The sequence below is a fragment of the Ruegeria sp. CDSA241 genome, from assembly GCF_059611265.1.
The window spans coordinates 282,428-394,521 of record NZ_JBXWPF010000001.1; the positions used below are offsets into that span (position 1 = coordinate 282,428).

At 58.3% G+C, this 112,094-nt stretch carries 117 protein-coding genes and 1 tRNA gene (2 of these 118 running past the window's edge); 61 read left to right on the plus strand and 57 right to left on the minus strand.

What is annotated here, in order from left to right; genetic code table 11:
* Positions 1-548 carry the 3' portion of an aromatic amino acid exporter YddG gene (gene yddG, locus AC2FJV_RS01420; RefSeq protein WP_496712178.1) on the plus strand. The gene continues 319 nt to the left of window position 1, outside the view, so 548 of the gene's 867 nt are visible here — the last part of the coding sequence; the start codon falls outside the window, past its left edge; its stop codon occupies positions 546-548.
* On the opposite strand, the gene AC2FJV_RS01425 is transcribed toward yddG, so the two are convergent.
* From AC2FJV_RS01425 to AC2FJV_RS01435, 3 genes are all read right to left on the minus strand, one after another.
* Positions 545-709 carry a YdcH family protein gene (locus tag AC2FJV_RS01425; RefSeq protein ID WP_142635414.1) on the minus strand — a complete coding sequence of 55 codons (165 nt, stop codon included), beginning with the start codon at positions 707-709 and terminating at the stop codon, positions 545-547. The two genes, yddG and AC2FJV_RS01425, sit on opposite strands and share 4 nt — an antisense overlap.
* 121 nt (positions 710-830) lie before the next feature.
* Positions 831-1,604 carry a tRNA1(Val) (adenine(37)-N6)-methyltransferase gene (locus tag AC2FJV_RS01430; RefSeq protein ID WP_496689021.1) on the minus strand — a complete coding sequence of 258 codons (774 nt, stop codon included), beginning with the start codon at positions 1,602-1,604 and terminating at the stop codon, positions 831-833.
* On the minus strand, positions 1,601-1,816 hold the full coding sequence (locus tag AC2FJV_RS01435) for a putative signal transducing protein (protein ID WP_142635410.1): 216 nt from the start codon (positions 1,814-1,816) through the stop codon (positions 1,601-1,603). Before AC2FJV_RS01435 ends, AC2FJV_RS01430 begins: the two co-directional genes overlap by 4 nt.
* 56 nt (positions 1,817-1,872) lie before the next feature.
* Here AC2FJV_RS01435 and AC2FJV_RS01440 point away from each other — a divergent pair, with 56 nt between their 5' ends.
* A complete protein-coding gene (locus tag AC2FJV_RS01440) occupies positions 1,873-2,871 on the plus strand; it encodes a polyprenyl synthetase family protein (protein ID WP_496693562.1) in 999 nt (332 codons plus the stop codon).
* Here the strand turns inward: AC2FJV_RS01440 and AC2FJV_RS01445 are convergent.
* The 4 genes from AC2FJV_RS01445 to soxR all read right to left on the minus strand — a co-directional run bounded on the left by AC2FJV_RS01445 (position 2,864) and on the right by soxR (position 7,729).
* Positions 2,864-3,685 carry a 4-(cytidine 5'-diphospho)-2-C-methyl-D-erythritol kinase gene (locus AC2FJV_RS01445; protein WP_496712180.1) on the minus strand — a complete coding sequence of 274 codons (822 nt, stop codon included), beginning with the start codon at positions 3,683-3,685 and terminating at the stop codon, positions 2,864-2,866. The genes AC2FJV_RS01440 and AC2FJV_RS01445 overlap by 8 nt on opposite strands.
* Positions 3,675-5,483: a tetratricopeptide repeat protein gene (locus AC2FJV_RS01450; RefSeq protein ID WP_496712182.1), complete on the minus strand. Its 1,809-nt coding sequence runs from the start codon at positions 5,481-5,483 to the stop codon at positions 3,675-3,677. Before AC2FJV_RS01450 ends, AC2FJV_RS01445 begins: the two co-directional genes overlap by 11 nt.
* Positions 5,484-5,490: 7 nt before the next feature.
* Positions 5,491-7,137 carry an electron transfer flavoprotein-ubiquinone oxidoreductase gene (locus tag AC2FJV_RS01455; protein WP_281972570.1) on the minus strand — a complete coding sequence of 549 codons (1,647 nt, stop codon included), beginning with the start codon at positions 7,135-7,137 and terminating at the stop codon, positions 5,491-5,493.
* Between the two features lie 136 nt (positions 7,138-7,273).
* Complete coding sequence (soxR, locus tag AC2FJV_RS01460; protein WP_142635400.1) at positions 7,274-7,729, minus strand: redox-sensitive transcriptional activator SoxR; 456 nt, start codon at positions 7,727-7,729, stop codon at positions 7,274-7,276.
* A gap of 86 nt (positions 7,730-7,815) precedes the next feature.
* Here soxR and AC2FJV_RS01465 point away from each other — a divergent pair, with 86 nt between their 5' ends.
* The 3 genes from AC2FJV_RS01465 to AC2FJV_RS01475 all read left to right on the plus strand — a co-directional run bounded on the left by AC2FJV_RS01465 (position 7,816) and on the right by AC2FJV_RS01475 (position 9,915).
* Positions 7,816-8,196, plus strand: a complete 381-nt coding sequence (locus AC2FJV_RS01465; RefSeq protein ID WP_142635398.1) for a VOC family protein — start codon at positions 7,816-7,818, stop codon at positions 8,194-8,196.
* Between the two features lie 238 nt (positions 8,197-8,434).
* Positions 8,435-8,905 (plus strand): transcription elongation factor GreA, encoded by a 471-nt coding sequence (gene greA, locus AC2FJV_RS01470; RefSeq protein ID WP_142635396.1) that lies wholly within the window; start codon positions 8,435-8,437, stop codon positions 8,903-8,905.
* Between the two features lie 17 nt (positions 8,906-8,922).
* A complete protein-coding gene (locus AC2FJV_RS01475; RefSeq protein WP_142635394.1) occupies positions 8,923-9,915 on the plus strand; it encodes a hypothetical protein in 993 nt (330 codons plus the stop codon).
* Here the strand turns inward: AC2FJV_RS01475 and AC2FJV_RS01480 are convergent.
* From AC2FJV_RS01480 to AC2FJV_RS01500, 5 genes are read right to left on the minus strand one after another with little or no spacing between them, the layout of a single operon-like run.
* Complete coding sequence (locus AC2FJV_RS01480; RefSeq protein WP_496712184.1) at positions 9,912-11,177, minus strand: molybdenum cofactor synthesis domain-containing protein; 1,266 nt, start codon at positions 11,175-11,177, stop codon at positions 9,912-9,914. The genes AC2FJV_RS01475 and AC2FJV_RS01480 overlap by 4 nt on opposite strands.
* Positions 11,174-11,665, minus strand: a complete 492-nt coding sequence (mobB, locus tag AC2FJV_RS01485; RefSeq protein WP_496712186.1) for a molybdopterin-guanine dinucleotide biosynthesis protein B — start codon at positions 11,663-11,665, stop codon at positions 11,174-11,176. Before mobB ends, AC2FJV_RS01480 begins: the two co-directional genes overlap by 4 nt.
* Positions 11,662-12,306, minus strand: coding sequence for a molybdenum cofactor guanylyltransferase MobA (mobA, locus tag AC2FJV_RS01490; protein ID WP_496706179.1), 645 nt, complete (start codon positions 12,304-12,306; stop codon positions 11,662-11,664). The genes mobB and mobA overlap by 4 nt, the downstream gene beginning before the upstream one ends.
* Complete coding sequence (locus AC2FJV_RS01495) at positions 12,303-12,839, minus strand: hypothetical protein (protein ID WP_496712188.1); 537 nt, start codon at positions 12,837-12,839, stop codon at positions 12,303-12,305. The genes mobA and AC2FJV_RS01495 overlap by 4 nt, the downstream gene beginning before the upstream one ends.
* Positions 12,836-13,723 carry a formate dehydrogenase accessory sulfurtransferase FdhD gene (locus AC2FJV_RS01500; protein WP_496712380.1) on the minus strand — a complete coding sequence of 296 codons (888 nt, stop codon included), beginning with the start codon at positions 13,721-13,723 and terminating at the stop codon, positions 12,836-12,838. The genes AC2FJV_RS01495 and AC2FJV_RS01500 overlap by 4 nt, the downstream gene beginning before the upstream one ends.
* 49 nt (positions 13,724-13,772) lie before the next feature.
* Here AC2FJV_RS01500 and AC2FJV_RS01505 point away from each other — a divergent pair, with 49 nt between their 5' ends.
* Both AC2FJV_RS01505 and AC2FJV_RS01510 read left to right on the plus strand, forming a co-directional pair.
* Positions 13,773-14,483 (plus strand): AzlC family ABC transporter permease, encoded by a 711-nt coding sequence (locus AC2FJV_RS01505; protein WP_496712190.1) that lies wholly within the window; start codon positions 13,773-13,775, stop codon positions 14,481-14,483.
* Positions 14,480-14,812: an AzlD domain-containing protein gene (locus AC2FJV_RS01510; protein WP_496712192.1), complete on the plus strand. Its 333-nt coding sequence runs from the start codon at positions 14,480-14,482 to the stop codon at positions 14,810-14,812. Before AC2FJV_RS01505 ends, AC2FJV_RS01510 begins: the two co-directional genes overlap by 4 nt.
* On the opposite strand, the gene AC2FJV_RS01515 is transcribed toward AC2FJV_RS01510, so the two are convergent.
* From AC2FJV_RS01515 to AC2FJV_RS01545, 7 genes are all read right to left on the minus strand, one after another.
* Positions 14,801-15,433: a hypothetical protein gene (locus AC2FJV_RS01515; RefSeq protein ID WP_496712194.1), complete on the minus strand. Its 633-nt coding sequence runs from the start codon at positions 15,431-15,433 to the stop codon at positions 14,801-14,803. The genes AC2FJV_RS01510 and AC2FJV_RS01515 overlap by 12 nt on opposite strands.
* A 21-nt stretch (positions 15,434-15,454) precedes the next feature.
* Positions 15,455-15,589 carry an aa3-type cytochrome c oxidase subunit IV gene (locus AC2FJV_RS01520; protein ID WP_142635378.1) on the minus strand — a complete coding sequence of 45 codons (135 nt, stop codon included), beginning with the start codon at positions 15,587-15,589 and terminating at the stop codon, positions 15,455-15,457.
* A gap of 68 nt (positions 15,590-15,657) precedes the next feature.
* A complete protein-coding gene (locus AC2FJV_RS01525) occupies positions 15,658-16,218 on the minus strand; it encodes a hypothetical protein (protein WP_496712197.1) in 561 nt (186 codons plus the stop codon).
* The gene (locus AC2FJV_RS01530) at positions 16,205-18,070 is read right to left on the minus strand and encodes a glycerophosphodiester phosphodiesterase family protein (protein WP_496712201.1); all 1,866 of its coding nucleotides are present in this window, start codon (positions 18,068-18,070) and stop codon (positions 16,205-16,207) included. Before AC2FJV_RS01530 ends, AC2FJV_RS01525 begins: the two co-directional genes overlap by 14 nt.
* 36 nt (positions 18,071-18,106) lie before the next feature.
* Positions 18,107-18,556, minus strand: a complete 450-nt coding sequence (locus tag AC2FJV_RS01535) for a DUF6173 family protein (RefSeq protein ID WP_142635374.1) — start codon at positions 18,554-18,556, stop codon at positions 18,107-18,109.
* 5 nt (positions 18,557-18,561) lie between these two features.
* A complete protein-coding gene (locus tag AC2FJV_RS01540) occupies positions 18,562-19,608 on the minus strand; it encodes an MBL fold metallo-hydrolase (protein WP_496712206.1) in 1,047 nt (348 codons plus the stop codon).
* Entirely contained in the window at positions 19,608-21,314 is a 1,707-nt protein-coding gene (locus AC2FJV_RS01545) for an acyl-CoA dehydrogenase (protein WP_281972579.1), read from the minus strand. The genes AC2FJV_RS01540 and AC2FJV_RS01545 overlap by 1 nt, the downstream gene beginning before the upstream one ends.
* A gap of 138 nt (positions 21,315-21,452) precedes the next feature.
* On the opposite strand from AC2FJV_RS01545, the gene AC2FJV_RS01550 reads away from it, so the two are divergent.
* On the plus strand, positions 21,453-22,403 hold the full coding sequence (locus tag AC2FJV_RS01550) for an L-threonylcarbamoyladenylate synthase (RefSeq protein ID WP_142635369.1): 951 nt from the start codon (positions 21,453-21,455) through the stop codon (positions 22,401-22,403).
* Here AC2FJV_RS01550 and AC2FJV_RS01555 read toward each other — a convergent pair whose 3' ends face one another.
* Positions 22,404-22,958, minus strand: coding sequence for a YqgE/AlgH family protein (locus tag AC2FJV_RS01555; RefSeq protein WP_496712209.1), 555 nt, complete (start codon positions 22,956-22,958; stop codon positions 22,404-22,406).
* 145 nt (positions 22,959-23,103) lie between these two features.
* Between AC2FJV_RS01555 and AC2FJV_RS01560 the strand changes: the two genes are divergently transcribed.
* Positions 23,104-23,916: a protein-disulfide reductase DsbD domain-containing protein gene (locus AC2FJV_RS01560; protein ID WP_496693555.1), complete on the plus strand. Its 813-nt coding sequence runs from the start codon at positions 23,104-23,106 to the stop codon at positions 23,914-23,916.
* A 7-nt stretch (positions 23,917-23,923) separates the two neighbouring features.
* Positions 23,924-24,340, plus strand: a complete 417-nt coding sequence (locus tag AC2FJV_RS01565) for an NUDIX hydrolase (RefSeq protein ID WP_496712213.1) — start codon at positions 23,924-23,926, stop codon at positions 24,338-24,340.
* Here the strand turns inward: AC2FJV_RS01565 and AC2FJV_RS01570 are convergent.
* The 6 genes from AC2FJV_RS01570 to AC2FJV_RS01595 form a co-directional block, all read right to left on the minus strand.
* Positions 24,337-27,735, minus strand: coding sequence for an efflux RND transporter permease subunit (locus AC2FJV_RS01570; RefSeq protein WP_496689048.1), 3,399 nt, complete (start codon positions 27,733-27,735; stop codon positions 24,337-24,339). The genes AC2FJV_RS01565 and AC2FJV_RS01570 overlap by 4 nt on opposite strands.
* Positions 27,736-27,740: 5 nt before the next feature.
* Positions 27,741-29,195 (minus strand): efflux RND transporter periplasmic adaptor subunit, encoded by a 1,455-nt coding sequence (locus AC2FJV_RS01575; protein WP_496712248.1) that lies wholly within the window; start codon positions 29,193-29,195, stop codon positions 27,741-27,743.
* Positions 29,196-29,299: 104 nt separating this feature from the next.
* Complete coding sequence (gene moaB, locus AC2FJV_RS01580; protein ID WP_496712273.1) at positions 29,300-29,842, minus strand: molybdenum cofactor biosynthesis protein B; 543 nt, start codon at positions 29,840-29,842, stop codon at positions 29,300-29,302.
* 6 nt (positions 29,843-29,848) lie between these two features.
* Positions 29,849-30,469 (minus strand): LysE family translocator, encoded by a 621-nt coding sequence (locus AC2FJV_RS01585; RefSeq protein ID WP_281995253.1) that lies wholly within the window; start codon positions 30,467-30,469, stop codon positions 29,849-29,851.
* Positions 30,469-31,065, minus strand: coding sequence for a metallophosphoesterase family protein (locus tag AC2FJV_RS01590; RefSeq protein WP_496712277.1), 597 nt, complete (start codon positions 31,063-31,065; stop codon positions 30,469-30,471). The genes AC2FJV_RS01585 and AC2FJV_RS01590 overlap by 1 nt, the downstream gene beginning before the upstream one ends.
* Positions 31,065-31,829 carry a uracil-DNA glycosylase gene (locus AC2FJV_RS01595; protein WP_271948670.1) on the minus strand — a complete coding sequence of 255 codons (765 nt, stop codon included), beginning with the start codon at positions 31,827-31,829 and terminating at the stop codon, positions 31,065-31,067. The genes AC2FJV_RS01590 and AC2FJV_RS01595 overlap by 1 nt, the downstream gene beginning before the upstream one ends.
* 40 nt (positions 31,830-31,869) lie before the next feature.
* Between AC2FJV_RS01595 and AC2FJV_RS01600 the strand changes: the two genes are divergently transcribed.
* The 10 genes from AC2FJV_RS01600 to AC2FJV_RS01645 all read left to right on the plus strand — a co-directional run bounded on the left by AC2FJV_RS01600 (position 31,870) and on the right by AC2FJV_RS01645 (position 39,326).
* On the plus strand, positions 31,870-32,529 hold the full coding sequence (locus AC2FJV_RS01600; RefSeq protein ID WP_271948520.1) for a scavenger receptor class F, member 2: 660 nt from the start codon (positions 31,870-31,872) through the stop codon (positions 32,527-32,529).
* Between the two features lie 74 nt (positions 32,530-32,603).
* The gene (locus AC2FJV_RS01605; protein ID WP_142635354.1) at positions 32,604-33,539 is read left to right on the plus strand and encodes an aspartate carbamoyltransferase catalytic subunit; all 936 of its coding nucleotides are present in this window, start codon (positions 32,604-32,606) and stop codon (positions 33,537-33,539) included.
* The gene (locus AC2FJV_RS01610; protein ID WP_496712280.1) at positions 33,536-34,054 is read left to right on the plus strand and encodes a hypothetical protein; all 519 of its coding nucleotides are present in this window, start codon (positions 33,536-33,538) and stop codon (positions 34,052-34,054) included. Before AC2FJV_RS01605 ends, AC2FJV_RS01610 begins: the two co-directional genes overlap by 4 nt.
* Positions 34,039-34,425 (plus strand): hypothetical protein, encoded by a 387-nt coding sequence (locus tag AC2FJV_RS01615; protein ID WP_281995257.1) that lies wholly within the window; start codon positions 34,039-34,041, stop codon positions 34,423-34,425. The genes AC2FJV_RS01610 and AC2FJV_RS01615 overlap by 16 nt, the downstream gene beginning before the upstream one ends.
* Positions 34,422-35,702 carry a dihydroorotase gene (pyrC, locus tag AC2FJV_RS01620; protein WP_496712287.1) on the plus strand — a complete coding sequence of 427 codons (1,281 nt, stop codon included), beginning with the start codon at positions 34,422-34,424 and terminating at the stop codon, positions 35,700-35,702. The genes AC2FJV_RS01615 and pyrC overlap by 4 nt, the downstream gene beginning before the upstream one ends.
* The gene (gene plsY / locus AC2FJV_RS01625) at positions 35,702-36,310 is read left to right on the plus strand and encodes a glycerol-3-phosphate 1-O-acyltransferase PlsY (RefSeq protein WP_142635346.1); all 609 of its coding nucleotides are present in this window, start codon (positions 35,702-35,704) and stop codon (positions 36,308-36,310) included. The genes pyrC and plsY overlap by 1 nt, the downstream gene beginning before the upstream one ends.
* A gap of 81 nt (positions 36,311-36,391) precedes the next feature.
* Positions 36,392-36,934 carry a GbsR/MarR family transcriptional regulator gene (locus AC2FJV_RS01630; protein ID WP_496693546.1) on the plus strand — a complete coding sequence of 181 codons (543 nt, stop codon included), beginning with the start codon at positions 36,392-36,394 and terminating at the stop codon, positions 36,932-36,934.
* Positions 36,935-36,999: 65 nt separating this feature from the next.
* On the plus strand, positions 37,000-37,836 hold the full coding sequence (locus AC2FJV_RS01635; RefSeq protein WP_496676671.1) for a fatty acid desaturase: 837 nt from the start codon (positions 37,000-37,002) through the stop codon (positions 37,834-37,836).
* A 216-nt stretch (positions 37,837-38,052) separates the two neighbouring features.
* Positions 38,053-38,529 carry a YHS domain-containing (seleno)protein gene (locus AC2FJV_RS01640; protein ID WP_271948672.1) on the plus strand — a complete coding sequence of 159 codons (477 nt, stop codon included), beginning with the start codon at positions 38,053-38,055 and terminating at the stop codon, positions 38,527-38,529.
* A gap of 263 nt (positions 38,530-38,792) precedes the next feature.
* Entirely contained in the window at positions 38,793-39,326 is a 534-nt protein-coding gene (locus tag AC2FJV_RS01645; RefSeq protein WP_271948532.1) for an outer membrane protein, read from the plus strand.
* Positions 39,327-39,370: 44 nt separating this feature from the next.
* Here AC2FJV_RS01645 and AC2FJV_RS01650 read toward each other — a convergent pair whose 3' ends face one another.
* Positions 39,371-40,354 carry a quinone oxidoreductase family protein gene (locus AC2FJV_RS01650; protein ID WP_496693543.1) on the minus strand — a complete coding sequence of 328 codons (984 nt, stop codon included), beginning with the start codon at positions 40,352-40,354 and terminating at the stop codon, positions 39,371-39,373.
* Positions 40,355-40,549: 195 nt separating this feature from the next.
* Here AC2FJV_RS01650 and AC2FJV_RS01655 point away from each other — a divergent pair, with 195 nt between their 5' ends.
* Complete coding sequence (locus AC2FJV_RS01655) at positions 40,550-41,407, plus strand: DUF2189 domain-containing protein (RefSeq protein WP_496693542.1); 858 nt, start codon at positions 40,550-40,552, stop codon at positions 41,405-41,407.
* A 9-nt stretch (positions 41,408-41,416) separates the two neighbouring features.
* On the opposite strand, the gene AC2FJV_RS01660 is transcribed toward AC2FJV_RS01655, so the two are convergent.
* Both AC2FJV_RS01660 and AC2FJV_RS01665 read right to left on the minus strand, forming a co-directional pair.
* Complete coding sequence (locus tag AC2FJV_RS01660; RefSeq protein WP_496693541.1) at positions 41,417-42,403, minus strand: NAD(P)H-quinone oxidoreductase; 987 nt, start codon at positions 42,401-42,403, stop codon at positions 41,417-41,419.
* 62 nt (positions 42,404-42,465) lie between these two features.
* Complete coding sequence (locus tag AC2FJV_RS01665; RefSeq protein WP_496712291.1) at positions 42,466-43,158, minus strand: COQ9 family protein; 693 nt, start codon at positions 43,156-43,158, stop codon at positions 42,466-42,468.
* A gap of 111 nt (positions 43,159-43,269) precedes the next feature.
* Between AC2FJV_RS01665 and rpsU the strand changes: the two genes are divergently transcribed.
* The gene (rpsU, locus tag AC2FJV_RS01670; RefSeq protein WP_005614280.1) at positions 43,270-43,476 is read left to right on the plus strand and encodes a 30S ribosomal protein S21; all 207 of its coding nucleotides are present in this window, start codon (positions 43,270-43,272) and stop codon (positions 43,474-43,476) included.
* Between the two features lie 267 nt (positions 43,477-43,743).
* The gene (locus tag AC2FJV_RS01675; protein ID WP_496712293.1) at positions 43,744-44,871 is read left to right on the plus strand and encodes a CAP domain-containing protein; all 1,128 of its coding nucleotides are present in this window, start codon (positions 43,744-43,746) and stop codon (positions 44,869-44,871) included.
* A 58-nt stretch (positions 44,872-44,929) separates the two neighbouring features.
* Here the strand turns inward: AC2FJV_RS01675 and ppk2 are convergent, their stop codons facing one another.
* The gene (ppk2, locus tag AC2FJV_RS01680; protein ID WP_496689073.1) at positions 44,930-45,847 is read right to left on the minus strand and encodes a polyphosphate kinase 2; all 918 of its coding nucleotides are present in this window, start codon (positions 45,845-45,847) and stop codon (positions 44,930-44,932) included.
* A gap of 276 nt (positions 45,848-46,123) precedes the next feature.
* Between ppk2 and AC2FJV_RS01685 the strand changes: the two genes are divergently transcribed.
* Positions 46,124-46,963 carry a CPBP family intramembrane glutamic endopeptidase gene (locus tag AC2FJV_RS01685; protein WP_496712298.1) on the plus strand — a complete coding sequence of 280 codons (840 nt, stop codon included), beginning with the start codon at positions 46,124-46,126 and terminating at the stop codon, positions 46,961-46,963.
* 1 nt (position 46,964) lies between these two features.
* Here the strand turns inward: AC2FJV_RS01685 and AC2FJV_RS01690 are convergent, their stop codons facing one another.
* Positions 46,965-47,423 carry an Lrp/AsnC family transcriptional regulator gene (locus AC2FJV_RS01690; protein WP_142635322.1) on the minus strand — a complete coding sequence of 153 codons (459 nt, stop codon included), beginning with the start codon at positions 47,421-47,423 and terminating at the stop codon, positions 46,965-46,967.
* A 136-nt stretch (positions 47,424-47,559) separates the two neighbouring features.
* Between AC2FJV_RS01690 and ald the strand changes: the two genes are divergently transcribed.
* Positions 47,560-48,678, plus strand: a complete 1,119-nt coding sequence (ald, locus tag AC2FJV_RS01695; RefSeq protein ID WP_271948547.1) for an alanine dehydrogenase — start codon at positions 47,560-47,562, stop codon at positions 48,676-48,678.
* A gap of 169 nt (positions 48,679-48,847) precedes the next feature.
* Here ald and AC2FJV_RS01700 read toward each other — a convergent pair whose 3' ends face one another.
* On the minus strand, positions 48,848-49,657 hold the full coding sequence (locus tag AC2FJV_RS01700) for a mechanosensitive ion channel family protein (protein ID WP_246097177.1): 810 nt from the start codon (positions 49,655-49,657) through the stop codon (positions 48,848-48,850).
* Between the two features lie 98 nt (positions 49,658-49,755).
* Positions 49,756-50,184, minus strand: coding sequence for a large conductance mechanosensitive channel protein MscL (gene mscL / locus AC2FJV_RS01705; protein WP_142635318.1), 429 nt, complete (start codon positions 50,182-50,184; stop codon positions 49,756-49,758).
* A 134-nt stretch (positions 50,185-50,318) separates the two neighbouring features.
* Here mscL and AC2FJV_RS01710 point away from each other — a divergent pair, with 134 nt between their 5' ends.
* Positions 50,319-51,017, plus strand: coding sequence for a glutathione S-transferase family protein (locus tag AC2FJV_RS01710; protein ID WP_281972595.1), 699 nt, complete (start codon positions 50,319-50,321; stop codon positions 51,015-51,017).
* Between the two features lie 36 nt (positions 51,018-51,053).
* On the opposite strand, the gene AC2FJV_RS01715 is transcribed toward AC2FJV_RS01710, so the two are convergent.
* The 11 genes from AC2FJV_RS01715 to AC2FJV_RS01765 all read right to left on the minus strand — a co-directional run bounded on the left by AC2FJV_RS01715 (position 51,054) and on the right by AC2FJV_RS01765 (position 61,789).
* Complete coding sequence (locus AC2FJV_RS01715) at positions 51,054-51,503, minus strand: YtoQ family protein (protein ID WP_271948554.1); 450 nt, start codon at positions 51,501-51,503, stop codon at positions 51,054-51,056.
* 64 nt (positions 51,504-51,567) lie between these two features.
* Positions 51,568-52,527 carry a hypothetical protein gene (locus AC2FJV_RS01720; protein WP_496712301.1) on the minus strand — a complete coding sequence of 320 codons (960 nt, stop codon included), beginning with the start codon at positions 52,525-52,527 and terminating at the stop codon, positions 51,568-51,570.
* A 263-nt stretch (positions 52,528-52,790) separates the two neighbouring features.
* On the minus strand, positions 52,791-55,187 hold the full coding sequence (gene pheT, locus AC2FJV_RS01725) for a phenylalanine--tRNA ligase subunit beta (RefSeq protein ID WP_496712303.1): 2,397 nt from the start codon (positions 55,185-55,187) through the stop codon (positions 52,791-52,793).
* An 85-nt stretch (positions 55,188-55,272) separates the two neighbouring features.
* Positions 55,273-55,680, minus strand: a complete 408-nt coding sequence (locus tag AC2FJV_RS01730) for a cupin domain-containing protein (RefSeq protein ID WP_496712307.1) — start codon at positions 55,678-55,680, stop codon at positions 55,273-55,275.
* 66 nt (positions 55,681-55,746) lie between these two features.
* A complete protein-coding gene (locus AC2FJV_RS01735) occupies positions 55,747-56,538 on the minus strand; it encodes a CE1 family esterase (RefSeq protein WP_496693534.1) in 792 nt (263 codons plus the stop codon).
* Between the two features lie 269 nt (positions 56,539-56,807).
* Positions 56,808-57,035, minus strand: a complete 228-nt coding sequence (locus AC2FJV_RS01740) for a hypothetical protein (RefSeq protein WP_496693533.1) — start codon at positions 57,033-57,035, stop codon at positions 56,808-56,810.
* Between the two features lie 79 nt (positions 57,036-57,114).
* Positions 57,115-58,188, minus strand: a complete 1,074-nt coding sequence (gene pheS / locus AC2FJV_RS01745) for a phenylalanine--tRNA ligase subunit alpha (RefSeq protein WP_281995269.1) — start codon at positions 58,186-58,188, stop codon at positions 57,115-57,117.
* A 70-nt stretch (positions 58,189-58,258) separates the two neighbouring features.
* A complete protein-coding gene (locus AC2FJV_RS01750; protein WP_496696530.1) occupies positions 58,259-59,629 on the minus strand; it encodes a glutamate--cysteine ligase in 1,371 nt (456 codons plus the stop codon).
* Positions 59,630-59,694: 65 nt separating this feature from the next.
* A complete protein-coding gene (locus tag AC2FJV_RS01755; RefSeq protein ID WP_496712310.1) occupies positions 59,695-60,222 on the minus strand; it encodes a hypothetical protein in 528 nt (175 codons plus the stop codon).
* Positions 60,219-61,067, minus strand: coding sequence for a GNAT family N-acetyltransferase (locus AC2FJV_RS01760; protein WP_496693532.1), 849 nt, complete (start codon positions 61,065-61,067; stop codon positions 60,219-60,221). The genes AC2FJV_RS01755 and AC2FJV_RS01760 overlap by 4 nt, the downstream gene beginning before the upstream one ends.
* Positions 61,064-61,789, minus strand: coding sequence for a 16S rRNA (uracil(1498)-N(3))-methyltransferase (locus tag AC2FJV_RS01765; RefSeq protein ID WP_496712312.1), 726 nt, complete (start codon positions 61,787-61,789; stop codon positions 61,064-61,066). Before AC2FJV_RS01765 ends, AC2FJV_RS01760 begins: the two co-directional genes overlap by 4 nt.
* Positions 61,790-61,801: 12 nt before the next feature.
* Between AC2FJV_RS01765 and ubiA the strand changes: the two genes are divergently transcribed.
* From ubiA to AC2FJV_RS01780, 3 genes are all read left to right on the plus strand, one after another.
* On the plus strand, positions 61,802-62,764 hold the full coding sequence (gene ubiA / locus AC2FJV_RS01770) for a 4-hydroxybenzoate octaprenyltransferase (protein WP_496676706.1): 963 nt from the start codon (positions 61,802-61,804) through the stop codon (positions 62,762-62,764).
* Between the two features lie 65 nt (positions 62,765-62,829).
* The gene (locus tag AC2FJV_RS01775; protein WP_142635292.1) at positions 62,830-64,728 is read left to right on the plus strand and encodes an OmpA family protein; all 1,899 of its coding nucleotides are present in this window, start codon (positions 62,830-62,832) and stop codon (positions 64,726-64,728) included.
* The gene (locus AC2FJV_RS01780; protein ID WP_142635291.1) at positions 64,729-65,049 is read left to right on the plus strand and encodes a hypothetical protein; all 321 of its coding nucleotides are present in this window, start codon (positions 64,729-64,731) and stop codon (positions 65,047-65,049) included.
* A 130-nt stretch (positions 65,050-65,179) separates the two neighbouring features.
* Here the strand turns inward: AC2FJV_RS01780 and AC2FJV_RS01785 are convergent, their stop codons facing one another.
* Both AC2FJV_RS01785 and hemC read right to left on the minus strand, forming a co-directional pair.
* Positions 65,180-65,581, minus strand: a complete 402-nt coding sequence (locus AC2FJV_RS01785) for a carboxymuconolactone decarboxylase family protein (protein ID WP_496689092.1) — start codon at positions 65,579-65,581, stop codon at positions 65,180-65,182.
* Positions 65,582-66,050: 469 nt separating this feature from the next.
* Positions 66,051-67,010: a hydroxymethylbilane synthase gene (gene hemC / locus AC2FJV_RS01790; RefSeq protein ID WP_271948580.1), complete on the minus strand. Its 960-nt coding sequence runs from the start codon at positions 67,008-67,010 to the stop codon at positions 66,051-66,053.
* A gap of 107 nt (positions 67,011-67,117) precedes the next feature.
* Here hemC and hemE point away from each other — a divergent pair, with 107 nt between their 5' ends.
* On the plus strand, positions 67,118-68,152 hold the full coding sequence (gene hemE / locus AC2FJV_RS01795; RefSeq protein WP_496689096.1) for a uroporphyrinogen decarboxylase: 1,035 nt from the start codon (positions 67,118-67,120) through the stop codon (positions 68,150-68,152).
* Here the strand turns inward: hemE and AC2FJV_RS01800 are convergent.
* Positions 68,149-69,243, minus strand: coding sequence for a CaiB/BaiF CoA transferase family protein (locus AC2FJV_RS01800; RefSeq protein ID WP_496712314.1), 1,095 nt, complete (start codon positions 69,241-69,243; stop codon positions 68,149-68,151). The genes hemE and AC2FJV_RS01800 overlap by 4 nt on opposite strands.
* 154 nt (positions 69,244-69,397) lie before the next feature.
* Here AC2FJV_RS01800 and AC2FJV_RS01805 point away from each other — a divergent pair, with 154 nt between their 5' ends.
* The 6 genes from AC2FJV_RS01805 (at position 69,398) to uvrC (ending at position 76,097) form a co-directional block, all read left to right on the plus strand.
* Positions 69,398-70,327, plus strand: a complete 930-nt coding sequence (locus AC2FJV_RS01805) for an ABC transporter ATP-binding protein (protein ID WP_271948586.1) — start codon at positions 69,398-69,400, stop codon at positions 70,325-70,327.
* Entirely contained in the window at positions 70,324-71,085 is a 762-nt protein-coding gene (locus tag AC2FJV_RS01810; protein ID WP_271948588.1) for an ABC transporter permease, read from the plus strand. Before AC2FJV_RS01805 ends, AC2FJV_RS01810 begins: the two co-directional genes overlap by 4 nt.
* A 113-nt stretch (positions 71,086-71,198) precedes the next feature.
* Entirely contained in the window at positions 71,199-71,996 is a 798-nt protein-coding gene (locus AC2FJV_RS01815; RefSeq protein ID WP_496676722.1) for a S49 family peptidase, read from the plus strand.
* A gap of 168 nt (positions 71,997-72,164) precedes the next feature.
* Positions 72,165-73,127, plus strand: coding sequence for a calcium/sodium antiporter (locus AC2FJV_RS01820; protein ID WP_142635277.1), 963 nt, complete (start codon positions 72,165-72,167; stop codon positions 73,125-73,127).
* Positions 73,128-73,143: 16 nt separating this feature from the next.
* Positions 73,144-73,923 (plus strand): SDR family oxidoreductase, encoded by a 780-nt coding sequence (locus AC2FJV_RS01825; RefSeq protein WP_271948592.1) that lies wholly within the window; start codon positions 73,144-73,146, stop codon positions 73,921-73,923.
* 290 nt (positions 73,924-74,213) lie between these two features.
* Positions 74,214-76,097: an excinuclease ABC subunit UvrC gene (uvrC, locus tag AC2FJV_RS01830; RefSeq protein ID WP_496689107.1), complete on the plus strand. Its 1,884-nt coding sequence runs from the start codon at positions 74,214-74,216 to the stop codon at positions 76,095-76,097.
* Here uvrC and AC2FJV_RS01835 read toward each other — a convergent pair.
* Positions 76,094-76,978, minus strand: coding sequence for a DMT family transporter (locus tag AC2FJV_RS01835; protein ID WP_281995276.1), 885 nt, complete (start codon positions 76,976-76,978; stop codon positions 76,094-76,096). The genes uvrC and AC2FJV_RS01835 overlap by 4 nt on opposite strands.
* 175 nt (positions 76,979-77,153) lie before the next feature.
* Between AC2FJV_RS01835 and pgsA the strand changes: the two genes are divergently transcribed.
* The 3 genes from pgsA to AC2FJV_RS01850 are packed head-to-tail and all read left to right on the plus strand — an operon-like array spanning position 77,154 to position 78,519.
* Positions 77,154-77,822, plus strand: a complete 669-nt coding sequence (pgsA, locus tag AC2FJV_RS01840; protein WP_142635269.1) for a CDP-diacylglycerol--glycerol-3-phosphate 3-phosphatidyltransferase — start codon at positions 77,154-77,156, stop codon at positions 77,820-77,822.
* A gap of 3 nt (positions 77,823-77,825) precedes the next feature.
* Positions 77,826-78,071 carry a molybdopterin converting factor subunit 1 gene (gene moaD, locus AC2FJV_RS01845; protein ID WP_142635267.1) on the plus strand — a complete coding sequence of 82 codons (246 nt, stop codon included), beginning with the start codon at positions 77,826-77,828 and terminating at the stop codon, positions 78,069-78,071.
* A gap of 4 nt (positions 78,072-78,075) precedes the next feature.
* Positions 78,076-78,519: a molybdenum cofactor biosynthesis protein MoaE gene (locus AC2FJV_RS01850; protein ID WP_142635265.1), complete on the plus strand. Its 444-nt coding sequence runs from the start codon at positions 78,076-78,078 to the stop codon at positions 78,517-78,519.
* A gap of 591 nt (positions 78,520-79,110) precedes the next feature.
* Here AC2FJV_RS01850 and AC2FJV_RS01855 read toward each other — a convergent pair.
* The gene (locus AC2FJV_RS01855; RefSeq protein WP_142635263.1) at positions 79,111-79,803 is read right to left on the minus strand and encodes a Crp/Fnr family transcriptional regulator; all 693 of its coding nucleotides are present in this window, start codon (positions 79,801-79,803) and stop codon (positions 79,111-79,113) included.
* 179 nt (positions 79,804-79,982) lie between these two features.
* Here AC2FJV_RS01855 and hemA point away from each other — a divergent pair, with 179 nt between their 5' ends.
* Positions 79,983-81,206: a 5-aminolevulinate synthase gene (gene hemA / locus AC2FJV_RS01860; RefSeq protein ID WP_496693528.1), complete on the plus strand. Its 1,224-nt coding sequence runs from the start codon at positions 79,983-79,985 to the stop codon at positions 81,204-81,206.
* A 56-nt stretch (positions 81,207-81,262) separates the two neighbouring features.
* Here hemA and AC2FJV_RS01865 read toward each other — a convergent pair whose 3' ends face one another.
* From AC2FJV_RS01865 to AC2FJV_RS01895, 7 genes are all read right to left on the minus strand, one after another.
* Positions 81,263-81,550 carry a cytochrome C oxidase subunit IV family protein gene (locus AC2FJV_RS01865; RefSeq protein ID WP_496712317.1) on the minus strand — a complete coding sequence of 96 codons (288 nt, stop codon included), beginning with the start codon at positions 81,548-81,550 and terminating at the stop codon, positions 81,263-81,265.
* Positions 81,551-81,555: 5 nt separating this feature from the next.
* On the minus strand, positions 81,556-82,104 hold the full coding sequence (locus tag AC2FJV_RS01870; protein ID WP_496712320.1) for a cytochrome c oxidase subunit 3: 549 nt from the start codon (positions 82,102-82,104) through the stop codon (positions 81,556-81,558).
* Positions 82,101-84,023 (minus strand): nitric oxide reductase activation protein NorD, encoded by a 1,923-nt coding sequence (locus tag AC2FJV_RS01875; protein WP_496712323.1) that lies wholly within the window; start codon positions 84,021-84,023, stop codon positions 82,101-82,103. Before AC2FJV_RS01875 ends, AC2FJV_RS01870 begins: the two co-directional genes overlap by 4 nt.
* A gap of 9 nt (positions 84,024-84,032) precedes the next feature.
* Positions 84,033-84,842, minus strand: a complete 810-nt coding sequence (locus AC2FJV_RS01880) for a CbbQ/NirQ/NorQ/GpvN family protein (protein ID WP_416383916.1) — start codon at positions 84,840-84,842, stop codon at positions 84,033-84,035.
* A gap of 5 nt (positions 84,843-84,847) precedes the next feature.
* Positions 84,848-86,215: a cbb3-type cytochrome c oxidase subunit I gene (locus tag AC2FJV_RS01885; protein WP_142635253.1), complete on the minus strand. Its 1,368-nt coding sequence runs from the start codon at positions 86,213-86,215 to the stop codon at positions 84,848-84,850.
* 15 nt (positions 86,216-86,230) lie between these two features.
* Positions 86,231-86,680: a c-type cytochrome gene (locus AC2FJV_RS01890; protein WP_142635251.1), complete on the minus strand. Its 450-nt coding sequence runs from the start codon at positions 86,678-86,680 to the stop codon at positions 86,231-86,233.
* Positions 86,681-86,778: 98 nt separating this feature from the next.
* Positions 86,779-87,960: an NnrS family protein gene (locus tag AC2FJV_RS01895; RefSeq protein WP_496712325.1), complete on the minus strand. Its 1,182-nt coding sequence runs from the start codon at positions 87,958-87,960 to the stop codon at positions 86,779-86,781.
* A gap of 232 nt (positions 87,961-88,192) precedes the next feature.
* Between AC2FJV_RS01895 and AC2FJV_RS01900 the strand changes: the two genes are divergently transcribed.
* The 19 genes from AC2FJV_RS01900 to AC2FJV_RS01990 all read left to right on the plus strand — a co-directional run bounded on the left by AC2FJV_RS01900 (position 88,193) and on the right by AC2FJV_RS01990 (position 108,576).
* Positions 88,193-89,869 carry a cytochrome D1 domain-containing protein gene (locus AC2FJV_RS01900; RefSeq protein WP_271948614.1) on the plus strand — a complete coding sequence of 559 codons (1,677 nt, stop codon included), beginning with the start codon at positions 88,193-88,195 and terminating at the stop codon, positions 89,867-89,869.
* 123 nt (positions 89,870-89,992) lie between these two features.
* The gene (locus AC2FJV_RS01905; RefSeq protein ID WP_496691872.1) at positions 89,993-91,777 is read left to right on the plus strand and encodes a NapC/NirT family cytochrome c; all 1,785 of its coding nucleotides are present in this window, start codon (positions 89,993-89,995) and stop codon (positions 91,775-91,777) included.
* A 53-nt stretch (positions 91,778-91,830) separates the two neighbouring features.
* Positions 91,831-92,238 carry a cupredoxin domain-containing protein gene (locus AC2FJV_RS01910; RefSeq protein WP_496712327.1) on the plus strand — a complete coding sequence of 136 codons (408 nt, stop codon included), beginning with the start codon at positions 91,831-91,833 and terminating at the stop codon, positions 92,236-92,238.
* A 189-nt stretch (positions 92,239-92,427) separates the two neighbouring features.
* The gene (gene cobA, locus AC2FJV_RS01915) at positions 92,428-93,189 is read left to right on the plus strand and encodes a uroporphyrinogen-III C-methyltransferase (protein WP_281972619.1); all 762 of its coding nucleotides are present in this window, start codon (positions 92,428-92,430) and stop codon (positions 93,187-93,189) included.
* Positions 93,182-93,532, plus strand: coding sequence for a c-type cytochrome (locus tag AC2FJV_RS01920; protein ID WP_246097173.1), 351 nt, complete (start codon positions 93,182-93,184; stop codon positions 93,530-93,532). The genes cobA and AC2FJV_RS01920 overlap by 8 nt, the downstream gene beginning before the upstream one ends.
* Complete coding sequence (locus AC2FJV_RS01925) at positions 93,529-94,674, plus strand: cytochrome D1 domain-containing protein (protein WP_142635237.1); 1,146 nt, start codon at positions 93,529-93,531, stop codon at positions 94,672-94,674. Before AC2FJV_RS01920 ends, AC2FJV_RS01925 begins: the two co-directional genes overlap by 4 nt.
* A gap of 3 nt (positions 94,675-94,677) precedes the next feature.
* On the plus strand, positions 94,678-95,667 hold the full coding sequence (gene ahbB / locus AC2FJV_RS01930) for a siroheme decarboxylase subunit beta (RefSeq protein WP_281972620.1): 990 nt from the start codon (positions 94,678-94,680) through the stop codon (positions 95,665-95,667).
* A complete protein-coding gene (locus tag AC2FJV_RS01935; protein WP_142635234.1) occupies positions 95,664-96,113 on the plus strand; it encodes an Lrp/AsnC family transcriptional regulator in 450 nt (149 codons plus the stop codon). Before ahbB (AC2FJV_RS01930) ends, AC2FJV_RS01935 begins: the two co-directional genes overlap by 4 nt.
* Positions 96,110-96,610: a siroheme decarboxylase subunit beta gene (gene ahbB / locus AC2FJV_RS01940; RefSeq protein WP_496691876.1), complete on the plus strand. Its 501-nt coding sequence runs from the start codon at positions 96,110-96,112 to the stop codon at positions 96,608-96,610. Before AC2FJV_RS01935 ends, ahbB (AC2FJV_RS01940) begins: the two co-directional genes overlap by 4 nt.
* Positions 96,598-97,812: a heme d1 biosynthesis radical SAM protein NirJ gene (gene nirJ, locus AC2FJV_RS01945; protein WP_496712331.1), complete on the plus strand. Its 1,215-nt coding sequence runs from the start codon at positions 96,598-96,600 to the stop codon at positions 97,810-97,812. The genes ahbB (AC2FJV_RS01940) and nirJ overlap by 13 nt, the downstream gene beginning before the upstream one ends.
* Entirely contained in the window at positions 97,787-99,340 is a 1,554-nt protein-coding gene (locus tag AC2FJV_RS01950) for a cytochrome D1 domain-containing protein (RefSeq protein ID WP_496712333.1), read from the plus strand. Before nirJ ends, AC2FJV_RS01950 begins: the two co-directional genes overlap by 26 nt.
* 58 nt (positions 99,341-99,398) lie before the next feature.
* Complete coding sequence (locus AC2FJV_RS01955) at positions 99,399-99,560, plus strand: hypothetical protein (protein ID WP_334223305.1); 162 nt, start codon at positions 99,399-99,401, stop codon at positions 99,558-99,560.
* A 598-nt stretch (positions 99,561-100,158) separates the two neighbouring features.
* Positions 100,159-102,282, plus strand: coding sequence for a 4Fe-4S binding protein (locus tag AC2FJV_RS01960; protein ID WP_496712383.1), 2,124 nt, complete (start codon positions 100,159-100,161; stop codon positions 102,280-102,282).
* 14 nt (positions 102,283-102,296) lie between these two features.
* On the plus strand, positions 102,297-104,204 hold the full coding sequence (nosZ, locus tag AC2FJV_RS01965) for a TAT-dependent nitrous-oxide reductase (RefSeq protein WP_281972625.1): 1,908 nt from the start codon (positions 102,297-102,299) through the stop codon (positions 104,202-104,204).
* Positions 104,205-104,207: 3 nt separating this feature from the next.
* Positions 104,208-105,464 (plus strand): nitrous oxide reductase family maturation protein NosD, encoded by a 1,257-nt coding sequence (locus AC2FJV_RS01970; RefSeq protein WP_496712346.1) that lies wholly within the window; start codon positions 104,208-104,210, stop codon positions 105,462-105,464.
* Positions 105,454-106,347: an ABC transporter ATP-binding protein gene (locus tag AC2FJV_RS01975; RefSeq protein WP_496712351.1), complete on the plus strand. Its 894-nt coding sequence runs from the start codon at positions 105,454-105,456 to the stop codon at positions 106,345-106,347. Before AC2FJV_RS01970 ends, AC2FJV_RS01975 begins: the two co-directional genes overlap by 11 nt.
* Complete coding sequence (locus AC2FJV_RS01980; RefSeq protein ID WP_496712355.1) at positions 106,344-107,165, plus strand: ABC transporter permease; 822 nt, start codon at positions 106,344-106,346, stop codon at positions 107,163-107,165. The genes AC2FJV_RS01975 and AC2FJV_RS01980 overlap by 4 nt, the downstream gene beginning before the upstream one ends.
* The gene (locus AC2FJV_RS01985; protein WP_496712360.1) at positions 107,162-107,677 is read left to right on the plus strand and encodes a nitrous oxide reductase accessory protein NosL; all 516 of its coding nucleotides are present in this window, start codon (positions 107,162-107,164) and stop codon (positions 107,675-107,677) included. The genes AC2FJV_RS01980 and AC2FJV_RS01985 overlap by 4 nt, the downstream gene beginning before the upstream one ends.
* Entirely contained in the window at positions 107,674-108,576 is a 903-nt protein-coding gene (locus AC2FJV_RS01990) for an FAD:protein FMN transferase (protein WP_496712363.1), read from the plus strand. The genes AC2FJV_RS01985 and AC2FJV_RS01990 overlap by 4 nt, the downstream gene beginning before the upstream one ends.
* Positions 108,577-108,963: 387 nt before the next feature.
* Here the strand turns inward: AC2FJV_RS01990 and AC2FJV_RS01995 are convergent.
* Positions 108,964-109,053 (minus strand) — tRNA-Ser (locus tag AC2FJV_RS01995).
* Positions 109,054-109,548: 495 nt separating this feature from the next.
* Between AC2FJV_RS01995 and AC2FJV_RS02000 the strand changes: the two genes are divergently transcribed.
* Both AC2FJV_RS02000 and AC2FJV_RS02005 read left to right on the plus strand, forming a co-directional pair.
* Entirely contained in the window at positions 109,549-110,340 is a 792-nt protein-coding gene (locus tag AC2FJV_RS02000; RefSeq protein WP_246097172.1) for a FecR family protein, read from the plus strand.
* A gap of 181 nt (positions 110,341-110,521) precedes the next feature.
* On the plus strand, positions 110,522-112,094 hold the 5' portion of the coding sequence (locus AC2FJV_RS02005; protein ID WP_496689139.1) for a CHASE2 domain-containing protein. Its footprint extends 548 nt past the window's final position; 1,573 of the gene's 2,121 nt are visible here — the first part of the coding sequence; the start codon lies at positions 110,522-110,524; its stop codon lies off the right edge, out of view.

Consider the following 112,094-nt stretch of genomic DNA (forward strand, 5'->3'; position numbering starts at 1 on the left):
TGTTCTCAGGCTTGCTACCGGGCGAGCATCTGCGTGCAGGGCACCTGATCGGAGCCTGCCTGGGCTTTGCTGGGGCCGCTGTGATCATCGCCGGGGGTGGTGGCGCAGGATTTCAGGCCAGCCACCTACCCGGTTACGGGCTGGCGCTGCTGTGTGCTCTGACCTGGTCGGGCTATTCCGTTATGTCCCGTCGTCTTGGGGATACGCCCACAAGCTCTGTCGCTGTGTTCTGCATCTTTACCGCCATCGCCTCGGGTGGTCTGCATCTAGCCATCGAAGAAACCGTTTGGCCGGACACGGCCTTTGGCTGGGCCTCGATCGCGGCACTTGGGCTGGGGCCTGTTGGTCTGGCGTTCTATGTCTGGGATATCGGGGTCAAACAAGGCGACATTCAGATTCTTGGCACCGCGTCTTATGCAGCGCCCCTGTTGTCTACCGTCGTTTTGGTGGTTGCCGGGATCGCAGCCCCATCCTGGGGCCTGGCAATCGCAGCCGTCCTGGTCACCGGCGGCGCGGCCATCGCCGCGCGCGCCAGCCTTAAAAGTTAACTGGAAAGTCGCTCTATCTCTTCCTTAAGCCTTAGCTTCTGTTTCTTGAGTTGAGCGATATGGAGATCGTCGATGCCTGGCGCGCGCTGGGCTTGTTCTACTTCGAGACCGAGAGTTTCGTGCTTCTTCTTCAGTTCCGTCAGATGTGCGCTCACGCTCATGGCGATACTCCTTCATTGGTGTCTCTGAATAACGTAGGAAGTTGAGCACATCGTTTCCAGCCTGTCACGCTGCAGACGCACAGATTCTATAATAAATCTGACAAATTCGGCTGGTTGGCGCCTATTGATCCGAAAACCCGTTCAGCGCAGCACCGTCGCGCAAAACGGACGATATCTGAGAGGTATAGCTTTCGCCGTCTTTTTCGTGGCGCACACCCTTGTGCAAAATCAGCGGGGCATGCAGTTGAAACGCAGCCCGACCGCCTTTTCTGGCCCTAATGATCACCAATTCAGCCTTCCGACCTGCCCGCGCGGCCAGAGGCAGAACCTCGACTGAGCCAAGCCGCCCCGCACAGGCTGACAGCATGTCGGGTAACCGATCGGCCTTTTGGATCATGTGCAGATAGCCCCGCGGTGCAAGGCGCTTTGCCGCACAATCGAACCAATCGCGCAACGGTGTATCCTCGCCCAAGGCAATTCCGCGACCCGAGTCCGCCGCAGGGCTGTGGGCACCGGCCAAGTAATAGGGCGGATTCGCAATCACATGATCGAACTGCTGTTGTTTCAGTTCAGCGGGCAGTTTGCTCAGATCGGCCTGCACCACTGTCAGCGCCTGCGCATTCTGATCCGCGTTGCGGGTGGCCAGATCGGCATAGGGCGATTGCAGCTCAACACCCGTGGCGTTCAATCCCGGCACGCGCGCCATCAGGCACAAGATGGCGGCACCAGCGCCACATCCCAGCTCCAGCACGGATTGCCCAGCCTTGGCCGGTACCGCTGCCGCCAGCAAGACAGGATCGACCCCGGCGCGATAGCCGGACAGGGGCTGCCAAAGCCGAACGCGCCCATTCAGAAAGTCGTTCAAACTTAGCTCTGGGTCAGTGAATTGCGTCATCGGCCCAGCGGGATCTCGTTGTCGCGCATCACCCGTTCAGCGCGGGTCAAATCATCGGTCCGCACCATAAGGCGCCGGGGGAAAATACCAATGCCGCCTTCTAGGATGCTCATATTTACGTCCATCTGAAAGCAGTCTATATCCTCGCCCTGAAGAAGGGCGGATGCAAAGGCCAGGATCGTCGGATCGGTGCTGCGCAAAAGTTCTTTCATGGGGATGGATGTAAGGGCAAGGTGAGGCGGAAGTCGAGCCTTGTATCAGGAGTGTGATGAACATCAGCACAGTCTCAAAACCGCATGAGCGGCTGGCCGAGATTCTTTCGGGTGAAATGGACGCGGTCAATGACCTGATACGCACGCGCATGGCCTCAGAACACGCGCCTCGCATTCCCGAAGTCACCGCACATTTGGTCGAAGCGGGTGGCAAGCGCCTGCGTCCGATGCTGACACTGGCCGCGGCGCGGCTGTTCGACTATGCTGGCGACCATCATTTGCGTCTGGCGGCAACGGTTGAGTTCATCCACACCGCGACCCTGTTGCATGACGATGTTGTCGACGAAAGCGCACAAAGGCGCGGACGGCCAACAGCGAATCTGCTTTGGGATAACAAATCCAGCGTTCTGGTTGGGGATTACCTGTTCTCACGCAGCTTCCAGCTTATGGTCGAGACCGGGTCTCTTAGGGTTCTGGACATCCTTGCCAATGCGTCTGCCACGATCGCCGAGGGCGAAGTGCTTCAGATGACTGCTGCAACCGATCTGGGCACGGATGAGGCCATCTATCTTCAGGTTGTGCGCGGCAAGACCGCAGCCTTGTTCTCAGCCGCAACCGAGGTGGGCGGGGTCATCGCCCAAGCGTCAGAAGCCCAGGTCAAGGCGCTCTTCGATTATGGCGATGCGCTGGGGATTGCCTTCCAGATCGCTGATGACCTGCTGGATTATCAGGGCGACAGCAAAGCGACCGGCAAGAATGTCGGCGACGACTTCCGCGAGCGTAAGCTGACGCTGCCGGTGATCAAGGCCGTGGCGCAGGCCACGCCTGAAGAACGCGCGTTTTGGCAGCGCACCATAGGTAAGGGTCGTCAGGAAAGCGGTGATCTCGAAACCGCTCTTGGTCTTATGGGCAAATACGGTACGCTTGCTGCGACGCGCAAAGATGCGCTTGGCTGGGCCAATAAGGCCAAGGCGTCGCTGACCATCCTGCCCGAACATGAGATCCGCACCCTGCTGAGCGATTTGGCAGACTTCGTTGTCGCGCGCCTTAGTTAAGCTGAACCGCACGGCACCACCAGTCGGGATGGGCTGCTCCAATCTCATAGGCGGCGAAATGGGCAGCTTTCATCGTCGGATACAGCGCGAAACAGGTCGATCCTGACCCCGACATGCGCGCCAACAACGCCGCTTTTGTATCGCTCAGCGCATCCAGCACCTGCGCGACTTCGGGGGCCAGCAATGTGGTTGGATCTTCCAGGTCGTTTCGCTGTTTCCCCAGCCATACGGCACAATCCTGAGGCCCCTCAAATACCGGGATATCCTCTGCCATGGGCGGGTTTTCCCTGCATTGCAAAGCCGCGAAAATAGCAGGGGTTGGAACCTCTACGCCCGGGTTGACCAACAAGGCCGGTAGATGCGGGAGCGTGACTGGGTCCAAACGTTCTCCGATGCCGCGCATACGGCTGGGACTGGCCGCCGTGCAAACAGGAACATCCGCCCCTAGGCGCAGCGCAGTTCCCGGCGGGACGTGCCCACCCTGGCCCTCGATCATCCGCAAAGTTGCGGCGGCATCGGAAGAACCGCCACCGATCCCGCCTCCATGCGGCAGCACTTTGTTCAGGTCAATATGCCCAGTCCAGCCTGCAGCCTCGGCGGCTTTCCACACCAGATTGCGACTATCGCTTGGCACACCCGCCGTATGTTCGCCGGTGACAGAGATCGACAGCGCCTCACCTGCGGTGAAATGCAGCGTATCGCCCAGATCGGCGAACACCACGAGCGAATCCAACAGGTGATAGCCGTCCACGCGCTGGCCGGTGACGTGCAAGGTAAGGTTGATCTTGGCGGGCGCGAAAGCCTTAGCCTTCATTGGCGACCTTCAGCGGCGCGGCACCTTCTTCGATCAGAACCTCGTCCAGCCCGACCTCGATCTTGCGGCGAATACGCTCGGGGTCGGCCTCACCATCGGCGTCTTCGAGGTCAATGAAAGACAATGCCCGCTTCCACTGGAACTCGGCTTCGCGTGCGCGGCCCACGGCCCAGTAAACGTCACCCAGGTGATCATTCACCACTGGGTCTACCGGCATCAGCTCGACGGCACGCTCCATATGCTCGACCGCCTCTTCATAGCGGCCCAGTCGAAACAGAACCCATCCCAAGCTGTCGACGATATAGCCGCTACCAGGGCGTGCGGCGACGGCGCGTTCGATCATGCCAAGCGCTTCGTCCAGATTTTCGCGCCGTTCTACAAGCGAATAACCCAGATAATTCAGGACCTGCGGTTGGTCGGGGTTAAGTTCTAGCGCACGGCGGAAATCGGCCTCAGCATTGTCCCACTGCTTTAGTCGCTCGTACGAGATACCACGGGCGTAGTGCAGGAACCAGTTGCCGCCACCATCAGCATCAATCAATTCAATCGCTGTGCTATAGGTTTCGACAGCCGCAGCATAGTTTTCTTCACGTCTTTGCAAATCAGCCAGCGCCACGTGAACACTTGGCAGATCCGGTCTCTGCGTCGCAAGGGTCTGCAAGACTTCTTCCGCCGCATCGGTTTTGCCTGCCGTGACAAGCACCTCGGCTCGGCCCAGTTCAGCAGCGTGATAGTCACTGCTGCTCGCGTGCACTTTGCGATAGGCCTCGACGGCAAGATCGTATTGCTCCAACTCGTCCAAAAGTTCGGCACTCAACAAGATTGCGTCCACGTGATCCGGGCGCAGAAAGGCTGCGACCTGCGCATAAAGCAGGACGTAATTCTCAGCCGCCTCACTGCTGAGCGCGGCTCCCACGGAAAAGAACACTTCTGCGATACCGTCCTGCGATGTGCGGACATGAGTAAAGGGCAGCGTTTCGCCAGCGCTCAGACGCGATTCGTACCCTTCAATCGAGGGATCAGAGCCGGACTCGAACACGTCATCCAGAAACTGCAGCGCATCCTCATTGCGGTCCAGCTGCGACAGAACCTCGGTCCGTGCCAGCGCTGCGCGGCGGGTAAATCGCGCCACAACACCGTTATCGGCCGCAAAGACTGCCTCGGCGCCTTCAAAGTCTCCGACCGAGGCCAGTGCCAAAGCTTTGTGGTAAAGCGCGAACTCGCGCAGACCTTCCTGCGCAGCAACTTGGTCAAACTGCTCCAGCGCGCTGGTCATCGCGCCCTGGCCCATATGGGCCCAGCCCAATATTAACCCGTCAACCAGCGGCCCGACACCTTGCGTTTCGGGGTCGCGGGCCAGCAGTTCATCCAGCTTGCCTTCAGCCACCAGATTAGCGGCAATCGCCATTTTCGCGGGCTGGTTGGGCAGGCCCAACTCTTCGATGGTTTGGGCAATCGGCAAAGCGCGCTTAACCTCGCCCAGCGACAAGCGCGCAACGACGACATTCTCCAGCAACCGGTCGTTTTGAGGATCTGCGCGCAATGCTTGCGCAAAGTATTTCTCAGCCGCCGTATAGTCGTCCTGAAAAATCGCCTGACGCCCGGCAAGATACGCACCGAACCCAGTGTCGGCATAAGCCGGAATGGCGAATGACGTGGTAAACAGCACAGCCAACGCTGTGCGACGAATGAGAAAAGTCACCAAATTCCTGCCTTGCGATTGTCGGTTGCGCAATAAGCTAGGGCTTTGACCAGAAAGAGGCAATGGCAGAGCCTTCACGACGCCGCCATTGCCCATTTTTCGCTTACATATTGGGATAGTTCGGGCCATCCCCTCCCTGCGGCGTGGTCCAGGTGATATTCTGGCTGGGATCTTTGATGTCGCAGGTCTTGCAGTGAACGCAATTCTGAAAGTTGATCACGAATCGCGGACCATTTTCATCCTCGACCATCTCATACACCCCCGCCGGGCAATAGCGCTGCGCAGGTTCGTCGAATTCGGGCAGATTGACACTGACCGGAATCGCCGGGTCCGAGAGTTTTAGATGGCAAGGCTGACTTTCCTCGTGGTTCGTCATCGCGAACGAGACGTTGGTCAGGCGGTCGAAGGACAGCGTGCCATCCGGCTTTGGATAGTCGATCGGTTTATGTTTACTGGCTTCTTCAGTCGATTCCGCGTCGTTCTTACCGTGGCCCAGAGTGCCAAACAGCGAAAAGCCCAGAGTGTTTGTCCACATGTCCAAACCGCCCAGCGCCAGCGAGGGCATCAGACCCCACTTTGACCACATCGGTTTGACGTTGCGCACTTTCTTGAGGTCTTTGCCGATGGCACCTTCGCGAACATCTGCTTCATAGACATTCAATTCATCGCCCGAACGCTCGGCTTTGATGGCATCAAATGCCGCCTCGGCCGCAGCTTTGCCAGACAGCATCGCGTTGTGGTTGCCCTTGATGCGCGGCACATTGACCATGCCCGCCGAACAGCCCAGCAGCGCCACGCCTGGCGCGACCAGCTTGGGCATCGATTGATATCCACCCTCAGTAATCGCACGAGCGCCATAAGCCACGCGCTTGCCGCCTTTCAGCAGCTCGGCCACCATCGGATGATGCTTAAAGCGCTGGAACTCCATATAGGGGTACAGGTGCGGGTTCTTGTAATTCAGGTGAACCACAAACCCGACATAGACCTGATTGTTTTCCAGGTGATAGATGAACGACCCGCCGCCCGCGTTGCTGCCCAGGGGCCAGCCCATCGTATGGGTGACGGTGCCTTCCTTGTGCTTGGCCGGGTCGATCTCCCAGATCTCTTTCATGCCGACGCCGTATTTCTGGACTTCTTTTCCGGCTTGCAGATCGTATTTCGCGATCACTTCCTTGGACAGCGACCCGCGCACACCTTCGGACAAGAAGACATATTTGCCGTGCAGCTCCATGCCCGGCTCGGTGTTCGGGCCGTAGGAGCCATCGGCCTCAAGGCCGAAGACACCGGCAACAACGCCTTTGACTTCACCATTGTCGCCATAGACCAGCTCGGAACAGGCCATGCCAGGGAAGATTTCCACGCCCAGCTCTTCGGCCTGTTCAGCCATCCAGCGGCAGACATTGCCCATCGACACGATATAGTTGCCGTGGTTGTTCATCAGCGGCGGCATCGGGAAGTTCGGAATGCGGATTTTTCCGGCCTCACCCAGCATATAGAAGTTATCTTCGGTAACCGGCGTGTTCAGCGGCGCACCTTTTTCCTTCCAGTCCGGTATCAGCGCATCCAGGCCGCACGGGTCCAGCACCGCACCTGACAAGATATGCGCACCCACCTCCGAGCCCTTTTCCAGAACGACGACGTTCAAATCGGCATCCAGCTGTTTCAGACGGATGGCCGCCGACAGTCCCGCGGGGCCGGCGCCCACGATCACCACGTCATATTCCATCGCTTCGCGTTCAATCTCGGCCATTGCGGGCTCCTTCGCTAACTTTCCGAATTGGCGCATCTAACGCACGGTCGGCGCAATTTTGTTTCACGGCTGATTACATGCTGGGAAAGCCACAGGTCAATCGAAACACGGCGTAACTATGCCGCTATGCGGCAGATCACGTGTCCGGAGTGTCACCCATCAGGTATCTGGGGCCACTTCCCTTGGATTTGGCACGGTCATCAGGATTGTAAAGAGCACATTTGGGCAAACTAAGGCACCCACAGCCAATGCATCCGTCCAGATTGTCACGCAGGCGCATCAACGTATCGATTCGCTGATCCAAATGCGACCGCAGATCCTTGCTGATGTTTTTCCAATCCTGCGGCGTTGGTGTACGATTTCCGGGCAAGCCGGACAGGACTTCTCGGATTTCGGGCAGGGTTAATCCGAATTGCTGCGCTATCATCACAAAACTCAACCGTCTTATGTCGGCGCGCTGATATCGCCGCTGCCCACCCGCGTTGCGCCATGGGGCGATCAGACCCTGCGCCTCGTAATATCGGATCGCTGAAACCGCCAGCCCGGTGCGCTGGGCCAAAGCGCCTATTGCCAGCCCCTCTGAAATCGCCATCTCGCCCTCAAAAAATTCCTTGACCTAAAGTTAGGTTTAGAAATTACGGTGAGTCGGGACAAGCCTCAAATTGAATAGGAGATCCCATGATGGCGACACTTGAACACACCAATTTCACTGTCCGCGACCCGCAGGCTTCGGCAAAATGGATGCAGGACGTCTTCGGTTGGAAAACCCGCTGGGAAGGCCCTGCAATCGCGGGTGGCTATACCGTGCATGTCGGTAGCGCACATACCTACCTGGCGCTTTATGCACCCAGCGATCCCAAACCCTCGGGTGAAAGCAGCTATGACATCATCGGGGGGCTGAATCATGTCGGCGTTCTGGTCGAAGACATCGACGCAACCGAAGACAAGGTGGTCAAAGCAGGTTTCACCCCCAAGTCGCATGCAGATTACGAGCCCGGCAGGCGGTTCTATTTCGATGATGAGAACGGCATCGAGTTTGAGGTGGTGCAATATGCTTGAAACACTCTGGATGGCCTCAACCACCTGGAAATGGCAGCGCGGTCAGCTGTTTGGACAGCGTAACAGGTGCCCACGGCGCACAATCCAACGGCGTTAAGTCGCAAATCCAGCTTGCTGTCTTCTTTGACCTCTTGCATTTCACGCATCATTTGGGTCAGGTATTTGCCAACCCATCAAATCGCCCCGACGCTGGTTCCATGCGGCGGGGCGTTACAATTTCAGCGTGGACGACAAGAATATGGAAAAAATTCCCATGACGCCTGCGGGCAATGCTGCGCTTCAGGCCGAACTCAAGAACCTAAAATCCGTCGAGCGGCCAGCTATTATCGAAGCCATCGCCTCGGCCAGGGAACTGGGTGACCTGAAAGAAAACGCCGAATATCATTCGGCCCGGGAAAAGCAGGGTTTTATCGAAGGCCGCATCAAAGAGTTGGAAGGCATCCTTTCACTGACCGATGTGATCGACCCTGCCAAACTGTCTGGTGCTATCAAATTTGGCGCCAAGGTCACGCTTGTTGACGAAGACACTGACGAGGAAAAGACCTGGCAGATTGTAGGGGAATATGAGGCCAATATCGAAGCCGGCCTGCTGAACATCAAATCCCCTATTGCCCGCGCCCTGATTGGAAAGGACGAAGGCGACAGTGTCGAGGTACGCACACCTGGCGGCGTACGTTCTTATGAAGTCCTGAGTATCACCTACGCCTGAGCCCCGGAGCGTTCACAATGTCCGAGCCCACGCCAGAGCAGGAAGCCAATCGGCCAACCTCACTGGGCATATATGATAGGCCAACCAAGCCTTCGATAACCGAGATCGAAATTGCAGCCGTCGCCCTCAGCGTGATCTGGCTGATCGTCTCGGTTGTTTTTCTGGTGCTGCCCGACGAGGTCGACGGCGGAGGCTTTGTCGTGACCTTACTGGCGGTCTTTATGCCGGTAGCGATGATCTGGGTCGCGGCAATGGCCATGCGCGCCAGCCGGATCATGCGCGAGGAAAGCGCACGACTACAAACCTCGATTGACGCCATCCGAAACGCATATATCGCTCAGCAACAGCGATCTTCCAGCACCTATGAGCCAGCCGTATCCAAAAAGCTGGATCAGATCGCGGAAACGGCCAAGAAAGCCGAAAGCGCGCTGGCCACGTTTTCAACCAAGCGCAGGGAACCCGCACAGCAACCGACAGCCGTGGGGAACGGCGATCAGACTTCGCTGGAACTGGGTACACAAGCTGGGGATATCGTGCCCCCGCTTGGCACCGACATCTTTATCCGTGCGCTGAATTTTCCGGAAACACAGGAAGATACCGAAGGCTTTGATGCCCTACGGCTGGCGCTCAAGGACCGCAAGACAGCCAAGCTTGTACAGGCCTCTCAGGACGTGCTGACCCTGCTCAGCCAAGAGGGCATCTATATGGATGACCTGCGCCCTGACATGGCCCGCCCCGAGATCTGGCGGCAATTTGCGCAGGGTGGGCGCGGACGGGCTGTCGCGGCCTTGGGCGGCATTCGCGACCGCTCCTCGCTGGCGCTGACTTCGGCTCGGATGAAGCAGGATCCCATTTTCCGGGACGCCGCCCATCACTTTCTACGCAGGTTCGATCACATGATCATCGAGTTTGAACCCCGTGCCAGTGATGCAGAGCTGACCGCTTTGGGTGATACAAGAACCGCGCGGGCCTTCATGTTGCTGGGGCGTGTGGCCGGAACCTTCGACTAGATTCCGAAACTTCCATAGGGGATGAACCGGACAAGATCACCCGGTTGGATGTGGCGCGCTCCGTCTTCGATCTCGACCAGCCCTTCGGCCCAGCTGAGCCCGCTGATCCGCCCGGACCCTTCCGAAGTGAAAACTTCGGCTTTTCCGTCTCGGATGCGGGCCCGCAGATATTCCCGCCGCCCGGGTTTCTTGCGCTTATCAAAGGCGGCTGGCAGATCGAACCCCTTCGGGTCCCGCCAGCCCTCGCCAGCCATCAGGCCCAGCGCCGGGCGGGCAAAGATTAGGGTGCAGACCAATGCCGCTACTGGATTGCCGGGCAGTCCGAAAACCGGCACTCCGTCCCAAATCCCCAAAGCCAGAGGTCGCCCCGGTTTCAGGGCAATACGCCATTCCTGCATCGCTCCGGCCTGCCGCAACAGCGCGGAGACATGGTCTTCGTCCCCTGCCGACGCGCCGCCACTAGTCAGAACAACATCCGCCTCTTTCGCAGCTTCGTTCAGCCGCTCGCGCAGGGTTTCACGATCATCGGCAACGCGGCCCATATCCAGTGGCTGGAATCCCATCCGCTGGATCAGAGCCAGCAACATTGGGCGATTGGCATCGTAGATTTGCCCTGGCTCAGCAACCTCACCGGCCTCGACTAGCTCATCCCCCGTTGACAGGACGGCCACCCGCAGAGCTTTGCGAACCAGCAGATCACCAGCACCCGTCGCGGAGAGAAGGGCCAGATCGGCAGGTGTCAACCGGCGTCCAGCGGGCAAAGCCAGATCACCTCCAACCACATCTTCGCCCGCATTGCGGGTATTGGCACCCTGTTTCAGGGGGCCGCGAAAGGCGATATACCCATCCTGAACTGTCACGTCCTCTTCCAGAATAACGGTGTCCACCCCATCGGGCAGGGCCGCACCAGTCAGAATCCGTATGGCGTGGCCGGGCGCAAGCTGACCATCAAAGGGAACACCAGCCGCCGCACGCCCGTCTTGCAGCGGCATCACCTGCGGCCCATCCGGAACCGGACCGGCAAAGCCATAGCCATCTACCGCCGTATTTGCCTGCGGCGGGTTCGAACGTTGGGCATATACATCGGCGGCCAAAATCCGACCTGCGGCTTGTGCCAACGGAACGGTTTCAGCCCCCATCACGACCGAAAGGCGGTCGCGCAGCAGGGCCAACGCTTCGTCAACCGGCGTCCAGCTCACGCCCGCAGGCAAGGCAAAACAATCGTTGCGCAAGGGCGGTGGGGCAATGTCCGGTTTGCTCATAATCCTACCTCGTGCAGAATGAACCCTGCGATGGCTGCGGTGTCGTCCAGATCAAAAACCGGACGGTCGAAGTTCAGCTCTGTGTCACTGGCAACCGCGCGCACAGTTTCGTTCTCGGCCGCAATCAACGGATTTCCAGCGGCCACCCGATACGCCTCGACCTTGGGGTGGGCTTCGCGTTTGAACCCCTCGATCAGCACAAGATCAACGGGAGCCAAGCGTGCCAGCAGATCAGAGAGAGGTGGCTCGGGTGCGCCGCGCAGTTCCAGCATCATCGCAATGCGCTTGCCGGACGCCAACAGCACCTCGGACGCACCGGCTTCTCGATGGCGGAAACTGTCCGTGCCGGGCTGGTCGACATCGACGGCGTGATGGGCATGTTTGACGGTCGAAACCGAAAAGCCACGCGCGGTGATCTCGGCCACCAAACGCTCCATCAGGCCGGTCTTGCCCGCGTTTTTCCAGCCGGTGACGCCATAGACCTTCATGCCTGCTCCAGCAGCTTTTGCGCCCGCGCCAGATCGTCGGGTGTATTGACATTGAAGAAGGGGTCAAACGGCTCAGCCGGAAACAACGCCTCACGCCCATCATGTTTATCGGTCCACAGCACAACCTTGCGCAGCCCGTCATTCAAGGCGTCCCGCAAATCATCTCGCAACGCGACAGGCCAGAGGCCAAATGTCGGATGCCGGTTGACCCGTTTGCCGCCGCCGGATTTCAGTGCTTCATCCCCGGTTCGAGGCGTAGTCGCCAGCACCAGCGGATGGGTTTGCCCTTGAGCAGCATCCGTTAGGCGCGCCACAAGATCGCGCGGAAAAAACGGCGTGTCGGCAGCGGCGGTGACGATACTGTCGGCCCCCTGTTCTGCTGCCCAATCGAGCCCCGCCAGTACACCCGCCAGAGGCCCGGCGAAACCTTCAATCGTGTCGGGAAGAACCGGCAGGTTGAGGTCGGCAAACCGTTCGGGATCACCATTGGCATTCAGCGCCAGACCGACCACCTGCGGGCCAAACCGGTCAATGACATGAGACAGCAGGCTCTGCCCACCGACTGTCAGCAAGCCTTTGTCGCCACCACCCATCCGAGTGGCAAGGCCTCCTGCGAGGATGATGCCGAGGGGGCGGGTCATTTGATCTCCTCAGGCGCGGGCCATTTCCTGAATTTCTGGGAGGGCAGGAAGAACAATGGACAGACGGCCAATCCGAATGCTGTAAACCAAATAATTGCAGGCCACCCCGTCAATTCGGCCGCCTTGTAACTCAGGCTATAGTGGGCTGGCAAAAACACTAAGACGGCCCCAACAGCAAAGATAAGACCAAAACAGCACCGATACGTGCGCACCGCCTTTCTGACCTCATCTGGTATCCCGGCAAACTCAGGCAGACCGTGCATCAAAACCCGCTGAAGCACGAGTGCTTGTTTTTGAGACAACTCCCCCCATGCCTGCCAACCAAGCCGAAAGGGGGCGGCGATGTTCCAAATGCTGATGTATTCCTCTGGCGCCCACCCCAGACGGTTACGCAGGTTGACGTCCAATTGCGCCATACCCTCAATGATCGCGCGTTTCGACCGCTCAAGGAGCCAGAACACATAGACCATCAATGGCAGCAAGCCCAATGTCGCGACGAATAAAATAAATAAACCAAAGACTTTCAAAATCATTCCGCACTCTTCCGTCTATGCTTTTTATCTTCGACCGCCACTGTCGACGGGTCGACGTCGCGCACCAACCGGTCCTCGCCCGCAAGACACACGAACCGCTGCCCCCGCATGCGGCCGATCAGGGTCAGGCCAACCTCACGCGCGATTTCGACACCCCAGGCGGTGAACCCTGATCGTGACGCCAGAACCGGGATGCCCATCATTGCAGTCTTGATGACCATTTCCGAGGTCAGACGGCCTGTAGTGTAGAGGATCTTGTCCTCGGCCCCCACATTTTCGGACAGCATCCAGCCGGCGATCTTGTCGACCGCGTTGTGACGTCCCACGTCCTCCATGTAGACCAACGGTCGGTTTTCCCGACACAGGACCGTGCCGTGAATTGCACCAGCCTCAAGATACAATGAAGGGGTTCGGTTGATCTTGGCTGCCAGATCATACAGCCACGATGTGCGCACCGAGACCTGTGGCAGGCGCACGTCCTCCAGCCCCTCCATCATGTCACCAAACACAGTGCCTACCGCACAACCGCTGGTCCGGGTCTTTTTCTTCAGCTTATCCTCATATGAGGTTTCGCGCGCGGTGCGCACCACCACGGTTTCCAGATCGTCATCGTAATCCACGCCGGTAATGTCATCATCGGCCAACAGCATCCCCTGATTGCGCAGGAACCCCAGCGCCAGATATTCAGGGTAATCGCCGATTGTCATTGCAGTCACGATTTCCTGAGCGTTAAGGAATATCGTCAGGGGGCGTTCCTCAACGACCGAGATCCGGCTGACCGCGCCATTCTGGTCGATGCCTTCGACCGCACGGGTCAGGCGAACCGCGCCGGGATCAGGGGCGATGATGTAGTCGGTGGCATCCGGTTTCGTGGCCAATTGCAACCCTTTCCCAAGATCGCTACTGCTGTTGGCGATACCATAGGAATTTGCCATGGCTTACACCACATCCAAGTCATACTTCTGGAAGGGTTTTCGCGATGGAGCCCCATTTATCTTTGTGGCAATTCCGTTCGGCACCCTTTTCGGCGTATTTGCGACCGAGGCTGGGCTGGATATTGTCCAGACAATCGCCTTTTCGGCGGCTGTCTTTGCCGGGGCGGCCCAGTTCACTGCCCTGCAGCTGTTGCAGGACAACACACCCAGCCTGATCGTTCTGGCATCGGCCCTGGCGGTAAACCTACGCGTGGCAATGTATTCGGCCTCACTGACACCTTATATTGGGGCGGCCCCCCTGTGGCAGCGGGCCTGCGCCGCTTATCTGACGGTCGATCAGTCCTATGCCTGCTCCATTGTACAGTTCGAAAAAGAGCCCGATATGACCGTCCCGCAGCGCATGGCCTATTTCTTTGGCTCGGTCACACCGATCACGCCGCTTTGGATTTTGGCAACTTATCTGGGCGCAGTTTTGGGCGCACAGATTCCAGAAAGCTGGGCGCTGGATTTTGCACTTCCGATCACATTCCTGGCAATGATCGGGCCGATGATGAGGACGCTTGCCCATGTCATCGCCGCCTTAGTCGCCATAACCGTTGCTTTGTTGACCGTAGGCGTGCCGTTCAACCTGGGCCTGCTGATCGCCGGGACCGCCGGGATGATCGCAGGGGCGCAGGCCGAATTGATGTTAGAGCGGAATAGGCCATGACACAGATTGATCCGGTGACCATGTGGAGCATTATCGTTGGCTTGGCGATTGGCAGCTTTGCGCTACGCTTTACCTTTATCGGCATCGTCGGAGACCGCCCGATGCCACCCTGGTTGTTACGCCACCTGCGCTATACCGCCGTTGCCATCGTCCCGGCCCTGATTGCGCCGCTGGTGGTCTGGCCAACCGCGACGGGTGGTCAGCCCGACGTGCCGCGCATGGCCGCCGCAGCGGTTGCTTTGACGGTTGGTGTCATCACAAAAAACGTGGTCATTGCCATCTTTGCCGGGGCGGGCACGCTCTATGGCTTGCTGTACCTATTGGGTTGAAGCCGCTTCCAACTGGTTCAGGCGCGCATTGTTCGAGGCCAAACCGGCCTGCAGGTCAGCATCGTCATTCTCGCGGTATTCGGTGGTCACGACGCCGGGGAGTTCACCGAACTGATCGGACAGCTTGACCGGGTAGAAGGTCGTATTGATCTGCTCGAAACCCGGCACCTGCCGCAATAGCTGCGAGGTTGAGTTGGCGCAAAACGCTTCGGATACAGGGCCCATCTGCTTGGCCAGTTGCAGGGCAATTTCGGCCTGCTGTGGTGTCACCTGAATCGTCTGGATACGCGCATAATGCGTTTCGCGTGCGTGGCTGCTGCGATAAGCGCGTTCGACATTCGGCGTGATGCCATACAGAACATCGTTTCGGATCGGCACCACATCGGCGCGAAACGAGCCTGCGGGGTCAAAGATCACCCTTTCGCTGCCGCTTATCATCAGCGAGGTATGCGCCCCCGAACCGGTCCGGGTGCTGATCATGGTATAGAGCGTCAATGTTGATGGCCCCGGATCACGATAGGAACGGGCCACAACTTCGGTCTGATCGGCCTGCGGACGCTGCGAACCGGCACAGCCAGCCACTGTTGCTGCCAGCAGGCAGGCAATCACAAATCTGATCACGGCGGTCAGCCTCGCCCGGGATTAAGCGGCGAAAACCGCCAGAAACAGGCAAAGGAAAGCAATCGCCACCACGCACCATGTGGTCGCTTTTACGAAACCGTTGAAGGTTTTGGTTTGAACGGTGATGTCCATTTCGCCGTGCTTATGTTCAGCCATGATTTTCAGAATCCTAATTCGCGTGTTTGATACGTTGGATAATCGAAAATCCCGGGCCTGTCACCACGTCATTCGGGCGCAGGTGACACGGAATCAAAGACCGAACACCCGCGATATCCGAACCCCCACCGCCAGGGCAGGCCCGAACAGGGCGCCCCGCCCAATCGCACCGCGCCATACATGGCCTCGGCGGTTATGGCATGGGCGGATCGTATCTGATCCGAAGTCATGTCATAGCGTTCGGCGTAAATTTCGGCGTTCTCATCCCCGTGTTGCCGCACGCAGGCTCTCAGGCTGTCATCGGCTGACAGGCGCGCGTCATAACTGTCTTCGGGGCGCAGGCCTCCGCCCGCGTGGTGATAGGCCCGGTCATGGCTGACACAGCAACTCTCCCATGGGGGATGCGCCTCGAACAGGGCCTGAAAGCTGGGAAACCTGTCAGCCACAAAGCGCCAGCTGGCTGACAACCCGCCCGAGCAGCCATCCGTTTCAAATGGCGTCAATTCCGCAGCGCCCCGCTGTGCGATCAGCGCGCGATGGGCGGGCATCTCAAGACTGCGCATAAAGTCCTGCGCCCCGACTGGCGCCGCGATCAGCGCCAGAGAAACGGCCAGATTACGGGCTTTCATCGCGCATCGCATCGGTATCAACGGCCATGCCGAGCACCGTTGCCAGCCACAGCATCAGACGTTCTGCCGGCCCCATTTCAGCGCGGATACGCAAGACTTCTTTGGCCATTGCCGGTCGGTCCGTGATCAGCCCATCCACCCCCATCGAGGCCATGGCCGACATTTGCAACGGGTCATTCACCGTCCAGACATAGATATCCTTGCCCGCGGCCTGCACCGAACGTACCAGCCCCGGCGTGGCCATGGCGGCGTTGACAGCCACAAAATCCCCTTCGAGACCCGACAGATCGCCAACAGCGGTTGCCGCCAAAACCCCCGCGCGCCAATCGGGACGAAGAGCCTTCATCTTTTGCACGGCAGGGTATTTCAGCGACATGGTAGCGATGTCATCCTGCATGCCGAATTCCTCGACCAAGGCCGCAACGCGGTTTTCCAGATCGACGTCATGACCGTAATATTTCAACTCGATGATCACCTTGGCCCTGTCTTTGGCCGCAGCCAGCACGTTGCGCAGCGTTGGCGTGCGTTCATCGGCATATTCCGGGTCATACCAACTGCCGATATCGATCTCGGCCACGTCTTCCATCGTGGCATCCCAGACCTTCAGGTTCACCCCGGCCAGCTTCATGAAATCGCTATCATGGGCGACGATTATCTCATCATCCGCCGTTTCCTGCACGTCGATTTCAACCCAGTCCGCCCCGTCCTCAATCGCCTTCAGAACCGAGGCCATGGTGTTTTCCGGCCGTAACGCAGCGGCACCACGGTGGCCGATCACCTCGGCCCTGTCAGGGGCCTGAACGCGTTCCAGCAGGGATTGACCGAACCAGAGCCCGACCAATACCGCCACCGCCGCAATGCCAACAGCACTCAGCAGACCAATGCGTAGATTGCCTGGTGCGGGATGTGGTGGTTCAGAGGTCCGGATCTCGAAAAAACCGTCCAGCAAAACCGCCAGTGCTCCCAGCGCGGTGGCTGCCAAAACCAGCCCGGCCAACGACCACAGCCCGGCGACCAGAAGGCTGTAAACTAGCGCCAGCCGCAGATGCTCTGCCCCCTGCAGGGGCACCAACGCGAATAATGATCCCGCGCCCCAAGCGATCAGCGCGGCAAGAACTGCCCTCAGCCCCAGCCAGAACACCAGTGCGATCTTGAGCCGCCCGCGCTTGCCCTCCATCCGATCCGCGCTGACCTGGAAAGCATCAGCCGGTGGCAGGTTTTCGAACAGAACCAGATGCAGTCCCAGCGCCCATGCGGACAGCTTGCGGATCAGCACCCATGCCATGACCAGCACCACAACTCCGATCAGCGCAACGGCGATCCAGAAAGACGGCGGATGGAAGGTCAGGTAATAGTTGATGTCATACTCGGTCAGCGTCCACCAGGCGATCAGAGCAGCGATAGCGGCGAAAGGCAGGATCAACAGGATGATCCGCAGAACCAGGCGTGCAGCAAATCCAAACAGCGCAGGCAGGCGCGACAGGATCAACTTGATCGCCGCGCTCCCCGCGCGCCACGGATCGCTTTCGCCCATCCTCAGCGACCCGGCCATGACCGAGAAGACAAAGACCTCGGCCAGCAGGAACAGGCTGAGCATTGCGATTGCGACCGCAAACCCCAGCGGAGACAGGATGAACGCGGCAATATCCTGATCCGTCAGGGCGGTCTGGCTGGAGAGCGAAACTGCTAGGTTCACCGCAATCGCCACGCCCGGCGCAATCAGCGCAATCAGCAACAGGCGCACGGCGACATAGATCGGCACAAAGACCCGGCGGCGTGCCCACGCGCCCTTGTATGCTTTTGTAACGGCAGAGAAAGTGGCCACGTTGCGCCCCCCAAATGATTGATTCATTCAAGGCTGCGCAGACGTGAATTGCAAGTCAGGCTATCAGTTTTCTTCGAGATCAGCCGCCAGCCGGAATCCGATGCGATTGGCGGGCTTATCCTCGACCGATTTGGGCAGCGCTCGCAGCATTACATTCAACTGGCTGACATGCTGCACGAGTTGGGTTCGCGCCCCGGACCCATCTGCGCCGTAAAAAGTGATGATATCAGGGTCGAAATAGCCCATTCCTTCGATCCGCATTACCCCGGCATCACCGCCAGTAAATCCCATGGCGACCTCATGATCCGCATCCAGCGTATTCTCGAAATTCTGGATATACAGGATCAACCGTTCATAGGCCCATTGCGCCGAGCTTTTGGTGGCTACGGGCTTTTGCAACTGGCCGGGCAGGTCCTTGGCGCCGGATTTCGCATCCGGGTTGGCATGCACCTCGTAACATCGGGGCAATGCTGCTGATTCCGCTGCCTCGGCTGAGGTTTCGATCTTGTCCATGCCTTCTACCCTTTGCGCTGAAACTCCCACGCCCCGTCCGCGCGCCGCGTTCGGGTAACAGCACCAATGTGGTAGAGATGGTTCAGATGTGCAACTGCTTCGACCAGAGCAAGCCCATACTCTCCTTCACCGATCTGGCGTTTGAACAAGGGCACAAAGCACTCAGCAGCGGTTTTGGGCTGGTCCAGATAATTCTGCAGACGGTCCAGCGCGCTGTGGTGGTTGTCGATCAACTGCCTCATCCTGACCGGCAGGCCGGTAAAGGGCAGTTTGTGCCCGCCCAGCGCCATATGATCCGGGCGCGCCAGGTCCTGCAGGCGCTCGCAGGCTTCCATCCACTCCGCCACTGGATCCGCCATGGGCTCGGTAACATAGACGCCCAGATTGGGGCTGATCGAGCTGAGAACCTGGTCGCCCGTGATCACCAGATTATCGTCACGGCTCCAAAAAGTTGCATGTTCGGGAGCGTGGCCATTGCCCATATGAACATCCCAGTCGCGCCCGCCCATACGAATGACGCTGCCCTGCTTGATCCGGGTAAAGCCCAGCGGCATCGGATAGACCGTGTCGCAGAAATTGAAGGGCCGTTCTGTCATCCTTTTGGCAAGGAAATCGGCATCCATCCCGGCGCTTCGGTAGTAATCCAGCGTTTCCTGCGGCCAGTTTTCCTGCACATCCAGCGTCAGCATCCGTGCAAACAGCCATGCAGTACGCGACGTGACCAGCTCGGCCCCGTGTTCAGATTGAAACCAACCAGCATTGCCAACGTGATCGGGATGGTGATGGGTCACCACCACGCGCGTCACGGGTTTGCCCCCCAGCGGTCCCGCCATCAGGTCCGCCCAAATACGGCGCGTCTTGTTCGAGGACATGCCAGTGTCGATCACCGTCCATCCGTCGCCATCATCCAGCGCATAGATATTGACGTGATCCAGCGCCATAGGCAGCGGCAACCGCATCCAAAGCACGCCTTCGGCAATTTCAACGGCCTCGCCCAGGGCCGGAGCCTCGGGCCAAGGATTGCGGATCGTCAAATGTGTATCACCGTCCATCAGGCAGCTACCATTTCCTCGGCGCTGAGAGCAAAGACGTCATCCGCACCGTTCTGCGCCTGAACTAAAAGCCCCGAAAACTCAGGCAACAGCGCATTGATATAAAAGCGTGCCAGCTTGAAACGGGTGCCGTTTGGCTCGGCCAGGGCCGCCTTGAGGTGATAGTGACCGCCCAGAACGCGGGCGAATGCCTTCAGATAGGGCACGGCGCCGGCAAATCGCGTGTTCATGTCGGACTGCGATATCAGCCACTCGGTCGTTTCACGCAGGCTTTCCGTGGCCTCCCAGACAGGACCCGCCAGTTCCGGCATCGACCCACGCGCGCGTTCGGCGTGATCCTCGATTTCGTCCAGCAAACGGGACGCCGCTTCGCCGCCATCCATCATCTTGCGTGCGACAAGGTCCATGGCCTGAATGCCGTTGGTGCCCTCGTAAATCGCGGTCACACGGACGTCGCGATAGAACTGTGCCGCGCCGGTCTCCTCGATAAAGCCCATACCGCCATGGACCTGCACGCCTTCTTCCGAAACCCGCATACCGGTTTCGGTACCGAAGGCCTTGTTTATCGGCGTCAACAAGGCCGCGCGCGAAACCCAGTCCGCGTCGCCTGTTGCATTGGCCATATCAATCGCGGCTGCGTTTGCAAGCATGATCGCGCGCGCAGCAAAAGTATCCGCACGCATACTCATCAGCATCCGGCGTACATCGGCGTGATCGAGGATTGTGCCCGAAGGTGTCTTGCCTTGCTTCCGCTCAAGCGCATATTCCAGGGCCTGCTGATAGGCGCCTTCGGCGGCACCGATACCCTGTCCGCCGACGCCCAGTCGCGCGTTGTTCATCATGGTGAACATCGCAGCCATTCCGCCATGTTCCTTACCCACAAGCCAACCTTTGGCGCCATCATACTGCATCACGCAAGTTGGCGAACCATGCAGGCCCATCTTGTGCTCGAGCGAAACCACTTTCAGGTCATTTGCCACACCTGGATTGCCATTCTCGTCCGGCAGGTGCTTGGGGACCAGAAACAGCGATATTCCCTTGGTTCCGGGAACTGCATCGGGCAGGCGTGCCAACACCAGATGGCACACGTTTTCAGCAAAATCGTTGTCACCCCAGGAAATGAAGATCTTCTGACCAGACACCGAATAAGTGCCATCTCCATTCGGTTCTGCCTTCGACGTCAGCGCACCCACATCCGATCCCGCCTGCGGCTCGGTCAGGTTCATCGTGCCCGACCATTCACCAGCGATCATTTTGGGCAGGTACAGGTTCTTCAGCTCATCACTTGCGTGGTGCTCCAGTGCTTCGATCTGGCCCTGCGTCATCAGCGGCGCCAGTTGCAGTGACAGGCAGGCCGCAGACATCATCTCGTTGACGGCAGTGGTCAAGGTCATCGGCAGCCCCATACCGCCATATTCGGGATCAGCGCTCATGCCGATCCAGCCCCCCTCAGCTATAGCGTTCCAACCGTCGCTAAATCCTGGCGAGGTACGCAACACGCCGTTTTCCAGACGCGCGGGCTCTAGGTCTCCGTTCCGCTGAAGCGGCGCCATGACCTCTTCGCAGAGTTTTCCAGCCTCGGTCAGGATGGCGCTGACGACGTCTTCGCTTGCTTCCGCGAACTTGTCGGTCGCTGCAATACGATCAAAATCAACCGCATGGCGGAACAGAAATTCGTAATCTGCAACTGGTGCGCGATAGGGCATAATATTACCTCGGGGCTGTCTTGAACGGTCCGCGACGCCGGGGTTGGAAATCCGCTGACTCGCCGTTATTCATCTGGGTTTGAACGATTACGTACCCATCCTTATGCTACAAGCAATCAAAACGCGGCGTCACTCACAATGATCTCTAACGGTACACTCGAACTGTCAGCCGACCCGGCGGGAATTGCTCAGGCTGCGGATCTTCTGAGGCAGGGACAGCTGGTCGCTTTCCCGACTGAAACGGTCTATGGGCTGGGTGGGGATGCCCGCAACGGAGAGGCTGTCGCCAGCATCTATGCCGCCAAGGGCCGACCCAGTTTCAACCCTCTGATTGCGCATGTCGCATCGGTAGAGTCCGCGCGCAGGTTTGTTGAATGGTCAGATCAGGCCGAGGCGTTGGCACAGGCGTTCTGGCCCGGCCCGCTGACTCTGGTTCTGCCGCTGCGGGAAGGGCACGGTGTATCGTCGCTTGTCACTGCCGGGCTGGATACATTGGCGGTTCGGGTGCCTGCGCATCCTTCTGCCCGGGCTATTCTCGAGATGTTCGACGGGCCGGTCGCTGCGCCCTCGGCCAACCCTTCGGGACAGATCAGCCCGACAACAGCCGCGCATGTCCGCGCCGGTCTGGACGGGCGCATCGCTGCCATTCTGGATGACGGTCCCTGCGGTGTCGGGCTGGAATCCACCATTGTCGGCCTCGCTGGAGAATCCGCTTTGCTACGCCCCGGAGGGGTGGCTTTGGACCAGATCGAGGCAGCTCTCGGTACGGCATTGCATCTACACCAATCGGGCGACACGCTAACAGCACCCGGACAGATGCTGTCGCATTACGCCCCGGACGTGGCGGTCCGGTTGAACGCGCAGACTACACATGGTGACGAGATTCTCTTGGGATTTGGACCGGTCGAATGCGACCTGAACCTGTCCGCTGATGGTAACCTGACCGAGGCAGCGGCCAATCTTTTTGCCGCTTTGCACAAGCTCAACAGCACCGGACGCCCGATTGCCGTGTCCCCTATTCCGGACCACGGATTGGGCGCCGCTATCAACGACCGGTTGCGCCGGGCTGCAGCACCGCGTGACAGTTGATCAGGCGCGCCCTGCACTGGCCGACAGAGTCAGAGGATCGACGCCCAGCGTTGCCAGCGCCGCCTCCCATTTCTGATCATCGGGGACATCGAACACCAGCTTCGAATCCGCCTCGGTTGTGAGCCATCCGTTCATCGCGATCTCATCCTCAAGCTGCCCGGGTCCCCAGCCTGAATACCCTAGCGTCAGCATAGAATTCAGCGGTCCTTGCCCCGAGGCCAGGTCTTCAAGCACGTCCAACGTTGCAGTCATGCTGAAATCGTCCGAAATCTGCAGGGAATGGAGGTTCGCGTCATAATCGGCGCTGTGCAGGACGAATCCGCGCGACATCTCGACCGGGCCGCCGAAATGCACCAGACGCTCACCCACGATCGGGATACGGCAAGCGATGTTCAACTGACCCAGCAGCGTCTTTATGCGTAAATCCGAAGGTTTGTTGATGATCAGACCCATCGCGCCATCGTCGCCATGGCTGCAAATATAGACAACCGAATGCTCGAAACGCGGATCGCCCATCCCAGGCATCGCAATCAACAGTTTACCGGTCAGATCCATAAGACGACATCTCTTGCTGAGCTCCCATCAACAATGCCCCCGCAGTCCCGGTATTGGCAAGGGACGAGCGGCGATTTCGCTAGATTTCATTCGAGTGACCCGAACGTGACTTGGAATTCGCCTCGAGACCACGCATTTATAGGGTATGAACATTCACAAGACATTTCTGGCAGCCGCCTTTGCCGTGACCGTTGGCGCGATTGGACCGGCATCTGCACAAGTGGTCGGCTCGGTGGCCGAATTGGATATCCTGGACGGCGGGCGCACAGCAAATGGAGCCTATCTTGGGGCGCTGCGGGTGACCCTGCAGGACGGCTGGAAGACCTATTGGCGGGCGCCGGGCGATGCGGGTATTCCGCCACAGTTCGACTGGAAAAGATCAACCAATGTCGGCAGCGTGTCGATCACATGGCCCGCGCCGGATGTCTTTGACCAGAATGGCCTGCAGTCGATTGGATACGAAAATCAAATGGTCCTGCCGGTCGAGATTTCGCCGAAGAACCCGGCCAAACCCGTGCGGCTGAAAGGCACGGTGGATCTGGGGGTCTGCAAAGACGTCTGCATCCCGGAACGTTTGGGCTTCGATCATACCCTGAACGCCGAAGCAGAGCGCAACCCGACGATCGCGGCGGCACTGGCCAAGCGTCCCTATTCCGCCAAAGAAGCCCGGGTCGCCAACGCGCGGTGCCACCTGACCCCGACGTCTGACGGAATGCAGATCGAGGCGCGCGTCACCATGCCATCCGCAGGTGGCCGCGAGATCGCCGTGATCGAACCCGGCAACCCCGAGCTGTGGGCCTCGCAAACCGACGCCAAACGGCAGGGCGGTACTCTGGTCGCCACATCCGAGGTGATCAACGCCTCGGGCGGTCCGTTTGCGCTGGATCGCTCAAAGATCCGGATCACTGTTCTGGGTGCCAATCACGCGGTGGACATTCTGGGGTGCAGCGCTGGCTGACCCCATGATGCAAACTCCGAAAATCGGTGCGCTTGCGGTCGTCATTCATGACGGGCACGTCCTTCTGGTTCAGCGCAGCAAGCAACCGGATAAGGGGCTATGGGGCTTTCCCGGCGGCCATGTGGAATGGGGCGAAACCGTCCTGCAGGCAGCACAGCGGGAACTGCGCGAAGAAACCTCGGTGATTGCCGAGCCGTTGCGGTATCTGGACAATCTGGACCTGTTGCGCCGCGACGCTCATGGCGCGGTTCTGTCTCATTACCTGTTGGTTGGCGTGGCCTGCCAGTATCAGACCGGGCTACCGGTTGCGGGGGATGACGCAATGGATGCACGCTGGTTCCCACTGGGCTTGATCCGACAAGGCGCACTGCCCATGAGCGACCGAGTCTCAAACCTGTTGGAAACCGCCCTGCGTCAGGGCTAGGCAGTGCGTCCTTTGAGACGGGCGTACAACAGGCCCGACAAAACAATGCTCACCACCAGAATCACCGTGGCGCCGGCAGTAAAAGCTCCAAACCCCATCCGCAGGATTGAGGGGCCCTCTGGCCCGGCATAAAGCCCCGAAACAAGGCCCGGTGGAGACCCGGTCACCGCAGGCCAGATCATCGTCAACGCAAACCAGAGCATCAAGGCAAACCCGGTGACAACAAGCGCCCCCTGCACCACACGATCCGGCGCCCGAATTGCGCGACGCATGGCCGTCATTGGCCGCGACAGATCGTTCAGGATCCCCAGCAGGGCAGGAACGAGCAGCAATACCAGCACCATCCCAAACGCCAACCCATAGACCAGCGTGATCACGGTCGGTTTGAGGAACTGTGCCTGCTGCGATCCTTCGTACAACAGTGGGGTCAGGCCCAGAACCGTGGTCAGCGTCGTCAGCATTACTGGCCGCAATCTGTCCGATGTCCCCTCGACGATGGAGGGCATCAGCCCACGAGTCTGCTGATACTCGTCAATCGTCGTCACCAGAACAATCGAGTCGTTGATGATGATTCCGGTCATCCCAAGCAGGCCAACAACCGTGAACATGCTGAGCGGGACCTCCCAGATATAATGGCCCCAAATGGTTCCGACCAAACCAAACGGAATGATCGCCATCACCACCAATGGTCGGGTCCAACTGGCAAAGACCCAGGCCAGCACCAGATAGATGCCCGTCAGGCACAGGATCAGACCGGTACGGGCTTCGGACAGAAACTCTTCTTCCTGCTCGCTCAGACCTGCCATGGTCCACTCGACCTGACGTGTGGCTGCGATATTGGGCAGAATTTCCTCGCTCATCGCACGGGCGATCTCGGCCGCGCGTGTTGGATCATCCTCGGAGATATCGCCATAGACCGAAATCACCCGCAGTCCGTTTTCACGCCGCACGGTCGAGAATCCGGATTTACGCTGAACCGAAACGATATCGGCCAACGGGACATAGACTCCATCGGGCGTGCGCATCAGTGTGCGTTCCAGGAAATCGGCGGTCAGTTCTCCTTCAGGCAATTCAACCCGGATCTCGGCACTGCGCGGGCCATCCGGGAAGGTCGCGGCCTCGATCCCGTTCAGACGGTCCCGCAGCACCCGGCCCAATGTTTCGATCCGAAAGCCCAGCGCCTGTCCCTGCGCGGTCAGATCCAAAATGTATTCTTCCTTGTCATAGGCCAGATTGTCTTCCAGCGCTGAAACCTCAGGGTATTTCGAAAGCGCGACCTGCAAGTCCTCGGAAGCCGTTTTAAGCGTGTTCACATCGGCGCCGTAGAGCTGCACGTCAATCGCATCTCCTCCCGGACCAGACCGCCAGCCCCTGAAGCTGAGCAGCTCAAGTTTGGGATGGCTTGGCGCCATTTCCTGCAACTCTCCGACAAACTCGAAGCTCGAATAGGGGCGCAGGTCGGCATCTATCAACTCGATCGAAATCCCGCCCAGCAAATCCGTGTCCTTGCCATCCGCTGCCGAAAGTGCACGGCCCGCGGATCCCCCGATCTCGGCCAGCACGTAATCAATGGGGTTGCGCCCGTGCCGCTCTTCATAGCGTTGGCCAAGCGCCTCTACCGAGGCCTGCAGTTGGTGCATCATGGCCAACGTATCCGCGCGGCCTGCGCCCTCGGCCATGATAAAATTGCCTGTAACCGATCCACGCTCGGGCGCATTGAAGAACCGCCAGTTCACGTCCCCGCGTATGAACAGGGAAATCTGGCTGGCCAGAATGACGATCATCGCCGACACCACCACATAGCGTGCCCAGATTACCCAGGCGATCAGCGGTCGGAACAGCGTATCGCGCACCCAGCGAAACCCCTTGTTCACCACACGGTTCGGCAGGTCATACCAATGTTCCTTGGCAGAGTGCGCAATCGCGTGGGCCATATGGTTGGGCAGGATCAGAAAGCATTCGATCAGCGAGGCGATCAATACCGCTATCACCGTGAAGGGGATGTCGCGGATCAACTCTCCGAAACGGCCACCAATCGCAGTCAGGCCGAAAAAGGCGATAACCGTGGTCAGCGTCGCAGCAAAGACCGGCATCGCCATGCGACGTGCGGCGCGTTCGGCGGCCACCATTGGCGGCTCACCCAGCCGTCGCGCGCGAAAATCGGCATGTTCACCCACAACGATGGCGTCATCCACGACGATACCCAGAGTGATAATCAGGCCGAACAACGACACCATGTTGATCGACAGGCCGCCAATATACATGAACGCAATCGCCGCCGACATTGCCACCGGGATACCCGCGGCAACCCAAAAGGCAATCCGCGCATTCAGAAACAGAAACAGCAGGCAGACCACAAGACCCAGCCCAACCAGCCCGTTATCGACCAGAATATCCAGCCGGTCGGTGATCGCTTGCGCCCGTGTCCGGATCAGCTCGGCCTTTACGCCCTCGGGCAGGCTGGCTTGCATCTGCGAGACGACATCTTCGACCGTGTGTTGAATTTCAATCGCGTCCCCCAGATTTGACCGATCCACACGAACGGACATTGCCGGATTCTTGCCAACAAAATAGCTACGATTTCTGGTGACACCTTCAATCTGGATCTGCGCCACGTCACCGATCAACAGCTTTGAGCCATCGGTGAAATTGCGCAGCGTAATCCCTTCGATCTCTTCCGGGCTGCGCTTTTCGGTGCCGGTGCGAATGCGCGCATTGGCCCCTGTCACATCGCCCGCCGGATTGGCGTTGACCTCGGCTGCGATGGCCAATGCGATCTCGGACAGGGTGATGTCATTGGCGATCAACTGCGCGGTGGGCACCTCGACCACGATGCGCGGCGCGGCAAGGCCCCGGATCGTGGTGCGGGTCACGCCAACAGCGAACAAACGGTTGATCAGCTCATCGGTGAACTTGGCCAGCTGTTCAGGATCGACAGGGCCGGTGACGACAACATCCGTGACGCGATCGCGCCAGGCACCGCGTCGGATGGTCGGCTCATCAGCGTCGTCTGGCAAGTTGGTGACACTGTCGACCGCTGTTCTGACCTCTTCGACCGCGCGAGACATATCCCAGTTCGGCTCGAACTCCATCCGGATCTGGGCTGTGCCCTCGCGCGAAGTCGAAGAGGTGCTGGACACGCCTTCAACGGCCAGAAGGGCCGGCTCCAACAACTGAACGATGCCATTATCAACATCTTCAGGGCCAGCTCCATCCCAGCTAACGCTGACATCCACCCGTTCAAGGATCACATCGGGAAAGAACTGCGCCCGCATATTCGGGATGGCCGCCGCGCCCAGCACCAGCATAACTAGCAGCAGCAGGTTGGCGACCGTCCTGTGGCGCGTGAAATAGCTGAGTATCCCCCCAGCCGCGCCGGGAATTTCGCGCATCATCGCGCCTAACCTCCGGCTCGGTTTTCGATGCTGCGCACCAACGACGCGGGAACCTTGGCTTCGCCCAGTTGGCCCAGCACGCGGGCTTTGACATCTTGAGGCAATGCATCACTGGCTTCGACCTGCGCCACCAGCTGGGCACGCTGTTCCTCGGACAGCTCGACCATATCCGTCTGGCCCCCTGCGTTGGCCTCATCCCGCAGCGGCCTGACCCGGACACCGGCCCCAAGCAGAGGCGTTCGACCAACGACAACCTCGCGACTTTCCAACCCCCGCCCGCGCAGCAGCACCTCATCCCCCTGACGGCGGATCAACTGCACTGGTAGAACCTCAAGCCGGTCATCCTTGCCCAGAATCAGAACCGTCCCTGCTGAATCCAGAACCGAAGACGGCAAGCGCACCACGTTCTCAAGCGGCTGTTCCTGAACCGAGACTGTCACGAAATCACCGGGCTTGAATCCCGAAGTATCCTCGAGCAAGGCATAAAGCAGGCGACCGGTTTGCCCTTCTCCGGCCGAGCCGCTATCGCGGCTTATGCGGCCCTGCGCCGCAAGATCTGCTCCTGTAACCTCTAGCGATACAGTGACCGGGGAATTGATCAGATCCCCTTCAGCATCCAGCAGGCGCACGAATTGCGCGGTCGAGACGCGAAAGGCCACCTCAAGTGCTTTAGGATCAACCAATTCGGCCAGTTTTTCGTTGGCCGAGACCAGGCGACCCTCAACCAAAGTTACGTCGGTCAATGTGCCCCCGAACCGGGCATGGATGGTCATGTCTTCCAAATCACGTTCGGCGGCGGCCAGTGCAATACGGGCACGCGACAGCAACGTCGTCGCCTGATCGACGCGCGATTCCGCCTGTGCCAGCGCGATCCTCCGGGCCAAAACAGATTGCTGTGCCGATGCCTCGGCCAGTTCCGCCTCTTCCACGGATGCCGCCGCGCCCACTCCCCGGCTTTTCAAGTCTTTTTGACGCTGCAGGGCACGGCCCCGCAATTCGGCCTGCGCCTCGGCCGAGTTCAGCTCATCCTGCGCCAGCAGCAGGGACCGTTCGGCATCGCGTTCCTCAAACTGAGCATCCAGCAGGTCCGACTTGGCGCGGTCCAGCGCCGATTGTGCATCCGCCGGATCAAGCTCGACCAGAACCTCTCCTGCAGTGACAGCACCGCCATCTTCGAAATCTTCGGACAAGGCAATCACACGGCCACCAAGCGCTGCACGCAGTTCCAGGCGGCGGCGGCTTTGCACCTCGCCAAATGCTTCAAGATAAGGCGTTACGGTTTCCACTTCGGCATGCCGGACAGTAACCGCAAAAATGCGCTCCCGCGCCTGCGGAGCGGCATCCTCGCGCGTCAGAACATCCTGCACTGCACCCACGATCATCTGAACCGCCACAAACAAGAGTGCCAACGTCAAGGACGTCAGGAAAACTCCGGCAAGGCTCTGCCTCAGAAAGCGCATTTACTATCACCCCGTTCGCATCAGGCTGGCATTTCAGAAGGTAGCTTTGCCCCGAAAAATGCCAAGCCACAAAGCGGTAATACACATTTGAACGTGTAACCAGCTTACTTCCGTCGCAGATGTTCGTCCAATCTGGGCATAATTTCCACGAAATTGCAGGGCCGGTGACGATAATCGAACTGTTTTAGCAATATTCCATCCCAGGCATCCTTGCAGGCACCGGGGCTGCCGGGCAATGCAAACAGATAGGTGCCCCCGGCGACGCCACCTGTGGCGCGCGACTGGACGGCAGAGGTGCCGATCTTTTGCATCGACAGGATTGTAAAAACCGTACCGAATGCGTCGATTTCCTTCTCGTAGACATCCCGATGCGCCTCGACTGTAACGTCGCGCCCTGTCAGGCCGGTACCCCCGGTCGAGATGACGGCATCTATTTCAGGATCTGCGATCCACACGCGCAGCTGTTCTGTAATCTGGGCGCGCTCATCCGGAAGGATCTTGCGGTCCGCGACCAAATGGCCCGCCGCCTGAATCCGATCCACCAAAGTCTGTCCCGATCGGTCCTCGGGCAGCGTCCGCGTATCCGAGACAGTGAGGACGGCGATCCGAACTGGAATGAATTTTTTGCTTTCGTCGATGCGTGACATATGACGTCAGGCCCTTTCCATAATCGCAAGCCGAATGGCGAGCGCCGTAAAAATCCCTCCGGTCACCCAGCCCATGAAACGCGAGGCACGCGGGTTCGAGACCAAGACTCGGCCCGCGCCACCGGCAAACATGCCGACCATCCCGTTCACCACAAAGCCGCCCACCGCGATGATAAGGCCAAGGGTCAGGAACTGCGGCAAGATTGGCCCCAAGGTCGGGTCCACAAACTGCGGGATGAAGGCCAGCACGAACAGGATGACCTTTGGATTGGTGAGATTGACCAGCAGCCCATCACGAAACGCAAGTTTCCCGCTATGTGCCGGTGCCTCGGCCGGCACAGCACCGTTTTGGATCGAACGCCAGGCCAGATAAAGCAGATAGGCCACCCCCAACCAACGGATCACATCAAACAGCCAGGGCAGCGTCGATACCGCCGCGCCAAACCCAAGCCCAGCCAGCAGGACATGCACCATCGACCCTGCAGAAATACCGGCGCTGGCCGCAAGCGCGGGCCGTGCGCCTTTGCGCAGGCCCTGCCCAAAGCAGAACATCATATCAGCTCCGGGTGTGAGGTTCAGAGCGAGCGCAGCCGGTATAAACGCCAGAAGGGTCACAGTTTCGATCATCAATGCAGCTCAAACCAATTTGGTCTGGGCCCCAGATTGGCCACCTGGGTGCGCCCGATTGCCCCGCGATACCCCCAGCTGTCATGGATATGGCCATGCAGAGAAAGCTGCGGCTGCACCCGCTCGATCGCGTCGCGCACCGCGACCGAACCGACAGCGCCGCCCATCGACGTGACATCGCCATGCCCTTTGGGCGGAGAATGCGTAATCAGAATATCGGCAGCGTCGCACCGATCCAGCAACTCGGCGGCCTCGGCCTCGGTCAGATCGCAGGACCAACCGCCAAAAGGCGTCACGGGCACACCATATCCCAGACCAAACAGGCGTACCCCGTCCACAGTCATCCCGGTGCCGTGCAGCACGTGGGCACCTTCGGGCACAGCCGCTGTCAGCTCTTGGACGCTTTCGGCATTGCCGGGGGTTAGGACCAGAGGGGCCGAAATGCCTGCAAGCATCTCCATCGCCTGATCCAGCCCTTGCCGCATATTGCAGAAATCACCAGCACCGATCACCAGATCTGCCTCGGCGCTGGCGGCAACCAATTCGACCGCCCGGCTGCGCGCCATATGCAGGTCGGAAAAGGCCAGGATGCGCATCACTTGCCCTCCAGCCAGGCCTTCAACTCCAACAGATCTGCCCAGGCCTGCCGTTTCATTGGCTGTTGCCGCAGCAAGTAAGCAGGGTGAAACATCGGGATGACCGGCAGCCCCCAAGCCTGATCCCACTGGCCGCGCAACCGAGTTATACCGCGTTTGCCCAGCACCGCCTGACAGCTGATATTGCCCATCACGACCAGAACCTCGGGCTTGGCCAATGCGACGTGGCGCTCCAGAAACGGCTTCATCATGCCGATCTCTTCGGGCTTGGGATCCCGGTTCTGCGGGGGCCGCCAGGGCAGGACATTGGTGATATAGACGTTTTCGGCACGGTTCAGCTCAATCGCGGACAACATCCTGTCCAGCAACTGCCCGGCCCGGCCAACAAAGGGCTTGCCCTCGCGATCTTCATCCCGGCCCGGAGCTTCGCCTATAATCATCACCCGCGCACCCGGCGTCCCGTCGGCAAACACCAACTGGCGCGCGCCACGTTTCAACTCGCAATGATCAAACGCATCCATCGCAGCGCGCAACTGGTCCAGCGAACCAGCTGTCTTGGCGACTGAATCGGCAATCGCCAACGCATCGACCGGCTTGGGCTTTTCCGGCGCCGTTTGTACCGCTGTGGGCTTTTTGGATTTGGGCGCTGTGTCGGGCAACGTATAGCGGTTCACCGGGATATCCCCGATCGCATCCGTCGCGCCCAGTTCAATCTGCCAGTCCAGCAGAGCCCGCGCTGTGTGAAAGTCCAAAGCCGATTCCATAACACTCAATCTAACCTCCTTTTGACCGAGGGAAAGCGAATTGGCCTTGATTGCGCGCTCGGTCGCACCGACCATTGGGGCAATCATGCTGATCCTGTTTCGATTCCTCTCAATTTGGGCGCTTCTGGCCTTGGTCAGCGGGCCTATTTCGGCGCAGCTGTTTGATCGAAACGATCAGTGCCGCGCGGGGCAGTTCGCCTGTGGCAGTCGGTGCTGTTCCGGTGGGCAAAGATGCAGTTTCGACAATCATTGCATCCCGCTGGGCGGCACCTATTGCGGCGGCGGCCGCAGCTGCGGCCCGTTCGAGCGCTGCGTGGCAGGCGGTCTACGCTGCGCACCCAAAGGAGCCAACGCATGCACCACGCGTCTGGACTGCCCCGGCGACAGCTTTTGCAACGCGCGCGGGGAATGCCAGCGAAACACCCCCGAATTCGACCCGGATTCAGCCACCAGCGGCAGCCCCATCACCTGTGACGACGGCTTGACCTGTGCGGCCGGATCATCCTGCCTGCCAGGCGGAGGATGCGCACAGCCCGGTTGGTTCTTGTGCGAGAAAACCGGATCACAATGCCGCCCTGGATTCAAATGTTCGAACCACCAAGGATGTGTGCCGGTTAAGGCGATCGACTGCGGCTATGGCAAATGGTGCAAACCCGGCGAACAGTGCTTGCCCGAGGGTGGGTGTGAGAAACTGCCCTAACGCCTTGATCCCAAGGTTGCCTTGCGCGGCGCGGCTTTCTATAAGCGGGCCGATTGTCAGACAGGAGTCCGCCCATGCGTTTCGCCCATCGTCACCTTCTTGGCATCGAGCACCTGTCCCAATCCGATATTACTGCCATTCTTGATCTGGCCGAGACCTATGTCGAGATGAACCGGCAACCGAACAAGCACTCGGATGTGCTGGCGGGGCTGACGCAAATCAACATGTTCTTTGAGAACTCGACCCGTACTCAGGCCAGTTTCGAACTGGCAGGCAAGCGGCTGGGTGCGGATGTGATGAATATGGCAATGCAGGCCAGCTCGATCAAAAAAGGCGAGACGTTGATCGACACGGCGATGACGCTGAACGCGATGCATCCTGACCTTCTGGTGGTGCGGCACCCGCATTCCGGCGCGGTTGATCTGTTGGCGCAGAAGGTGAATTGCGCCGTACTGAACGCAGGCGACGGGCGGCATGAGCACCCAACACAGGCGCTGCTGGATGCGTTGACCATTCGCCGCGCCAAGGGTCGCCTGCACCGGTTGAACATCGCGATCTGCGGCGACGTCGCCCATTCCCGCGTGGCGCGGTCGAACTTGATCCTGCTCGGCAAGATGGAAAACCGCATTCGACTGATCGGCCCACCAACGCTGGTCCCCAGCCAATTTGCCGAGTTTGGAGCCGAGATCTATGACGATATGAACGAAGGCCTTCAAGACGTCGATGTCGTGATGATGCTGCGCCTTCAGAGAGAGCGGATGGATGGCGGGTTCATCCCCTCGGAACGTGAATACTATCATCGCTACGGGCTGGATGCCGCCAAACTGGCGCAGGCCAAACCCGATGCCATTGTAATGCATCCCGGCCCAATGAACCGCGGGGTCGAGATTGACGGAACGCTAGCCGATGATATCAACCGCTCGGTCATTCAGGAGCAGGTTGAGATGGGTGTCGCCGTCCGCATGGCTGCGATGGAACTGCTGGCCCGCAATCTGCGCGAGGCCGCATGAGCGATCTGGCCGTTGCATCCCATGAACACGGCGTTATCCGCCTGTTCGCACTCGACATGCGCCCGGAAGAGGCCAAGTTTCTGCGCGAACCCGGAGCCGTCGATCAGATTCTAGGGGTAGCGGGGCTGGATCCCGAACAGGTTGACGTCTTTCCGGTCTCGGACCTCGAAGACCTTGGCCTCTATGGCTATCTGACCGAGGGCTGCGACGTGTCCGCAGATCAGCTGGACCACACAGCTCTGGATGCGATTGACGGCTGGGTTCTGGTGGTCCGCAGCGCCGCATTTCGCGGTCGTGCAGCCGCTTTGCGCCCCGACCGCAGGCTGCGCCTGATCGGCCTCTACACCGAAGAAGCAACAAGCTGGGCAGGTGGCCGGATTGAGACGGAAAGCGCGAAACCGTATTCGGCGCCGCAATCCGCACCGCAAAATGACAGACCGCGTCGCATGGGCTCTGCGGTTCTGGCGCTGCTGATCCTTCTGGTTATCGGAGGTGCCCTATGGCTGATCCTGTGACTTTCCCACCCGACAAAGGGGCCTATATCCGCACCAACACGTGGATGGCAGCCGCGGCTATGGCAGGGGCCATGATCATCCTTTGGCTGATCGGTAATCCCTATGTGTGGACCGGCGCGCCTGCGGGCCTTGCTGCAATCGGCATTCGTGCGTGGTATCTGGCCTCAGACGAGCTGACAGCCGCATGGGAAATGACAGACACTACTCTGACCGGCCCTGGCCCGCGCAAAGTGGCGCTGAACCAGATCGAGGCTGTCAAAACCATGGGTAGCTTTGTTCAAATCGTCACAAAAGGCGGGGACAAGCACCTGATCAAGTATCAGGCAGATCCCGCCGCTACCAAAACCGCTATTGAAAGGGCCATGGCATGAGCAATCTGATCTTCACCAACGCCCGCCTGATCGACCCCGAAACTGGCGCGGACGCACCGGGATGGGTGCATGTGGCTGATGGCCGTATCATAGCCAAGGGCGAAGGTGCGGCCCCGTCGATTGACGCGCAGGTCATCGACTGCGGCGGGCATTGCCTGGCACCGGGCATCGTCGATCTCGGCGTCAAGGTTTGCGAGCCGGGCGAGCGGCACAAGGAAAGCTATAAATCCGCAGGCCTGGCGGCGGCGGCAGGGGGTGTGACCACGATCGTGACGCGCCCCGATACCTTACCCGCCGTGGACACGCCGGAAACGCTGGAATTTGCGACCCGGCGCGCACAGGCGGATGCCCCGGTCAACGTGCTGCCCATGGCGGCCCTGACCAAAGGGCGCGAAGGGCGCGAGATGACCGAGATCGGATTTCTGCTGGATGCCGGTGCCGTCGCCTTTACCGACTGTGATCATGTCATTGCAGATACCAAAGTGTTCACCCGCGCGCTGACCTATGCGAAATCCTGCGGTGCGCTGGTGATCGCCCACCCTCAGGAACCGGGGCTGAGCGCTGGCGCCGCCGCCACCAGCGGCAAATTCGCCGCCTTGCGCGGATTGCCCGCCGTTTCCCCAATGGCCGAGCGTATGGGGCTGGACCGCGACATTGCGTTGCTGGAAATGACCGGTGCGGCCTATCACGCCGATCAGATTACCACCGCCCGCGCCCTGCCCGCGCTGGAACGGGCCAAGCGGAACGGGCTGGACATCACTGCTGGCACCTCGATCCACCATCTGACGCTGAATGAGCTGGACGTGGCCGACTATCGCACCTTCTTCAAGGTCAAACCTCCGCTGCGGTCGGAAGATGACCGGCAGGCTGTCATCGAAGCGGTGCGGGCAGGTCTGATCGACACGATCAGTTCCATGCACACGCCACAGGACGAAGAAAGCAAACGCCTCCCGTTTGAAGAGGCGGCCTCGGGCGCGGTGGCGCTGGAGACGTTGCTGCCTGCGGCTTTGCGCCTGTACCATGCTGATCAACTGGACTTGCCGACTCTGTTCCGCGCGATGGCTCTGAACCCGGCTAAACGACTGGGTCTGGACAGCGGTCGCCTGTCTGAGGGCGCACCGGCCGATCTGGTTCTGTTCGACCCGGATGTACCCTTTGTGCTGGACCGGTTCACGCTTAGATCCAAATCGCAGAATACGCCATTTGACGGCCAGAGGATGCAAGGTAAGGTCACCGCAACCTTTGTGGCAGGCCAAGAAGTATACCGGAGACCCTGATGCCCCTGATCGACAGTACGATGACCCAGCTGATCCTCTGGGCCGCGATTGGATACCTGATGGGGTCGATCCCCTTTGGCATGATCATCGCCAAGGTGATGGGACTGGGAAATCTGCGCGATATCGGGTCGGGCAATATTGGGGCGACCAATGTACTTCGCACCGGCAACAAGGCCGCCGCCGCGCTAACTCTGATCTTTGACGCCGGTAAAGGGGCCGCTGCCGTCTTGCTCGCCCGTGCCATGGCCGGAGAAGACGCCGTACAGGTCGCCGCATTGGCCGCGTTTCTGGGCCACTGTTTTCCAGTTTGGTTGGGCTTCAAAGGTGGCAAGGGTGTCGCGACCTTTCTGGGCCTCTGGCTAGCGCTTGACTGGGGCGTGGGCATTGCCTGCTGCATAACCTGGCTGGTGGCCGCTGCCATCTGGCGGATTTCGTCGCTTGGGGCCCTTGCAGCAGCGTCCCTGTCTACAACCTGGGTCATGGTTTTGAGTGACGGGTCGACGTTTATTCTGGGAATCGTCCTGACATTGCTTGTGTACTGGCGCCATGCCGCCAATATTTCGCGCATCAAAGCTGGCACTGAACCCAGGATCGGGTCCAAGACCTGATATCCGCCTGAGTTAATTGGTTCTTGATCGAATCATTTCTATCTGTAATTTCTGTCATTACAGAAATTACTGGATACAACCATGCACCTTACTGAATCCATGCGCGATTTTATCCTCCATTGGGGGGAAATGGGTACCAAGTGGGGTGTGAACCGCTCGGTCGCGCAAATCCACGCGCTATTGCACATCTCGCCCGAACCGATGACTGCAGATGAGATCTGTGAAACGCTCGGACTGGCCCGCTCGAACGTCTCGACCGGGCTGAAGGAACTGCAAGGCTGGAAGCTGATCAAAGCCAGCCGAAACCTGGGTGACCGGCGCGATCACTTTCATTCGATCCGGGACATGTTTGACCTGACCAAAGCTGTGGTCGAAGGCCGCCGCGAACGTGAATATGCGCCCACTCTGGCCGCGCTGCGTATCGTTGCCCAAGAGGCTCAGATTGACGGCACCTCGCCCAAAGTGCGCCAGCGGATTGATGAGACGCTAGAGACCATGCAGATGTTCGACGACTGGTATGTCGATGTGAACCGTCTACCTCGCCGCGTTCAACTGGCAATCGTCAAACTTGGCGGACGCATCGCCCGGCTGCTGCCCAAGGGACAAGGGGACAAGTCGCCCTAAAAATTTTACCCTCAAATTTCTTTCAATACAGAAATCTCAGAATATGATGTAATAAGGAGCATGACATGATCCAGCCCAAACGCCCGCCCGAACGCGCCCCGAAAGGCATCCAATGGGCCGACCTGGTTCCCCTGAACCGCTGGGACAAGATCAAGGAACTGATGCTGCCGCTGCCTTGGCTGCTGCTTTCTCTGACGCTCTACAGTACTGCCCTCTGGCCACTTGGTGCTATGGCCAGCTTTCTGTTCTTTCTGTGCGCCCTGCGCCTGAACCACGAAGCGATCCATGGCAATCTCGGGCTGTCGCGGCGGCAGGATTCCTTGGTGATGCATGTGCTCAGCGCGCTTATGTTGGGTTCTAATCACGCTTTCTGCCAATGCCACCTGCTGCATCACAAACACGCCATGGGTCCGGGCGATTGCGAGGGGAATTGCGGGCACATGACCCTGGCGCAGGTCTTGGTATACGGACCCCGGTTTCCCTTCGACATCAACCGTGCGGCCTGGCGGGTCGCCAACACCAAGGCCCGTCGTCGCATCCTGATCGACTGGGGGCTGGTGCTTGCCGTGATCGCCGCTGCTGTGCTGAGCGGATCGCAAACCCTGCTGCTGCACGTGGCTGCGATGAGCACAGCCCAATGCCTTGCCGCCCTGTTTGCGGTCTGGATAACCCATCAGGGCACGCATGACAGTGGCGTTGCCGCGCGCAGTCAGCGCGGGGTGCTGGCGCGGCTGGCCTATCTGATGTTCTACCACCGCGAACACCATCTGTTCCCGAAGGTTCCTGTCAGCCGGTTGCCCGTTCTCGCGGATCGGCTGGAACGTTCGGTTGCAGGATATGCCGCAAGTCGCAAGCCGGTCATCGGCTGGCTGGAACCCCGCCGGTTCCGGGTAGAACCCTAATCCTTACTGATACGCGCACCCAAGGATCCTGAGCGGAAATGCACAGGATCCGTTTGCCAGCACACAATCACCTTTAGTTGTTTTGAACGTGATCAATACGCTGCCCACTTCGGGGTCGTGGCGGCCAATTACCGACCGCACGGAACAAAACAATCAGAGTTGCCCAGACTCAATTACGGAATCCCCCGGCAGCTCGATTCACGAAAGGTGAAAACAATGAACAAGATCAAATCCCTTATCGGCGGCGTCGCGCTGTCTGTTGCCATCGCTAGCTCAACCCTGGCTGCAGGCGTCGAACTGAACGCAAGTTCGACCGGTCTGGCGCTACAGGGCTATGACCCGGTCGCTTACTTCACCGCTGGCGAAGCCACCAAGGGCGATTACCGCATCACTGCGCTGCACAACGAAGCCTTGTACCGCTTTGCCTCGGAAGAAAACAAAGTCGCGTTTGAAGAAAACCCCGAAGCCTACCTGCCCGCCTATGGTGGCTATTGCGCATTCGGCACCGCGATGGGCTTCAAGTTTGACGGCGACCCGAACTACTGGAGAATCGTCGACAACAAGCTGTACCTGAATCTGTCCGCAGATATTCAGGAACGCTGGGAAGGCGACATCCCCGGCTTTAACGAGCGCGCCGACACCAACTGGAAAGATATCGCCGACAAGAGCCCTTCGGAATTGCAGGCGCAATAATCCGCCCAAGAAAAACACCGGATCGGCGGCAGTTCACCCTGCCGCCGATTACCATTTGAAACCGCCATTTTTCACCCTAGTTGTTCAAGCAGGAACGAGCCCAAAAAAAACGTGGGCCAGTGCCCCGAAGCGGCGGCACAGAAATCAGGTACGGAAACAGCCAAAAGACAGCGATCCGGTCGTCAGACCGGGCCCTGGCAATACCACGTACAAATGAGCAGCAAAGGTTTGCTGAAGACCAATTCGAAAGAAAGGTTAACAGAATGACAGGAAGATTTTTTATTGCGGCCTTTATCGCCTCTATTGCGGCCGGAGGCGCCTCGGCGCAATCCTCGGGCAACTGGACGGGCTTTTACGGCGGCCTTCAGGTCGGCTATGCCGATATCGACACCAATGTTTCGGGCGTCGACGGTGATGGCGCGATTGGTGGTATCGTGTTGGGATATGATTATGATCTGGGGGATTGGGTTGTCGGTGGCGGCTTTGACTATGACTGGACCAGCATTGAACTGACCCCCGGCGTCGAGGTCGAAGACGTTTGGCGCCTCAAAGCACGCGCCGGATACAAAGTGACTCCGGTGGGGCTGCTATATGGTATCGGGGGCTATGCCGAGGCGAGTACGGACAATCTTGGCAGTGACGATGGTTGGTTCATCGGCGCTGGGTATGAACAGATTGTCGCCCCCAATGTCAGCGTTGGAGGCGAAATCCTGTATCACGAATTCAACGATTTCGATTCGACCGGAATTGATGTGGACGCGACCACAATCCAGGCCCGCGCCACCTACCGGTTCTAAGAAAACAGTGACGGAACCCGGCACAAACGCCGGGTTCCTTTCATTTACAGTTCAAGAACTGTGCTGCCTGTGGTTTGGCGCGCCTCAAGTGCGCGATGGGCCTCGGCCACCTGATCCAGCGGGAACCTCTGATCAATGTGGATTTTGACCTCGCCGCCTTCGACCTTGTTGAACAGGCGCCGCGCCATGGCCTGACAGACCGCGTGGTCCGAAATATGTGTGAAGAGCGTTGGCCGCGTTATCTTGAGCGATCCTTTCTTGGCCAGAATACCGATATCAATCAGAGGCACCGGGCCCGAGGCATTGCCGAACGAGATCATCATGCCAAGCGGTTTCAGGCTGTCGAGCGATCCGTCAAACGTGTCCGACCCGATGGAATCCATCACCGCGTCTACGCCTTTGCCTTTGGTGATCTGCGCGACACGCTCGGCAAAGTTCTCGGTCCGGTAATTGATGCAATGCGAGGCACCGTTGAACTGCGCCAGACTGCATTTTTCATCGGTTCCGGCAGTACCGATCAACGTGATCCCCTCGGATTTGGCCCATTGGCAGGCAATCAAGCCAACACCCCCGGCAGCTGCATGAAACAACACGGTATCCCCGCGTTTTAGCGGTGTGGTGCGATGAAACAGATATTCGACTGTCATCCCCTTGAGCATCATCGCGGCCGCCGCATCAAAAGAAATTCCATCCGGAAGCGGGCACACCTGTGCGGCGGGCATGACCCGTGCCTCGCAATAGGCTCCGGGCGGAGAGGCAGCATAGGCCGCGCGCTGCCCGGATTCCAGATGCGTTACACCTTCCCCGACGGCTTCGATCACGCCAGCGGCCTCCATGCCCAAAGCCTGCGGCAGATCCAGCGGATACAGCCCAGTGCGCTGATATACATCAATGAAATTCAGCCCGCAGGCATGATGACGAATACGAACCTCACCGGGGCCGGGTTCACCAAGTGGGCGATCTTCGATCTTCAGAACCTCGGGGCCGCCGTGTTCATGGATGACGACGGTTCGTGCCGTTTTCTGCATGTTGTCCTCCTCTAGCCTCAGGCCAAGCTAACATGCCTGTGACGCAGGGCAATCGACACGATTACGCGAGGCGCAACCCAAACGCGAAAATTTGTGCTATACTATGCCCAAGGCGTTGCTGGCTGGTCCGGCCAAAAGCAACAAGTCGCCGGATTGACCCCGCTGCGCAACATCGCAATGCAGGAGGGGACGGCAATGGACAAAACGATTGGCAATCCGATCACCTGGGCGGCACGGAACATAGGTGCAACCGGGGATCACCTAGCTGAAAACATCAGCCATATCGGCAGCGCGGATACACGGCACCTGCCAGTGGTTCGTACGCTGACGATGGATGATCTTTGGGCCTGCCTGAGGGCAGGATACAGCGATTTTCTGGATACAAGGGCCGATGCGATATTCGTGGTGCTCATCTATCCGATCGCAGGTTTTCTGATGTTCGGAATTGGGCTGAACACAAACATGGTTCCACTGCTGGCACCGCTGGTTGGTGGTTTTGCGCTTGTGGGTCCGTTAGCCGCCCTTGGCCTGTACGAAATCAGCCGCAAACGAGAACAAGGTGGCGAGGCTGGATGGCTGGATGCGTTTGGCGTGTTCCGGTCCCCTTCCCTGGGTGCAATTCTGGCTTTGGCGTTTTACATGGTCATGCTGTTTCTGGTCTGGCTGATGGTCGCGCAGAGCATCTATGTTCAGACACTCGGCCCTGACCTGCCCGCGTCGCTGGGTGCCTTTCTAACCCAAGTGTTCACCACCGCCGCTGGATGGACCATGATCTTGTTCGGGCATGCTGTTGGGTTTCTGTTTGCCCTCGTCGCCCTGGCAATCAGCGTCGTCAGCTTTCCGCTGCTGCTGGACCGCAAAGTGGGCGTTCCGGTCGCCGTGGTGACATCCGTACGGGTGTTGCGTCGCAATCCGGGCGTCATCCTGAGCTGGGGATTCATCGTTGCCGCGCTGCTGGTCATCGGAGCGATCCCGATGTTGCTGGGCCTGATCGTCGTGATGCCGGTACTGGGCCACGCCACCTGGCATCTCTATCGGTGTGCTGTGGCCTGAAACATAGCTTTATCCCGCAACTTTCAGAACAATCTTGCCAATATGGCCAGAGCTTTCCATCCGGGCATGGGCCGCCGCCGCATCAGCCAGATCAAACTCACTATCCATGACAGGGGCAACTTTTCCCGCCTCGAGCAAAGGCCAGACCGCTTCGTGCAGATCCGAAGCAATTTTTGCCTTGGCCAGATCGCTTTGCGGGCGCAGGGTACTGCCAGTCAAGGTCAGCCGTTTGACCATCATAAGCGCAAAATTCAGCTCGACCACGGGCCCCTGAAGGAAGGCTATCTGCACCAGCCGACCATCCTCGGCCAGCGCCTTGACGTTGCGTGGGATATAGTCGCCGCCCACCATGTCCAGTATCAGGTTCGCCCCGCCCTCGGCCCGCATCGCGGCTACGAAATCCGCGTCACGGTAGTTGATCGCCTGTTCGGCACCCAGCTTTTCACAGGCCTCACATTTTTCAGCCGAGCCTGCAGTAGCAAAAACCCGCGCTCCAAAGGCGTTCGCCAGCTGAATCGCCGTTGTGCCGATACCACTGGAACCACCATGCACCAGAAACCGCTCACCGGCCTTCAGGCTGCCGCGCATAAAGACGTTGGACCAGACGGTAAAGAAGGTCTCGGGCAGGCAGGCGGCTTCTTTTAGGCCCATCCCCGCTGGCACCGGCAAACAATGCGCCGCAGGTGTGGCCACATATTCGGCATAGCCGCCGCCCGGCAGCAAGGCACAGACCTGATCGCCAACGGATAGGTCTTCGACCCCCGCCCCGATGGCCACGACCTCACCCGCGGCCTCAAGACCCGGCAGATCACTGGCACCCGGAGGTGGATTATAGGCACCGGCGCGCTGCAGAGCGTCCGGGCGGTTCACCCCCGCATAGGCGACTTTGAGGATCACTTGACCGGCCAAAGCTTGGGGCATCGGGCGTTCTGTCAGTTGCAGAACATCCGGACCGCCGGGTTCGGCGATTTCAACGGCGCGCATCATCTGAGTCATGGGTAGATCTCCTTTGGCCAATGCCTAGCAGGCTGAAACGTCAAGGCCCAGTAGCAAGAGGACTACTTGCGCGGTGTCAGGAATCCGGGAAGCGTGCCGTGGGTTTTAGCCGGAGCTTTAACCTGCCCGGCCAACCAATTCGGAACAGCAAGAAACGGTCTGAACAGAGGATTGTCCCTCACCTGCCCCTTAAGCTTTTCGAACTGCATGACATTGTCGATACGACGGTCCAGAAACTCCCACGTTTTCTGATTCCCGGGCGAATCATCCCCCAACCAGAACAACAGGGTCGAGGAATAGACCCCCGACAATGTCGCCCGCTTGGTGTACCAGTTCACGTCGTCCGAAGTATCTCCCAACGTGTCCCAGATCAGATCACAGGTTTGCCATACTGCCCTTGCGCCATCAGCCGCGTGGCTTGGCAGCGAAAACATGGTCATACCCCGGCGCACGAGTTCCTTATCCGGCACGGCCTGCAGCCGGAACCGGACGGCAGCAGCGATCCGGTCACGGAATTTGATATCGCCCAAATCCTCAGTTTTAAGGCGATCTGCCATCACCGCGTCCCCGCGCGCATGAAATGCCAACGCCAGGTCAACGGCACCACGCGGACAAATCGCCCGCACCAGAACGTCATCCATTCCACATTCTTCAATCGCCGCGCGAAAGCTGGTTTCCGACCAGCCATCGAAGGGAACATGTGTCAGCATCGCATCCAAAAGCTGCTGCTTGGCGTCTTCATAGGTGGTGGTCATGGCGGTTCTCCGGTTATCAGGACCAGTACTAGACAAGATAGAGGCGCTTTGCTATACGGCCAATTCCTGCAATTTCCTTGCAACTCTATCTAGAAAGGTGGTGACAACCACATGCAGGTTAGTGTTCGCGACAATAACGTCGATCAGGCGCTTCGTGCCCTGAAGAAAAAGCTGCAGCGCGAAGGCGTGTTCCGCGAAATGAAGCTTAAGCAACATTTCGAGAAACCGTCCGAGAAAAAAGCGCGCGAGAAAGCTGAAGCGATCCGCCGTGCCCGTAAACTGGCACGTAAGAAAGCACAGCGCGAAGGTTTGCTCTAAGCACCTTCCTCGTCCAGTTTTGGATGACACTATTTGACGACCCCCGAGGCATCGCCCGGGGGTTTGTCGTTTTCAGGGTGACGTTGCGCGCTTTTTCGCGACTGGCTGACGCAACCCCGCGTCAATGCGCGATAAATCGCGAACTCAGATTCAACTTCCGGTGGCGATCTGCCCACCAACCGCGAGCGGCACGATTGTGTCTTCTCGTCGCCAAGTTCTCGCCACTAATGTCCCGCCAAAATAACGCAATCTATTGGAGGCAGAATCATGTCAACGGCCAGCGATCTAGAGCGGCAGATGCTCGCATTGATCAATGCAGAGCGGGCAAAGGCGGGCTTACAACCGGTCAAGCTTGAGCTTCGGCTGAACGCAGCGGCGGAAGATCACAGCGAGTGGATGCTGAACGTCGATAGGTTCAGCCATACCGGCGCCGGAGGTTCGCGACCATCGGACAGAATGGAAGATGCGGGCTTCGAATTCTCCGGAAGCTGGCGTGCGACTGAAAACATCGCATGGCAGAGTGTCCGCGGTGCGCCGGGGCTGTCGGATGACGTTCAGGATCTGCACAACAGCCTGATGAACAGTTCCGGCCATCGCGCGAATATTCTGGACGCCAACGTGACCGTTATCGGAATTGGGATTGAGGTCGGAAACTATGACGGCTGGAACGCCATCATGGTGACCCAGAACTTTGCACGGACCTCTGCGCCTTTGCAGCTTGATACCAGCAGTTCGGGTGGTTCCGGTGGTTCCACACCTCCACCGCCCTCGGGGCAGTTGGACGTCAGGGCTGGCAAGATCGGCACTGCTGCGGATGACTGGTTCGTTTTGAAATCCGGACAGTCTGGCCTTTTGGATGGGCGCGGCGGTGATGATACCCTGGTTGGTGGCGGCGGCCGAGATAAGCTGCTTGGCCGCTCCGGCGACGACACCCTGAACGGCGAAGGCGGAAATGACACTCTGGTTGGCGGAGCTGATAATGACGACCTGAATGGGGGTGATGGCAAAGACCTTCTGAAAGGCGGCTATGGCATTGACCAGCTGGACGGCGGCGCCGGAAACGATGTGCTTAAAGGCGGGCAGGACAACGACATTCTTATCGGTGGCGCTGGCAACGATAAATTGCTTGGTGGCAATGGAGCAGATGTCATGACCGGTGGCACCGGAGTGGATCAATTCTACTTCACCAAGGGCGCGGATACTGTGACGGATTTCACCGACGAGGATATCGTCAACCTCCGGCAGGCCAAGTCTATCGTTGGGTATAACGATCTGATGAAGAACCACATTTCGCAATCCGGAAATGACGTCATCATCGATGCCGGTAACGGCCACACCCTGACACTAGAAGATACCTTGTTATCGGACCTGGCCAGAGACGACTTTGTGTTCTGAAGGCCGGACAAGCGAAAACTAAAGCCACGCCCCCGGAATCCGGGGGCGTTTTTCGTGATCAGTAAATCTTGGGCACGTACAGCTCGTCCGGCAAAACACGCCGTTCGTATTCCGGATTATATTTGCGATCCGGGAGATCAACTTTTTCCTGCGGTACATCCGTATAGGGGATCTTGGTCAGAAGATGCTCAATACAGTTCAGGCGCTCACGCTTTTTGTCGTTGCCTTCGACGATGTACCAGGGCGCCTCTCGGATGTTGGTACGGAACAGCATGTCCTCTTTGGCTTTGGTATAGGCCTCCCAGCGGATACGGGATTCCAGATCCATTGGGGACAGTTTCCACTGTTTCATAGGATCGTGAATCCGCATAAGGAATCGCAGCTGCTGTTCCTCATCCGTGATCGAGAACCAGTATTTCAGCAAGATGATCCCGGATCGAACCAACATCCGTTCGAATTCGGGAACGTCCTGAAAGAACTGATCAACCTGATCTTTGCTGGCAAACCCCATCACCCTTTCGACCCCGGCACGGTTATACCAGGACCGATCGAACAGAACGATCTCACCGGCGGCGGGCAGATGCGGGACGTAACGCTGGAAATACCACTGGCTCTGCTCACGACGACTGGGCGCCGGCAGAGCAACCACCCGGGCAACACGCGGATTCAGGCGCTGCGTAATCCGCTTAATCACCCCACCCTTGCCAGCACTGTCCCGGCCTTCAAACAGGATACAGACCTTGGCACCGGTATGTTGCACCCAGTCCTGCACCTTGATCAGTTCAGCCTGAAGTCGCAGCAAGTTACGGAAATAGACCTTGCGATCCAGCATGTCGGGATGCTGATCCTTGTAGATCTTCCGCACTTCCACCGACAGCATGGGCTCGCTGAATTCGATCTCAAAATCTTCGTCCAGCGCGTCTTCCAACTCGGCTTCGAGCCAGTCTTTTGGTGCATGGTTAAATTCGTCGGTCAAGGTCTGCTCCTTATCAATTAACGGGTCAGGACCCTATCAGGCGCGTGTAACCGCCTGATGTCATCACAGAGGTAGATGAAAGCCTTTTTCTAAGCTTATCTGCCGGGGTCAGCAAGATCACTGCCCCAGGAATTCGGAAACTTGGCATTTCCGCTCGGCTGGATCATTCAATCGCCAGAGCCACCCCTACTTCAGCTTGTATGAAGCCTGTTAACATGACTTGCCAGCCCGAGTGTTCTGAGGGCATCAAAGCACAGGTCATTTCAGAGAGGGGCCGTGGCGCATTTCATATCTGTTCTGCCGGTTGTTTGGCCCTGGTTTATCCTGATCGCCGCGCAGATATGCGCTGTTTCAGGGAAATGGTCTTTGGGGTTCGTTCTGCTGACCTGTTTTGGCCTGATTGCTCTGACCTTGGGTCTGGTCACGCCCTTTGCCGCAGCTATTGCGTCAGCAGGTCTTACCGGAGCGTTGATGCTACGCGGTTTGAACGGTGCGTTTTCCTTTGTTGGACATATCGCCTTGATCCTGTGGTGCCTGGCCATGGGCGCACATCTGGTTCCGGGCTTTCATAACCTACTGGTACTGGACCGGGTTCATGCCGGTCCGGGCAGCACCGATTTCACGATGTACCTGAACCTGGACAAGCCTCTGATCCTGTTCGCCGTCCTTCTGGCCTGGCCACGCATGAATGATGGAGTAGCGTATATACGCAAATCGCCGCTGGCGGTCGGGCTGGTCGCATTGCCGGCCCTGTTTCTACTGGGCCTCTCAGTCGGTGCCATCCGGCCAGAGTTCACCCTTCCCCATTGGTGGATGATCTTTGCACTTTCCAACCTGTTTCTGACCTGCCTCACGGAAGAGGCCTTTTTCCGTGGCTATCTGCAATCAGCACTTTCCGAACGCCTGGGGGCTGCTGCGGGGATTGCTGCGACCAGCCTGCTTTTCGGGCTTGCACATTTTGCAGGTGGACCTGCATTGGTTGTCTTTGCAGCCCTTCTTGGCGCGGCATGTAGCCTGGGATATTACGCGACAGGACGGCTTTGGGTTCCGGTTCTGATGCATTTCGCCTTTAACGCGGCGCATCTGGTGATTTTCACCTATCCCGGCCCAGCCTAGGTTAAACCGGCAACGCCGTCGTCTTGAACACAGTCCGAAGCGCGAATGAACTTTGCATCTGCGCCACGCCTGGAAGTCGAGACAGATATTGGCGATGGATGCGGGCGAAATCCTCGGTGTTTTCGGCAACGACCTTCAGGATGTAATCCGCAGTTCCTGCCATCAGGTGGCATTCCAAAACATCCGGGATCCGCGCAACAGCTTTTTCGAAGGCCTCCAGTACTTCCTCGGCCTGGCCCTGCAAGGTGATCTCGACAAACACCGTTGTTGGCACATTCATCTTGCGCGCGTCCAACAAGGCAACGTAGTTGCGGATATAGCCATCGGCCTCAAGCCTCTGTACCCGCCTATGGCAGGCCGAAGGCGACAAATTCACCTGCTCGGACAATTCAGCATTCGACATACGACCATTCCGCTGCAAGGCAGCCAAAATCTTTCTATCTGTCGTATCAAGGCTCATCCACGCAATTCCTTTGCGGGTTTTACCCATTGTAGCGAAGATTTTCCCGAAGAAAAGCCGGAATGCGGGCAGAGTTTCACAGAAATTGCACCCGAAACCGCCCATTATTTAGGCAGTTTAGGAACGGAGAGACCTAATGAAAATCGGTTGCCCCAAAGAAATCAAGCCGCAGGAATTCCGTGTCGGCATGACGCCCAACGCCGCACAAGAGGCGGTGTCTCGTGGCCATGACGTGATAATCGAAAACGGAGCTGGCATTGGCGCCGGGTTTGACAACGATGATTACGTCGCCGCAGGTGCCCGCATCGTGGACAGTGCAGAAGAAGTTTTTGCCACCGCAGAGATGATTGTCAAAGTCAAAGAACCCCAGGCGGGCGAACGCAAGATGCTGCGTGAAGGGCAGCTTTTGTTCACCTACCTGCATCTGGCCCCGGATCCGGATCAGACCCATGACCTGCTGGAATCGGGCTGTACGGCTATCGCCTATGAGACAGTGACCGATGCAAATGGAGGTCTGCCCCTGCTTGCACCCATGTCCGAGGTTGCGGGCCGTCTGGCACCACAGGTCGGATCCTGGACGCTGCAAAAGGCGAATGGCGGCCGCGGAGTGCTGATGGGTGGCGTCCCCGGCGTTGGTCCAGCAAAAGTTGTGGTTATCGGTGGGGGCGTCGTCGGTACCCATGCCGCCAAGATCGCTGCAGGTATGGGCGCGGATGTGACGGTACTGGACCGGTCTCTGCCCCGGCTGCGTTATCTGGACGACGTGTTCGGCGGTCAGTTCAAGAACCAGTATTCAACTGCAGGTGCGACCGCGGAGTTGATCCAGACAGCCGACATGGTGATTGGCGCTGTGCTGATTCCGGGTGCTGCAGCGCCGAAACTGGTGACGCGCGCGCAGCTGTCCACCATGAAACCCGGCGCGGTTCTTGTGGATGTTGCCATCGACCAGGGCGGCTGTTTTGAAACCTCAAAGGCCACAACCCATGCGGACCCGATCTATGAAGTTGACGGCGTCATGCATTACTGCGTGGCCAACATGCCCGGCGCGGTTGCAAGAACATCAACAATAGCACTGGGCAACGCCACAATGCCGTTCATGCTAGCACTGGCGGATAAAGGATGGAAACAGGCCTGTCAGGATGATCCGCACCTGCTGGCTGGCTTGAACGTTCACGCCGGCCAACTCACCTATTATGCGGTTGGCAAAGCGCTTGGGATTGACGTGGTATCCCCCAACGTCGTCATCAAATCCTGACGGAAGCCTCCAACCCCTGAAGCGTTGGGCATAGCGCCGCCTCTTCGAAGCGGCGTGACCTGTTCACAGCGTTGAACGGGGCACCAAAAACAACGACGCCGCGCGATTAGCGCGGCGCCGGGCCCAACCGGAGGAGGGTATTTCAATGCCCGAGCGACGGGCGGGAGCATCATCCCTGTTTCTGGATCTCGACCGAATGCGGGTATGGTATCGAAACGCCTTTTGCATCAAACGCTTCTTTGACTGCTTTGGTCATTTCAAATTTGACATCCCAATAATCGACAGCGGCACACCACAAGCGCACCGTCAGATCGACCGAGCTGTCCCCCAGATTTGTGACCCGCACCCAGGGCTCGGGATCGCCGTGGATGCGCCCGTCAGCCATTGCGAGGTCCAGAATGATTTTCATCGCCTCATCCGCGCTATCGCCATAGTCGATACCAAACACCAAATCTACACGACGCGTCTCGTGTGCCGAGTAGTTGGTGATAACTGACCCCCAAGCCTGGCCATTGGGTACAATGATCTGCACATTGTCGGGGGTCACGAGTTCGGTCGTGAACAGATTCAGATCTTTGACAGTTCCGGCTGTTCCGCCGATGTCGACATATTGGCCAAGCTTATACGGCCGGAAGACAACCAACATCACGCCTGCTGCCAGATCACTAAGTGTACCCTGCAGCGCCAGGCCAATGGCCAGCGAAGCAGCGCCCAAAATGGCAACGATACTGGTTGCTTCGATCCCGAAGATGCCCAGAACAGCCACAATTACCATGGCCAGAATGGCCCATTTGATCATGCTGGCGGCAAAATTGCCCAGCGTCGGATCAATATGGGGCGTTTTGTTGATACGGCGGCGAACAACCCCAGCGATCATTCCTGCCGCAATCCAGCCCAATATCAGAACAATCAGAGCCTTGCCCGCACTCATCAAGATTGGCACATAGCCGTTTGCCATATCCATGGCTTGATTTGCCATTTCCATCGTCTGCTCCAATTCGGGTTTCCTTCTGCTTTCAGATCGTTAACTGAATCCCACCTATCTGGTGGGCTCCTCTTCTGCCGTAACTGCAGGAGTCACTTTTTCAGTGCGTCGCGGATTTCCATCAGGATGTCCAGCTCGCTTGGCCCGGCTGGCGCTTCTTCTTCCGCCGGTGCTTCCTCTTCTGCCGCCTCTTTGACCCGGTTCACCATTTTGACCAGCATGAAAACCACCCAGGCGATGATCAGAAAGTTGATGATCGCCATTATGAACGCACCATATGCAAAAACAGAAGCACCGGTTTCCCGCGCCGCTTCCAGGCTCGCCCCTTCGGCGACATCACCGGCCAGAACGGAGTAGTTGTTGGTGAAATCAACCCCACCCGTAAACAGGCCAATCAATGGATTGATCAGATCACCAACAAGCGACGTAACAATTGCGGTAAATGCGGCTCCAATGATGATACCCACCGCCATATCCATGACATTGCCTTTGGCAATGAATGTCTTGAACTCCTGGAACATAACTTCCCTCTTTCCCTGTTGTCATTTTTATGCGCCTAAACGCACGGCAACTGTGCGCTAATTGCACTATAAAATGTATGTTTTTATGGGAAATCGTAACTATTTTTCCCCAATCGGCTTATTCAGGAGACCCCATGACACATTTTGCGTCTTATTCCATTACAGACAAATGGCCCGCCAAAGACCCTTCGGTCATTCAGCTCTATTCTTATCCGACGCCTAATGGCGTCAAAGCCTCGATCATGCTTGAGGAAACCGGCCTGCCCTACGAGGCACATCTGGTCACGCTTGCGGATGCGGATGTCAAAAGCTCCGAGTTCCTGTCGCTGAACCCAAACAACAAAATCCCTGCAATCATTGACCCGAACGGTCCTGATGGACATCCCCTGGGCCTGTTTGAAAGCGGTGCGATCCTGTTGTATCTGGCCGAGAAGTCAGGGAAATTCATGGGCCAGACACAAAGCGACGGACATCGCATTACCCAATGGCTCATGTTCCAGATGGGTGGAATTGGTCCCATGCTTGGGCAACTTGGCTTTTTCCACAAATTCGCCGGGAAAGAGATCGAAGATCCGCGCCCCCGTGAGCGCTATCTCAACGAGGCAAAGCGGCTGTTGAATGTCGTGAACAATCAACTTGATGGCCAGGAATGGATCGCCGGGGATTACTCGATCGCCGACATTGCAATCGTCCCCTGGCTGCGCGGGTTGGATTTTTATGGTGCCCGAGACATTGTTGGCTGGGATGAGTACTCAAATCTCCAATCTTATCTTGATCGGTTTCTTGCGCGTCCCGCCGTTCAGCGCGGGCTGCAGATTCCTTCCCCAGGTTAACACGTGTGGGGTGAGGCAATACCTCACCCCATCCATTTAGCTTGGAAGCTTACCCGTCAAAACATACCGCAGCACATCCACCACCTGCGAGGGATGTTCAGCAACAGCCAGGGCAGCTGCATCAACCTCTTTCAACGCGTGCTGATGATCTGGCCCGTGCACTACGATGATCGACTTGCCCAAAGCCGCCGCATATCCCGCGTCAAAGGCTGCGTTCCATTGCTTGTATTGATCGCCAAAGCGGACGACCACGACATCCGCGTCTGAAATGCCCTTGCGGGTTCGGATCGCATTGACCATCGCACCCTTGTGGTCATGCCAATACTTGTTTGGCTCGGACCCCAAAATTGCAACGCCGCAATCGTCGCTGGCTTCGTGAACCGTGACAGGGCTGTTGAACGAAATGTCCAACCCTTTCGCCCCGTCAATGATCTGCTCGCGCCAGTCGGTGTGTATCTCTCCGGACAGGTAGACGTTCAGGCCCATTGATTTCTCCTTTGATTTTATTGGCGACCCTAAAGACAAAATGGACCTGACCCAAGGGGGGGGCTCAGAAAGCCAGCCGCCAAAACACCGGCTGCCCGTTGGGAACTGCCTTACGGGCCGCGCTGCGCTGCTTGCTTCCCAGAAACCCCGGCATCTCGGATGTTGGCTCGAACCCGAAACTGCGGGGCAAACGGGTATAGATCGACCGAGGCGGCAACCGTCCCCAGGTGATCCCTTTCAGCTGCGCGCCCGGTTCTGGCTGGTGCATCCAGACTTCGCGAATGGCGAATTCGTCGCGCAGCAGCACCAACACTGCCAACATCATGACCTCGGCCCATATTTTCGCGCATTTCTGCTGCAGCGCCTGCTCGTATTCACGCGTCAAACGCAACTCACGCGACCGGGGCGCCCGGCATTGCAGTCGACGCCGGGCATGGCCGACAAAGCGCAACCAGTCGGACTGAATTTCTTCAATCAGACAATAGCCACTTGTTAAATCTATATCCAAGCGGCACCAGGCCAGAGTCGGACGGCCATGCGTGCGTACCGGGTGCCAACAGCTTTGGAACGCACCCGCCGCCGCGCGCTGTTCGAATTTCCACAACAGCTCGGCATGCTCGGTCGGGAAGCCCAACTGCACCACAAGGTTATGCGCCTTGCGCGTGGTTTGTTCATCAGACCAGCGCTCAAAGCTCAGGCAGAAATCCAGCCATTCGGACTGATAGACCGCTTCTAAACCATGGAACGCCGCAGGGCTTAGCCCCTTCAGACGCACGGCGCGATCCGCATGGGCCACGGCCAGCACATCGTGCCGCCGCAAAACCCCGCCGCACCGCGCGATCATGGGTTTCAGCAAAGGACGCGCCAGCAAACGGGACAGCCCCGATTGCTTTAGATCCGAAACCGACATTTCGGCCTCCATCGACTGGCACAGCAACCAGGGGCTTTGCCGATCGGTATAATAGTAGAATGGCATCTCTTCCGGCAGAATCTGCCGGATCATCGAGATGTCTTGGCGTTTCATGACAACTCTCCAACGGGAAACAGGCCCGCCGGTCAGTTGGCGGGCAATCAGGGTTTGGGCATTGCTTTTGCGAGGCTGGGATCTGGCATCTGGCAGACTCCGGATTGTGATTGCATCAGGGGGCTGGACTTACGGCCAGGGGGTGATTCCACTCAACCACTGGATTTTCAGGACGCAGGGACGTTGCAGCACGGCAACACTGGCGTCTGAGAAACGAGAAAAGCGCGCCGAAGGGCGCGCTTTGCATTTGGATTACGGTCGCGTTAGCCGCGCAGAACGCCGCCCGTTGCCTTGGAAACCTTGGCGATGATCTTCTCGGCCACCGCTTCGATGTCTTTTTCTTTCAGGGTCACATCTGTTGGCTGCAGCCGAACGGTGATGGCCAGAGATTTCTTGCCCTCACCCAGGCTGCCGCCAATGAATTCATCAAAGACGCGCACATCCTCGATCAGCGCCTTGTCGGCCCCGGCAGCGGCATTCACCAGCGTCAGTGCCTCGACGCCTTCATCGACGACAAAGGCAAAGTCACGCTCGACCGCCTGCAGATCGCGCAGCTCCAGCGCCGCGCGGGTCGCCCCGGATTTACGCGGAAGAGGCACCTCATCCGGCCAGATAGTGAAAGCCACCGCCGGGCCCTTGATGTCCATCGCCTGCAACACACGCGGATGCAACTCGCCGAAAACACCCAGTACCTTTTTCGGACCCAGACAAATTTTGCCGTGCCGGCCCGGATGCCACCAGGCGTCGCCCTCGCGTAGGATCTGAACCTTGGCGGGTGCGCCGATGGCGGCCAAAACGGCCTCGGCATCTGCCTTGGCGTCGAACACATCCGCCGGGCGTGTGGCGCTATGCACATCCTTGGGGCCGTCGCGACCGACCAGCAGGCCGGTAATCTGGATTTTCTGATCGCCTGGCTCGCCGTCGTGAAAAACTGGGCCAACTTCAAACAGCGCCACATCTGCATAGCCGCGCGCCTGATTGCGGGCCGCCGCTTGCAACAGCCCCGGCAGCAGATCGGGGCGCATATGGCTCATCTCGGACGAAATCGGGTTTTCCAACTGCGTCGCTTCATCGCCACCGCCAAACAGCGCTGCGGATGTCTGATCAATGAATGTATAGCTGACGCATTCGTTATAACCCAATGCGGCACAGGTGCGGCGCGCCATCGACTGGCGGCGCTGAGTGGGAGTCATAACCGGTTTCGGAATGCCATCAGTGACCCTCGGCAGCGGCTTGCCCTGAAGCTTGGTCAGGGAGGCAATTCGTGCGACCTCTTCCACCAGATCAGCCTCGCCCATGACATCGGGGCGCCAGCTGGGGACATGGGCCATCTCGCCTTCAAGGCGGAAACCCAGACGGGTCAGGGTCTGGCGCTGCTCGCTTTCGGGAATGACCATCCCGACCAGCGATTGCACCCGGGCCGAGTCCAACTTGTAGGATCGCGCATGGTTTGGTGCTCTGCCTGCCTCAACTACTTTAGAGACCTCGCCACCGCAGATATCCAGGATCATCTGCGTTGCATGTTCCAATCCTTCCAGCGTGTATTCCGGGTCGACGCCGCGCTCGAATCGGTACCGCGCATCCGAGTTGATTTTCAACGCCCGGCCTGTCAGTGCAATTTGCACATGATCCCAGAACGCGCTTTCGAGGAAGACGTTCACGGTATCCTCGGTACAGCCGGTTTCTTCGCCGCCCATGATCCCTGCAATGGATTCCGGGCCGTTGTCGTCCGAAATCACCATCATGCCCGGTTGCAGCGTGTATTCCTTTTCGTCCAGCGCCACCAGCTTTTCGCCGCCCTTGGCCCTATGTACGCGCAGGTTGCCCTGAACCTTGTCCGCATCAAAGACATGCAGCGGACGGTTTTGGTCGAAGGTCATATAGTTGGTGATATCCACCAAGGCCGAGATCGGACGCAGGCCGATCGCCTTCAACTGATCCTGCAGCCACTGCGGGCTGGGGCCGTTCTTGACATCTTTGATCAGACGTCCGGTGAAATGCGGTGCTCCGTCCAGCGTGTCATCATCAATCGTCACCTTGATCGGGCTGACGAAATCGCCCGGCACCGGCACATAGTCGCGCTCTTTCAGCGTGCCGACCCCGCGTGCCGCCAGATCGCGCGCGATCCCGGCGACGCCCAACGCATCGGGGCGGTTCGGGGTGATTGCAATCTCGATCATCGGATCGACCTTTGCGGGATCATTCTCGGCCAGCCAGTCAACGAACTGATCGCCGACCTCACCCGAGGGCAGCTCGATGATGCCGTCATGCTCTTCCGACAGCTCCAGCTCGCGCTCCGAGGCCATCATGCCAAAGCTCTCGACACCGCGGATCTTGCCGACGCTGATGGTGATGTCCAGGCCCGGAATATACATGCCCGGTTTGCAGACCACGACGGTGATGCCTTCGCGCGCATTGGGCGCGCCGCAGATGATCTGCAGATCACCCTCATCCGTCGCAACCGTACAGACCCGCAGCTTGTCGGCATCAGGGTGCTGTTCGGCATAGGTCACTTTTCCCAGCGTAAAACCCGCCAGTCGGTCCGCCGGATTGACGATCTCTTCGACTTCGAGCCCCAGATCGGTCAGCGTTTCGGCGATCTCATCGACCGACGCGTCAGTGTCCAGGTGATCCTTGAGCCAGGAAAGGGTGAATTTCATCGGTCGTATTCCGCATAATCTTGGGTCAGCCCGCGTGTAACGGATATTCAGACAAGGGGAAAGAGGCCGTGTGCCACATGATCGCCTACTGTGCGGCAACTGTGTTGGCGACGCTGTCCGATCCGGCAAACACCGCCAAAATCCGCGCGATGTTTTCGCTCATATTCTCCCCCACATGCGGGGATCGGAACGCTTCGACAAAGGCATCACCGGTTTTGTAGGTCTTTGTCCCCGCCGCGCCGTAATCGACAGTGATTTCCCCTTCCAGCACATAGGCCATCAGCGGAGCATTATGCCGGTGACTACCGGTCACCTGACCCGGCTGCATGGTGATGATGGCCATGGTGATCTGCGGCATGCCGTCCGGGTATTCCAGTGGCTCTCCGATCACGGACTTGTCCGTTTGCACCAACACATCAACAGGCGGATAGGCGTCGCGCGCCAGGGCAGAGGTTGCGGTCAGGATCGCGGCGGTCACCAGCAGGGGTTTCATCGGGCAAGGCTCCTTGGTCAGATGGCCTGCGCAGATGACCCCGGATGTAGGGGGCTGTCAAACGGGTCAGGGATAGGCTGGTGTGCGCCCGGCCAGCTCATCCAACTGCCAGCCGATCCAGCCATGCGGGATGAAATGCCCGCCCGGATGCGTGTCCAACGTGACCTGCCCCTCCGCGCAATCGGTCCACTCCACGCGGCTGAGGGTCAGGAAAGGCTTCACGCTCCAATCGCCACGCGGGGTTGCACCGTTGCAATCGAACTTCGCCTTCCACAACGCCACCGGATAGGTCGTGTCCCCGCCCGGCCCCAAGGGAAAATCCATCACCGTGTCATCCAACCCATGCACATGTCGCACCTGACGCGGGGCCTGCGGGCAGTCCTCGGTCTGGCGAATGCTGCCAGCCACAGCCAGCAGGGCCGCAATATCATTGCCGGATTGACAGACATAGCGCCACGCCATCGCGCCGCCATAGGAATAGCCCGAGACATAGATGCGATCCGGGTCGATGGGATAGCGCGCCGCCACATCCTCTAGCACCCGATCCGCAAAGGGGACGTCATCAGTGTCGGACGTCCAGAAATCCCAGCTTTTGCCGCGCCCGTTCGGGGCCACCAGCAGCACGCCGCGCAGTTTGGTGGCCCCTGCGATCCTTTCGTGGTTGACCACCACATCCCCCTGCCGCGCCCAACCATGGAAGTGCAGCAATACCGGCAGAAGGGTTTCGCCGTCCCAGCCATCGGGTTCAAGCACATGATAGGAACGGTCGCCCAGCGGGCAGGCTGTGTCGCCGTGGCAGCCATTTGCTACAGCTTGGAGCGGGATCAGGAAAAACAGGCAGGTCAGAATCCGGAACATAACTCGGAGCCTACCCGGCCAGCGCACGAAGTCACGTCACAACCCCGTGGGAGGCTGAAACAAGCCGCGCTATCGCCAGACCGTGGGGTGGCGATCCTTGGGCTGTGGAGGGCAGTTTATCTTAGCCAAATCCGTGCGCTGTTCGAGCGTTGCGCTAGCTGAGACAAATCGCCAGCCCGTGCGGGCGGTCTGGCGATGGCGCGGCGGCCTATCGGCCTTTGCTCCGCACCAGTTTTTTGCAATTCAAAGCCTGAACTAGACAGAGGAGACTACTTCGATTTTTGTTTTGCGTATTCATCAATGAGTTTTTTACCCATATCTTTTTGCCTTTGCGCCTCTTTCATTTGGTTCATTTTATTTGAAAAAATCGAAAAAGACGCCCAAAGGCCGGGCAGTAGAGCAAGCCCTACAATTGGTAATGCCCACGCAAAAACCGATCCGAAGAAACGGATAGCCAAATATTGAAGAAAGTTTCCCGCAACAATTATTCCAACCATCCACAAAAAAGGGAGCATTGGCTACACGGCGGCGCCACCATTCGATGTATCGAGCCAGATATACGCCTAGTGGATACACCTACCGAGACAAACCACCATGCAGGTTCGGCATATCCAGCGCTGCAAACCCGTAGTGCCGCAACCACCGAAGATCGCTATCAAAGAACGCCCGCAAATCCGGAATGCCGTATTTCAACATCGCCAGACGGTCGATCCCAATCCCGAACGCAAAGCCCTGATAGACGTCCGGATCAATTCCACCGGCGGCGATCACCTTGGGGTGGACCATGCCCGAGCCCAGAATCTCCATCCAGTCGTCGCCCTCGCCGATCTTGAGCTGACCGTTATCCCAGGAACAGCGGATATCGACCTCTGCCGACGGTTCGGTAAAGGGGAAGTGCGAGGCGCGGAAACGAAGTTCGACATCGTCGACCTCGAAGAACGCTTTCACGAACTCTTCCAGAACCCATTTCAGGTTCGCCATCGAGATGTCCTTGTCGATGGCAAGACCTTCGACCTGATGGAACATCGGCGTGTGGGTCTGATCATAGTCAGCGCGATAAACGCCGCCCGGACAAATGATGCGGATCGGCGCACCCTGCAGCTCCATTGAGCGGATCTGGACCGGCGAAGTATGGGTGCGCAGCACATGCGGCGGGCGCTCGTCGCCCTCGGCACGGTGCATATAGAACGTGTCCATCTCGGCCCGCGCGGGGTGGTGGCCGGGGATGTTTAGCGCGTCGAAATTGTGCCAATCGGTCTCAATCCGCGGCCCTTCGGCCACCGAGAAACCCAGTTCGGCAAAGATCGCGGTCAGCTCCTCGGTCGCCTGGCTGACCGGGTGGATCGAGCCTTGGCGGCGCGCGCGGGTCGGCAGGGTAACGTCCAGCCATTCGGTCCGTAGACGTTCGTCCAGCGCGGCATCGGCAAGACCGGCTTTCTTGGCGGCTAGGGCCGAGTTGATCTCATCCTTCAGGGCGTTCAGCGCGGGGCCTGCGACCTGACGTTCCTCGGGGGTCATCTTGCCCAGCTCGCGCATCTTCAGCGCAACTTCACCTTTTTTGCCCACGGCGGCGACGCGGATCGCCTCAAGCGCGTTCTCATCGCCCGCCTCGGCGATCTGCCCCAGATATTTTGCCTTAAGATCGTCCATGACGCCCTCTGAATTTGGTCGCCAACCTGCTATCGGCCCCGCCCCGCGAATGCAAGCGGGACCCGGTGGGTCAATAGCTGTATTCGGGATAAATTCGGGTCAGATCGCCGTTCCAGTCACCATTGTAGTGTTCCAGCAACTCATCCGCCGGAACCTTGCCGGTATCGAGGCTTTCCTTCAGCGCGTTCAGGAAATGCGTCTCATCGGGAACCAGACCACCTGCGCCGGGATAGGCCCGGGCCTTGAGACCACTTTCCGAGATCGCAACCACTTCGCGGGCAAGATCATGCATGTTGATGTCGCCAACCCGCGCCTGCAGGCCATTGACGGCTGCCTGAACGCGCAGTTCCTCGCGCGTTTCAGCATCCCAGCCCTTGACCAGATCCCAGGCCGCATCCAGCGCGCCCTGATCATAGGTCAGGCCAACCCAGAAGGCAGGCAGCGCACACAGACGCCGCCACGGGCCACCATCTGCGCCGCGCATCTCCATGAATTTCTTGATCCGCGCCTCGGGGAAGGCGGTGGTCAGGTGATCGGCCCAATCGGACAGGGTAGGTGTTTCACCCGGCAGCGCGGGCAGTTTGCCCTGCAGGAAATCGCGGAAGGACATGCCCAGCGCGTTGATATACTGGCCATCGCGATAGACAAAGTACATCGGCACATCCAACGCGTATTGCACGTAGCGCTCGAACCCAAAGCCCTCTTCGAACACGAAGGGCAGCATGCCGGTGCGCGCATCGTCCAGGTGCCGCCAGATATGGCTGCGCCAGCTTTTCTGGCCGTTGGGCTTACCCTCAAAAAATGGCGAATTGGCGAACAGCGCAGTCGCCACAGGCTGCAAAGCCAGCGCCACGCGCAGTTTCTGCACCATGTCTGCCTCGGACCCAAAGTCGATATTGACCTGAACCGTGCAAGTGCGCCGCATCATGGCGCGGCCCATGGAGCCTACTTTTTCCATGTAATCGTTCATCAGCCGATAACGGCCTTTGGGCATCAGAGGCATCTGCTCATGGGTCCAGATCGGGGCCGCGCCCAGACCTATAAAGCCCACGCCGATTTCATCAGCGATATCCTTAACCTCGCGCAGGTGGGTGTTCACCTCGTCGCAGGTCTCGTGGATCGTCTCCAACGGCGCGCCCGACAGCTCTAGTGCACCGCCCGGTTCAAGGCTGACATTGGCGCCGTCTTTTTCCAGGCCGATCAGGTGGCCCGCTTCGCGCACCTCGGCCCAGCCGTGCCGGTCGCGCAGCCCTTCAAGCACCGCCACAATCGACCGCGTGCCTTCGAATGGCAGCGGTTTCAGTGAGTCTTTACAATAGCCGAACTTTTCATGTTCGGTTCCGATACGCCAATCGGCTTTGGGCTTGCAGCCCGCTTCCAGATATTCGGCAAGTTGCTCGTGGCGTTCGATCGGTCCGCCGCCGGACTGGGGGATGGACATGAACCGTGCTCCGATCCTGATGTGTCTGTCTTGTTGGTCAGTCGTGGTCGCAAACGAGGGCGGTGTCAATGCAACCGCATATGCGCAGGGCGCATCGACTGACGCTCCCAAATTACTACGGGATGTACGGCCCCACCGTTCAATTCCGACAACATATGTTCTGTTTTCAACCCCGGCAGCGCCGAGAACACGTCAAACAGCGCTTCGGCCCCTTCGGCATTCACAGGAATGTGAAGCGTCGGCTGGCCAGGCTGTTCCAACACCCAATGCGCCGGATTCGAGGATGGATCCAACGCCAACCGTTCGATTTCCCGCGTCGCTACCATGCCACCGTCCAGCGGGCCAAAATAGCATATCTGGCCTTCGTCGATGGTCACAACTCCGGGGCCACCGACGCCGGTGCGAAACCTGGCGCGCTGAACCCCGATCACGGCCAGTGCAACCGACACCGCCACCAAAACCCAGCCCAACCAGCCCAGCAACCCACCCGGGCCGCTGATCCAGCTGAGGCCAACCAACAGAATGACACCGGCAACCAGCACTTCGCGCCAGCGCCACAGGGCCAGTTTCGCTTCGGGTCGGATGAAACTCATGCGGTATCCTCTGGGTTTATGAACAGGATGAGCGAGTACTGCCCCGCGGATTGAAAACCGATACCGATATAAGCACGCGCAGCGGAATCGGAAGCCGCAAACAAAACCGCGCGTTTCGCACCCGTACGGCGCGCCTCCTCCAGATGCAGCGCGACGGCCAGACGCGCATATCCACGGCCGCGCATTTCACGAGGTGTAAAGACCCCACCAATCTGCACGACTTCTTGCAAGCACGCGTTAAAACCAGTCATGGCGACAGGCCGATCGTCGACCAGCAACACACGATGAGAATCACGTGCGGTATAGGCGTCGCAATCCAAGCCAGACTGTTTTTGCGCTCGTGACGAATTGAATTCCATTGCTTCGATCAGGTAGTCAGACCGCCACCTTTCGACGATTTCACGATCAAACGCACCTAAAGGCACCAATTCTGCGCTTGTGGCATCCGGAATAGCAAGCTGTTCCAAATCCAGCGTGAAACCCGGTTCATCGCTGTTCAGCGTTGCCGGCCGATCCTCCCACCCCGCAAGACGCATGATCCGGCGGGCCTGTGTTGCCTCAGCCGCCATTCCGAACAAGGCACGCCCCCGGATCAGATCAATCGCAGCGGCCAGTTCTTCATCTGTGCAATCGGGACATTGCGGTAAAACCATGCCCTCATTCGTGATGGAGAACGCCGCACGGGGATCGTCGCCCAACACCCAGATATTAACGGCACGTCGGTCCGTGCCCCGCAATCCAAAATCACGCAGATTGGCCAAGGGGAACATCGACGTCTGAATGTGGCGCATTAGAAACTGGTCGATCTTCGGTACATCCGCCTCCTGCGCGAGACGCCAAATCATGACCAGTCCCCCAGCGCCTGCTGCCACATGGTCAGAGCCGCAACGGCTGCAGTATCCGCGCGCAGGATACGCGGGCCAAGACTGACGACATGGGCATAGGGTAAGGCGGTCAGCCGGGTACGTTCACGTTGGGAAAAGCCGCCCTCGGGTCCGATAAGGATCGCCCATGGCAACCCCTTTTCATGCGCCGCCAGGCGCAGGGCCGAGCCGACCTCGGCCTCGTTACAAAACATCAGTTGACGCCCCTCGGGCCAGCCATCCAGAACTCGGTCCAGCCGCTGCAGATCGGCGACCTCGGGCACGAAGGTACCGCCGCATTGCTCGGCGGCCTCGACCGCGTGGGCTTGCAAGCGGTCCTGACGGATACGTTCGGAATTGGTGAATTCTGTCTGCACCGGCATGATCCGCGCCGCACCCATTTCCGCCGCCTTTTCAACGATGAAATCGGTGCGTGCCTTTTTGATCGGGGCGAACAGGAACCACAGGTCAGGTGGCCGTTGCAGCGGTTTGGTCTGTTCGACACAGGTCAGTACACCGCCACGCTTTCCCGCTTCGGCCACTTCGGCCTGCCATTCTCCGTCCTGTCCGTTAAACAAGGCAACCTGCCCCCCCACAGCCAGGCGCATGACACCGAACAGGTAATGTGCCTGCTCGCGCGTCAATTCTACCGATTGCCCCGGACCCAAAGGGTGCTCTACATACAGTCTGATCTTTGCACTCATGAGACCTTACATATGCAAGGCAATGCGCCAACACCAGACGGTCAGGTCGCTGATGCGGTCAGCGGCAACTGGGTCGACACCTATGCGCCGGAATTCTCGCGCCCTTACCTGCGGCTGAGCCGGGCTGATCGGCCTATCGGCACATGGCTGCTGCTGATCCCCTGCTGGTGGGGACTGACGCTGGCCATCCTCAGCGACGGCACCCCGCGGTGGGAGGACCTCTGGATCGCCATCGGTTGTGCCATCGGTGCCTTTTTGATGCGCGGCGCGGGCTGCACTTGGAATGACATTTCGGACCGCGACTTTGATGCAAAAGTGGAACGGACCCGGTCGCGCCCGATCCCTTCTGGGCAGGTCAGTGTTCGGCAGGCCGCGATCTGGATGGTGCTGCAATGCCTGCTGGCATTGTTGGTTCTGCTGAGTTTCAACCAGGCCGCCATCGCCATGGGCGTGCTGTCCCTGTTGCCCGTCGCTGTCTACCCCTTCGCCAAAAGGTTCACCTGGTGGCCACAGGTATTTCTGGGACTGGCCTTCAACTGGGGCATCCTGCTGACCTGGGCCGCGCATACCGGAACGGTCGGCGGGCCGGCGATCACTCTGTACCTGGGTGGCATCGCCTGGACGCTGTTCTATGATACGATCTATGCGCATCAGGACGCCGAAGATGACGAGCTGATCGGTATCAAATCCACCGCCCGCCTGTTCGGCGCAGATACCGCGCGGTGGTTGAAGTATTTTCTGGCCGCAACCGTATCCCTGATGGCGCTGGCCATTATCGACGCCATGACAGGGCAGGAGCCGATTACAGCCATGTTCGTTGCACTGGCGGGACCTTGGGCAATGGGGTGGCATATGACGTGGCAACTGCGCGGGCTGGACACCGAAGACAACGCCAAATTGCTGCAGCTTTTCCGGGCCAACCGGGATACCGGCCTTATTCCGCTGATCTTCCTTTGCATTGCTGGGTTGCTCTGATTGCACCTCGGCGCGGGCCTCTGTAAGAGTCCTGCTCAATAACTTCAGGAGTCGTCTGCCCGCACATGCGCCTGCCCTATTTCCTAGCTGCCTCCCTGATATTCCTCGTTTCGGCCAGCCTATCGCTTGTGGCCGCAGGATATGCGGTAACCAAAGTTGAAGAAGCGTCGGAACTCGCCGTGCGGCGTGCGCTTGACCTAAAAGGGCATGACTGGGCCGAAGTCGAATCCGATGGCCTGCGCGTTGTCCTGACCGGCATAGCCATTGACGAAGCAACGCGGTTCAATGCGCTGACCGCAGCCGGGACCGAGGTTGATACCTCACGCGTTATTGACGACATGCAGGTCGCCCCCACCCGGCAACTGGCAGCACCGCGCTTTTCCGCTGAAATTTTGCGAAACGACAGCGGTATTTCGATTATTGGTCTGATACCCGCAAGCCAAGACCGCAGCGAGCTGATCGAAAGGTTGCGCCGGATGGACGGCGACACCGTTTCGGACCTGATGGAAACGGCGGATTACCCTATACCCGAAGGCTGGGACGACGCGTTGAACTATGCGCTCGAAGCGTTGACCCGCCTGCCGCGTGCCAAAATATCGGCCAGCCCCGGTTTGGTGAAAATCACCGCCATTGCAGACAGCCTGCGGGAAAAAGAACGACTGGAACAGAGCCTGACCCGCGCTGCACCTCCCAGTTTGCGAATCGGGTTGTCGATCTCGGCTCCGCGCCCCGTAATCACCCCCTTTACACTGCGCTACCTGATTGATGCCAACGGCGGCCAGTTCGATGCCTGCTCGGCCCAGAATGAAAAAGCGCGGGATGCCATCGTCGCTGCTGCCAAAGAAGCAGGCCTTGCTGGTCCGTTTAACTGTACAATCGGTTTGGGCGTGCCCTCACCCCGTTGGCCCGAAGCGGCAACGCTCAGCATTCGCGCCCTGTCCAAGATTGGTCAGGGTTCGGTCACGATTTCGGATGCGGATATCACGCTGGTGGCGGCGCAAGGAACAGAGGCTGGGGTCTTTGACCGTGTGGTGGGCGAGCTGGAAAATGCGCTGCCCGAGGTTTTCGCCCTGCACGCCGTCCTGCCCGAACCCGAAACCGCCGAATCCACCGGCCCCCCCGAGTTCTCGACCACGCGCAGCCCCGAAGGGCTGGTCCAAATGCGCGGTCGTCTGAGCAATGAGACATCGCGCGACATGGCCGACAGTTTTGCCCGCGCGGCATTTGGATCGGAACAGGTTTATACCGCCACCCGCATCGCCTCCGACTTACCCGCAGACTGGCCGGTGCGTGTTCTGGCGGGGCTGGAAGCGTTGTCTCTGCTGCATAACGGCGCTCTGACTGTTACCCCTGACGACGTTTCTCTCAGCGGGGTCAGCTACGACCCGGACGCCAAAGCCCGTATCGCCGGATTGCTGTCGGAAAAGCTTGGGGATGCCAAAGGTTTCACCCTTTCGATCACCTATCAAGAGCCGCCGAAACCCGCAGACAGCCTGCCCGACCCAGAGCTGTGCGAAGACCAGCTTGCTGAGGTTCAGGCCAGCAGCAAAATCGCATTCGAACCGGGATCGGCCACGGTTGCCGCGGATTCACGCGATACCGTCAATCAGATCGCCGAGATTCTGCGCGAATGCGGCCCCATCCGGATTGAAATTCAGGGCCATACAGATAGTCAGGGCCGCGAAGAGATGAACCAGCAACTCAGCCAGGCGCGGGCTCAGTCGATCCTGAATGAGTTGCGCGGACGCCGCATCCCAACGTCAAGCTACTCGGCCGTGGGATATGGTGAAACGCAACCGATCGCAGACAACGATACCGAGGCAGGCCGAGAAGAAAACCGTCGCATTGAATTTCGCCTGATCCGGCCTGAACCCATTGCCAATTCCGAGACTGGGCTTGAGGCGCTGGAGGCCGAGACAGAGACGTCAGAAGACGCCGCAGATACCGGCGCAGGGGATCAGTAAGTGAACAGAATCGAATTCATCATTGCCACCGCCATCATCCTGTTCGCAGCCTTCTGCATGGGGTGGTTCGCCAACTGGCTGGCCCATCGTCTGTCTCGTGTTCGCCAAAGCGACGTCGCCGATCTGGATCGCATGAGCCAGGAATTGCATGAGGCCGAAGAAACCCGCGATCAGGCCATCACCTATCTGCAACAGCGTGAGGCCGAGCTAACCAATCAGCTCACCCAGACCGAGGCGGAACTGGGCGCTGCCATGGACGGGTTGCGCGCCGCGCGGCAGGAGGCCGAAGAATTACGCGGCCGGATCAACAACGCGGACTAAGAGAACCAGAGGAATCGGCAACTTGCGACACCCGAAAATATAGGGCCCCGTTGTGTGTTTCAGACACCTGCCAAACCGGGCCCGAAAATCCCTTCAGCTTGATGCAGCTTGGGCACAGTTCAATTCATGATCATGTCTCAGAGGTTGTTTCTGCCTCGTCCAGAACCTTGCGCGCGACACGAAAGCATTCCAGCGCCTGCGGCACGCCACAATAGATGCCGATCACGTGAATAATGGCCCGGATTTCTTCTTTGTTGACGCCGTTGCTGATGGCGCCGCGACAGTGGAGTTCCCATTCGTGCATCTTGCCCAGCGCGCCGATCATGGACAGGTTCATCATTGACCGGGTCTTGGCGTCAATCACATCGTCGCCCCAGCCGAAACCCCAGCACCAAGCGGTCATTGCCTCTTGAAACGGCCGGGTAAAATCGTCGGCGGCGGCCAGGTTTTTCTCAACATATTCCGCGCCCAGGGTGCTTTTGCGTTGCTCCAGCCCTCTGAGGAACAGATCTTCGTCGAAAGTCTCGGCCATCTTGGTCTCCGGTAATCGTCACAATGAAGCGGTGTGCTGAAGCACTCTACGCCTCTTACAGGTACTATCAACGCTTGCACTTTACACCGGATAAGAAAATGCGACGGATTTTCTAGCCCCTTGGCACGAGGATCATTCCACTGCCCCGCGCATCCAGTCTTGAAGACAGGCAATTATATGTACTGACATCGCTTCACCAGCGGGCTGCGATTGTGCAAGCGGTTCAAGACGTCGCGGCTATTTGAGACACCCAAAAGTAAACGGGCCGCCGTCTTAATGAGACAGCGGCCCTTACTGACTGAATGTCGGGGTTTGGTCTCGCCCCCTCGAATACCACTTAAAAATGGACAGACTAACAAAAACTTTCGACTTCTTCGAGACCAACCCGATTTCTCAATCGGTGTGCATCCTTAATGCCTGATCTTTGAGAGCGCGACAGTGAACTAGTTCACATTAAATAAATTTATCTTCAATTCTTCCAATCAAAGAACCCGGGGCCGGCCTTTGTCAGTAGTTTTTCGGCCATTGCGCGCGCCATTTCTGCACCATCACCAATCACGCCAGTGGCGTCTTCGGCGATAGAATCAGACCCGTCCGGGCGCAGGACTTCTCCGCGCAGGCGCAGAATGCCACCGCTGATATCAGCCAGCCCGGCAATCGGAGTCTCGCAGGACCCGTCAAGCGCGGCCAGCAAGGCGCGCTCGGCCAAAAGTCGATACCCGGTTTCGCTATGATGAATTGCCTCCAACATCCCTGCAGCACGGGGATCGTCACTGCGGCGTTCGATACCGATTGTACCTTGTGCAATAGCGGGCAGCATATCCTCGGGCGAGATAGCAGTTGCGGGAACGTCGTCCATATTCAGGCGCCGGATACCTGCCATCGCCAGAAACGTGCAATCCGCTACGCCATCGGTCAGTTTCTTCAGGCGCGTTTGCACGTTGCCACGGAACTCGACCACATTCAGGTCAGGGCGCCGGTTCAACAGCTGAGCCCGGCGGCGCAAAGACGAGGTGCCAACCACCGCGCCATTGGGCAGGTCATGAATAGAGTTCAGGCTGGGCGAAATAAAAGCGTCGCGCACATCTTCGCGCGGCAGGAACGTGTCCAACACAAGACCCGCGGGCTGTTCGACCGGCATGTCCTTGGTCGAATGCACAGCGATGTCGATATCACCTCGCAGCATCGCTTCTTCGATTTCCTTAGTGAACAGGCCTTTGTTGCCGATCTCTTTCAGCGGGCGGTCAGCGTCGATCATCGCGCGATTGTCGCCGGTAGTCTTGATCACCACGATTTCGAATGCATCTTCGGGCAGATCAAAGGCTGTGCCTAACCGCTGCCGGGTTTCATAGGCTTGCGCCAGCGCCAGGGGCGAACCACGGGTGCCGATTTTCAGCGGTGAGGCGGGTGAAGGCAGGGTCAATGTCATGGACACAGCTTTAGTCGCGTCACATTGCCCTGACAATGGGGGCAGAGCTTGACAAATTGCCGCCGAAGGAAGACCCGTTGCCACAAACCAGACGATTGGGGGCACAGATGGCCGAAACAAAGAAACTGCTGCGGGCATTGGCAGGACAGGTGCAGGATGTGCCTCCGATCTGGATGATGCGCCAGGCCGGACGGTATCTGCCAGAATATCGTGCAACGCGCGCGCAGGCCGGGGATTTCCTGTCTCTGTGCTACAATCCCGAGCTTGCGGCCGAGGTCACATTGCAGCCGATCCGTCGCTATGGGTTCGATGCAGCTATCCTGTTTGCGGATATCCTGCTGGTACCACAGGCGCTGGGTGCGGATCTTTGGTTTGTCACCGGTGAAGGCCCGCGTTTGTCGACCATCACGCAGCAATCCGAGTTTGATGCGCTGAAATCGGTCGAGGATATCCACGAAACACTCTCGCCAGTCTATGAGACAGTGCGCATCCTGTCACAGGAGTTGCCGTCCGAGACAACCTTGATCGGTTTTGCTGGCGCGCCGTGGACAGTGGCGACCTACATGATCGCCGGACGCGGCACCCCGGATCAAGGCCCCGCCCATGCGCTGCGCGAGGGGAATACTGCGCTGTTCGAAGCGCTGCTGGACCGGATCACGCTGGCCACGATCGAATATCTTTCAGCCCAGATCGAGGCAGGCGCCGAGGTAGTCAAGATATTCGACAGCTGGGCCGGATCGCTGAAGGGTGAGGCGTTCCGCAAATATGCGGTCGAGCCGTGCCGCGTAATCACCCAGGCCATCAAGGAACGTCACCCCGGCATCCCGGTGATCGGATTCCCGCGAGAGGCCGGAGATGGCTATATCGGGTTCGCCAAAACCACGGGGGTTGATTGCGTCGCGCTGGACAATTCGGTCTCGCCGGAATGGGGCGCCGAGCATGTCCAGGTGGATGGTTGCGTACAAGGCAATCTGGCGTCGTCGCATATGGTGACCGGCGGTCAAGCGCTGGTGGACGAGACCCGGCGGATTGTCGATGTATTCTCCAAAGGGCCGCATATCTTCAATCTGGGTCATGGCATCACGCCCGATGCCGATCCCGACAACGTTCAGCGTATGATCGACGCAGTGCGCAACCGCTAGGCTTTGGGTCGGGCGTCCAGCTCGGCCAGTATGTCTTGTGTATGATCTCCGCGGCGCGGGCTGGGTCTGGGCTTCCACTCCCGCTCGGAAAACCGCGGCGCGGCGGCGGCCTGTAGCATACCGTCGGGGGCAAGCCAGATCTGGCGTGCTGTGTTCATGGCATGGTTCTGCGCTTCGGACGGGTTGAGCACCGGTGCAACACAGGCGTCACTTGCTGCAAACAGCGCCGCCCAATGATCACGTGGTTTGCCAGCAAAGATTTCAGCCAGCCGCCGGGTCAGCGCGGGCCAGGTGGAAGCATCATATTGCTGCCGAAATTCGGGATCGCCAGACAGGTCCAATATCTGCAGGAACTCGGCATAGAATTTCGGCTCCAGGCACTGCACCGCCACAAATCCACCATCAGAGCAGGCATAGGTTCGGCTCCAATGGGGACCGTCCAGAAGGCTGTGTCCGCGAGTATCTGACAGGTTTCCGGTTTGGCGCAGGCTCATCAGCAGGTTCATCATATGGGCCGAGCCGTCATAAATAGCGGCGTCCACGACCGTGCCCTTTCCTGTGCGTGCCGCATTCAGCAATCCGGCCAGAATGCCCGCGACCAGATACATGGCACCGCCACCGATATCACCCACCAAAGTGGCCGGGGTTTGCGGCGGTTGGTCCGGTTGCGACGCATACCAAAGCGCCCCGGACAGTGCGATATAGTTCAGATCGTGCCCGGCATTCTTGGACAAGGGGCCGTCCTGTCCCCAACCCGTCATACGGCCATAAATCAGCTTTGGGTTCAGATCGCGACAGATATCAGGGCCAAGGCCCAGCTTTTCCATCACACCGGGTCGAAACCCTTCGATCAGTGCATCAGCCGTGGCGATCAGGCGCCGGGCCACATCCAGATCGGCCGGGTCTTTGAGGTTCAGGCTGATCGAGCGCTTACCCCGATCCAGAACTGACTGTTCGGGCATGCCCGGAGTCGCGGCCTGCCCCTTGCGGTGGATGGTGATCACATCTGCACCGAGATCGGCCAACAGCATGGCGGCAAAGGGACCGGGGCCCAGGCCCTCGATTTCGATGATCCGAATTCCACTTAACATACCAGTCCTCCTGCCCGCGCAGGGTTTCGGGGCCAGCCAGGAAATGCAAGCCCGGACTGGAAAGGCCAATTGGAAAGCTGAGCAAAATGTGTGAATTGGGCCTGTTCTGTGGCTGACTCGCAGGGTAGTGTCGCCGCCAGAACGGGGGAGGCGCATGACAACAATTCTGTCCATCAGGGATTTGCGAAAGTCCTATGCCGGAGGTTTTGAGGCGCTAAAGGGCGTGTCTCTGGACATCGAGCAGGGAGAAATCCTGGCTCTTCTTGGTCCCAACGGTGCAGGCAAGACCACGCTGATTTCGACGGTGTGTGGAATAACGACGCCAACCTCAGGAAGCGTGACCGTCGGCGGCCACGATATCCAGACTGATTTTCGCGCAGCACGCCGGATGATCGGTTTGGTTCCGCAGGAGATCGCGCTCGAACCCTTTGAAAAGGTCTGGAACACTGTGCGATTGTCGCGCGGGCTGTTCGGGCTTGGGCAGAACAACGCACGTATCGAAGAAATTCTGCGCAAATTGTCTTTGTGGGAAAAACGCAAAAACGCGATCAAAGAACTATCGGGCGGTATGAAACGTCGGGTTCTGATCGCAAAAGCGCTGGCACACGAGCCGCGTGTTCTGTTTCTGGACGAGCCGACCGCAGGTGTTGATGTCGAACTGCGCAAAGACATGTGGGAAATCGTGGCCGAGTTGAAGCAGGCCGGTGTCACCATCATTCTAACCACCCACTACATCGAAGAGGCCGAGGCCATTGCCGACCGTGTCGGCGTCATCGACAAGGGTGAACTGCTACTGGTTCAGGACAAGGACACTTTGATGGCGCAGATGGGAAAGAAGCAGATCGAAGTCATGCTGACCCAGCCCATTCAAACCGTCCCCGACAGTCTGGCCACACACAATCTCAAACTGAATGGCAAGGGTGACGCGCTGGTTTATACCTACGACACAAATGCCGACCGCACTGGCATCACCACCCTGTTGAACGATGTGGCCGAGGCCGGACTGATTTTACGCGATGTACAAACGCGTCAGTCCAGCCTTGAAGAGATCTTTGTCAATATGGTGTCGGGAGAAGCCACATGAACTGGTCCGCCATTACTGCCATCTACCGGTTCGAAATGGCCCGGTTCTTCCGCACCCTTGCGCAAAGCTTCATATCTCCGGTCCTGTCGACATCGCTGTATTTCGTTGTCTTTGGCACGGCGATTGGCAGCCGGATTCAAGAGGTCGAAGGCGTATCCTATGGCGCGTTCATCGTTCCGGGGCTGGTCATGTTATCTGTTGTGACGCTGTCGATCTCGAACGCCTCTTTCGGGATCTATTTCCCAAAGTTTCTGGGAACGATATATGAGCTTCTTTCGGCGCCGGTGAATTTCATCGAGATCGTCATCGGCTATGTCGGAGCGGCGGCGACAAAGTCGCTGTTTGTGGGTGTCGTGATCCTTGTGACCTCTGCATTCTTTGTGGATTTGCGTATTGAACACCCGCTTGCCATGGTGACATTTCTGGTCCTGACCTGCCTCAGCTTTTCCTTGCTGGGCTTCATCATCGGCATCTGGGCCAGCAATTTCGAGCAGATGTCTTTGGTTCCGCAACTCGTGGTGACACCGCTGATCTTTCTGGGCGGTACCTTTTATTCGATTTCGATGCTGCCCCCGCTGTGGCAGACCATCACCCTGTTCAACCCGGTCGTCTATCTGATCTCGGGCTTTCGCTGGTCGTTTTACGGTCTGGCCGATGTGCCGATCATGTTCAGCCTTTTGGCCATACTGGCGTTTACCGGCGTGTGTCTGGGCATCATCGGATGGATCTTCAAAACTGGCTGGCGCATCCGGAGTTAGGCCGTGGACGGCGTTGCATTTTTGCCCATCACCTTCAGTAAATACGTCCACGCGACCGATAACGGTCAGCCGCTCCCTTGTTTACCGCGTGGGCGCACTCTACATCGGCACCCATGAAGGTCAGCCTGCCGTTTCTCAAAAAACAGCCAACCGTTTCGGTCGTGCGCTTATCGGGTGCAATCGGCATGTCCGGGCGCGGGTCGATGTCTGACACAACTCTGGCACCGGTTCTCGAAAAAGCATTTCGCAAAGGCAAACCTGCCGCCGTCGCGCTTGAAGTCAACTCGCCCGGCGGATCCCCGGTCCAAAGTTCATTGATCGGTGCGCGCATTCAGCGTCTGTCGAAAGAACTGGATGTTCCCGTCTTCGCATTTGTCGAGGATGTGGCAGCTTCGGGTGGCTATTGGTTGGCAGCGGCAGCTGATGAGATTTACGCCGATGACAGTTCGGTACTGGGTTCGATTGGCGTGATCTCTTCGGGGTTCGGCGCACATCTTTTCCTTGAGAGGCAGGGTTTCGAACGGCGAGTGCACACGGCGGGCCATTCGAAATCCATGTTGGATCCCTTTGCCCCGGAAAAACCTGAAGATGTCGCAAGGCTTGAAGGCCTGTTACGCGATATCCACGAGAACTTCACTGCTCATGTCAAAGCACGACGCGGGGCAAAGCTTGAAACGGGTGCTGATCTGTTCACTGGCGAAGTCTGGCTGGCACGCCGCGCGCATGAACTTGGCCTGATCGACGGCATCGGTCATCTCAAACCCAAAATGCAGGACCGGTTTGGCGATAAAGTAAAATTCCGCCGTTACGGGCTGCGCAAGCCATTCTGGTCACGGTTCGGCGCCTCCTTGGCACAGGACGCGGTTGCCGGACTTGAGGAGCGTGCCGCATACGCACGTTTCGGTTTGTAACGTGATTATCAAGATCGTGACCCTCTTTTTGATTGCCATGGGCGTCCTGGCAATGTTCGGCAAACTGCGGTTCCCGGGGCAGAAAAAACTACAATCCGCAAGATGCCCGCGCTGTCATCGGTTCAGGATCGGTAAAGGTCCCTGTGCCTGCGAAAAAGGAGGCCGCGCATGACGGCATGGCTGTTATCCGGTCTCGGTTTGTTGATCCTGTTGCTGGCGGGGGATGCGCTGGTACGCGGTGCCGTGAACCTCAGCCTGCGGATTGGAGTACCGGCGTTGATCGTTAGTTTGACGATCGTGGCATTCGGCACCTCGGCGCCAGAACTTCTGATTGCAATCAGTGCAATTAAGGAAAACGCACCGGGCATCGCCCTGGGTAACGTTGTGGGGTCGAACACGGCCAATATCCTGCTGGTGCTGGGCCTGCCTGCGCTGCTTGCCACGCTGCACACCAGCGAATGTGACAGCCGCAAGAACTATGTGTTCATGTTGCTGGCAACTGTTCTGTTCATCGGCCTTGCCTTCTGCGGCGTGTTCAACCTGTTCAGCGGCGCGATTTTGCTGGCTGCTCTCAGCTTTGTTCTATGGACCGCCTTCAGAGAAGCCCATGCCCATCGCAAGGCCTGTGGCAAAGCCTGCGCCGAGGATGACGATTTTGATGGCCTGGAAGAAGCCGATCCAGACATGCCCTATTGGAAGATTTCAGTCTACCTGGTGCTCGGACTGATAGGCCTGCCGATGGGCGCACATCTTCTGGTCGACAACGCTACAATCATTGCCCGCACTTACGGCGTCAGCGAGACTGTAATCGGACTGACACTTATAGCGGTGGGAACTTCCCTGCCGGAACTGGCGACCACTGTTATGGCTGCACTGCGCCGACAAGCCGATGTCGCATTGGGCAATGTTATCGGGTCCAACATGTTCAATCTGTTGGCCATTGTCGGCATTGCAACCCTGTTTGGGCGCATTCCTGTTGATCCAGAATTCCTGCGATTTGATCTTTGGGTCATGCTGGGCGCATCACTCCTTTTGGTCCCCTTTGTATTTTTCAAACGGGATATCACCCGCGGATGGGGAATTCTGTTGACAAGCCTTTACGCGGTTTACGTTATTTCCTTGTTGGTGTGACACAAAGAGAGGCCGCATGACCCGAGCCCTAGTTACCGGTGCCGGAATTCGCCTTGGTAGGGCAATGGCCCTTTATCTGGCCGGGCGTGGCTACGACGTGGCAGTCCATTACGCCTCCTCTGAACAAGAGGCATCTAAGGTTGTCGCTGAAATCAGGGCCCTGGGCCGCAATGCGGTAGCTCTGCAGGCCGACCTGTTAGAAGAAGCAAGCGTGGCTGCCCTGCTGCCACGCGCATCCGAGGCACTGGGCGGACCCATTACCTGCCTGGTCAACAACGCTTCGATATTTGAATACGACAACATCCACACGGCCACACGGCAAAGCTGGGACCGCCACATGAACAGCAACCTGCGGGCGCCATTCGTTTTGACTCAGGCGATGGCTGAACAGGGTCTGGAACCAGAAACCGATGATGCGGGCGAGCCGCTGGCAACGGGCCTGATTGTTAATATGGTCGACATGCGGGTCCGCAAACTGACGCCCGAATTCATGTCCTACACCGTCGCCAAAATGGGGCTATGGGCGTTGACCCGTACTGCAGCTCAGGCGCTAACCCCGGCGATCCGCGTCAATGCCATCGGACCGGGACCGACGATGCAGGGTCACAGGCAATCCGAAGATCACTTCAAAGCACAGCGCGCCAACACCATTCTGGAACGTGGGTCAAACCCCTCTGACATCACCGCTGCACTTGGGTATTTCCTGGATGCTCATGCGGTCACCGGCCAGATTCTCTGCGTGGATGGCGGACAGCATTTGGGATGGCAGACACCGGATGTTCTGGGCGTGGAATAACGTTTGGTGCTGGAAGTTTTGCACCGCTCTCATTTCTGTTATCAATCCGTTACAAAAATGTCTTTTTTTTCATACACTTGCCATGTGTAGAAATTTTTACTGTTTAAATTCAATAGATTACATATGTGCCTATTTTTTAAGCAAATCAAGGAATCCTTAATGAAACAAGGGAAAATTCAAGCCCAACAAAAGTTATCTGCACAGTTATCCACAGAATACGTGGATTTGTTTTCCCTTGATCTGAAGCGCTCAAGATTGCAGCCATGGTCAAAGAATCACATATTTTGGCCATGACCTCTCAAGACGACACCAACAGCTCTCAGAATGACGCCCAGTCGACAGGATACGCCTGCATCCAGCGATATGCGAAAACGCTCGACAGTTCACCTGGCGTGTACAGGATGCTGGATGCGGACAGCCGAGTTCTTTACGTCGGCAAGGCGCGCAATCTGAAGGCACGGGTGTCGAACTATACAAGACCGGGACACTCTGGCCGGATCGAGCGGATGATTGCGGCCACGGCCTCGATGATGTTCCTGACGACCCGGACCGAGACCGAGGCGCTGCTGCTTGAACAGAACCTGATCAAGCAGCTCAAACCGAAATACAACGTGCTGCTGCGCGACGACAAAAGCTTTCCCAATATTCTGGTGGCAAAGGACCATGTCTTTCCACAGATCAAAAAGCACCGGGGAGCAAAAAAGGAAAAGGGCGCGTATTTCGGCCCCTTCGCCAGCGCGGGTGCCGTGAACCGAACCCTGAACCAGCTGCAAAAGGCCTTCCTGCTGCGCAACTGTTCTGACTCGATGTTCGAAAGCCGCACCCGTCCCTGCCTGCTCTATCAGATCAAGCGGTGTTCTGGGCCTTGTGTCGGGTTGATCTCGGATCGGGATTACCGTGAAAGCGTCAAGGATGCGGAACGATTCCTGTCAGGCCGGTCGACCAAAGTGCAAGAGGAGCTGGCCGAACAGATGATGGCCGCGTCTGAGGCGATGGAGTTTGAACGCGCCGCTGGCCTGCGCGATCGTATCCGGGCGCTGACGCAGGTGCAGACCTCGCAAGGCATTAACCCGCGCGGTGTGGCCGAGGCGGATGTGATCGGCCTGTATATGGACAGTGGGCAGGCTTGCGTTCAGGTGTTCTTCATCCGCGCCAACCAGAACTGGGGCAACAAGGACTTCTATCCCCGCGTCGGGGCAGATGTGTCAGCCGCCGAGGTGATGGAGGCGTTTCTGGGTCAGTTCTACGACAACAAGGAACCACCCCGTCAGTTGATCCTGTCAGATGCCATTGAAAACGCCGATCTGATGCAAGAGGCGCTGACCGAAAAAGCCGGTCGCAAGGTAGAAATCCTTGTGCCCCAGCGTGGTGAGAAACAAGAACTTGTCGCAGGGGCCATACGCAACGCGCGTGAATCCCTGGCCCGGCGGATGTCGGAAAGTGCCACGCAGGCCAAACTGTTGCGCGGGATCGCCGAGGCATTTAATCTGGATGCCCCGCCAAACCGGATCGAAGTCTACGACAACTCCCATATTCAAGGAACAAATGCCGTGGGCGGCATGATCGTGGCCGGCCCCGAAGGTTTCATGAAAAATGCCTATCGCAAGTTCAACATTCGTGGAGATGACCTGACCCCCGGTGACGACTTTGGCATGATGAAAGAGGTGCTGACCCGCCGCTTTACCCGCCTGCAAAAAGAAGACCCCGACCGTGACAAGGGAATGTGGCCCGATCTGCTGCTGATTGACGGTGGCGCCGGGCAAGTGAGCGCCGTCCATGAGATTATGGCGCAGCACGGGGTCGAGGAGATCCCCATGATCGGTGTCGCCAAAGGCGTTGACCGCGACCATGGTAAGGAAGAATTTCACCGCACCGGCCAAAGGCCCTTTGCGCTGAAACGCAACGACCCGGTGCTCTATTTCATTCAGCGCCTAAGAGACGAGGCCCACCGGTTTGCCATCGGCACACATCGAGCCAAGCGTGCCAAGGCCGTGGGGGCCACACCGCTGGATGAAATCCCCGGCGTAGGGGCCGCGCGCAAACGTGCCCTGTTGGCTCATTTCGGCAGCGCCAAAGCAGTTGGCCGGGCCAACCTGGCCGATCTGAAAGCGGTCGAGGGGATTTCGGCCGGCTTGGCGCAAAAAGTCTATGATTTCTTCCACGACAAGGGCTAGGCCCGCCGCCCGCGCCACAGGATGTACAGCCCCGAGGCCACAATCAGCGCGCTGCCGATCCACATGGTCTGGTCTAGTTGCTCGCCGAACAGGAACACGCCCAGACCGATACCGAACAGCAGACGCGTATAGCGGAACGGCGTCACGGCCGAGACCTCTCCAATCCGCATCGCCTTCATAAGCGAGGCATAGGCCATCACACCCATAAGCACCGCACCGGTCAGAAACAGACCGTTGTACAGATCGAGCGGGACGATTGGCACGTCCTCCCACAGGCGATAGGCCAAACCGGCAACGATGATGCTGAGGAAGCCGTAAAAGCCCAAAACCTCGGTCCCCAGTGTCGCCGGGGCCGCGCGGCTGGCCAGATCGCGACCGGCAAAGCCCAACATGCCCAGCACCGCCAGAATGGACAGCGCCGAAAAGCTGTCTCCGGTCGGTTGCAGGATGACTACAACGCCAATCAGACCGATCAGAATCGCGCTCCACCGTCGCCAGCCAACTGTTTCACCAAAGATCAGCGCAGCGCCAGCGACAACGACCAACGGAGTGGCCTGCAAAATCACAGTAGCTGAAGACAAAGGCGTCAGCACAATGGCTAAGACATAGAATAACCGTCCGAATACCTCGAAGAGCACGCGCACTTTCATCGGGCGCGACAGGACATCCGGCTGAAACAGTTGCGTGCCGCGCGCCAGTGCAACCGCCGCAAAGACCAGGGCCCCACCCACCCCGAACAGAACCATCACCTGCCAGATCGGTACGGCACCCGAAGCCGCTTTCAACAGCGCGTCTTCCAGCGCAAACCCCGCCATTGCGGCGATCATCCACAGGCTGCCGGTCAGATTTGACCGGGCATCGGTTTGTATATGAGCTGTCATGAGGTGCCTTCTGTCCCGGATACGTGCGGTGAACCTGACCGCAAATAGAACAAACTCCAAGGGGCATGGACGCACCACGCGCTGCCTGCGGCGCTTTGACCAAGTTCAGGGGACAAGTACGGTTTTTTGACTGTCTATCTTTTCTGTTGGATTTTAGCGATGTAGGGTCCGCTGCATGAAGTGGAACCTGCCCAATATTCTGACCGTCCTGCGTCTGCTGGCAGCCCCGGGGCTGGCCGTGATGTTTTTGTATTTCACCCGGCCCTATGCCGACTGGTTCGCGTTGATCCTGTTTCTGACAGCCGCCTTAACCGACTGGTTCGATGGCTATCTGGCACGAGCGTGGAAGCAGGAAACAAAAATTGGCGCCATGCTGGACCCGATTGCCGATAAGGCGATGGTGGTGATCGCGCTGATGATCTTGGTCGGGTATTCGGCCGAACACTGGACGCCGTGGCTGGTCCTGCCTGCCACTGTGATCCTGTTCCGAGAGGTCTTTGTGTCAGGCCTGCGCGAATATCTGGGTGATACGGCTGGGACGCTGAAAGTTACCAAACTTGCCAAGTGGAAAACCACGGCCCAGATGGTGGCGATAGCCGTCTTGTTTTCACAGGGCATCTTCGAGCATTACTTTGTGATGGCCAGCTTCGGCATGGACCCAACGCTGATCGACCAGATTCTGACCGGGCAGGAAGACGACCTGAACGGCCTGCGCTGGCATCTTGAAGGGATGTTCTGGTCCAGTCGGATCGGCCTGTGGCTGCTGTGGATCGCAGCAGCGCTGACATTGATCACCGGCTATGACTACCTACGTAAAGCCATGCCACACCTGAAGGAGAACTAAGGGATGGATGTGCTGTATTTCGCATGGGTCCGCGAACGGATCGGCCTGCCGAAAGAACGGGTTGAAACCGAGGCGGCCACCGTATCCGATCTGGTCGCAGAACTTAGCGCGCGCGAGGATCGCTATGCAGCGGCCTTTGCGGATCTGTCGGCCTTACGTGTTGCGCTGGATCAGGAATTGTCGGATTTTGACGCCCCGTTGGCGGGCGTTCGTGAGGTTGCCTTTTTCCCACCAATGACAGGTGGCTGAGGTCATGCGCATCGTGGTGCAGGAAGACCCGTTTGACCTAGGTACCGAGGCAAATGACTTTGCGGCGGGCGATGCTGCAAATGGCGCAATCGTGACCTTTACCGGTGTTGTGCGTGATCTGGCCACGGGCGATTTGGACGTGATGGAGATTGAGCATTATCCGGGCATGACCGAACGGGCCTTGACCCAGATTGCGCAAGAAGCAATAGACCGCTGGTCGCTGGGCAATGTGCTGGTGATCCATCGGCATGGCAGGCTCGCTCCGGGGGATCGGATCATGATGGTGGCCACTGCCGCACCGCATCGCAAGGATGCGTTCGAGGCGGCCGAATATCTGATGGACTACCTAAAATCCCGCGCCCCCTTCTGGAAGAAAGAAATCACCACCGCTGGTGCGGAGTGGGTTTCGGCCAAGGACGAAGACGAAGATGCACTGACCCGGTGGTAAACACGGGTCCCTGCATATAAGCCTTTGCAACATGCTGTTCGTATCCGGTGCTCACATGCTTATCATCGCGTGCTGCAAATTTGGATCCGCCAAAACTATGCTGGATAAAGGTGTTGGTTTCAGGCAGCCGCTCAGCTTCGGTCAACTCTAGAACCGTAAGCAAAACATCCCGCATGTGGGCAAAGATGTTGAGACAATCTTCCTCCGCCGAAGCCGCAAAAAAAAATGACTATCGACAGGAAAGCGGTAATCAACTCTGTCAGAATGCCGGTTCCAATTAGATAGTCGTTGAACGGATTTTTGACATCGTAGAAGCCCCTAAAGGTTAGAGTTTCCCATTCGATTTCGACCCTAAGAACAGACGGAAGATGCCGACTGGAACTTGACGGCATATCACCTCAGCTGCATGGACCCAGCAAGCACCAAAACCAGCTTGTTTTGAAGTTCTGGATTACCTGACGTTGCACAAGGCCCTTATCCGGAAACAGGGAATCGTGTTCACGGGATCGATGCGCATGTCCTAGCCTGAATAAAGAAGCACGTTCTCGGGGCTCTTTGGCGCACCCGGCAAACACCGGCCAATAAATTCGGTCACTTTTCGGAGGGGTCACTTTCTGCATAGTCTCGCAGTACTTGAATGTCCGAGAGCAGGGCATGTGTCCGGTCAATTTTAACGCCAAACGGCTTTAGCCGGGAAAAGGCGCGGCTCAGGCTTTCGGGCTTCATGCCCAGGCGCCCGGCAATCAACATCTTGTCATAGGGCAGCTCGACAACACAGTCCCCCATCTCGGCTTCGCAGAGAGTCAGAAGAAATTCTGCCACCCGCTGTGCGCCGGTCTGGGCCTTAAGCTGCTCAAGCTGGGCGACCAGAGAATGCAGATGGGTAAAGGTAGCTGCCAGAATTGACACCCCAATTTCCGGGTCCTCTCGCATAAGGGACAAAAGGACCGGACTTGGAATGTGCATGATCTCACAGGCCGAAACTGCCTCGGCCGAAACCGGATAGGGAACGTTACGCAAGGCGACCGCCTCGCCAAAGCTTTCGCCGCGGGTGAAAACGCTGACAACTGCTTCGGCACCGGTAGGGGACATGCGAAACAGCTTTACCCAGCCCGACAGAACCACATGAATGGCCTGGGCTTTTTCTTCCTGTAGAAAAATCGTCTCTCCGCGATCATATTTCCGCCAAATCGCGTGGCTTAACAGCGTGTCGATATGATGCTCGGGAAAGCTTTTGAGCAATAGTGACTGCTTGGCGATCGCTTTTAGTGCCTCATGCGCCACGAAGCTTTCCCCTCTTTTCTAGTTGCGTACCCGATCAGTACGTCCGTCCTCTCAAGGCTATGCCAAACCTTCGGCTTCCAAGCCAGCCTTTCCTTTCTGCGGCTTGACATTTGTCATGTTGCGTAGCGGGTCCGGCACATAGTCTTGCTGGAAAGCCAGTATTCCCAGGAGTGTTCGAGATGGACTACGAGCGTTTTTTTGGCGAAAGCCTTGAGCATCTGCGCGACGAAGGCAACTACCGCATCTTCATTGATCTACAGCGCCGCTGTGGCGCGTTCCCGAATGCACGCCAGACGGACGGCGCTTTACAGCGCGACGTACGAATTTGGTGTTCCAACGACTATCTGGGAATGGGCCAGCATCCTGACGTAGTCGGGGCAATGCACGATGCACTCGACCGTTGCGGCGCGGGCGCAGGGGGCACACGCAATATCTCGGGCACGACACATGACCACGTTTTGCTGGAACAGGAACTGGCCGACCTCCACGGGAAAGAAGCCGCCCTTCTGTTCACCTCTGGCTATGTGTCGAACTGGGCGGCACTTGGGACGCTGGCTGCGAAGATCCCAAGTCTGATCGTATTCTCGGACGCTTTGAACCATGCCTCCATGATTGAAGGCATCCGCCATTCGCGGGCACAAAAAGTGATCTGGAAGCACAATGATCTGGCGGACCTCGAGGCAAAGCTGGCCGCAGCCGATTCAGATGCGCCCAAGATGATCGCCTTCGAATCTGTCTATTCGATGGATGGGGATATCGCTCCGATCAAAGAGATTTGCGACCTGGCGGATAGATATGGTGCGATGACCTATCTGGACGAGGTCCACGCCGTTGGCCTTTATGGCTCGCGCGGTGGTGGCATCGCCGAACGCGAAGGGTTGATGGATCGCCTGACCGTCATAGAAGGGACGCTGGGCAAGGCCTTCGGCGTGGTTGGTGGTTACATCGCGGCATCCGCTGCCTTGTGTGACTTTGTCCGCAGCTTTGCCAGCGGGTTCATATTTACCACCGCCCTCCCACCCGCAATAGCAGCTGGCGCTGCCGCATCGATCCGACACCTCAAGCAATCCAATACCGAGCGCGATCTGCAGAAAACCCGCGTTGCGCAGGTGCGCGCCAAACTGGACGCCGAAGGCATCCCGCATTTGCCCAATCCCAGCCACATCATCCCGGTGATGGTAGGTGACCCGGTGAAATGCAAATTCATCTCGGATACGCTGCTGGAAGAATTCGGGATCTATATTCAGCCGATCAACTATCCGACCGTTCCCAAAGGCACCGAACGCCTGAGAATTACCCCCTCTCCGGTTCATACGAACGAAGATATCGACCATCTGGTCGGTGCCTTATCGGCCCTGTGGCAACGGTGTCAGATCGCGCGAATGCCGATGGCCGCACAATAACTGAGGCGTCCCCGCACTTGGAGAACTGCCGCCCCACGGGGGCGGCTTTTTTCATGTCAAAACAGTGAGAGGCCGAAGATCACCATCGCAAATCCGGTCAGTACCATGGTGAAACCGCTCAGCCAGGCCGGGCTGTGCGTCAGGTCCAGATATCGTGCAAGGATAATGCGGGCTTTGGACAGGGCCAGGATCAAAATGCCTGCGCTCAACACCGGTGAGGACAGGGGGAGTATCGTCAGCAGGGCCGAAGCGGTGCTCAGAACCAACAGGCTGAGCCATGCGCGGGTGAGCCGGTTTGGGAGCATCCAGCGGGAGCTTTTTGGATCCGATGAGGTTTGGGTCATGTCCGTCATCCCAACAGGTAGATCACGGGGAACAGCATGATCCAGACGAGATCGACCATGTGCCAAAACTGGGCGCCGGCCTCGATGTTGCGGGGATTGTCCCGCCAGGCGACCAGCAGCAGGATAACAACCCCAGCCAACACATGTGCCGCGTGGAAGCCGGTGAGCAGATAGTAGAACAGGAAGAACGGATGGGTCTCGTAGGTAATTCCTTGTGCAGCCTTGTCCGCGTATTCCACGCCTTTGATAATCAGGAATACAACGCCCAGCGCGGCAGCTGCGATTAACGCCAGGCGGGCAGCAGTCCAGCGCGCAATCTGCCGCCAATGCAAGGCTTGCGCGGCCAGATAGCCAGAGGTGACCAGAACCGCAGTGTTCAGCGCGGCTCCGGTGCCGTGCAGATGCGATTGCGCCTCGGCAAAGCCCGCCGGATCGGTCAGGCGCACGCCCATGAAAGCGATCAGGCCCGCACCAAAGACCAGCAGTTCCGAAATGATCAGAACCCACATCAGTAATTCGCCGGGCAACTCGTCGATAAGGGACGCGTCGCTCATGCGCCGACCAGTTGGCGGTAGATTTGCGGCAGCGCCATGGTCAGGCGTTGCGGGTCCGGGATGACGGCAAAGCCGCCCTGCCCGAACATCCGCGGGAACCAGCTTTTACCTGTCTTGTCGATGGTGACGCCAAAGACCGATTGCCCGGCCCGGCGCGCCTCGCGCACGGCCATGTGGGTGTCTTCAATTCCGTGGCGGCCTTCGTAGTGGTCAAGATCATTGGGTTTGCCATCGGTGATCACCAGTAACAACCGGCGCTTACGCGTTTGGGTCGCCAGATCGGCCGAGCAATGGCGGATCGCGGCACCCAGCCTTGTATAGTGCCCCGGGCGTAACGATGCGATGCGCTGTTCAACCTGGCTGCCCATCACCTCATCAAACCGTTTGCAGCGTTGCACATAGACCCGCTGTCGTTTCAGTGAACTGAAGGCGTGAATGGCGAAATCGTCACCACAGGCGTTCAGGCCCCAGGCCAGCGCTGCCAGCGCCTCGCGTTCGATGTCGATCACGGCGCGGCCAGTCACGGCACTTTCGGTCGAGCGGCTGATATCCAGCAGGATAGAAACCGCCAGATCGCGCGCCTCGGGGCGGGATTGTTGCCAGATGCGTTCGGTACCTTCACCGTTGGCACAGCGGTCAACCTGCGCCCGAACGGCGGCTTCTATGTCCAGTTGATCGCCGTCCAGATGGCCTCGGGTCATCACCCGGCCCGGGCGCAGCGCTTCGAACTGGCGTTTGACGGCGCGGATACGGCGGGCGGTTGCGGGGTCTTTTCCAAACTCGGCGGCATCCTCACGAATATCGGCGTCCGAGGTTAGAACGTTGACGTGATCGGGCAGGTATTGCCCAGTGCGCACGTCCCATTCCGGATAGAGAATACGGCCCGACAGACGTTCGCGATTCACATCCTCGGGTGCCAGGTCCAGATGCAATTTCAGCTTGGTCGGTGGCGCCTTGGAAATCTGGCCCAAACCGATCTCATCCTGATCATCGGCGGCCTTTTTGGCATTGTCGGGATCATCGTCATCAATGCGACGGTTGATGTTCAGAAACTCGGCCCAGCTGAGGATCGCCTCGAATTTATGAAGGATAAAACTGTCACTGCGTTCAGCCTGGTCGGATTTGCGCCGCCGGGCACGGTGGGTTTTCTCACCCGATTCCTCGGGCGGGCCTTCGGTATCGGGGTTTTCGACATCGTTATGCTCTGAAAAACCAACTGCGCGTAATTCCGGCCAAAGAGGGACAGGGCGGAAATGTTGATATCCGCGTGGGGCAGTCGGGTCATCGTCAAATGACATGAATTGCCTGGCCTTCGAGGATAAAGGCGCGGGGTCGCCCAGCCGATGGCGGATCAGTTCTTCAACCGCTGTTTCCACGGGCGGGAGACCGGATTTGTTGCGGTCATGCAGAACACCTTTGCAAAGCTCGGTGTAAAGCGGTCGCAAGCCGGGGGCGTTGTCCAAGGTTGCATTAACCATGGTTTGTGCAGCGCTCAGCGCGTGCAGATCGGCGCGCAACGGATCATCTTCAACGATCCGGGTTCCCGCATGGGCCGCTGCGGCGGCCAGCCAAACATACAGCGCTCCGTTCGCCTCGCGCGCGGGAAACACCGCCAGACGGTCCGGGAGGCGCAGCACTTCGCCATCGAACGAAGCGCGCGGCATCAGTTCAACTTCGGTACCCAACCGACGGCGCCAGCTTAGGCGATGGTGTGAAACCTCGGGCGAGACCGGGCGCAATTCAACGCCCGGGCTGCCCCCAAGCCCGCGAAAAAGGACTGCCAGCCGCCCCGCGACCTCAGAAAGGTCGACCGCGGCTCCAACATGCACCTGGGGTGCATCGAGACGGCTGGCAAGGGAGTGCCACAGTTTCCCGATCGTTTCTTCGGGTTCCCATGGCTCAAAATCGATCCTGACCATCGGCCGGCCTCACCCAAAGACAGCCGTGACAAGATCGAGGAGCCCGCGTTTGATGTCCTCGTCATCTGTCAGAGGTTCTATCATGGCGGCAAGGATCGCGCGGTCGGTGGACATGCCCTGCGCGATCAGCGTGGCGGCATAGACGACCAGACGGGTGGAAACGCCCTCTTCAAGATCCTGCCCCCTGAGCCCGCGCAGTTTACCTGCCAAGCGGATCAGTGGCTTGCAGCGTTCCAGCGCCAGCCCGCTTTCTTTAGCGACCACCTTTGCCTCCATCTCGGGCGACGGAAAGTCGAACTCCAGTGAGATGAACCGCTGCCGGGTCGAGGGTTTCAAGGTTTTCAGGATATTCTGATATCCGGGGTTATATGAGGCGACCAGCATGAAACCAGGCGCCGCCACAAGCTCCTCACCGGTGCGGTCGATCGGCAGGATGCGCCTGTCGTCAGTCAGCGGGTGCAGCACGACGGTCACGTCCTTGCGCGCCTCGACTACTTCATCCAGATAGCAGATCGCGCCTTCGCGCACCGCGCGGGTCAGGGGCCCATCGACCCAGATCGTTTCCCCGCCTTTCAGCAGGTAGCGCCCGATCAGGTCCGCAGCGGCAAGGTCATCGTGACAGGCCACTGTGTAAAGCGGGCGGCCAAGGCTGGCGGCCATATGCGCCACAAACCGGGTCTTGCCGCAACCTGTCGGGCCTTTCAGCAGGACCGGCAGGTTGTTGGTATAGGCAGCAGCGAACACGTCACATTCATCACCCTGCGGCAGGTAGAAGGGGGCGTCAGCCGCCCCCGTTCTCAGTTTCATGGAGCCATCCATATCCATCACTCCGCTGGGGTTTCGGCCGCGCCGGATTCAATGATCTCTTTCCGGGGAACCCAGATCGAGTAGATGAACAGCAGCGCACCCAAGACCACGACGATGCCAGAGCCAAGGCGCATCCAATAGAAGATCGCGACCTGATCCTGCACATCCATGAAGTAGTCTCCGACCACCCGCTGCATGTGCGTCTGCACTGTTCCAGCAAAGGTCAGCACAAAGGTCATGAAAACCATACCGCTGGACATCAGCCAGAAGCTGCCCATGTTCAGAACCTGATTATAAGGATCGCGGTTCTTCAGGATCGGCATTGCATAGCTGAAGATTGCCAGGTTGAGGCAGACATACGCACCATAGAACGCCAGGTGTCCGTGAGCCGCAGTGATCTGCGTACCGTGGGTATAGTAGTTCACTCCGTGCAGAGTGTGCAGGAAGCCCCAGACACCGGCACCGAAGAAGGCCAATGTGGCACAGCCCAGCGACCACAGCAGCGCCGCTTTGTTCGGGTGGTCCCGACGGCCCTTCCAGACCATCACAAAGGCAAAGGCCATCATCGCAAAGAAGGGGATCACTTCGAGGCTTGAGAAGATCGAGCCGATCCACTGCCAGTACCCTGGTGTGCCTATCCAATAGTAATGGTGACCTGTACCAAGGATACCCGAAAACAACGCGGCGGCGACAATGACATAGAGCCATTTCTCGACAACCTCACGGTCTACCCCAGTCAGCTTCAGCATCAGATAGGCCAAGATCGAGGCCATGATCAGTTCCCAGACACCTTCGACCCACAGGTGGACAACATACCACCAGTATTGCTTGTCCAAGGACAGGTTGCCCGGGTTGTAGAAGGCAAACAGGAACAGCAGCGCCAGACCCCAAAGACCCAGCAACAAGATGTTGGTGATCGCGGTCTTCTTGCCCTTCAAAACGGTCATCGACACGTTGTACAGGAAGATCAGTGCGGCCACGACGATGCCGGCCTTGACCCATTTGGGTTGCTCAAGGAACTCGCGCCCTTCTTTACCCAGCAGCCAGTTGCCTTCAAACAGGTTGAACGTATAGGTCAAGACCACGCCCAGTGTACCGACCACCAGAATGATCAGCTGCAGATAGGCCAGCATGGGCGAATGGATCTCACGCTCGGCCTCTTCCGGGATCAGAAAATAGGCCGCACCAAAGAACCCGAGGATCAGCCACACGATCAGCGAGTTGGTGTGCAGCATCCGCACGATGTTGAACGGCAAAAGCTCGCTCAGGAAATTAGGTGATACATAGATAAAGCCGGCCAGAAGGCCGCCCAGAACCTGTATCGCGAATAGGGCCATTGCCACCGCAAAGTAGGCATAGGCGATTTTTTGGGATTCGTATTTCATTGCTCCGTTCCCTTCTCAGCCCGCCTCGTTGGGCGGCCAGTCCTGAGCGTCGATATTGTCCGTCCAGATCAAAAAGTTGGTCAGATCACGGATGTCTTCGTCGCTGAGGTTGAAATTGGGCATCTGACGACGACCGGGAATGTCTGTCGGCTGCGCCTCCATCCAGCCTTTGAGGGCTTCAAAGGCCGATTCCGGGTCGTCCAGCACGCCCCAACGTGTCATCACATTGCCAACCTCGGGTGCAAAGTATGCACCTTCGCCAAGGATGGTATGACAGTTGATGCAGGCGTGTTTTTCCCAGACGTGCTTGCCCCTGATAACACTTTCATCGAGCTTTGCTGCGTTCTCAGAGTTCACGATATACCAGTGAGAATGGGCCGACAGAGCCAGAAAGATGAGGATAAAGAACAGTGACCCGCCATAGAATATATTGCGTGCCATGCTCTTGGTCATGACTTCTCGCATTGCGCTCTCCTTTGCGCAGATTAGCTAGTCTGGCCAAAATGACGGGATGGGCATGGTATATCCTTAACGAAAGTCAAGACTTGCAAAAGGAAATGAAATCACGCTGACCGTTGCACCTTGGGACCCGTCAGCGCGGGCCACATCGCGATCAGGAAAAGCGCAAAGGCGCTGACCCACAACCCGTCCGACAGCAGCATCGCAACCATGTAACCTGCATTCAGATCTGCCCCTATCCACCGCGACAGGGCCGCCACCGCCATCAGACCATAGGCCACCGCCATTGGGCCGGGTGCCACCAGCGCGCGACCACTGTGGCCAAGCGCGGCGCGGCTCATGACCGCTAGGGTCATGCCGCCGACGCATCCGATGCCCAGGATGTGTAGGGCTGCGATCTCGTTTCCGAAACCCAGCACTGACAGCCCCCAGAGGATCAGTCCCAGCGCCAGCATTGCAAGCCCAAGATACAGTGCCAATAAGATCGGCTCCCGCGCAGCCCAGCCCGCGCGCCAGCGGGCCATGCGCGAAACCTGTGCCACCCCTAGAACCAGCGCCATCGATCCAGCCACAGCACCTGACCCCAGCACCAGAACGATTGGTGGCAGGGTCAGGGCAACCGCCATCGCTGATTTATCCAGAATTGGCACAGATATTGGCCAGTTCGCCTCGGGAACGCCCGCGCGTCTCATGGCGTTTCGGGTAAAGGCCGGGGTGATCCGCCCGCCAAGAATGGCAATCATCGCGCAGAGCGCCAGCAACCCCGCGCGCAGCCCAGTATGCATTGTGTCATCCGTCATCCCGGTCCATTCAAGATGCGTGAACAGATCAGCAATCCAGATAAAGCTGAGCAACAGCAGAAAGAGCATGTTCTGAGGTTTCGGCTTCCGGATGAGCTGGGTTGCAATCTTGACCGCCAGAATCGGTACAAAGGCCAGGTCGACCACCGCCACAAGCGCCGCAGGCAGCATCCCCGAAAACCACATCGCCATCCGACCAGCCAACCACAATCCGGCGGCCAACGTTATGAACTGCGCACGCGCATCTGGTGCGCCGGTCCAATTTGGCACTGCGGTCAGAAAGAACCCGCCCAGCGCGGCTGTTGCATAGCCGAAGATCATCTCATGCGCGTGCCACATGGGCGGGGCCATGCCATAATCCGGCACTGCATATGGCACCGTCAGCCACAGCCCCCAAACCACTCCGACAAAGAGGCCATAGAGGCCGGCGGACAGAAAGAATACACGAAACCCTTCACCAAACACGCGGGTGATGATTGCGGGCATGGCTGCTCTCCTTGGTGTTTTCCAAGCCCTAGCAAGCCGCCCGGCTGCGCGACTTAACAAAAATCAAACCGGCCGAAAAAGTGTGCCAAAGATACAGATTTTCCCAGCCGGAAAATTGACGTTTTTCCCTGCCCGCCACCTGAATTGCGCGGCTGGTGTTGACTTTCGTCAAGGAGCACCCTTGCGCGATGCCCCACGCTTGGACCGCCTCACCAGCAAATGGAGAGTGATCATGTCACTTGGAATCAGCTATACCAAAACGGGCCGCGTCTTCGGGGTCGGTTTGGCGATGTTGCTGGGCAGTGTCGCTGCACCAGCTTTCGCCGAAGAGCCAACTTTGAACGAAGAAGCGTTTGAAGCGTCCAAACAACTTTACTTTGAACAATGCGCGGGGTGCCACGGTGTCTTGCGTAAAGGCGCCACTGGCAAGAATCTTGAACCGCATTGGAAGAAAACCGCAGCTGACGGCGCCGTGACCGAAGGCGGCACACTTGCGCTTGGGCAAGAGCGGCTTGAGAAGATCATCGCCTGGGGCACCGAAGGCGGGATGAACAACTTCTCGGACATCATGTCCGAGCAGGAAATCAAAGACATGGCGACTTACATCATGATGGAGCCGCCCAAACCACCTGAAATGTCGCTGGACCAGATGATGGCGACCCGCAAGGTATATGTTGAAGAAGAGGACTACCCAACCGAGCCGATGCATGGTCGCAACTGGGAAAACTTCTTTGTTGTTATCGAGCGCGACGTCGGCAAAGTCGCTGTTATCGATGGCGACACCAAAGAGGTGCTGACACATATTCCGACCGGCTATGCGGTGCACGTTCTGAAAGCATCCGAACACCATTCGCTGGAAGAGCCGGAACAGCCCGGTCGCTTCTGGTACACCATGGGCCGCGACGGCAAGATGACCAAGATCGACCTCTGGCAGACGCCGGACAAGATGTTGGTTTCCGAAGTCAAGATCGCGTATGACGCGCGCGACGTAGCCGTTTCCGGTGACGGTAAATATGTCATCGGCGGGGGCTACTGGCCGCCGCACTTTGCAATCGTTGACGCCCAGACGATGGAGCCGGTCAAGGTTGTATCGACCCGCGGCGTGAACGTGGACGGGGACTATGTGGAAGAGGCTCGCGTGGCCGCTATCTACACAACTCCGAATGAGCCAACCTGGATCGTTGCCGTCAAAGAGCTGGGGCAACTGTGGCAAGTAGATTATACTGATCTAGACAATCTGCGGATCGACAAAATCGACAGCGCCAAGTTCCTGCATGACGGGTTCTTCGATCCGACGGGCCGGTATTTCCAGATCGCTGCAAACGCATCGAACAAGATGGTGGTTGTAGATACCGAGACCCACAAGCTTGAGGCGATGATCGACACGGCCGCGTTGCCGCATCCCGGTCCGGGCGCTAACTGGATTGACCCGAATTGCGGGCCGGTAGCTGGCACAACCCACCTTGGTGTCGGCACAGTGACGGTCTGGGGCAACGACCCCGAGAACCGCCCCGATGATGCCTGGAAGATCTGCTACGAAGTGGAAACAGACGGCCCGGGCCTGTTCGTCCGTACACATCCGGAATCGGACTATATCTGGGCTGACCAGACCAAACACCCGGAACCGGAAGTGCAGCAATCTGTGCAGGTCATCTCGAAAGAGACCGGCGAGATCGTGAAAACCATCCAGATCACCGAAGACGAAGGCAGCGCCGCTGTTCACTTTGAATTCAACGCGGATGGAACCGAGGTCTGGGTGTCCAAGTGGAACCTGTCGGATTCAAAAGAACCCAACGGTCAGATCGTGATCTTTGACGCCAAGACATTGGAAGAGATCGGTCGCATCGAAGGACTGTACGCCCCGACCGGCAAGTTCAACGTCTACAACCGGTCGAACCACGTCACCTGACGGGTTTCGATCAACTCGGAGCAGGGCGGGCCCCTCGCCCGCCCTGTCCTTGTTTCATCCATCAGCCGAATGCGCAGGCCTGACACGCCGCGCCAGTCAACACAGCCAAAACGGAGCCCGGACATGACCTCCGATCCAGATAAGAAACCACCGATCTGGCGTCGGTATTTCCTGTGGGGAATGCCTGTGGCCGGTATTGCCGCTGCCTTTGCCGCCGGGATCGTCTTTTGGGGTGGGTTCAACACCGCCATGGAAGCCACCAACACCAAAGAGTTCTGTATCTCGTGCCACGAGATGCGCGATTTCGTCTATGAAGAATACACCGGGACCATCCACGATGTGAACCGATCGGGGGTCGGGGCGGTCTGTTCCGACTGTCACGTACCCAAGGACTGGACCCACAAGATGATCCGCAAGATCAAGGCGTCCAAAGAACTATATGGCAAGGTGGTTGGCTCGATCAGTACACCCGAGAAGTTCGAAGCTAAGCGTATCCATCTGGCGATGAATGAATGGGAAAGGATGAAGGCCACAGATTCGCGCGAGTGCCGCAACTGCCACGACTTTGAATCGATGATGCCCGAGTTCCAGCGCCCCCGCGCGCGCCAGCAACATTTGAACGCAATGGAGACAGGCCAGACCTGTATCGACTGCCACAAAGGGATTGCGCATTCGAACATCCGCGACAGGGCCACAGATGAATATCTGGAACAGATTGAAGCCCCGAATCCTGATTTCATCCGTGCAATTCCGCCAGAATACCTGGCCAGTCTCGACCGTGTAGAAGCCAAGGAGGCGGCTGAGGCCGAAGCCGAAAAATCGGCCAAGACAGCACAACAAGAGGCGGTGCAAGCCCAGATCGCAGCCGCTGTGGACGCTGCAGTCGCCGAAGAGCGCGCCAAATCAAGCGGTGAAGAATCTACAGCCCCGGCAGGCGGTGGCAGCGATATCGGAGGCGATATCGACTGGACCAGCATCGCAAGCGCGGATCTGAAGTTGTTTTATCCCGGTCAGGCTTCGTTTGAATGGGTTCAGAATGGCAAGTTCCACGGCGGCGCCCGGCCACTGACAAAAGGTGGCGACCAATGTTCGACTTGTCATGCCAAGGAATTGGACATGATTGGAAACAAGATCGTCGCAGGCGGCGAGCTGGAACCAACCCCGATCCCTGGAAAACGAGGTGTAATCGACGCAACTGTTCAGGCGGCCCATGATGCCGAAAACCTCTATATCCGCTTGCAATGGCCGGATGCAGGCCACAATCCTGCACCATTTGTGGATGGCGGTAAGATGGACCCGGACAACCAGATCAAGGTCGCCATGATGATCACCGGAACCGGGATCGAAATGGGGGATCAGGTGGGCTGCTGGGCCTCGTGCCACGCGGACAACACCTATATGCCGTTTGATCCGGGTGCAGATGCGATTGTCGCCAATGGCGATGTTGCAGGCCGCCTGGCCGCTCAGGACACTGTGACCAAATATATCAGCGAAAGCCGCACCGAGGTCGAAGTCAAAGGCCGGCGCGGGAAAGCTCTGGGTGGCTGGGACAAATTGCAGGCCGAAGCGCAGATCGCGCAATATCTGGATGACGGCACCTATCTGGATCTGATGCGCGTCTATGCCGATGGCAGCGCCAGCAACGGCTATCTTCTGGAACAGCGCATAGTCAATGATGGCGAAATCGCCGCCTCGGCCAACTTGTCGGGTGGTATTTGGACCGTCACGTTCTCGCGGCCCTTAAACTCGGGCGCACCGGGTGATGTGCCATTGGAACCGGGCAAGACCTATACGGTCGGCTTTGCAATCCACGATGACTTTGCCGCGGCACGATTCCACCACGTGACGCTGAACACAAGCTTCGCGCTGGACGACGACAGTGCCAATATCAACGTGGTCGGACAATGACTGATGGGGCCGGGTAAACCGGCCCCAATGTATTTGGTATGGAGACTTGGACGATGAAGATCCGCCTACTTCTTCCTGCATTTCTGGCTTTGGCGTCACCTGCGGTGGCCGCTGACGAAGACACAGCTGAGATCTGCGCCGAGGCAGAAACCCGCTACGTGGATCTGTTCGGTCAGCCGTCTTCAGATGTGGAAGATGCAGAGGTTGTACTGATGTACAAATACAATTTCTGCCCAGCCCAACTGACGGTCAAAGCGGGGACCACAGTGCGTTGGGTGAACGTAGACAAACGCACCAGCCATAGCGTCCTGCTGAAAGAGGGCAGCAAAGCCGAGAGTGACCGCCTGTTCCCCGAGGAATCTGTTGATCTGACATTTCTTGTTCCCGGCGCCCAGGATTACCTGTGCGGACCACATTGGGAGACACAGAACATGTTCGGAATGGTCACCGTAGAGCCCTGATAAGCGGCAGGCTGAAAGATGCGCGGGCGCAATTCCCGTGCTCCTTAACTTAAGTCAAGGAGGTCGGTTTACCTGTGCGCCAACTTGTTTCCATGACACGCCCGGTTCCCCCAGCAACGTCCCATATTCGCGCATGGAAACGACCAAAACACCGGGTTCCGAAGACATTCAGAACAAGCGAGTTTGCACATGAGCGGTAAGGTTTTTCTGATTGGTGCCGGCCCTGGTGATCCCGAACTGATCACCATGCGCGCCCTGCGTATGCTGCAGGAGGCGGACGTGGTGGTCTATGACCGCCTTGTTTCGGATGAAATTCTGGCCATGCACACCGAGGGCGCGCGGCTGATCGCCGTCGGCAAGGCCCCCAAGTGCCACACTGTTCCTCAGGATCGCATCAACGAAATCCTGCTGGAACACGCACGCGCAGGTCACGTTGTGGCCCGGCTGAAAGGCGGGGATCCGATGATCTTTGGTCGCGGCTCGGAAGAGGCCGCTTTTCTGATGGCACACGGTGTAACGGTCGAATACGCACCGGGCATCACGGCGGCACAAGGCGCATCCTGTTCGACCGGCGTGCCCCTGACCCATCGCGGACTGGCGACCTCGGTTCAATATGTCACCGGGCACAGGCAGTCCGACAAAGTTCTTGATCTGGATTGGAAACGACTGGCGGACCCGGATACGACGCTGGTCGTCTATATGGGCGTGGCCAATATCGGCCAGATCGCCATCGGCTTGATGACCGAGAACCTACCCGGATCCACCCCGGTCCTGGCTGTTGGGCAGGCCACCAGTGCCTCTGAACGCCGCCTTGTATCCCGACTGGACCAGATTGCCGCGGATGTGCGCAAGGCGGATCTGAAGGCCCCTACCTTATTCATTATCGGAAAGGTCGTTTCGCTTTATGCCAATCAGGCCCTGACCGAGATTTTGGAGCGGGCGCATGGGTAGCCTGGCGCATATGGACCGCAAGCAGCCGGGCTGGGCCGCGCATACTGTTCTGACTGCCGTCGTTCTGGTTGCCACTTCCGCTCTGGCCGCTGACGCCATCGACCCAACCGCCCTGAAACGGTTGGTCCACCAGGATTGCGGCTCGTGCCACGGATTGTCCCTGAAAGGCGGGCTTGGTCCTGATCTGCGACCGGGAACTCTGGAACATTACGAGGCGGACGTCCTGACGGGGGTCATACTGGACGGCATCCCCGACACGGCTATGCCCCCCTGGCGCCCCCTGATCAGCGAAGAAGAGGCCGAATGGATCGCCCGATACCTGCTGGAACAGGAGGCAAAATGAAACAACTTGCCCTTGGCATCGTTGCCCTAATGATGATGACACCTGCCAATGCAGACCCCACCGCCACCGGAGATCTGGGCCTTGTGATCGAACGGGCAAAAGGGTCGGTCTTATTGGTGGACCAGTCGGACCGGGCCGCATTGGCACGGATCGAAGGGTTGGGCGATCTGTCCCACGCCTCCCTGGTCTATTCACCCGACGAACGCTTTGCCTATGTTTTTGGCCGCGATGGCGGGCTGACCAAGGTTGATATAGTGACCCGTCAGATTGCAAATCGGGTCGTGCAGGCTGGCAATGCCATTGGCGGCGCGATTTCGGATGACGGCCAACTGGTTGCGGTGTCGAACTATGAGCCGGGTGGCGTACGCGTGTTCGACGCGGATACGCTGGAACTGGTTGCCGACATTCCCACCGACAGCAAAACCATAGGTCTTGTCGATGCGCCGGGCCGTCGGTTCGTGTTTTCCATGTGGGACACGGGCGAGACCTGGATTGCTGATTTCGCAAATGGCGCGCCCGAGATCACCAAGATCACCGATATGGGTAAGAACCCCTATGACGCGCTGATCACCGCCAATGGTCGCACTTATATCACCGGTCTGTTTGGTGAGGACGGGCTGACCGCGCTGGACCTATGGGCAGACAATCCAAAACCGATCCGCGTGCTTCCGGGCTATGGGCGCGGACAGGAAGAGATGCCGGTATACAAGATGCCTCATCTTGAGGGCTGGGCACTGACGGATCGCGAATTTGTCCTGCCTGCGGTCGGCCACCATGAGGTTCTTTGGATTGACGCCGAAACCTTGACAGAAACAGGCCGCACCCAAACCCATGGTCAGCCGGTCTTTGCCATGGCGCGCCCGGATGGGCGACAGGTCTGGGTGAATTTTGCCCATCCATTGAACGATACAATTCAGGTCATCGACAGCGTCAGCAAACAGGTCATCCACGAATTCTCTCCGGGCCCTGCCGTCCTGCATATGGAGTTCACGGCACGCGGGCATGAGGTCTGGATCAGTGTCCGCGACGCCAACAAGGTCGTGGTCTACGACACGCATAGCTTTGAAAAGCTGCGCGAGATCGCGGCGGACAGCCCCTCGGGTATCTTTTTCACCGCCCGCGCGCACAGAACAGGGTTGTAACCCATGCAACATATCACTGACCCGATCGACCGTCGCCTGCTGGACGATTTTCAGCGCGAATTTCCGATTATCGACCGCCCGTTTCAGCCAGTGGCCAAGGCGCTGGGGCTGGACGAAGCTGAAGTGCTGAACCGTCTGGCGCGAATGCGTTCGACCGGCCGGATCACCCGGGTCGGGGCCACGATCACTCCGGGCGCGGTGACGGCCAGCACTCTGGCCGCGGTGGCCGCACCCGAGGAGCATCTGGAGGACATTGCCGCCCTGATCGACGCAGAGCCCGGTGTGAACCACAATTATCAACGTGAGGACAAATGGAACCTCTGGTTTGTAGCGACCGGCCCTGATCGCGCGCATGTGGACGCCACTCTGGCCCGGATTGGCCTGCAAACCGGTTTGCAGGTTTTGGACTTGCGTCTGGTTCGGCCGTTCAATGTTGATTTGGGCTTTCGAATGACAGGCAAGCAACGCAACGTACCGGCACCGCGCAAGGTGGACTGTTCCGTTCTGCAAAAGGGTGATCGCTCATTGATGCAGGCGCTTAGTTCCGGCTTACCGCTGGTTTGCGAACCTTACGCAGCACTGGCCGCCTCTTTGGACCGTAAACCAGAGGACGCCAAGACGCGGATCCGGATCTTACACGAGGCTGGAATTGTCTCGCGTCTTGGCGTGATCGTAAGACACCGGGCACTGGGCTGGTCGGCCAATGCGATGGTGGTCTGGGATATGCCAACTGATCAGGTCGATCGTGCCGGGCCTGCGCTGGCAAAATACCCTGGCGTGACACTGTGTTATGAGCGTCGACCCGTTGAAAACATCTGGCCCTACCGCCTGTATTCCATGATCCACGCCCGCTCGCGCAGCGAAGCGCGAAACGTCCTGGCCGGGGCTGCGGCATTGCCTGAGCTGTTTGGCGCGCAGCACAAGGTGTTGTTTTCGACGCGCTGTTTCAAACAGACCGGCGCGCTGATCCAACCCAAGGAGACGGCGGCATGACCCTGGACGAAACTGATCGGGCAATCCTGAACCGAATGCAGGACGACTTACCTCTGACCTCACAACCCTATGCGATGGTGGCCCAAGAACTGGGGATTTCGGAACAGGATCTGTTGGTTCGCCTATCACGGATGAAGGATGATCGGGTCATCACGCGCTTTGGCCCGTTCTTTGACGCAGCCGCGATGGGCGGGGCTTTTTGCCTATGTGCCATGGCCATACCGACAGAGGCATTTGAATCCGTCCTGACCAAAGTCAATGCGCATCCCGAAGTTGCCCATAATTATGAACGTACGCACCGGCTGAACATGTGGTTCGTGTTGGCCACCGAAACGCCCCAAGGGATTGAGGCCTGCGCCGATGCGATCGAACAAGAGACGGGGATCGAAGTTCTCAGATTTCCCAAGTTGCAGGAATTCTTCATTGGCTTCCGGGTGGCGGCATGATCGACGCAAAAGACAGACTGATTATCGAGGTTCTGCAGGGCGGATTGCCCCTGGTGCCTTCGCCCTACGCTCGGGTTGCTGAAAGCCTTGGGATGGACGAACAAGCGCTGCTGTATCGCCTCGCAGAACTTAAGGCGCGCGGCGTTATACGTCGTATCGCCGCAGCCCCGAACCACTACAAACTGGGCATGACTTCGAACGGCATGACAGTCTGGGACGTCGATGACAGTCAAATCGCTGATTTGGGGGCACATATTGGCGGTCTGCCTTTTGTCACCCATTGCTATGAACGTCCACGTGCCCTGCCCGACTGGCCTTACAACCTGTTCGCCATGGTCCATGGCAAAGACAGGGGTGAAGTCGAAGAAAAACGGGCCGAGATTGCCGGTATTCTGGGCAGTGCCTGCCGGGCCAAGGACATCCTGTATTCAACGCGCATCCTGAAAAAGACCGGGCTGCGCCTGAAACCGAAAGGCCAAACGCCATGTTCCGCCTGACTGAATACATGCAGCAACTGGTCACCCCGACCCCCGTGCGCAAGTGCCGCCCCGGCCCGGTTAAGCCGGTGGTCATCTGGAATCTGACCCGGCGCTGCAACCTGAAATGCCGCCATTGCTATACTGTTTCGGCGGATGTCGCGTTCCCGGGTGAGCTCAGCCACGAGCAAGCCATGGTAACCCTTGAGGATCTCGGCCAATTTCGCGTCCCGGCCCTGATCCTCTCGGGGGGGGAACCGCTGGATCGGTTCGATTTCTTTGATATCGCCAACCGGGCGCGCAAGTTGGTGCCGATGCTGGCGCTGTCGACGAATGGCACGCGGATTTACGATGAAACCGCCGATATGATCGCTGATGTCGGCTTTAACTATGTCGGCATATCACTTGACGGAATCGGGGCCACAAACGACTGGTTCCGAGGTGTCGAGGGCGCCTTTTCAGATGCCCTGCGCGGCGTGCGCGAGTGCAAGAAACGCGGCATCAAGGTCGGTTTGCGATTCTGTTTGACCGAGGGCACGCAGCACCATCTGCCCGATCTCCTGCAGTTGTGTGATGATGAGGGGGTCGACAAATTCTACCTGTCTCATCTGGTTTACGCCGGTCGCGGCGACAAGAACAGGGGCGAAGATGCCGAACACCTGCGCACGCGCAAAGGTCTGGATCTGTTATTGGACCGTGCGTGGGAGGCAGCCTCGGGCGGGCGCCCGCTGGATATCGTCACCGGCAATAACGATGCCGACGCCGGATATTTTCTGAACTGGGTCAGGACGCATTTTGATGCCGAAAAGACCTCGCATATACGTGCGCATTTGGCGGCCTGGGGCGGGAACTCCAGCGGGTTGGGGGTGGCCAATATCGACAATCTTGGTCGGGTCCATCCCGACACCTACTGGTCAGATTACACGGTCGGGAATGTGAAAACGACGCCGTTTTCCGAGTTGTGGACCGGGGACGACAAGATGCTGGCCATGCTGCGCACTCGCCCGCGTCCGTTGAAAGGGCGCTGTGGAGTTTGTCAGCTCAGGGATGTTTGCGGTGGCAACACGCGCATCCGGGCCCTGCAACTGACGGGCGATCCCTGGGCCGAGGACCCGGCCTGTTACCTGTCAAACGATGAAATTGGCGTGGATAAAGCGGGCAAACGCCTGCAGGTCACACCTTTCCGGGGGAAAAGCCATGATCCGGCGCATCAGTTCTTTTAGGGCTCGGACGCTTGGAACACTGTGTGCGCTTCTGCTGACCAGCGCCGCATGGGCCGACGCCCAGTCCGACTATGCCGAACATTGCGCGTCCTGCCATGGTGACACCCGGCTGGGCGGAGTTGGTCCGGCCTTGATACCCGAAACGCTAAAACGCATGCGCGGGCCGCGGGTTGCCGCCGTGATCGCCGAAGGGCGCACCGCCACCCAGATGCCCGCCTTTGCGCATAATCTGAACACCCTGCAGATCGAGGAGTTGGCAGGTTGGTTGAAATCCCCGCTCGAGACCGTCCCGGACTGGGCCGAGGCGGACATCATGGCCAGCCGTACGCTGGACGCAGACTATGTCGAGATTGATGCGCCCGTTTGGTCCAGTGATCCGATGAACATCACGTTGGTGGTGGAAACCGGAGACCACCATGTCAGCGTTCTGGACGGTGACACATTTGAGGTTTTGGACAGATTTGAAACTCCTTTTGCCGTTCATGGCGGCCCAAAGTTCAGCCCCGATGGGCGTTACGTGTTCATCATGTCCCGCGATGGCTGGGTCCAGAAATATGACATCTGGGCGTTGCAACAAGTGGGTCGCGTGCGGGCGGGACTAAACAGCCGCAACATTGCCATGTCAGGCGATGGCAAATGGCTGGCGGTGGCGAATTACCTACCCAACAGCCTGACCCTTTTGTCCACCCGGGATCTTTCGGTGGCAAAAGTGATCGAGATTAAAAGCAGGAAAGGTAATCCCAGCCGCGTTTCGGCCGTTTATCAAGCTCCGCCACGGGAAAGCTTTGTCCTGGCCTTGAAGGATGTGCCAGAGATTTGGGAGGTCTTCTATGGCGCCAATCCACCCCAATCCGGGTTGGGACACGATTTTCGTATCGAAGGGCAGTTCAAGAACCCTAACCCTTTCCCAGTACGCAAGATCACTACGCCCGACTATCTGGACGATTTCTTTTTCGACCAGACTTATGAATACGTCATGGGCGCATCTCGCGACGGCAACGGCGGTCAGGTGATTGATCTGGTCATTGGCCAAAAAGTGGCTGACCTGGATCTGCCCGGCATGCCGCATCTGGGTTCCGGGATTACCTGGCGGCGCGGCGATACAACTGTGATGGCAACGCCGCACCTGACTGATGGCACCGTCTCGGTGATCGACATGGAGACATGGGAAACGGTCAAGCGGATCAAGACCGAAGGGCCGGGGTTTTTCATGCGCAGCCATGAAAACTCGCCATATGTCTGGGCCGATGTTTTCTTTGGGCCCAACAAGGATGTGATGCATGTGATCGACAAGCAAACCCTTGAGATCGTACGGACCCTGCGCCCAGCGCCGGGCAAAACCGTGGCCCATGTGGAATTCACCAAGGACGGAAGCCATGCGTTGGTTTCGATCTGGGAAGATGACGGCGCGGTGATCATCTATGATGCAAAAACACTGGAAGAGTTCCGCCGTCTGCCGATGCGCAAACCTTCGGGAAAGTACAATGTCTGGAACAAAATCACCTTCTCGGAAGGAACCAGCCACTGAGGGCAAATGGCCGGTGTGGAAACTGGCCATATTGCTGTATCCAGCGTCTGCGCTGACCGTGGCCATAAACCTTTTTCTGGCTGGCCTGATCGCCAACAGCGCCGGATTCGGAGTGATTGAGCCTGTCACCGCCATCCTGTGGTCAATCCCATTGGGTGTACCTGCCTGCTGGTTTGCAGGGCGCTGGGTACGCAGTTTGATGGACGAAGCAGACGGCTAGGTCGGATTCTCCAAAGGCCTAACCGAAGTCAAGTATCTGCTTTCGGGAATCTCTTAGGACTTGGGAAAGATCACCGAGTTGGATTCTCCATGCCCGCCCAAAATCCTTTGCACATTTCAGCTGTTTGCGCGTCCCGCGCAGCTTGTGCGGTGGCAGGTATAATCCTTCTGCTTTTGCAGCTGCTTAGCCCGGCGCTGGCGAGTCCCGGGCAAAGCATGTGGGTTGAGATCTGCTCGGAGGGCGGCGCGGTCTGGGTCGAGGTTGATCTTGAAAAAGGCGATGCAGACCCGACCGCACCTTGCCCCAAATGCGCCGATTGCGCGCTGTGCGCCGTGACCGGTACCGCACCTCTGCCCATGCCGCTGGAAGTGACGCAACGGGGAAGGGTTCAATTCTTTTCTTGCCAAAACAACAGGTCCTTCGAGCTAAATGGCTCTGACCAGCTGTGGCCAGAAACCCGGGGTCCTCCCCCTGCACCAGAATCTAAAACCGAACGCGCCCCGCGCGCGTCCATGGCGTCCACCCCAATCATCGGAGGTGTGCCGTGGTCGTAAGTCGCGCAATCCATTTCCTGCTGGCCTTTTTTCTGTCCTGCCTGATGGCGATCAGCGCACATGCCGACAGCCTTGCCAGCTTTCTGCCAGAACTTGAGCCCGCGGACCTGATCCCCGGCGCCGAGGCATTTGGCCCGATCAGAAAAGACATTCCGGTTGCGCCGATCCTGAAAGGGGGCAAAACGATTGCCTGGGCCTTTCTGACCTCGGATTTCGTGGGCACCACAGGCTATTCCGGCAAACCCATTCACGTCGTTGCAGCGATCGACAATGATGCGGTGCTTACTGGCGTTAAGCTGGTCAAGCATTCGGAACCCATCGTACTGATCGGGATTCCGAACGCACGCATGGTCGAACTGACCGAAGGCTACGCCGGCCTGGACCTTAGGGTTGAGGCTGAAACAGGCGGTGAGGGCCATGACCTCGACATTATCTCGGGCGCGACTGTCACAATCATGGTGATCGACGACAGTCTCGTGCGTGGCGGCATCAAGGTAGCGCGGGCGTTGGGGTTGGGTGGCTTGTCACCGCTGCAGGCCGACGGGCCAAAGCGCGAAGTCGATATGGCACAAGAGGCCACTTATGACTGGACAACGCTTTCGGGTGACGGCTCGGTCCGACGCCTGACACTGGATGTCGGTCAGGTCAACGCTGCGTTCGAGGCCACCGGCGACCAGCGCGCCATCAGGCGCCGTGAACGGGGCGCGCCCGACGACACCTTCATCGACATGCATCTGGCGTTGGTTTCGGTCCCGTCGATCGGCAAGTCACTGCTGGGCGAGGCCGAGTATCAAAACCTGACCGAGTGGCTGGGCGAGGGCGAGCAAGCCATCCTGGTGCTGGGTCGTGGCGCCTATAGCTTCAAGGGGTCAGGCTATGTACGTGGCGGGATTTTCGACCGTATTCAGCTGATTCAAGGTGATAATTCGGTACGCTTCTTTGATAAACAGCAAGAGCGTCTGGGCAGAGTTGCGGCCGCCGATGCGCCCAGTTTCACCGAGTTGGATATCTTCAAAATCCCCGCTGAGGCAGAGTTTGATCCGGCCGAACCCTTCCGCCTGCAACTGTTGGTGCAACGCGCCGTCGGTGCGGTTGAAAAGACGTTCCTGACCTTCGATTTGGGCTACAAACTGCCTGAGCAGTACCTGTTGCCAGTCGTAGCCCCCACCGTTGTGGATGACGCCACAGGTGAAGCCGCCGCCAAAGCCGCTCTTTGGAAACGTATCTGGAAGGATCGCACAGTCGAGATTGCCGGTCTGGGCGTCATGCTGCTGATACTGACGGCGACCTTCTTTTTCCAGTTCCATGCCACGATGAACGCGCGGGTCTTTTACTGGTTCCGCATCGGCTATCTGACAATGACCCTGTTCTTCATCGGCTGGTACGCGAATGCCCAGTTGAGCGTGGTGAACCTGATGGCGCTGGCGGGCAGTTTGCGCACGGGTTTCTCATGGGATGCCTTCCTACTGGACCCGCTGGTGTTCATCCAATGGTTCGCCGTGGCAGCCGCCCTGTTGTTCTGGGGACGCGGTGCCTATTGCGGCTGGCTGTGCCCGTTTGGCGCGCTGCAAGAACTGACCAACAAGATCGCGCGGGCTTTTCGCGTGCCGCAATGGACCCTGCCCTGGGGCCTGAATGAACGGCTGTGGCCCGCGAAATACATGATCTTCTTGGGTCTCTTCGGCCTCAGCTTTGTCTCCATCCCGCTGGCCGAGAAGTATGCCGAGATCGAGCCTTTCAAGACCGCGATCATTCTGAAATTCATGCGCGACTGGCCGTTTGTGGTTTTTGCGCTGACCCTGTTGGGGATCGGCCTGTTCGTTGAGCGGTTCTACTGCCGCTATCTCTGCCCGTTGGGCGGAGCACTGGCGATCCCGGCCCGCATGCGCATGTTCGACTGGCTACGCCGTTACAAGGACTGCGGCACCCCCTGTCAGACCTGTGCCAATGAATGCCCCGTTCAGGCGATCCACCCCACAGGTGAGATCAATCCGAACGAGTGCGTCACCTGCCTGCATTGTCAGGTGCTCTACCAGTCCGAGGACAAATGTCCCGTCGTTATCCGCCAACTGAAACGGCGGGCCAAGACAGGGTCGGTCGATCTCAAGACCCCACTCGGACAACCACCGGCGAACCATCCAAACGCCAAACCGAAAACCGTTTCCTAAAAGGAGGAACGATCATGTCGGAACATGACAACAAACTAACCGTCACACGCCGCGGTATGCTGGGGGCGACCGCCACTGGCGCCGTGCTAGCCGGAACCGGTCTGGGATCAACCCTGATGACCGCAAAACAGGCCAGCGCCGCGGCCAATGCCAATCTCGAACCTGGTGAGTTGGACGAATACTACGGTTTCTGGTCCTCGGGTCAGACCGGTGAGCTGCGCATTCTGGGCTTCCCGTCCATGCGCGAGCTGATGCGGGTGCCGGTATTCAACCGCTGTTCGGCCACCGGTTGGGGTCAGACCAATGAATCGCTGAAGATCATGACCGATGGCCTGCTGCCTGAAACCAAGGAATTCCTCGCCAAGCGCGGCATGAAAACCTACGATAACGGTGACCTGCACCACCCGCATATGTCGTTCACCGACGGCACATATGATGGCCGTTACCTGTTCATGAACGACAAGGCCAACACCCGCGTCGCCCGCGTACGTTGCGACGTGATGAAATGCGACAAGATCACCGAAATCCCGAACGCCAAGGCGATCCACGGTCTGCGTCCGCAGAAATTCCCGCGCACTGGTTATGTCTTTGCCAATGGCGAAGATGAAACTCCATTGGTCAATGACGGCACTGTGCTGGACGATCCGTCGCAATACGTGAACATCTTCACCGCGCTGGACGGCGACACCATGGAAGTGGCATGGCAGGTGATCGTGTCGGGCAACCTCGATAACACTGACTGCGACTATCAGGGCAAATACGCCTATTCGACCTCGTACAACTCGGAAATGGGGATGAACCTGGCCGAGATGACCGAGAACGAGATGGACCATGTTGTTGTCTTCAACCTCGCGGAAATCGAAGCGGGTATTGAGGCGGGCGACTATCAGGAACTGAAAGGCGTCAAAGTTCTGGACGGCCGTAAGGGTCAGAACAAGAAATACACCCGTTACATCCCGATCCCGAACTCGCCGCACGGCATCAACACTGCGCCTGACGGCAAGCATGTCTGCATCAATGGTAAACTGTCGCCGACCGTATCGATCATGGACGTCACCAAACTGGACGCTCTGTTCGAAAGTGATGCCGATCCACGGTCCTGCATCGTGGGTGAGCCGCAGCTGGGTCTTGGCCCGCTTCACACTGCTTATGACGGCCAGGGCAACGCGTTTACCACGCTATTCCTGGACAGTCAGATCGTGAAGTGGAACCTCGACAAGGCAATCGAGGCTTACGGCGGCGCCGATGTTGACCCGATCATCTCGAAAGTCGATGTGCATTATCAGCCGGGCCATAACTCGACCACCATGGGTGAAACCAAGGAGGCTGATGGCAAGTGGCTGATTTCGATGAACAAGTTCTCGAAAGACAGGTTCTTGAACACGGGTCCACTTAAGCCTGAGAACGAGCAGCTGATCGATATCTCAACCAACGAGATGAAGGTGGTTCACGACGGGCCGACCTTTGCCGAGCCGCATGACTCGATCATGGTGCGCGCTGACATCGTCAACCCGGTCAACGTCTGGGACCGTAACGACATCACCTGGGAGGACGCCCGCAAACAGGCTGAGGCCGATGGCATCGATCTGGAAGACGGCGCCGAAGAACCAATCCGGGACGGCAACAAGGTGCGGGTCTACATGACTTCGCAGGCCCCGACCTTCAGCCTTGAGAAGTTCACCGTCAAACAGGGTGATGAGGTGACGGTTTACATCACCAACCTGGATGACGTGGACGATGTGACCCACGGCTTCTGCCTGGGCAACTACGGCATCGCGATGGAAGTGGCACCGATGGCGACCGCTTCGGTCACCTTCACCGCCGACCGTCCGGGCGTGCACTGGTTCTATTGCCAGTGGTTCTGCCACGCGCTGCACATGGAAATGCGCGGCCGGATGCTGGTCGAGCCGCAGGGAGCATAACCCATGCGTTGGCCCCTGCTCATACCGCTCCTGCTCGGCTCGCCCCTTTGGGCGGCGGATTGGGATGTGCCCAACCGGGCGGGGGCCATCAATGAAACACTGGCGCAGGCGGCGGATGGAGACACCCTTCGCCTGAGCCCCGGTGTCTACTCTGAGACATTGGTTCTGGACCGGCCCGTCATTATTGACGGGCAGGGGCAGGCCGCCATTGACGGACAAGGCGTCGGCAGCGTCATCACCGTGACCGGACCGGGCGTGACCGTACGCGGTCTGACAGTGATTGGTTCGGGCTCGAGCCATGATGGGATCGACAGTGGCATTCAGCTGGTCAAAACGGCCCATGCGCCGGTGATCGAAGGCAATGTGTTGCTGGGCAATCTCTATGGCATCGACATCCACGGCGCCAAGGACAGCGTCGTGCGCGGCAACCGGATCGAAGGGCGTCAGGACAAGCGGATGAATGACCGCGGCAACGGCGTCTATGTCTGGAATGCACCGGGTGCGCGGGTCGAAGGCAATGATATCCGGTACGGGCGCGATGGGATCTTTGTGAACTCGTCCAAGAAGAACACCTTTACTGGAAACCTGTTCCGCGACCTGCGGTTCGCGGTGCACTACATGTATGCCGACGACTCGGTGGTCAGCGATAACGTCTCGATCGGCAATGATCTGGGCTATGCGGTGATGTTCACGACCAATGTCAAAGTCACCGGCAATGTGTCGATTGATGATCGCGAACATGGTGTGATGCTGAACTACGCCAACAAGAGCGTGATTTCCGGGAACGTCGTTAAGGGTGCAAAGGAGAAATGCACCTTCCTGTATAACTCGAACAAGAACGAATTCACCGACAACTGGTTCGAGGGTTGCGGCATCGGCATTCACTTCACTGCTGGGTCAGAACGTAACCGTATCGTCGGCAACGCCTTTGTCGGAAACCGGACTCAGGTGAAATACGTTTCGACCAAGTGGGTCGAGTGGTCTGAAGACGGGCGCGGCAATTACTGGTCCGATTTCGCCGCCTATGATGTGGATGGCAACGGCGTCGCTGATGCCCCTTATCGCCCCAATGACTCGATGGACCATGTGCTGTGGACCCAACCCGCAGCCAAGCTGCTGCTCGGCTCCCCTGCCGTGCAGCTGGTGCGCTGGTCGCAATCAGCCTTCCCGGCACTATTGCCGGGGGGTGTGATGGACAGCAATCCATTGATGCGAGCCCCTGAACCCTCAGCTATGAAAAAGGTGCCTCATGACGGATAAGGCCCTAACGATAAACAACGTCTGTAAGGACCGAGGCAAAACCCGCGTTCTTGACGACATCACCCTGTCTCTTGCCCCTGGTCAGCGCGTGGCGCTACTGGGCCATAACGGCGCCGGCAAATCGACCCTGATCAAATCCATCCTTGGCCTGATCTCGATTGAGGGCGGAGCCATTCGGATCGGAAACGCCACTCCTGGCAGTGCGCAGGCGCGACGGGATACGGCGTATTTGCCCGAAGCGGTGTCCTTCCACCCGGCGCTTACGGGCCGGGAACAGCTGACTCTGTTCGCGCAGCTCTCGGGATCCAAGGCCGATGTGCCCGGCCTGCTGGAACGTGTTGGCCTCAGCGACGCGCTGGACCGACGGATCGGGACCTACTCCAAGGGGATGCGGCAACGTCTGGGATTGGCGCAAGTGCTGCTGGGCCAGCCGAAAGTGGCATTGCTGGACGAGCCGACGAGCGGACTGGACCCGATTTCTCGGCAGGATCTGTACGCCATCATCGACGAACTGGCCGCAAAAGGCACCGCCGTCCTGATCGCATCGCATGCCCTGACTGAGGTCGAGGCCCGCACAGACCGGATCGCAATCATGCGCGGGGGCCGGATGGTGGCCGATGACACGTTAAACAACCTTTCGGCGCTGGCGGGTCTGCCAATCCGCCTGAAGGTGCGCGCCAGCTCTAACCCTGACGCCTTGGCCGCCAAACTGGGCGGCAGCCGGATCAATGGCGCGTCCGTTGAGTTGCTCTGCACCGTCGACGACAAGATGGAGGCCCTGCGCCGGATCGCCGGCTTGGGCGATGCGGTGGCAGATGTGGAAGTGACACCTCCCAAGCTGGAAGATCTCTATCGCTACTATGCACAGGAGAAGAGGCCATGACCCGCTGCCTCGCCATCACCCGCACTGAAATGTTGATCCTGCGCCGCAACCGCTGGCTGCTGATGGCAACACTGATCATGGTGTTATTCGCGCTGGCACTTACCTTTGCAGGCAGTGCACCCACAGGCACGCTTGGCGTTGATATGCTGACTGTCTCGGTTGCCTCGATGACGACGCTGTCGGTCTATCTTGCCCCCCTACTGGCATTGATGATTGCCTTTGACGCCATCGCAGGCGATGTGGATCGGGGCAGCTTATCGCTGCTCTTGTCCTATCCCGCCGGGCGCGGAGAAATCCTGTTGGGAAAATTCACCGCCCATTTGTCGGCGCTTGCCTTTGCGATGACCATCGGTTTTGGCACAGCTGGCGCGGTGGCAGCATGGTTCGGTGGCGCCGGTCCAGAAAGCCTGTTGGCTCTGGTCCGTCTTATCCTCACTTCGATCGTGCTGGGCGCCGTGTTTCTCGCACTGGGATACTTGCTGTCCGCCCTGGCAAAGGGGGCCACGGCGGCAGCAGGTCTGTCGGCCGGGCTCTGGCTGGTTTTTGTCGTCCTCTATGATCTGGGCCTGTTGGGGGCCGTCGTCATGGACAAGGGCGGCACCTTCACTCAATCCGTCTTTCCATGGGTGATGGTGGCCAACCCGGCCGACGCTTTCCGTCTGTGGAATATCGCCGCAACCGAGGGCGTCGCGATGGCATCCGGCATGACCGGCGCAGCGCAGGCTCTGCCCGTCTGGGCCGCCCCGTTGTCTTTGCTGATCTGGCCCCTGCTAGGCCTTGCACTTGCCCGGCTCGCGTTCCGAAGGGTCGAGCCATGAAGCGTCTTTTCCTGATTGCTCTACTCGCCCTGACTGCCTGTAAGGAAGAACAGATTGCCGCGCCTGACCCGGTCGATCTGACGCCAGACGCACTCAGCTTTTTTTGCCAGATGAATATTGCTGAACATGGTGGTCCCAAAGGACAGATTCACCTCGACGGCTATCCCACACCACTGTTTTTTGCGCAGGTTCGCGACATGGTTGCCTATCTCAAAAGCCCCGAACGCGAGGCAGCCATTGTTGCAATCTATGTCAGCGATATGGGAACCGCCCCAAGCTGGCATCAACTAGGTCAATCCAACTGGATCAATGCCGAAGGTGCGACTTTCGTCGTCGGGGCCAATGTCGCCGGCGGCATGGGCGCGCGCGAGGTCGTGCCCTTTGCAGACCCGACCGACGCGGACAGCTTCATCATCCTGTACGGAGGGTCCGCTTTGCCCCTGACTGACATACCCGACGCCGAAGTGCTTGGCCCCGTCGATCTGGACCTGAAACTGGAGACACCAGCATGAGCCGTTTGTCCCGACGTCGTTTTCTGATCATGTCTGCGGCATGCGCCGCGCTACCGGCGGTCGCATCTGGCGCACCAGTCGCGCATTGGCGTGGCATCGCGCTGGGGGCCAGGGCTAGCCTTGACCTTGTTGGCCTTTCTGAGGCAGAGGCGGCGCCCCTGCTGTCATCAATCGAGGCTGAACTGAACCGGCTGGAAGATATCTTTAGTCTGTACCGATCGCGATCACAGATTTCAGAGCTGAACCGAAGCGGATTGCTGCAGCAACCAGCCCCCGAACTGTTGAATGTACTGAGCCTGTGTTCGACCCTTCACAGTGCATCAGACGGGGCTTTTGACCCCACAATACAACCCGTCTGGAGGGCGCTGGCCGCGCGCGCCAGCGCATCTGAATTGACTGCCGCCCAAGAAACTGTCGGCTGGCACCGAGTCCGATATGACGCTGATGCGATCCAGCTGCCGGAGCCCGGTGTCTCAGCCTTGACATTGAACGGTATCGCACAAGGCGCAATCACCGATCGCATTGCGGCGCTGTTACGGTCCTTTGGCTTACGCGATGTTCTGGTTAACATGGGAGAAATCGCGGCAATGGGTCAGCGAGGTGACGGGCAAGACTGGCGGGTCGGCCTTGCTGGTCACAATAATCAAGTCCTCAAGAAGATCACTTTGCGAGAACGCTCAGTAGCCACATCATCGGTTGCAGGCACACTCTTGCCGGGCGACCACGGCCATATCCTGAACCCATTCGGCCCAAGCCCAAGCAACCACACTGTTTCCGTTTCCGCACCCAATGCAGCCTTAGCTGACGGTCTGTCCACAGCTCTTTGCGCCGTCCCAAAGGAATGGACCGGTAGAATTCTGCAGAGTTTTCCATTGGCCAGTTTGGAGTTGAGCGGATAATCCGCAGTCTGTTCCAAGGCAGTCAAATCGGCAAATTGGACCTGTCCGCTGAATCAACTTTACCGGTGGTCAACCTTTCGAGCGCCAGCAGCCTCATACCGAACAGTCATCCGAATTCAGAAACACCCCGGTAGTGCCGGCTCTTGCAACACCAACGGTACCGATTTCGGTGGTTTTAGCGGATTTGCCGACAATCCAGGCACCAATGGTCGATCACGAGAGCAAGCTTCGAACCTACCGCGTCCCGCGAGGATTTCGAAGGGCCGGGTCATTGAGTGCTGGAAACGGAACACCCGACCTTCCGATCACGTTATTTCTTGGCGGATGTGGCGGGTAAAGCCTTCAAAACGTGTAAGCCATCACAAAAAACATCATATGAAGATTTGGTGGCGGAGACGAAGGGATTCGAACCCTCGAGACCCTTCCGGGCCTACTCCCTTAGCAGGGGAGCGCCTTCGACCACTCGGCCACGTCTCCGCTGGCCGGTGTATTCGATAAGCGCCAAGAAATACAAGGGACCTCGTGAAAAAATCTTCAAAAAGTCAAATCCATGATGTCTATGGCTTTCGGGCTTGATCAAAGGCAGCCGCGAAACGTCACCCGCAATGCGTGTCTGCCGGGCCTTCCATAAGGCGATCAGACCCAAGAGACGTCGGCTGGGAAAGCGAGCGACGGCCCAACGAAACACTGATTTGAAAAGGGCCCTGTCCGAAACACCGGCAATGTACAAACAGAGAGTTTCCGAAGCTCCGGGTCAGCCCAATTAGGTGGGAATTTTCTCCAGCTTCATAGAAAACTTGCCAAACACATAGGCATTAAGGCATATTTGCTTAGATTTTTTACAAATAATACAAAGAAATAAATTCCACGAGGCACAGACCGGGCAGCGGGCGCATTGCGCTCTGGAATAACCTTGGGGAAGGGATAATTAGTTTGGTCTGGTTAAGAGTGTTGTGTGTTTCCTGTTGTGTTTTGATACTGCCGTCGCAGATCCTGGCCAACATTGGTACTGTCGTAAGCGTCAAACAAGGCGCAGAAATTACCCGAGCCGGGAATTCCCGGCCACTGCTTGAAGGCATGGAAGTTGCCTCGGGTGATTCCATATCCACAGACAGCAGAGGGGTAGTTCAGCTGATCTTTGTTGACGAAACGAAGATCGCGATAGGGCCTAATGCAAAGATGGCGCTGGATGTGACCATGTTGCGAAACAAGAAGAAGGCCAAGAATTTTGCCGTTCAGGCCTTGGGTGGAAGCTTTCGTTTCATCTCGGGCAACAGCAGAAAACGTGCCTATTCCATCCAGACCCCCACAGCGACAATGGCTGTGCGTGGGACCATATTCGACATGTGGGTTGTGCCTGGCACCCAAAGCTCGATGCTGGTGCTGGAAGGCACCGTGCAGATGTGCGGCCTGAAAGGCGGCTGCAGATCAACTGGACGTCAATGCAGCCTGTTTGCCACCAGTCAAAAAGGCAAGGTGGGCCGCCCGGCCGATCAGGCACAGTACGACGAAGCAGTGAAAAATGGATTTCCGTTCATTCAGTCACAGGAACGGCTTTTGAGTCCGCTGCGCGTGAATATCGAAGGCTGCGCCGGAGAATCAGCACCAGTGCAGCCCATCGAAAAATCCGACGCTCCCGAGCCCCGCCCAGCGCCCCCGCAGCGGCAAGCGGTGAAGGCTTCGGTAGCATCTGCACCCGTTGAGGCGCCCAGTATAGAAGGCGGTGCAGCGCCGGATACGAAACCGAATAGACCTGTTAACTGAGCATCGGCTGATATGGGTAATCGGTAATGTCGGGCAGTGAAAGCGACCACTGTCTTCGGAGGCAACCGTGACGGTTAAGTCGAAAGAACGGAGCACTCGCCGCAGGGGTTTTCGCCTTGTGGGTTTGTGCCTGATCCTGTTTGGATGCTTTGTCAGGGTCATAGATCCGTTTCCCGTGCGCATGACTCGGCTAATATATTTCGACATCCTTCAGCGGATGGCCCCACGCGATTACACCCCCGACCTGCCTATCCGTGTTGTCGACATAGACGAACAGTCACTAGCCAACTGGGGGCAATGGCCGTGGCCGCGCAATCTCATGGCTCAGATGGTTGAAAACCTCGGCCAAAATGGCGCTGCGGTCATCGCTTTTGACATGCTGTTTGTCGAACCCGACCGCTATTCGCCTGCTCGATTATTGGAAGACCCTGCGTTGGCCGAGGTGCTCTCGGTCGATGAAGACGCCCAAAACCTGGACAACGATGTTTTTTTCGGAGCCGAAATCGCCAAATGGCCGGTTGTTCTGGGTGTAGCGGCCCGTGTGGCCGATGATGGTCAGCCCGTCATATCCAAGGCGGGGATCATCGAGATCGGTGAGTCTCCGACCTCAGGACTCGTCCAGGTTCCGCATTGGACTCCTCCTGCTCCGCCACTTTATTCAGATGCAACAGGCATTGGGGGCGTGAATGTCTCACCACTTGGTGGGACCGGTGTGGTCCGCCGGGTCCCGGTACTTTGGGGGGGACCGGATGGCGCCCTGCCAAGCCTGGGAATTGAGGCCCTTCGGGTGGCCTTGGGGGAAACAGTCCTTTTCGCCGAGGGCGCGTCCGATGAATCCGGTGTCATGCTGGCGCTTGAACTGGGCGATTTTCGATTGCCAACAACTCAGAACGGCGAAGTCTGGATCCGGTACAGGCGAGACCGGCCTGAACTGTATGTTTCTGCCAATGACGTTATGACGAATCCGGATGATCCTGCGCTGCGGTCCCGGATCGAAAACCAGATTATTCTTGTTGGCACCTCTGCGGCGGGTCTGTTTGATATGCACCAGACCTCGCTCGGAGAATCCGTGCCCGGCGTCTCGATCCACGCGCAGTTACTTGAACAGGTCCTAACGGGCGAAATGCTCAGCCGATCCGATGTGACCGCTGCGCTTGAGTTGGTCTCATTCGTCTTACTGGGGTTAGTGGTCGTCGCCGTCATGTCCAGCTTTGGTGCGGTCGCATCCTTCATTGCGGGTGGCGTATCTGCAGCCGTAGTTGTGCTGATCAGCTGGATGGCCTTTCAAAATCAACTCGTATTATTTGATGCAACCTTCCCACTTGCTGGTGGGATGGCGAATTTCGGGCTGTTGGCCGGATATCTATTCATTTCGACCGAGCGCGAGAAAAGAGCGATCCGAAAGATTTTTTCTCACTATGTCGCTCCTGAAATTTTGGATGAAATGGAAGGCTCGGACCATCAGTTGGTCCTTGGTGGAGAAACACAAGAGATCACCGTCATGTTCGCCGACATCCGTGGATTTACCCCGTTATCCGAGTCGGTTTCGGCCACGGAGCTCGTCGCCATTCTGAATGAGCTGTTTTCACAGGTCGGAGATCAGATTTTGCACGAGCGAGGCACAATCGACAAATTCATCGGCGACGCAGTCATGGCGTTCTGGAACGCTCCGCTTCCGGTCGAAAATCATCCCTGTCGCGCTGCACGGGCAGCCTTGATGATGCGCGGTGCATTGGCACAGTTCAATAGGTCCG

Coding starts and splice junctions, on each gene's coding strand:
- AC2FJV_RS01425 (WP_142635414.1), bottom strand. CDS start 709: ATGAGCGTGAGCGCACATCTGACGGAACTGAAGAAGAAGCACGAAACT.
- AC2FJV_RS01430 (WP_496689021.1), bottom strand. CDS start 1,604: ATGACGCAATTCACTGACCCAGAGCTAAGTTTGAACGACTTTCTGAAT.
- AC2FJV_RS01435 (WP_142635410.1), bottom strand. CDS start 1,816: ATGAAAGAACTTTTGCGCAGCACCGATCCGACGATCCTGGCCTTTGCA.
- AC2FJV_RS01440 (WP_496693562.1), top strand. CDS start 1,873: ATGAACATCAGCACAGTCTCAAAACCGCATGAGCGGCTGGCCGAGATT.
- AC2FJV_RS01445 (WP_496712180.1), bottom strand. CDS start 3,685: ATGAAGGCTAAGGCTTTCGCGCCCGCCAAGATCAACCTTACCTTGCAC.
- AC2FJV_RS01450 (WP_496712182.1), bottom strand. CDS start 5,483: ATGGGCAATGGCGGCGTCGTGAAGGCTCTGCCATTGCCTCTTTCTGGT.
- AC2FJV_RS01455 (WP_281972570.1), bottom strand. CDS start 7,137: ATGGCCGAGATTGAACGCGAAGCGATGGAATATGACGTGGTGATCGTG.
- soxR (WP_142635400.1), bottom strand. CDS start 7,729: ATGGCGATTTCAGAGGGGCTGGCAATAGGCGCTTTGGCCCAGCGCACC.
- AC2FJV_RS01465 (WP_142635398.1), top strand. CDS start 7,816: ATGATGGCGACACTTGAACACACCAATTTCACTGTCCGCGACCCGCAG.
- greA (WP_142635396.1), top strand. CDS start 8,435: ATGGAAAAAATTCCCATGACGCCTGCGGGCAATGCTGCGCTTCAGGCC.
- AC2FJV_RS01475 (WP_142635394.1), top strand. CDS start 8,923: ATGTCCGAGCCCACGCCAGAGCAGGAAGCCAATCGGCCAACCTCACTG.
- AC2FJV_RS01480 (WP_496712184.1), bottom strand. CDS start 11,177: ATGAGCAAACCGGACATTGCCCCACCGCCCTTGCGCAACGATTGTTTT.
- mobB (WP_496712186.1), bottom strand. CDS start 11,665: ATGAAGGTCTATGGCGTCACCGGCTGGAAAAACGCGGGCAAGACCGGC.
- mobA (WP_496706179.1), bottom strand. CDS start 12,306: ATGACCCGCCCCCTCGGCATCATCCTCGCAGGAGGCCTTGCCACTCGG.
- AC2FJV_RS01495 (WP_496712188.1), bottom strand. CDS start 12,839: ATGATTTTGAAAGTCTTTGGTTTATTTATTTTATTCGTCGCGACATTG.
- AC2FJV_RS01505 (WP_496712190.1), top strand. CDS start 13,773: ATGGCTTACACCACATCCAAGTCATACTTCTGGAAGGGTTTTCGCGAT.
- AC2FJV_RS01510 (WP_496712192.1), top strand. CDS start 14,480: ATGACACAGATTGATCCGGTGACCATGTGGAGCATTATCGTTGGCTTG.
- AC2FJV_RS01520 (WP_142635378.1), bottom strand. CDS start 15,589: ATGGCTGAACATAAGCACGGCGAAATGGACATCACCGTTCAAACCAAA.
- AC2FJV_RS01525 (WP_496712197.1), bottom strand. CDS start 16,218: ATGAAAGCCCGTAATCTGGCCGTTTCTCTGGCGCTGATCGCGGCGCCA.
- AC2FJV_RS01530 (WP_496712201.1), bottom strand. CDS start 18,070: ATGAATCAATCATTTGGGGGGCGCAACGTGGCCACTTTCTCTGCCGTT.
- AC2FJV_RS01535 (WP_142635374.1), bottom strand. CDS start 18,556: ATGGACAAGATCGAAACCTCAGCCGAGGCAGCGGAATCAGCAGCATTG.
- AC2FJV_RS01540 (WP_496712206.1), bottom strand. CDS start 19,608: ATGGACGGTGATACACATTTGACGATCCGCAATCCTTGGCCCGAGGCT.
- AC2FJV_RS01545 (WP_281972579.1), bottom strand. CDS start 21,314: ATGCCCTATCGCGCACCAGTTGCAGATTACGAATTTCTGTTCCGCCAT.
- AC2FJV_RS01550 (WP_142635369.1), top strand. CDS start 21,453: ATGATCTCTAACGGTACACTCGAACTGTCAGCCGACCCGGCGGGAATT.
- AC2FJV_RS01555 (WP_496712209.1), bottom strand. CDS start 22,958: ATGGATCTGACCGGTAAACTGTTGATTGCGATGCCTGGGATGGGCGAT.
- AC2FJV_RS01560 (WP_496693555.1), top strand. CDS start 23,104: ATGAACATTCACAAGACATTTCTGGCAGCCGCCTTTGCCGTGACCGTT.
- AC2FJV_RS01565 (WP_496712213.1), top strand. CDS start 23,924: ATGCAAACTCCGAAAATCGGTGCGCTTGCGGTCGTCATTCATGACGGG.
- AC2FJV_RS01570 (WP_496689048.1), bottom strand. CDS start 27,735: ATGATGCGCGAAATTCCCGGCGCGGCTGGGGGGATACTCAGCTATTTC.
- AC2FJV_RS01575 (WP_496712248.1), bottom strand. CDS start 29,195: ATGCGCTTTCTGAGGCAGAGCCTTGCCGGAGTTTTCCTGACGTCCTTG.
- moaB (WP_496712273.1), bottom strand. CDS start 29,842: ATGTCACGCATCGACGAAAGCAAAAAATTCATTCCAGTTCGGATCGCC.
- AC2FJV_RS01585 (WP_281995253.1), bottom strand. CDS start 30,469: ATGATCGAAACTGTGACCCTTCTGGCGTTTATACCGGCTGCGCTCGCT.
- AC2FJV_RS01590 (WP_496712277.1), bottom strand. CDS start 31,065: ATGCGCATCCTGGCCTTTTCCGACCTGCATATGGCGCGCAGCCGGGCG.
- AC2FJV_RS01595 (WP_271948670.1), bottom strand. CDS start 31,829: ATGGAATCGGCTTTGGACTTTCACACAGCGCGGGCTCTGCTGGACTGG.
- AC2FJV_RS01605 (WP_142635354.1), top strand. CDS start 32,604: ATGCGTTTCGCCCATCGTCACCTTCTTGGCATCGAGCACCTGTCCCAA.
- AC2FJV_RS01610 (WP_496712280.1), top strand. CDS start 33,536: ATGAGCGATCTGGCCGTTGCATCCCATGAACACGGCGTTATCCGCCTG.
- AC2FJV_RS01615 (WP_281995257.1), top strand. CDS start 34,039: ATGGCTGATCCTGTGACTTTCCCACCCGACAAAGGGGCCTATATCCGC.
- pyrC (WP_496712287.1), top strand. CDS start 34,422: ATGAGCAATCTGATCTTCACCAACGCCCGCCTGATCGACCCCGAAACT.
- plsY (WP_142635346.1), top strand. CDS start 35,702: ATGCCCCTGATCGACAGTACGATGACCCAGCTGATCCTCTGGGCCGCG.
- AC2FJV_RS01630 (WP_496693546.1), top strand. CDS start 36,392: ATGCACCTTACTGAATCCATGCGCGATTTTATCCTCCATTGGGGGGAA.
- AC2FJV_RS01635 (WP_496676671.1), top strand. CDS start 37,000: ATGATCCAGCCCAAACGCCCGCCCGAACGCGCCCCGAAAGGCATCCAA.
- AC2FJV_RS01640 (WP_271948672.1), top strand. CDS start 38,053: ATGAACAAGATCAAATCCCTTATCGGCGGCGTCGCGCTGTCTGTTGCC.
- AC2FJV_RS01645 (WP_271948532.1), top strand. CDS start 38,793: ATGACAGGAAGATTTTTTATTGCGGCCTTTATCGCCTCTATTGCGGCC.
- AC2FJV_RS01650 (WP_496693543.1), bottom strand. CDS start 40,354: ATGCAGAAAACGGCACGAACCGTCGTCATCCATGAACACGGCGGCCCC.
- AC2FJV_RS01655 (WP_496693542.1), top strand. CDS start 40,550: ATGGACAAAACGATTGGCAATCCGATCACCTGGGCGGCACGGAACATA.
- AC2FJV_RS01660 (WP_496693541.1), bottom strand. CDS start 42,403: ATGACTCAGATGATGCGCGCCGTTGAAATCGCCGAACCCGGCGGTCCG.
- AC2FJV_RS01665 (WP_496712291.1), bottom strand. CDS start 43,158: ATGACCACCACCTATGAAGACGCCAAGCAGCAGCTTTTGGATGCGATG.
- rpsU (WP_005614280.1), top strand. CDS start 43,270: ATGCAGGTTAGTGTTCGCGACAATAACGTCGATCAGGCGCTTCGTGCC.
- AC2FJV_RS01675 (WP_496712293.1), top strand. CDS start 43,744: ATGTCAACGGCCAGCGATCTAGAGCGGCAGATGCTCGCATTGATCAAT.
- AC2FJV_RS01690 (WP_142635322.1), bottom strand. CDS start 47,423: ATGAGCCTTGATACGACAGATAGAAAGATTTTGGCTGCCTTGCAGCGG.
- ald (WP_271948547.1), top strand. CDS start 47,560: ATGAAAATCGGTTGCCCCAAAGAAATCAAGCCGCAGGAATTCCGTGTC.
- AC2FJV_RS01700 (WP_246097177.1), bottom strand. CDS start 49,657: ATGGCAAATCAAGCCATGGATATGGCAAACGGCTATGTGCCAATCTTG.
- mscL (WP_142635318.1), bottom strand. CDS start 50,184: ATGTTCCAGGAGTTCAAGACATTCATTGCCAAAGGCAATGTCATGGAT.
- AC2FJV_RS01710 (WP_281972595.1), top strand. CDS start 50,319: ATGACACATTTTGCGTCTTATTCCATTACAGACAAATGGCCCGCCAAA.
- AC2FJV_RS01715 (WP_271948554.1), bottom strand. CDS start 51,503: ATGGGCCTGAACGTCTACCTGTCCGGAGAGATACACACCGACTGGCGC.
- AC2FJV_RS01720 (WP_496712301.1), bottom strand. CDS start 52,527: ATGAAACGCCAAGACATCTCGATGATCCGGCAGATTCTGCCGGAAGAG.
- pheT (WP_496712303.1), bottom strand. CDS start 55,187: ATGAAATTCACCCTTTCCTGGCTCAAGGATCACCTGGACACTGACGCG.
- AC2FJV_RS01730 (WP_496712307.1), bottom strand. CDS start 55,680: ATGAAACCCCTGCTGGTGACCGCCGCGATCCTGACCGCAACCTCTGCC.
- AC2FJV_RS01735 (WP_496693534.1), bottom strand. CDS start 56,538: ATGTTCCGGATTCTGACCTGCCTGTTTTTCCTGATCCCGCTCCAAGCT.
- AC2FJV_RS01740 (WP_496693533.1), bottom strand. CDS start 57,035: ATGGTTGGAATAATTGTTGCGGGAAACTTTCTTCAATATTTGGCTATC.
- pheS (WP_281995269.1), bottom strand. CDS start 58,188: ATGGACGATCTTAAGGCAAAATATCTGGGGCAGATCGCCGAGGCGGGC.
- AC2FJV_RS01750 (WP_496696530.1), bottom strand. CDS start 59,629: ATGTCCATCCCCCAGTCCGGCGGCGGACCGATCGAACGCCACGAGCAA.
- AC2FJV_RS01755 (WP_496712310.1), bottom strand. CDS start 60,222: ATGAGTTTCATCCGACCCGAAGCGAAACTGGCCCTGTGGCGCTGGCGC.
- AC2FJV_RS01760 (WP_496693532.1), bottom strand. CDS start 61,067: ATGATTTGGCGTCTCGCGCAGGAGGCGGATGTACCGAAGATCGACCAG.
- AC2FJV_RS01765 (WP_496712312.1), bottom strand. CDS start 61,789: ATGAGTGCAAAGATCAGACTGTATGTAGAGCACCCTTTGGGTCCGGGG.
- ubiA (WP_496676706.1), top strand. CDS start 61,802: ATGCAAGGCAATGCGCCAACACCAGACGGTCAGGTCGCTGATGCGGTC.
- AC2FJV_RS01775 (WP_142635292.1), top strand. CDS start 62,830: ATGCGCCTGCCCTATTTCCTAGCTGCCTCCCTGATATTCCTCGTTTCG.
- AC2FJV_RS01785 (WP_496689092.1), bottom strand. CDS start 65,581: ATGGCCGAGACTTTCGACGAAGATCTGTTCCTCAGAGGGCTGGAGCAA.
- hemC (WP_271948580.1), bottom strand. CDS start 67,010: ATGACATTGACCCTGCCTTCACCCGCCTCACCGCTGAAAATCGGCACC.
- hemE (WP_496689096.1), top strand. CDS start 67,118: ATGGCCGAAACAAAGAAACTGCTGCGGGCATTGGCAGGACAGGTGCAG.
- AC2FJV_RS01800 (WP_496712314.1), bottom strand. CDS start 69,243: ATGTTAAGTGGAATTCGGATCATCGAAATCGAGGGCCTGGGCCCCGGT.
- AC2FJV_RS01805 (WP_271948586.1), top strand. CDS start 69,398: ATGACAACAATTCTGTCCATCAGGGATTTGCGAAAGTCCTATGCCGGA.
- AC2FJV_RS01810 (WP_271948588.1), top strand. CDS start 70,324: ATGAACTGGTCCGCCATTACTGCCATCTACCGGTTCGAAATGGCCCGG.
- AC2FJV_RS01815 (WP_496676722.1), top strand. CDS start 71,199: ATGAAGGTCAGCCTGCCGTTTCTCAAAAAACAGCCAACCGTTTCGGTC.
- AC2FJV_RS01820 (WP_142635277.1), top strand. CDS start 72,165: ATGACGGCATGGCTGTTATCCGGTCTCGGTTTGTTGATCCTGTTGCTG.
- AC2FJV_RS01825 (WP_271948592.1), top strand. CDS start 73,144: ATGACCCGAGCCCTAGTTACCGGTGCCGGAATTCGCCTTGGTAGGGCA.
- uvrC (WP_496689107.1), top strand. CDS start 74,214: ATGACCTCTCAAGACGACACCAACAGCTCTCAGAATGACGCCCAGTCG.
- AC2FJV_RS01835 (WP_281995276.1), bottom strand. CDS start 76,978: ATGACAGCTCATATACAAACCGATGCCCGGTCAAATCTGACCGGCAGC.
- pgsA (WP_142635269.1), top strand. CDS start 77,154: ATGAAGTGGAACCTGCCCAATATTCTGACCGTCCTGCGTCTGCTGGCA.
- moaD (WP_142635267.1), top strand. CDS start 77,826: ATGGATGTGCTGTATTTCGCATGGGTCCGCGAACGGATCGGCCTGCCG.
- AC2FJV_RS01850 (WP_142635265.1), top strand. CDS start 78,076: ATGCGCATCGTGGTGCAGGAAGACCCGTTTGACCTAGGTACCGAGGCA.
- hemA (WP_496693528.1), top strand. CDS start 79,983: ATGGACTACGAGCGTTTTTTTGGCGAAAGCCTTGAGCATCTGCGCGAC.
- AC2FJV_RS01865 (WP_496712317.1), bottom strand. CDS start 81,550: ATGACCCAAACCTCATCGGATCCAAAAAGCTCCCGCTGGATGCTCCCA.
- AC2FJV_RS01870 (WP_496712320.1), bottom strand. CDS start 82,104: ATGAGCGACGCGTCCCTTATCGACGAGTTGCCCGGCGAATTACTGATG.
- AC2FJV_RS01875 (WP_496712323.1), bottom strand. CDS start 84,023: ATGGTCAGGATCGATTTTGAGCCATGGGAACCCGAAGAAACGATCGGG.
- AC2FJV_RS01880 (WP_416383916.1), bottom strand. CDS start 84,842: ATGGATGGCTCCATGAAACTGAGAACGGGGGCGGCTGACGCCCCCTTC.
- AC2FJV_RS01885 (WP_142635253.1), bottom strand. CDS start 86,215: ATGAAATACGAATCCCAAAAAATCGCCTATGCCTACTTTGCGGTGGCA.
- AC2FJV_RS01890 (WP_142635251.1), bottom strand. CDS start 86,680: ATGCGAGAAGTCATGACCAAGAGCATGGCACGCAATATATTCTATGGC.
- AC2FJV_RS01895 (WP_496712325.1), bottom strand. CDS start 87,960: ATGCCCGCAATCATCACCCGCGTGTTTGGTGAAGGGTTTCGTGTATTC.
- AC2FJV_RS01900 (WP_271948614.1), top strand. CDS start 88,193: ATGTCACTTGGAATCAGCTATACCAAAACGGGCCGCGTCTTCGGGGTC.
- AC2FJV_RS01905 (WP_496691872.1), top strand. CDS start 89,993: ATGACCTCCGATCCAGATAAGAAACCACCGATCTGGCGTCGGTATTTC.
- AC2FJV_RS01910 (WP_496712327.1), top strand. CDS start 91,831: ATGAAGATCCGCCTACTTCTTCCTGCATTTCTGGCTTTGGCGTCACCT.
- cobA (WP_281972619.1), top strand. CDS start 92,428: ATGAGCGGTAAGGTTTTTCTGATTGGTGCCGGCCCTGGTGATCCCGAA.
- AC2FJV_RS01920 (WP_246097173.1), top strand. CDS start 93,182: ATGGGTAGCCTGGCGCATATGGACCGCAAGCAGCCGGGCTGGGCCGCG.
- AC2FJV_RS01925 (WP_142635237.1), top strand. CDS start 93,529: ATGAAACAACTTGCCCTTGGCATCGTTGCCCTAATGATGATGACACCT.
- ahbB (WP_281972620.1), top strand. CDS start 94,678: ATGCAACATATCACTGACCCGATCGACCGTCGCCTGCTGGACGATTTT.
- AC2FJV_RS01935 (WP_142635234.1), top strand. CDS start 95,664: ATGACCCTGGACGAAACTGATCGGGCAATCCTGAACCGAATGCAGGAC.
- ahbB (WP_496691876.1), top strand. CDS start 96,110: ATGATCGACGCAAAAGACAGACTGATTATCGAGGTTCTGCAGGGCGGA.
- nirJ (WP_496712331.1), top strand. CDS start 96,598: ATGTTCCGCCTGACTGAATACATGCAGCAACTGGTCACCCCGACCCCC.
- AC2FJV_RS01950 (WP_496712333.1), top strand. CDS start 97,787: ATGATCCGGCGCATCAGTTCTTTTAGGGCTCGGACGCTTGGAACACTG.
- AC2FJV_RS01960 (WP_496712383.1), top strand. CDS start 100,159: ATGGCGATCAGCGCACATGCCGACAGCCTTGCCAGCTTTCTGCCAGAA.
- nosZ (WP_281972625.1), top strand. CDS start 102,297: ATGTCGGAACATGACAACAAACTAACCGTCACACGCCGCGGTATGCTG.
- AC2FJV_RS01970 (WP_496712346.1), top strand. CDS start 104,208: ATGCGTTGGCCCCTGCTCATACCGCTCCTGCTCGGCTCGCCCCTTTGG.
- AC2FJV_RS01975 (WP_496712351.1), top strand. CDS start 105,454: ATGACGGATAAGGCCCTAACGATAAACAACGTCTGTAAGGACCGAGGC.
- AC2FJV_RS01980 (WP_496712355.1), top strand. CDS start 106,344: ATGACCCGCTGCCTCGCCATCACCCGCACTGAAATGTTGATCCTGCGC.
- AC2FJV_RS01985 (WP_496712360.1), top strand. CDS start 107,162: ATGAAGCGTCTTTTCCTGATTGCTCTACTCGCCCTGACTGCCTGTAAG.
- AC2FJV_RS01990 (WP_496712363.1), top strand. CDS start 107,674: ATGAGCCGTTTGTCCCGACGTCGTTTTCTGATCATGTCTGCGGCATGC.